Raw genomic sequence first — 112,582 nt, forward strand, 5'->3', positions numbered from 1 at the left:
GGTATGCGATTTCATCCAGCCCTTCGCCTTCACGCCACTCCTTGGCGCCGTAAGCGTCGCCGACAGCCATCCGAATGACGGAGATCGGAGCGAACGTGCCGGCCACAGGACGCACACCAGGGATCCGGCGACCGGTGCGGATGATCACTTTGCCGTCGATCTCTTTGCGCAAGATGGCATTGGGACTGCCCACATCCCCTTTCTCCTCGGGGGTGATCGTGGCCGCTTTTAAACCGAAGCCTGTCCGTTTCATGGCTTGGGCGGCTTCATATACGACTTTATTGTTTGTCTTCCGACGATGTTCCAGGCTGAGGTCAAAGGTTTGAAATTCAATTTCAAATCCGATCACATTGGGGTCCAGAACGCGTAATGCTTCATCCAGCAGTTCTTGCCCTGTTTGATCCCCTTTCATGATCACAACAGATTTTGTGCTCACGTCTCTTCACCTCGATTGAGAGATCAAAAATTTATATAAACACGTTGGAGATAAGTCCGTTATCCCTGTCGATATTTTATTATATTATTGTATATTTGTCCATTTTGTTGAATTCAGTCCCTTTTTGAGGACTTTTCTTTTTATTGGCTTTACATAAATATTTAGATAAATTGAAAGAGAAGTGACATTTGTTTCCGGTTATTCGTTTATCGAGTACAATGAGGGAGATGCAGGCAATGAAACCGTACTTCGAAAATGGCTCTCGCTATCGTTGCGCTCTCTTCCCAAGCGGTTTTTCCCGTCCTGAACGACTTTTGCAGGCGAGTCCCGGCCTGGTGACGAAAGCGAGGTCTTCGTTGATCCAAAATAAGGAGAGGAGTGACCTGGCGTGTACCGTAACCGATGGAGAGGATGGGCGCTTGCCTTGACGAGCCTGCTGATTGTGACGCAAGCAGGATGTTCAACTCCATGGCAAAGCAAGCCCAAACCCGGTGCAAAGTGGGTGGATGAGAAGATAAAACAAATGAGTCTGGATGAAAAGATCGGGCAAATGTTTATCATGGGTTTCCGTGGCGAGACATCGGAACAAGCCTTCACGGTCAATGCCCATGCCGAAAAACTGGTTAAACAGCATCATGTTGGGGGTGTCATCTTATTTGATCGCAATGTGGAAAATCCCCGACAAGTGGCCAGGCTCAATCAGGATTTGCAAGCGTTGGCCTTAAACAATGGAGCGGAAATCCCACTCTTTGTGACGATTGACCAAGAAGGGGGACGGGTGAGCCGTTTTCAACAAGGGGCTACGCTGTTTCCCGGAAATATGGCCTTGGGTGCGACCCGCGAACCATCCCTTGCCTATCAAACGGGAAAAGAGATGGGGATGGAGCTCAGGGCCATGGGGATCAATTTGGATATGGCGCCTGTGCTTGATGTAAACAACAATCCGCAAAACCCCGTGATCGGAGTGCGCTCATTTGGCGAAAATCCCCACTTGGTTTCCCAGATGGGCACGGAAATGATACGCGGGTTTCACGATGCGGGTGTCCTGACTGTGCTGAAGCATTTTCCCGGTCATGGGGATACCTCGGTCGACTCGCACGTGGGACTGCCCAAGGTGTCCCATCGCCGGGAACGCCTTGACAAGTTGGAGCTGGTTCCTTTTAAACGGGCAATTGCGGGCGGGACGGACATGGTGATGAGCGCCCATGTGGTTTTCCCGGCCATTGAGCCGACGCCGAGCTTGCCCGCCACCTTGTCCCATCGCGTATTGACCGACTTGTTGCGCAAGGAATTAAAGTTTGACGGGGTCATCACCACCGATGACATGGAGATGGGGGCCATTGCCGAGCATTTCGGGACAAGCCGAGCGGCTGTCAAAGCGATTCAAGCAGGAGCGGACATCGTGTTGGTCTGCCATCGTCTCGATGTGCAAGAACAGACGATCGCCGCGGTCAAAAAAGCGGTCACTAGCGGACAGATCAGTGAGGAACGAATCGACCAATCCGTTCGCCGCATTTTGAAGTTGAAAGCGAAAAAAGTGGGCAACGTCTCAGTGGCCACCCATTACCAGTCAGAGTTGGCGGGTAGCCAACCGTTTGGCACTCGGGCCCAAGCCGAGGCCGTGGCGCGGGAAACGGCAAAGCGCGCGGTTACCTTAATCCGGGACAAGCGGAAGCGCCTTCCCCTGACACCGACCAAAACGGGTCGCCTGCTGGTGATCACAGCCAATAAGCCACAAACGTTTAAAGAGGTATGTGCCCAAGCTGGGTACCAAGTCGAAGTGGCGCGGGTAGAGGACTGGTCCCAAGCGCCATCGCCTGAACTCCTGGCAAAGGCGACCCAAGCGGATGCGATTCTGATTGGGATGTCGCGCCTCCAAGACAAACAACTCGCGCTCATCCAACAGTTGGAGAAGAAACAAAAGCTTGTGATTGTGATGGGGATGGATGTCCCCTATGATGTGGTGAAGTTGCCGCCTGATACTGCTTTTCTGGCGTTATACGGCTCCACCCGCCCTTCGATTGAGGCAGGAGTGGGCGTGATGGCCGGCAAATTTTCAAGTGGGGGCCGTCTGCCTGTTACGGTGTCAAACACTTTCCCTTATGGCTTTTCAGCTGGAGATGATGGAGGAGGAACCTAACGTGATCTTAGAGATCAGTGCAGCGGTGATCGCTGCCGCTTTTCTGGTGTTGGTCATCTTTGCGATCCGCACGTTAACCGCGGTGAGACGGGTGATGCTCAGTGTGGATCAAACGGTCAATGGATTGAAAAGCAAAGTGGAGGCAACAGTGGAAGAAACGGAGCTTACCTTACGTGAAACCAGGTTGCTCGTGGAAGATGTCCGCGAAAAGTCCCGCAAAACCGAAGCGGTGTTCAATTCCCTGACTGAAGTGGGAAAGAGCTTGGAGGAAGTTTCATCAAGCATTTCCCGTTCCGCTCTATCAAATGGCGAACGGTTGGGCAATGTGGTCGCGTTGGTGAGCGCGGGGATGGATCTGATAAAAAAGTGGCGTTCTGATCGGAAAACATAGAGGGAGAAGGGAGACACACCGATGGGAAAAGGAAAATACTTTGTGGCTGGTGCGATTTTTGGAGGTTTGATTGGAGCGGCGGCAGCTCTTTTGGCGACGACCAAAACGGGCCATGAGGTTAGAAAAGAACTGGAAAAAGGGCTGGAGCTGGCCAAAGAACGGGGAAAGGACCTATATTTCACGATGAAATCGCAAGTGTCGACGGAAGATAAATGGAAGAAAGTGAATGAAGAGGGGACGGTGCTCGTCAACAGATGGCTGGAGGCGCCAAAGCCGGAAGAGGCGAAGGGGGAATCTCACCGTTCCGCGGCTTCCGATTATATCTCGATTCAAGATAAAGAATAGTTGCCGGCGAAAGACGGGTATTCCATGCATGGATGCCGGTCTTTTTGCATAATCTTGTAACGGATTCATGATGCTGGTGGCGATGAGGTGGAAAGGGCTACGATGGAGATCAGGGAAGCCCAAGTGCGGTTCCTCCATGACGGGCAGCCCGTTACCTTAATGACAATAAGTGAAGCAAAGGATGTGGAATGGATGGAAAATCAAGTGCAACTCACCTCCGTGGAACAATTGGATGAATGTTTGGCTGCGGCAACCTCGCAACCCTTGTTGTTGTTCAAGCATAGCACCTCTTGCCCCATTAGCGCCGCAGCCTTCAGCGAAATGCAAGACTTTCAAACATCGGGGGAAGCCGACAAGGTGAAAGTGGCTACCGTGCATGTGATTGAAGACCGCCCCGTCTCCAATGAAATTGCGGAACGGCTCAATATCAAGCACGAATCGCCACAAGCGATTTTGCTGGTTGGGGACGAAGTGAAGTGGCACGCTTCCCACTGGAAGATCACCAAACAATCGTTGACGGAAGCGGTGCAAACACTTTAAGGCCAAGGAACAGAGGGAGTGGTTAACGTTTCATAAACTTTTGCCCGCTCCCTCGACAAAGCGGTTATTTTTCGATATAATAACCGAAATTCTTTAATCTAGTTGAGAAGAGAGGAGAAAGAAGAGTGAGAGAGCATCAATTGGATGAATTGCGACAAGAGTTGGATGAGATCAATCTGAAACTGTTGAAATTGTTAAACGATCGCGCGGCTTTAGCCAAGCGGATTGGTGAGGTTAAGCAAAAACAGGGTATCAACAAGTTTGATCCTGAGCGTGAACGAGCCATGTTGGAAACGATCGTAAAACACAACGATGGACCATTCACTGACGATACAGTGCGTTACCTGTTCAAGCAGATCTTTAAGGCATCTTTGGATTTGCAGCAAACCAGCCAGAAGAAAACACTCCTCGTTAGCCGGGAGAAGCAAGCGGCCGACACGGTGGTGGATATCAAAGGCACCTTAGTGGGTGCGGTGAAACCACAAGTGGTGGCGGGCCCTTGTTCGGTGGAATCGGAAGAGCAAGTCTTCGAAGTGGCCCGTGCCTTAAAGGAACAAGGCATTGAACTGATGCGTGGGGGCGCGTTCAAGCCGCGCACGTCTCCATACGACTTCCAGGGGTTGGGGGAAGAAGGCCTCAAGATCATGCGCAAGGCAGCGGACGAATTCGGCTTGAAAGTCATCAGCGAAATCGTCAATCCGGCCGATATCGAGATGGCAGAGCAATACGTGGATGTGATCCAGATCGGCGCACGGAACATGCAGAACTTCGAATTGCTGAAAGCGGCTGGCGCGGCGCGAACCCCTGTTCTCTTAAAACGCGGATTGTCCGCAACCATTGAAGAATTCCTCTTTGCGGCTGAATACATCTTGTCAGGCGGCAACAGCCAGGTGATCTTGTGCGAGCGCGGCATTCGCACCTATGAGAGAGCCACGCGCAACACCCTGGACATTTCGGCTGTGCCGATTTTGAAAAACGAAAGCCATTTGCCAGTGCTGGTGGATATCACCCATTCCACGGGCAGACGGGACATTCTGTTGCCATGCGCCCGGGCGGCTTTGGCGGCTGGCGCGGATGGCATCATGTTGGAAGTGCATCCAAATCCGGCGGTGGCCCTGTCTGATGCCAAACAACAAATCGACATTCCCACTTTTGACACCTTTATCAAAAACCTGCGTGCCTCACGCCTGCTTGACGAGAAACCGGCAATTGTCCGTTAAAGAACATAAAAGCATACCAAAAAGATAACTTTTTGATGAAAAAGCGAACAGACCTATCGTCGGTTCGCTTTTTTTGTTTAAAATTTGTTATGATGTACAAAGAATCACTTCACGCTCTGCATAGGTAGATAAAATAAGAAACCATTGTAATAAATAAATCGGATTTTGTTTTTGTAGGGGGAGGAAGCTTCGTTGAATGTACGGGAATGTTTAGAGTTGGCCAGCGCAAATAGGATAACACCTGAACAGTTGTACCAATTCTTCGCCACACGTGTGCAGCGACTGATGATTTTATATCACGTGAGCGAATCGGGAGAAACCCCATTTCTCGCTCGGGGGAATGAACCGAACAGCCGCTTTATCGTCGCATTTACTGATATGGAGGCGGCTCGCAGCGTCAAGGTGCGGGAGCCGGGACAAGTACGGATGTTGGAGGAGCCCGCTCTGTCGTTTTTGATTAAGGCGTATCGGTCTGATGCGCAAGGGATTCTCTTTAACCCAGGTCTCCCCTCACGGTTGTTCCTGTTGAAGCAACATGTCCTACCGCTGATCAAGGAGTATGCCGTTCAACAGTTTTCACAGATGGTGGGTCCGTGGGTGCCAACGATGGATCAGAACCTTCTGCTGGTGGAGTATCAACAAGATGCCTACACGGTTGCCGTCTACACCAATGAACAGGACGCGGCGTATGTGACGCGTAAATCAGGCGGCGTGCCCGTGCAACATCCGTGGCATGTGATTTGGGAACGATGCCAGCAGCTGGGCGCGTCCGCCCCATTCTTTCACTTCAGCTTACCTGAGCAGGCCATGTTGACGGGCAAGCATGTGGAGACGATTCAATTTGGCAGCCAGCATGGCATCATTGATGAAAGCATCGTGGAACATCCATTCGTGGTTTATGGCGGAGCAACCCCAACCGAACCGACGGCATCACTCCAAGAACAGCCAGTGGGAGCTAATCAACCGGAACAGCGCCAAGCCAAACAGGCGGAAGAAGTGCCCCTGGTGGATAGTTCACCGGCACAGAAGCCGATCAAGCCGCCGGTACCAGAACCGCAACCCCAGGTTGAACCTGTACCGCCGGGTATCCCTGCCATGAGCGCGGGCTCCGGCCTGGAGCGGCCCATGGATCCGGATGTGGCCCAAGGGTTGAAAAAATTGGAGAAGGCAACCATCGAGGGACAGGGCATGGGCAATGGTTGGGAAGTCTGCAGAGCGATGGCGGAACTGCGTCGGATCTGGGTGGTGGTTGATCCGGATGGGAATATGGTCATCTTGGCTGGACAAGATCACAGCCCGATTGTTGACTTTTTCACTTCCGCTCACCATGCCGAACGGTTAATCGCCGAAGCGCGTCAGAAAAATCCCAATCTGCCACCGATGACGCCAAGGCTGATCTCAACCAAAAAGCTGTATAAAGCCTTGGCCCCACGGACGCCGATTGTCTGGATTAACCGGGGGTCGCCGGAAGCGTGGACGAGCATTATGGGGGATACCCTGCCATATGTGTTGCAACTGATGGCGCAGTTGCGCAACGAAACGGTCTAAATAATGGTTGCTTTTTTCTTGTCTGGAAAAAATAAAAGTGTTGTCATCATGATTCATGCCCCACCAGCGGGAATGACGGTTAATAAAATTTACAAGAAAATGGATGTGAAAGATAAATATGGTGAAGAAAAAAGAGACGATTACCATTTATGATGTGGCAAGGGAAGCGGGCGTGTCGATGGCGACTGTCTCCCGTGTCGTTAACGGTAACCCCAATGTCAAGCCGGTTACCCGCAAAAAAGTGTTGGATGTCATTCGGCAGCTGGGATATCGCCCCAATGCGGTGGCACGCGGCTTGGCCAGCAAAAAGACGACCACTGTTGGCGTGGTGATTCCGGACATTTCCAATACGTTTTATGCGGAGTTGACCCGCGGGATCGAAGATATCGCAACCATGTACCATTACAACATTATCCTGAGCAACTCCGATTTGAAGAAAGAAAAGGAAATTCAATTGATTGAAGCGCTTTTGGAAAAACAAGTGGATGGCCTCTTGTTCCTGGGTGGAGAATTGACGGATACCCATCGCGAAATCTTCGCGGCCAGCACCGTTCCCGTCGTGCTCGCGGCTACGCGCGATGAGAAAAAGGAATTGCCCTATGTGACGATTGACCAGATTCAAGCGGCCAAGGAGGCCACCACCATCTTAATTCATGAGGGTCACGACCAAATCGCTCTCATCGGGGGACCGCTCACCGATTCGGTCAATGGTTACCCCCGCTACATCGGGTACAAGGAAGCGCTGGAGGAGAATGATTTATCCCTTGATGAATCTCTTGTCCGGTTGGGCGATTATCGTTACCGATCGGGCTATGAGGCGATGAAGAACTTATTGGAGAATAAACCGGAACTGAGCGCGGCCTTTGTGGCCAGTGACGAGATGGCCGTGGGGGCGATCCATGCGGTGCAGGATCAGGGCAGACGGGTGCCGGAAGATGTATCCATCATCGGTTTTGAGAACATTCCGCTCGCGTCGCAGGTGCGGCCGCTCTTGAGCACAGTCAGTGTGCCGATGTATGACATTGGCGCGGTGGCGATGCGCCTCTTGACCAAGTACATGAATGACGAACATGTGGAAAGCGGACAAGTTTATTTGCAATACAGTATGGAACTGAGAAATTCCACCAAACTAAAAGAATGGGAAGATGAGCGCTAAGCGGATTGATCCGATGGGAAGAGGGGTTAACGAATGAGCAACAACGGGGTAATTGGCATTATAGGCGCCATGGACGAAGAGATTGCGCAACTGTTGGGCGAGATGGAGCAAGTCCAACAACAGACCTTTTACAACATCACCTATTATGCGGGAACGCTGTGCGCAACGCCTGTCGTTCTCTGTAAATCCGGCGTGGGCAAAGTGAATGCGGCGGTATGCACCCAAACGCTGATCGACCGCTTTCAAGTGGAAGCAGTCTTGTTCACGGGGGTGGCGGGAGCGCTTCATCCTGATTTGGATATCGGGGATCTGGTCATTTCGACAGAGTGCCAGCAACATGATATTGATGCGAGTGCGGTCGGGTTTCCAAAAGGAACCGTACCTTTCCAAGACGTATCGATCTTCCCGGCCGACCCGGCGTTGGTCGCTTGGGCGGCAGAGGCGGGCCGCCGCATCGCGGGAGTCAATGTGATGACTGGCAAGGTCTTGTCCGGAGATCAATTTATCTCCGATGCGAACAAAGTGCGAGAGTTGCGCGAACAGTTCGCCGGGGCCTGTGTGGAAATGGAAGGGGCCGCCGTGGCGCATGTTTGCCACTTGGCGGGCGTGCCATATGTCGTGATCCGTTCCATGTCTGATCGCGCCGACCATACGGCCGATGTGAATTTCGCCGAGTTTACGGAGCTGGCGTCTGAGCGATCCGCCCACATTGTGCGCGAAATTTTGCGCCTGCGCTTGCAGAAATAATTGGGATGAGTACTCCCCCTTTTCTTCGGACACATTATCCTTTAAGAAAGGGGGAGTTTTAATGCCAAAGGATGTCTTGTGCGAAGTAAGCAGTTGCACATATTGGGGACAAGGAAATCTGTGCAAAGCGGACGAGATTTATGTTGTCACCCATAAGGAAGAAGCAGAAGAGAGCAAGGAAACCGATTGCAAGACGTTTAAACCAAAGCATTAAACTTCCGCAAACCGGTGGTATAGTCCACCGGTTAATATAACAAATTTTGAATTGCTAATATTTATCCATGTGATATAATAATGAAAACTGAAATCGTTTACAAAAGGGAGGCGTGACTGTTTTATGTTGCATGAAGAACGAGTGCCAGTCCAAACCACCGCCAATAACTTAAGCAATTATGAAGATGCGAGGTCCAGTTTTGATTGGAAACAAGTTGAACAGTCATTTTCATGGCACCGCACCGGCAAGGTGAACGCCGCCTATGAAGCGATTGATCGTCATGTGGATGAGGGGAAAGGACAAAAAGTCGCTTTGATTTACAGTGATCCGCAGCGGGATGAGCAATATACATTTTTGCAAATGAAAGAAAAATCCGACCGATTCGGCAATGTCCTCCGCAAATTGGGGGTACTTAAAGGGGATCGCGTGTTTATCTTTATGCCGCGAACGCCGGAATTATATTTTAGTTTCTTGGGCGCGATTAAGATCGGGGCCATTGTGGGTCCCCTGTTTGAAGCGTTTATGGAAGCCGCGGTGAAAGACCGACTGGAAAACAGTGAGGCGGTCGCGCTTGTGACGACCCCCGCCTTGTTGGAACGCGTTCCGGTGGATGCGCTGCCCCGGTTGAAACATATCATTTTGGTGGGAGCCGTCGGTGACTTGGTTGAAGGGTATTACAGCTTTGAAGAGGAAATGAGCCAAGCTTCCCCCGCGCTGGAGATCGAGTGGGTTGACCGGGAAGACCCGATGCTCATCCATTACACGTCCGGCTCCACCGGCAAACCGAAAGGCGTTCTTCATGTTCATAATGCCATGATCCAGCATTACCAAACAGGGAAATGGGTGCTGGACCTGCAGGAGACGGATACGTATTGGTGCACGGCCGATCCAGGCTGGGTGACCGGAACCTCCTATGGCATCTTTGCGCCATGGCTGAACGGGGTGACCAATGTCGTTCGCGGGGGCCGGTTCAGCCCGGACGATTGGTATCAGACGCTCCAACAAAATAAAGTCACCGTGTGGTACAGCGCGCCGACCGCATTCCGCTTGCTGATGGCGGCGGGAGACGAAGTGGTGCGGAAATATGATCTCTCCACGGTCAGACATATTCTCAGCGTGGGTGAACCGCTTAACCCTGAGGTGGTGCGTTGGGGCCTGAAAGTGTATGGAAAGCGAATCCACGACAACTGGTGGATGACAGAAACCGGCGGGATCCTCATCTCCAACTATCCGCAGATGGAGATCAAACCGGGCTCGATGGGCAAACCATTCCCGGGCATTCATGCGGCCATCATCGACAATGAGGGGAATGAATTGCCGCCGTATACGATGGGAAACCTGGCGATCAAAACCCCATGGCCGTCGATGATGCGGCAAATCTGGAAGAATCCGGAGAAGTATCAAGAGTACTTCCGCATCCCCGGTTGGTATGTGTCGGGTGACTCCGCTTACATGGATGAAGATGGGTACTTCTGGTTCCAAGGCCGTTTGGATGACGTGATCAATACCTCCGGTGAACGGGTGGGACCCTTTGAAGTGGAGAGCAAGCTGGTGGAGCACCCCGCTGTGGCGGAGGCGGGCGTAATCGGCAAGCCGGACGCGCTCAGGGGCGAGATCATTAAAGCCTTCATCGCGCTCCGCGCAGGATATAAGCCTTCAGAAGAGCTGAAGGAAGAGATCCGCCAATTCGTGAAGACCCGCTTGGCCGCCCATGCCGCCCCGCGTGAGATTGAGTTTAAAGACAAGTTGCCAAAAACGCGCAGCGGCAAGATCATGCGCCGGGTGTTAAAAGCGTGGGAACTGGGATTGCCCACAGGTGATTTGTCCACGATGGAGGATTAAAAAAAGAACCTTCCCTGTTGTTATGGGGAAGGTTCTTCGCTTTATTGTGATTGCCCGCCATCACCCGTTGTCGGGGGTTGTTGCGGGTTGCCTGTGGGTTGTTCCGTTTGCGGCTGTTCCCCCGTCGGTTGCCCCGGTTGAGCGGGTTGTTGTCCCGGTAGAGCAGGCTGTTGCCCTGGTTGGGCCGGTTGTTGCCCCGGCTGAGCGGGTTGTTGTCCCGGTTGGGCTGGTTGGCCTGGCTGTGGCTCTGGCGCCGGCAGGGCGCGACCGCATTCGAAACATTTGCCGCTCGTCAATCCACCCGGATTGTTGAAGTTGCTGCCCGCTTTAATCAGATCCGGCTTGGTTTTGGCGGCTGCTTTAAACAGGCGGGACCACACTTGTTGTGAAAAGTCATGATCGGCGTTTTTGTAGTTGTCATCATAGCCGGACCACACGCCAAGCGAGATTTCAGGGGTATATCCGACAAACCATAAGTCCTTATAGCTGGTTGTCGAACCGGTTTTGCCGGCGATATTGTAGCCGGGGATGCCGTTTCCGATGATCTTTTGCGCCGTGCCGGCCCGCACCACTTCCCGCATCATTTGCATCAGCTGGTAGGCCGCTTGCGGGCTTAAAATTTGTTTCGGTTGGTTATGCTGTTTGAAGTCGTATATCACATTGCCAGACGAATCTTCAATCCGCTCGATCAGATGCGGCTTGTTGTAAACACCTTGGTTGGCGATCATGGCGTACGCGGCGGTCATTTGGGCCACCGTGTAGCCTTGGCTCATCCCGCCGAGCGCCGAGGCTTCGCCATCCCATTTGTGCGGCGGCATGCCCATCTTTCTTAGATAGTCAAACGCGTGTTGCACATTTAGTTTTCTAATCAGCTTGATGGCCGGTGTGTTCAAGGACCACTGCAAGGCATAGGTTGCGGTGACGGGTCCGTTCTTGTACTTGTTGTTCGCGTTTTTGTACATGGTGCCATCCGGTTTTGCAACCGGCTCATCCCAAATCATCGTATCGGGGGAGATCAGCCCCTCATTCAAGGCAGGACCGTAAACTAGCAATGGCTTGATCGAAGAGCCCGGCTGCCGTTCCACATTGAACGCGTGGTCGATTTGTGTTTCGTCAAAGCTGGTGCCTGATACGAAGGCGAGTACGGCACCGGTCTTATTGTCAACGATGGTGGCCCCGATCTGTTCTTTCACGCGTTTGCCGTTAACATACTTGCCGGGGACACGCATGTTTTTGAGCGAATCATTCAGCTTGACGTACAGTTGTTCATCGATCGTCGTGTAGATTTTGTAACCGCCTTGGCGCACTTTACGGGTGTAGTCGACTTTTTCATCCTTCACTTCGGGGTTGTTTTTGTCCAATTCTTTCAAGATATTGGCCGCTTCTTTTTCCACCGCGGTGATGATGAATGGATATTTGCTAAACCCGGATTCAAAGTCGCTTGCTTTGGCAACGTGTTTGGTGATGTCCCAATTGATCGCTTCATCGTATTGCGCTTGGGTGATTTTGCCGTTTTCCAGCATCTTGGTGAGCACATACTTCATCCGTTTGGTCCCGGCTTTCACTTCTTTCTCTCCCAAAAAGGGATTGTAGGAGTAAGGGAGCTGAACCATTCCCGCCAAGTATGCGGCCTCTGGCAAGGTGAGGTCCTTAACCGATTTGTTGAAAAAGCCGTGCGCTGCGGCGGCAAAGCCAACCGTTCTGATCTTGTGCGCCCCCGGACCAAGTTCCACGCTGTTTAAATACTTCACAAGGATTTCGTCTTTGTTATAAAACATTTCCAAGCGAATTGCGTTGATGATCTCCAACACTTTGCGCGCGTACGTTTTTTTATTATCACCGATGATTTCCCGCTTCACCAGCTGTTGCGTGAGGGTGCTGCCCCCGGTGGTCACTTCACTGCCGGAAGCTTGTTGCCATACGGCGCGTGCAATCGATTTGGGCACGACTCCATTATGTTGGTAGAACTCGCGATCCTCTGTCGAGATTAGCGCATCAATCAGAAAGTGGCTGACTTCATCGGGGCTTTTGATCAGTTTGCGGTCCGCTTCTGTCAGCATGGGACCGATCAATTTTTTGTCGTTAAAGTAAGTGTAACTAGTTTGCGACCATCCCGACAGCTGCTTGTCGTAATCCTCCTTGGAGCGAATTTTTTCATCTTTCGCAAAGGCGGACACGGCCCCAGCCCCAACACCGGCGGCGAGAACGGCCATGATGGTAAAGACTGCAAAACAGATATATAAGACGCGTAACACAATTCGTAATGTTTTGTTCTTCCCCTTTTGTTTTTGTTTAACGTCAGGGTTCCACTCCATTACAAAACTACCCCCTTTTCCATGCGTAGATAATTATATCAAAGGCCGTGATTGCCTGATCATAGAGAAATTATGACAATATGAACACGATATTGAAATGGAAAATGAAAGAAAAATGCGTTAAGAGATTTCGTATGGCCGTAACCTGATATTGAGCCATTGTGAAACTCTCCTCGATTGTGATTATTTTCGGACTACATTCTAACCGTGTATTTTCAGCATGGTTCGCTTATGTTTTAATAATTATATTGACTTAATTCAGAAATAAATGATAAAATCTAAAAAAATATTTATGTATGGAAGGTGTTGATTTATGTTTAAGAAATGGATGGCAGTTATGAGTTAACGATCAGAACCACAAGTACAGATAATGATGTTTATATATTTCTTAACCAAGCTGTATATCGTGTAAATACAAGTACTGGTGCCACTTATTCTGCCAGTGGTGAAGATTTGTCTGTCCGTCTTTGCAATGCCTCAACAGGGAACTGTACGGCATATAAAACATTCAGCTATGCCGAGCCGGGTTACGATCAATATTTCACAGATATGATTGCGGGTACGTATTATGTTGATATTAGAGACAGTTGGTCCGGCTATTATTTCAAAGGCACAGTGTCAGCGACTGTTGAAGCTTTCTAAATGCATAAAGGTCAAAGAAAGAAGAAGCGCTTCCTCATTGCCTAGGAGGCGCTTCTTCTTTAACATTTCATCTCTTTTTTATCATAACCATCTCAATGGGTGGAAAAGAGACCATCATCCTCGTCATCACGTGGTTTTTCCTGATTGGGTGGCGGAGGCGGGAAGGTGGGTTTGGGACGGCCGCCCGGTTGGTGCCCGGGTTGTATGGGCGGAAGATCAATGGGCTGGTCTCCCGGTTGCCCCGGTTGGGGTGGTTGCTGCTTTTTCTTTTGTTCCTCTTCCTCTTTTTTCTTCTGTTCCGCGAGATAATCATCAATCGCGTCACAATCCAAGCACGCAATATTGTCGCGCAGGCCACCGGGCGACTGGAACCGCGCTTTTTTGTCAAAGTATTGCGGCGCGGCCTCGGCGGCGGCTTTAAAGATATTGACCCAGGCCCGCTTGGTGAATTTGTCATTATGCTTCATGCTGAAGTTGTGGTCATAACCGCCCCAAGCGCCAATGGTAATGTTCGGCGTCGAGCCGATAAACCACGAGTCTTTGTCATCGCTGGTCGTTCCCGTTTTGCCAGCGATGTCGTACCCGTAAATGCGGGAGCCGATAAAGACCCCTGTTCCTTGGGTGACGACGGTGCGCAGGATTTTGATCATCTGGTAAGAGGTTTGCGGCGAGAACACTTGCTTTTGTTCCGCTTTGTGTTCATAGACCACTTTGCCGCTCGCATCGGTGATTTTGTCCACCAGATGGGGGGAGTTGTATTTCCCTTCATTGGCGAAAGTGGCAAAAGCGGCGGTGATCTTATCCACGGTGTAGCCGCGGTATTGCCCGCCGATGGCGGCCGCTTCCCCGTCATTCTTATGGGGAGGGATGTTCAGTTTGCGCAGGTAGTCAAAGCCGACTTCGTGGCCCATTTTGTTAAACACTTTAATGGCCGGGATGTTGAACGAATAGGTGAGCGCTTTCGTCACCGAGACGGGACCGTAATATTTGTCCGCCGCGTTTTCGTAGTAACCCGAGCCATCTGCTTTCGGATATTTCTCATCGAGCACGAGCGTGGATGGGCTGACAACGCCTTCTTCCATCGCCGGGCCGTACACGATGAGCGGTTTGATTGACGAACCGGGCTGGCGATAGGCGTTGAGCGCATGGTTAAGCTTCCCTTTGTTGTTGGAGGTGGGGACAAAGGCCAGGACGGAACCGGTGCGGTTATCCATGACCACGGCGCCCAATTGCTCCTGCTCTTTAACTCCCCTATAGGTGCGCGAGTGGAAGACCAGCCCTTTGCTGGCGGCGGCATTGACGGCGTCGTAGATGGGTTTGTTGATGGTGCTGTATACATGATAGCCGCGGGTCAGCACTTTTTCGATGTAGTTGTTCAACGTGGCCCGGTATTTCCCTTGTTTGCTCAGTTCGTCAATGTCCAAGCCGTCTTGCTTCATCAAGATTTCGGCCGCTTCCTCTTCCAGTGCGTACATGATATATGAGTAATTGGCGTAACTGTTGTTTTCTTTATCGGGCTTTGCCAATGATTTCTTGATGTCAAAGGTTAACGCTTCATCATATTCTTTTTTGGTGATTTTTTTGTTTTCCAACATTTTGTCCAGTACGAGTTTCATCCGCTTTTTGCCGCGCTCCAGGTTTTTGTCGCCGCCAAAGGGATTGTAATCGTTGGGGCGTTGCACCATGCCGGCGATGTAGGCGGACTGGGCCAGGTTCAAATCTTTGGCGTCCACGTCAAACAAGCCTTTGGCCGCGGCTTGCACACCATGAAGCCGTTGTTTGTTCGCGCCGTTCCCGAAGAAGACGGAGTTCATATAATAAGTAAGAATTTCATCCTTTTCATACATGGCGTCGAGCCGGATGGCCAAAACGATCTCTTTTGCTTTCCGTTCCAGGTCCTTGTCAAAGTCTTTCAGGATGACATTTTTGACCAGCTGTTGCGTGATCGTGCTTCCGCCGGTGGTCACCTCGGAGTTGGTCAACTGTTGGAAAGACGCGCGCAAGAGTGACCGGGGAACAATGCCATTGTGCTCGTAGAAATCGCGGTCCTCGACGGAAATGAAGGCATCCACCAAGTACTTGCTCACATCATCTTTGGATTGAATCAGTTTGCGCATGTCGCCGCCACTGCGAAACGCGCCGATTCGAAGCGGTTGTCCCTGCTCATCCTTGGTTTGGAAGTAAGCGTAGCTGTTTTGAAACAGGCTGTCCAAATCCTTTTGGAAATCTTCTTTGTTACGGATCTGTTCATCCTTCACCATGGCGGAAACGATGCCCGCTCCCACGCCGATTCCCGCCGTGACGCAGATGAGCAGAACAGCGAAGAAGATATAAAGGGCGGTGAAGACTTTTTTGAATACGCGAGTGTTAGCACTCTTTCGAGAACGCCGCAAAAGGTGTTTATCCATTCACTTGATACCCTCCTCGTTCTAGGGTAATATTATAGCATAATCGCATGACGGAAACGCCTGACCCGTCAGGCAACATATTGAAAAGCTGTGAACAAGCGCAGTAGTCGATGGATGGGACCTTTGTCAGAGAGCTGGTGGTTGGTGCGAACCGGTGGGCCGCTGTCGATGAATTACACTTGGGAGCTGATACCGGCACACCGCGTTGTCGGTATACGGAGCGGATCCGTTATCCAATGAGGGGAAAGCCGATATGCGCTTTCAATTAGGGTGGTACCGCGGAAATCAACTCCGTCCCTTTTATGGGGCGGGGTTTTTTATATTTTCTAAGGATGGTGAAAAAGTTGAGTGCACAAGAGCAAGCGATGACGCCTGAAGTGCAGGCCGAACTTGAGAGACAACTTAAAGTAATTCAACGCGGAGCGGCAGATATCCTTCCAACAGAAGGATTGATTGCCAAATTGCGCCGTTCCATCGAGACCAAAACGCCGTTGAAGGTGAAATTGGGCCTGGATCCAACCGCGCCTGACTTGCACATTGGCCACACCGTGGTTTTCAACAAGTTGCGCGATTTTCAAAAGCTGGGCCACATTGTCCAGTTGGTCATCGGCGACTTTACGGCGCGGATTGGCGATCCGACAGGCAAATCGGAAACGCGCAAACAGTTGACCGAAGAAGAAGTGAAGGCGAATGCCAAGACATACACGGAACAGTTATTTAAAGTATTGGATCAGGACATGACTGAAATACATTTCAACAGTTCTTGGTTAAGTCCGCTTACCTTCGCCGATGTGACGTTCCTGGCATCCAAGTGCACGGTTGCGCGCATGTTGGAACGGGATGATTTCTCTAAACGCTACCAAAGCGGGCAAGCGATCAGCATCCATGAATTTTTCTACCCGCTCATGCAAGGATACGATTCCGTGGCGCTCCAAAGCGATGTGGAGCTGGGTGGAACGGACCAGACATTCAACTTGCTCATGGGACGCCAATTGCAAAAAGAGTATGGGCAAGAAGAGCAAGTGATTCTAACCATGCCGCTCTTGGAAGGCCTGGATGGCGTAAAGAAGATGAGCAAGAGCCTGGGCAATTACATCGGGGTGGATGAGGAGCCGAACAACATGTACGGCAAAGCGATGTCCATCCCGGATGAGCTGATGGTGAAATACTTTGAGCTGGCCACGGACCTGACGGTGGAGGAGTTGGATGAGCTGAAGGCCGGTCTGGCGGCAGGCACGGTTCATCCCCGTGACGCCAAAATGCGTCTCGGTTACACGTTGGTGCGGATGTACCATGGTGAGCAAGCCGCGCAGGAAGCGGAGCAGCACTTCAAAACGGTGTTCCAACAGCGTGATTTGCCGGACGACATACCGGAGGTGAAGATCGCCCAAGCGGACTTGGAAGAAGGGAAGATGTGGATCGTCGCCCTGCTTAGCCAATTGGGGCTGGTCGCCACCAATGGGGAAGGCCGCCGCATGGTGCAACAAGGTGGCGTGCGGATCAATCAAGAAAAGGTAACCGATCCGCAGGCGAAAGTGGAAGTACGGGATGGAATGGTCGTCCAAGTGGGCCGGCGCAAGTTTGCCAAAGTGAAAATGGCTTAGCATCCCACAATGAAGATATGATTATAACCACATGATCATGCCGATAGGGAACGGTTCCTGTCGGCTTTTTTGTGCGGGTGTATTTTGCCGGGAAAGATGTAGCCGTGTTGGTGGTTCTCATCAAGGGGGGGATGCGCGGAATGGCGATCATGATTATATTGACATTGAAAACAAGGGAACCTGCTGTGATGACATTTGCAAGATGGGTATAAACCGCAATCCTAAAAATTAATGGAAAACCAAAATATAAAATTTATTGAATATTATATGAATTCATCTTGTTTTTTAATATAATAGATCATGGATACAAATCCATTTAATAAGATGGGGATGGGGGATTTTTGTGAAGCGGAGCGATAAAGGATTGCAGTCACATGATCATGGATTGCGCGCATGGGAGAAATTGCACCATGAGTATTGGAACGAAGACATGATGCGAGAGATCAAAGACGAGTTGAAAGAAGCGGTTGTCAAGATGGAAGCGCATATGGGGGAAGAGTGCATTTGCGGGGACAGCCGGTTTGATGTGGAGTTTTACCGAGGGCTTATGTTGTTGGTGCAGAAGGGATTGGGTGAGTGCAGCGTGCGCACCTTGCCGTTGGTGGAAGAATCTTTGCGGGAATACATGATGGAAAAGCTTTCGCATCACAAGTGTATCAAACACTTGCTGAAAACGCGCCACGATTGGGGATTGGATCTCATCAACACAGAGCGGAACATTGCGCGTGGCGGTTAGTTCAGTCTGAAAGAGAACAATAGACAGGCAACTGGAGTGGGGAATCGGGTGGATTACCGTTTTGGATTATTGGTAGTACCACATACCTAATGTATTAAGAGCAAGTGTGAAACCCAGGCGGATCGTCTGGGTTTTCCGGTTGCCGCACAAGGAATGGACTGTCTCGGCAGTGTATCGGTTTGGGCTTCTGTTTGGCACGAACCATCGGGTCACGCACCATCTGTTATGCATCGGCCTCATCTTGCTCGTGGCCTATCTCTATCTCCATTTATGCAAAAGATGGGGGAAGCTTTGGTTGGCTTTCCTGCATTTCCATTGGCTGGGGGCCTGTTGTTCCTGTAGGTGGACAAAATGGTCGGCTATCCACTTCACATGGTTGTCCTTCCGTTGTTGTATGTCGTGGTGAGCCTCTTGATTGGTTGGATGATGAAAAGGCACGTTTGGAAAACGGAAGCCCCGCCTTCCATTGGCGGGGCTTCCGCTTAAAACTCGATGAAAAACGGATGCTTGCGTTCATCCAAGCAGTAGAGAATGCGTTGCTTCATATGGCGCCACGTGACGAGACGCATGGCCGTTTCAATCGGAAAGTAACCGGCATCTTCGCTTTCATCGCTGTCGGTGGAAAGGCGACCACCGATCGGTTTGCCGATAAAGAGCAGATTGCAAATATTTGAGCGAACATTTTGAAATATTCCGCAATATTTAACCAGTTTTATGTCGATCCCGGTTTCTTCTTTTACCTCACGAATAGCGGCAAGGCGAATCGATTCATTCTCTTCTACTTGGCCACCGGGAAGTTCCCAGCCGCGTTGGGGATGCTTGACCAGCAGGATTTCGGCATCATAGTTGAGGATCAGCACATAAGCGGCGAGAATGTGTTTAGGTGGTGTCACTGGGATCACCTAACCTTTGGAAGATTTTAAGCCATGGGGATAGGACCAGGGTGGGAAGAATATCAATCCCCTTTATTTATATTTTAACAAAAATTGCTAGTGAGTTATATATAAAAAGGAATAAATATATGTGAAATTAAGATTAAGGGGCCGCTTGTGTTTATCGATGGCCATTTTATCAACATTGTGGGGCGAAACCATAGAAAAAACGGCTGACCCAATGGATCAGCCGTTTTTTTATCGAATCCCCCAAATTAACGGGAGTAGAACTCAACGATCATGGTTTCGTTGATTTCAGATGGCATTTCGGTGCGCTCTGGCAGGCGGGTGTAGGTCGCTTCCAGTTTGTTCTCATCGAAAGACAGGAACTCTGGCAGGTATTGGCGCTCTTCCAGAGCTTCTTTGATGATGTTCAGGTTGCGGCTCTTTTCGCGCAAACCGATCACTTCGCCAGGTTGCACTTGGTAAGATGGACGGTCCAGTTTTTTGCCGTTAACGGTGATGTGGCCGTGTACCACCAATTGGCGAGCTTGTGCGCGAGTGCGAGCGAAACCGGCGCGATAAACGAGGTTATCGAGGCGGGATTCCAAGAGTTTCATGAAGTTTTCACCATGAACCCCTTTCATTTTGCCCGCGCGAACAAACAGGTTGCGGAATTGTTTTTCGCCTACGCCGTACATCAGACGCAGCTTTTGCTTCTCTTGAAGCTGAAGTCCGTACTCACTTAATTTTTTGCGTTGGCCTGGTCCGTGTTGACCTGGGGCATATGGGCGTTTAGCCAGCTCTTTGCCGGTTCCGGAAAGAGAAATGCCTAGGCGACGGCTCAGTTTCCAAGTTGGTCCAGTATAACGTGCCATTGTGATTGCTCCTTTCATCATTTGCACTTGTTTCCAGCAAATGACAGGGCGCTGGTTCGCGAACGTTATCCAAGTCTTCCGGATAGCGGCGAAAGATTGGACACCTATGATCTCGATCATGGGGCGAACCAGTGAGGGTGATCCTCTCACCTATCGTTTGCATGCTATCCTCAAATTCCCTCGGAGGCAGTTTGAGCCATACAAAGAATAATTATAGGGGAAATCTAGGAAAAGTCAATGCGGAAACGGCGTGAATCGGCTGTCAATTTTCGGTGCCGGCCGGTTGCGTTTGATGTGGGGCGACCCGCACATAATGGATGGGCATGCCCCGCGAAGAGAACTTGTCCTCATACTCCGTCGTGATGTTGTTGCCCGCATAAGGGCTGTGATGCAGATCGCGACTCAGCTCGATCACTTCCCAGCCTTGCTCCCGGAACTCTTCCAATGAGAAATCGAAGAGGGAGACGCTGTCTGTCTTTAAGATCAAGTCGCCGGTTGGAGCCAACACCTGTTTATAGAGATCCAGGAAACGGCGATGGGTTAAGCGGCGCTTCGTGTGCCGTTTCTTGGGCCAGGGGTCGCTGAAGTGCAAGTAGATCCGATCCACTTCCCCTGGGGCGAAGAGTTCCGTCAATCCTTCCACATCAGCCCAGATGTAGCGCAAGTTGGCGTTTTGCGTCGCTTCCCCCTTGCGCACCGCTTGCAGGAGCGGCTCTTCAATCCGTTCCACGCCGATCCAGTTGATGTCCGGACGCAAACCGGATGCCTTGGCCAGGAATTGCCCCTTCCCTGTTCCCAGCTCCACATAAAGCGGATGCTCGGGATGCGGAAAGAGCGAACGCCATTTCCCACGCATCTCCCCTTTGGTTTCGTCTGTCGGCGTGAAGACGAGCGGATGCTCCATCAACATTTGTTTTGCTTCGGGTTTTCTTCTTAGTCTCATCGTTAACCTCAACCATTCTACCAGATATGTTCGAGACTTATTATAAACGGGGTGACGGGGGAAAACAAAGTTTTCTTGATAAGATGTTTGCATGAAAAAAGCGCCCAGGACATTAAAATGACGCCTCGTTTCATTACAATCATTGGAGCGACAATACAGGGACCATAACCAGCCCCATCACGCCGGACCGCGGCTATTGAAGCTGGCCAGTTCAATGATGCGCGGGTTTTCGCAAGATCGCCCACGAAGGATTCCCCGATCCCTTCCATTGATCCGGATGAGTGTTCTTTTCCCATTTTGTGATGATGCCACCTTCTTGCAATGGGTCAAAGCTTCTTTTCAGAGAGGGAAGGCGCTTGCTTTTTCCCGGCGCCCATGTGATGATAGAAATCAAGATCGTTCGAGCGGAGGCTTGGGTCATGTCGTTTCAAGATGCAATGCAACCCCATTTGGTCGAGTTCTTTCAGCGTGCGATCCGGCAAAATAAGTTGGCGCATGCTTTCATCTTCTATGGTAAAAAAGGGACGGGCAAGCGGATGTTGGCCCTTGAGGTGGCGAAGGCGATCAACTGTGAAGAGAGCAGGGGGGACCCGTGCGACCGTTGTCCCACATGCTTGCAAATCGCGCATGGCAACCATCCCGATGTGGTGATGATCAAGCCCGACGGCAATGTGATCAAGATCGCCCAGGTAAGGGAGTTGCAAACCAAATTCAAATACAGCGCGCGTCAGGGCTTCACTCGTGTCGCCATCTTGGAACAGGCGGACAAGATGCGCGACGAAACGGCAAACAGCCTGCTGAAATTCATTGAGGAACCCGCTTCGCCGATGATGGTGATCCTGATCACCGAAAATTTGTCCGATCTTCTGCCCACGATCCAATCCCGTTGCCAGCGCATCCGTTTTCCCGAACTTGCGCCGGAGCAGAAGTTGCGGCGGCTCTCCCGGCGCGGTCTCCCGCTGAAAGTGGGCAAGGTCTTGGCTCATTTGCCGGGGGGCGTGGAAGAAGAAGAGATCGATGCGGAGGCGTGGGAAGAGACTTGCCGGCGGATCATCGCATGGGGAAATGACATTTTGGCCGGCCAAATGACCGCTTTGTTGACCATAACGGAGAAATGGTTTCAAACGGAGATGGAGCAAGGCCGAACCGAGCGGCTCCTCGACGTGTTGTTGCTGTGGTATCGCGACGTGTTGCTGATGATGACGATGAATGAGGCGCGGGTCTTCCAAGACTGGGGCGTGCGGTTTCCCAATCGGTACAGTCAGGCCAAGCTGTTGCTGGCGATGGATAATGTCATGATTGCCCGCCGACTGTTAATTCGGCCGCAGTACAGCAATCAGGGCATCATGGAACAGATGATCATGTCCATCCAGGAAAACCGGTTGACCATGGAGAACGGTTGGCAATTGATCCCGTTGTCCAAAGCCTAGGAACCAGGTTCCAAGTGCGGAGCCTGGTTCCTTTTTCTGTCCTGGGCGGAGAAAAACCAGCGTATCCCCCGCTTGCGACCCGTTTTGTTCTTCGTGTGTCGAATTGTTTTATTTATTAAAATGCGCATTAAATTGTCCTTGCGAGAATTTTATTTGTACATTATTCTAGTGATAGAAAACGTTTTCGCAATTTAGAAACATTTGCTGCATATCTTTAGTCTGATGTTCAGATGGACGATACAGCCTGCGAAGGGGGATACCCGATGAAATTAGGTGTGTTTACGGTATTGTTCCAAGATAAGCCATTTGAAGAAATGCTGGATTACGTGAAAGACGCAGGTATTGAAGCGGTTGAGTTGGGGACGGGCGGATATCCGGGCAACGCGCACTGCAATCCCGATGTCTTGCTGGAAGACGAAAGCAAGCTGAAAGCGTTTAAGAAAGCGGTTGCAGATCGCGGGCTGATTATCAGTGCGCTCAGCTGTCACCATAACCCACTGACTCCAGATAAAGAGTTTGCCAAGAAATCGCACGAAGATTTCACCAAAACCATTCTCCTGGCGGAAAAGCTGGAAGTGCCCGTCGTCAATGGCTTCTCCGGAACGCCCGGCGATCAGGAAGGCGCCAAATATCCAAACTGGCCCACCGCGCCATGGCCAACGGAGTATGCGGACTTGTTGAAATGGCAATGGGAAGAGAAGATCATTCCTTACTGGAGTGAAGTGGGCAAGTTGGCAGAAAATCATCATGTGAAGATTGGGTTGGAGCTCCACGGCGGTTTCTCCGTTCACTCCGCGGCGACGCTCTTGCGCCTGCGCGAAGCGGTGGGAGAAGTGATCGGGGCCAACTTGGATCCAAGCCATCTGTGGTGGCAAGGAATGGATCCGGTTGCCGTCATTCGCATCTTGGGCAAAGAAAATGCGATTCACCATTTCCATGCCAAAGATACGCAAATATATCAAGATAACGTTAACATGTATGGCCTGTTGGATATGCAGTCATATGGCAACTTGCAGACCCGTTCGTGGAACTTCCGCACCGTCGGCTTCGGCCACAGCTTGGAAGAATGGTCGAACATCCTGAGTGCGCTCCGTTTGGCGGGCTATGATTACGTGGTGAGCATTGAGCATGAAGATCCATTGCTCTCCATTGATGAAGGGTTCAGAAAAGCGGTCGCCAACTTAAAACAAGTCTTGCCAAGCGAAAAGTTGGAAAAAATGTGGTGGATTTAAGTTTCTGCAATTAATTAAGTATAGATGAAGATCGGTGATTGACAGCGGAAGACCTTTTCCGAAAGTGGGCGCATCAAGACAAGCGAACACGGCCGGGAAAATGTTTTCCAGTTTCATGAGCCGCCCTGCCTGGGGTTGCGAAATCATGGATGAGGTGATGCAATGTCTGATAAGGTACGGATCGGCATGATAGGCGCAGGGGGCATCTCACAAGCCCATTTGCAGGCGATCCAAAAAGAAGAGCGTGCAGAAGCAGTGGCCATCGCCGACGTATTTGTGGACGGGGCCAAACAAACAGCCGAAAAATTCAATATTCCCCGAGTTTACGAAAATTACCAAGAAATGATTGAAAAAGAAGAGCTCGATGCGGTCATTGCCTGCGTGCCCAACTTCTTGCATGCTCCGGTGACCACTTACTCCTTGAGCAAAGGGAAACATGTGTTATCGGAGAAACCCATGGCGCTTAACGTTGAAGAGGCCCTTCACATGAAAGAAAGCGCTGACCGTGCCGGCAAGGTGTTGATGGTTGCGCAAAACAACCGTTTCCGCAGTGAAACCCAATTGGCCAAGAAGTGGGTGATGGAGCAGGAACTGGGCCGTGTTTACCATGCCAAAACGGGTTGGGTTCGCCGCAATGGGATTCCCGGTTGGGGCAGTTGGTTCACGCAGAAAGATAAAGCGGGTGGCGGTCCGCTAATCGATGTGGGGGTGCATGTGCTTGATTTGACCCTGTATATCATGGGTTATCCCAAACCCGTATCGGTATGGGGCAAAACCTATGATGTGTTTGGGCCACAGAAACAGAAAACTATGGGCTATGGCCGGGTGGATGACCAAGGAAAGTTTGATGTGGAGGATCTGGCGATCGCGGTGATCCACTTTGAAAATGGAGCCACGCTGACGCTGGATGCGAGCTGGGCCAGCTTTATCAAAGAAGAACGCGTCTATTGCGAATTGCTTGGCGATCAGGGCGGTGCTTCGCTCGACTTGGGCAAACGGACGGCCACGCTATTCAAAGACGATGGCCGGGTATATCAAGATGAGACCCATGACCTGAACGAACAAGATGATCGCCTGGCGCTCTTGACCAACTTCCTTGACAGCGTCCAAGGCAAAGCTGAACCGATCTGCAAACCGGAAGAGAGCATCACTGTGCAACGGATACTCGATGCGATTTACCGTTCTGCGGAAACGGGCGAGCTGATTAAGCTGTAGGCACTCACCTTTCGGGTCACCCCGACGATCCAGGGACGGACAGGGGAGCCGGCCTCCCCTGCCTTCGCTCCGTCTCACCGTTTAGCCATGGAAGAAGCGCAATCAAAGCGAACAGAGGAGGAAATGGAATGAAGTCATTAAAACGAATCATGGCGGTTGGGTTAGCTGGGATGATGGCGTTTTCTCTCGGGGCTTGTTCGCCGGAAGCCGGGTCAAACCAATCCGGCCAATCAGATGAAGTGGTCACCATTACATATGCGCGTGGCCGGGATACGACAGAGGGAACCAAGAAATTGCTGGCGGAATTTGAGAAAAAGCATCCCAACATCAAGGTGAAGTTTAAAGAAATGCCAGCCGATACGGGGCAGAATCATGACCAATTGGTTACGATGCTCAGCGCCGGATCGAGCGAAATCGATGTGATCGAGCTAGATGTGATCTGGCCGGCGGAATTTGCGAAAGCCGGCTACTTGCAACCGTTGGATCGCTATATAGAAAAAGAAGGCATCAAGATGAGCGATTATATTGAAGGCGCGGTTTCCGCCGGCAAAGTGGACGGACAGCAATACGCGATGCCCAAATTTGTCGATGCCGGCCTGTTATATTACCGCAAAGATATGATCTCCACTCCGCCCAAGACGTGGGACGAGCTGATCCAAATGGCCAAAGAGAACAAAGGCAAAGAGGGGACGAAATTCGGTTTCCTCATGCAGGCCAAGCAATACGAAGGACTTGTATGTAACTTTATTGAGTTCGCCGGAGCGTATGGGGGACGGATCCTGGACGAGCAAGGCAATGTGGCGATCAACAGTCCGGAAACAATCAAAGGGTTAAAGAAAATGATGGAAATCGCGCAGTCAGACTTTGTGCCGAGCAACGTTTCCACCTTTAGCGAAACGGAAACGGAATCCGCCTTCATCGAGGGACAATCCCTGTTTGCCCGCAACTGGCCTTATTTGTATGCGCTTTCAAATGATGAAACCAAGTCCAAAATCGGCGGCAAGGTTGGCATTGCCCCGTTGCCGGCGGGGGATAAAGGTTCCGCGGCGGCGTTGGGCGGCTGGATGGCGGGAATCAACAAGAACTCCAAGCATAAGCAAGAGGCCTGGGAATTCCTTAAGTTCATGACGGGAGCGGAAGGACAGAAACTGTCCGCCATCGCGAGCAGCCATGCCCCAACGTACCTGCCGGCATACGATGATCCGGAAGTGCAAAAGGCGAGCCCGCTGTTTGCGGACAAAAACTTTGTCGAAGGGGTTAGCGCGACCTTGCCACGTCCCGTTTCCCCTGTTTATCCGGAGATTTCCGACGTGATTCAGATTGAAGTGTCGAAAGCGGTGACCGGCAAGCAGACAGCGGAGCAAGCCGTGCAAAACATGGAAAGCAAGCTGAAGGAGATCATCAACAAGTAAATGAGACGAAGCACAATCGAAGAGTCATAGGCATTTGCTTATGGCTCTTCGGTTTATCAGAAGAGAGGTGGAGAACCGATGAAGAGAAAAGGCCTCACGGCGGAAAAAAGAATCGCCGCCCTCTTGCTCCTGCCCGCGCTGATCACGATCGCGGTCATTGCGATTTGGCCGGTTGTGCGCTCATTCTGGATCAGTCTGTACGACGTGCGCCTCAACAACCCAACGAAGTCGCAAATCCATCAGCAACCCGGCCTCAATGTGGAAAAGTTTGCGGAAGTGGTTCCCGTCTTGAAACGGAATATAGCGGATGCGAGCCAAAAAGCGGATGCGGACACCGCTGTGCGATTGAAGGAATTGCAAGCGAAAGTGGCGGGACTTCAAGCCATGTTGGAGGAGAATGAATCGTTTGCTTCCACATACGAAAAGGTGGATGCGTTGCTGTTTGAAGGCCAGCCGGTGCCTGAAGAGATTCGGGTCGTCACCTTAACCGCGGATGAGGCCGATGCTGTGCGCAAGCAGGTGGACGCCATCAACCGGCTGGCCAAACCGATCGCCGATGAGAATATTGCCGGGCTTGTCAACGGTGTGAATGAAACGCTGATTTCTCCCAACTTTGTGGGTTTCGCCTACTACCTGTCTTTTCTCAAGGATCAGCGGTTGATGGCTTCATTGGAAAACACCTTCCTCTTTACTGTGATCTCCGTGTCGCTTGAATTGGTGCTGGGCCTCTTCATTGCGGTGCTTATCAATCGCGCGTTTAAGGGGCGGGGGTTGGTGCGGGCTGCGGTCTTGATTCCTTGGGCCATCCCCACGGTGGTGTCGGCGCTCATGTGGAAGTATCTCTTTGACGGGCAAAATGGTGTGGTCGCCCTGCTGTTTGAGCAAGTGGGCATCGTTGAAGACATGGGACTGCTGTTAACGACCAAGGCAGGCTCCTTATCGGCCGTCATTTTCGCCGATGTATGGAAAACGACGCCCTTTATGGCCCTGCTGTTGCTGGCCGGTTTGCAAACCATTCCGCATTCCTTGTACGAGGCGGCGGATGTGGATGGAGCGGGCAAAGTGCAACAGTTTTTCCGGATCACGTTGCCCCTGTTGAAATCGACCATCTTGGTTGCCTTGCTGTTCCGGACCTTGGATGCGTTTCGGATCTTCGACCTTGTCTATGTCCTCACCGGCGGCGGGCCGGCCAACGCGACCGAAACGATTTCAATCTATGCCTATAAAACGATGTTTGCCCAGATGAATTTCGGTGAGGGATCGGCCCTGTCAGTGATCGTGTTTATCTGTGTCGCCATCATGAGCATGATTTATGTGCGACTCTTGGGCACGGATTTGGTCGCTGATGGACGGAATAAGTGAAGGGGAGGGTGCGACGATGAAAAAATGGGTGAACGGATTCGCGTTTTATCTGCTGATTGGGTTGTTGCTGCTGTTTGTGCTGTTCCCGTTTTTCTGGCAATTTCTCACATCGATCAAACCACAGACCGAGTTGTTTGGCGAGAAAGCGTTCAGCTTGATCCCTTCCCACATCTCATTTGACAATTATCAGCTCGTCTTCACCAATCGCCCGTTTGCGGCTTATCTGCTTAACAGTACCATTGTGGCGGTCGCGACGACGGGTTATTGCATCTTGATCGCTTCCTTTGCGGCATTTGCGATTGCCCGCTTGCAATTTAAGGGGAAGAGCATCATCCTGGGTTTGATCCTGGCCGTATCCATGTTTCCTCAGATCGCCACCATCGCCCCGATTTTTCTGTTCATGCAAACGGTTGATCTGACCAATAGTTATCTGGGCTTGATCATTCCCTACACGACGTTTGCGTTGCCGTTGGCCATTTGGAATCTCGTATCCTTTTACCGCAAGATCCCGTTGGATTTGGAAGAGGCGGCGAAAATCGATGGCGCGAGCATCATGCAAACGTTTTGGAAAGTGGTGTTGCCACTGGCTGTGCCCGGGACGTTCACTACGGCGATTCTCGTGTTTATTGCGGCTTGGAATGAGTTTTTGTTCGCCCTCACCATCAATACGGAGGAGAGCATGAAAACGGTGCCGGTGGGGATCGCTTTGTTTCAAGGGCAATATACGGTTCCCTGGGGGGAGATTGCCGCCGCATCCGTCGTTGTGACGATCCCGCTGGTGATCATGGTGTTGTTGTTTCAGCGCCGGATTGTCTCCGGTATCACTGCCGGTGCGGTCAAAGAATGAAATCGGGAGAGGTGGACCCGGCCGGGCTGGGCGCCTCTCCTTTTCATGTATCAAATAAGCGGGCAGGAACATGGGTGGGTGAGATGAAAAGAGAAGGGATTAAAATGATTTGTTTGTGCCAATGGTTGGGTTTGAAAATATAAAATAAGATTAGAAACAGAAAACAAACAGGGAGAGAAGAGCAGATGCAAACCCATGTTTATCTTGTGCGCCATGGCGTCACCGAGTGGAATGAAGAGAAGCGTTATCAAGGGCACCAAAATGTGCCTTTAAGCGAGCTGGGCAGACAACAAGCCGAGCTTGTTGCCGCCCATTTGGCCAATGAATCGTTTGCCGCCATATACTCCAGTGACCTGGAACGAGCCCATGAGACAGCCCGGCTCATTGCGGCCAAACATCAGCTGTCCGTTACTTGCCATCCGGAGTTTCGCGAGCGCCATGGGGGCGATTGGGAAGGATTCACCGTGGATGAGGTGAAGCGAATGTATCCCGATTGGGAAATGGTGCGGCTGACCGGCGGAGTTTATGGGGTGGAACCGACAGAGGCGGTACGGGAGCGGTTTGTGCGCAAGTGCGAGGAGCTTGTGCGCAAGCATCGTGGCGAACGCATCCTGATTGTGGCGCATGGCATGTGCATCACCGCCGCCTTGGGTGTCCTCACACAGGGGGAAATCGATTTTGGCAAAACACGGCTGTCCAATACGGCCATCACGCATCTGACCCATCATGAACAAGGGGGTTGGAAGTTGCATTCCTTTAACCAAACCCCTCACTTGGAGGGGGAGTGAAAGTCGGGGCCAACCAGCATGGGCTGATATCCGGGCAAGACTTCCAAGCGGGTGGGGATGAAGGAGTTTTTCTCCCCGTCACAGTCCGCTTTTAAGCGCGGTTCGGTCCTGACTTCGACGACGCGTGTTTGGAAGGAGAGCAAATCCTCGGCTTCGGGCTTTTTTTCGGTGAAAAGGGAGTAGGTGAGCGAAGTGACCGTGGGCAGGGAGAGCTTCTTAAAGATCAAGACATCCAATAAGCCATCATTCACTTGGCTTTGCGGAAAATATGCTTCGACTCCGCCGACATGGGAGCCGTTTCCCACAAGGACCATGACCGCTTCCCCTTTATAATGAACCCGATCGACTTTCACTTCCACATAGAAAGGTTGTTGTTCCTGGAAGGTTTTTAATGCGCTCAGGTAATAAGCGATGCGGCCAAACTGTTTTTTTATCTCGCTTTGGATCTGATCCGATACTTGTGTGATGAGCCCAATTCCCCAGAAATTAAGAAAATAATGATTGTCATGTTTCCCCACATCGATGGCTTCCACCCGTCCTTCAAGCAAGGTTTCTGCCGCTTGGTCGTGTGCTTGGGGGATGCGCAAGGTGCGGGAAAAGTCATTGCAGGTTCCTCCGGGCAATATGCCAAATACCGGTCGTTGTTCCAATTGGCTTAAGGCATTGATGCATTCATAAACGGTGCCGTCCCCTCCCGCCGCGATGACGAGATCAACTGAGCTTGCCTGTTCGGCGATGGCGCGGGCTCCATCGCCGGGCCGATTGGTTTGGACGACGTGGATCGATCCCATCCCTTTACGGAGGCGCGGGAGAATCCGGTCAAGTTCTTGGTTCAATTGGTTATTGCCAGCATGGGGATTTACGAGGAGTAGCGTTTTGTCAAACCTCATGATGGTTCACCCACTATCTTGAAATCTTTCTTTATCTTCCCCGAGAAGAAGGTTGAGCAAACAGTTGAATGGGGAATTTGCGAGGAGAGGGAGGAGACGCATGGAGGAACTTAAACAGCTGGTTAAGCGGTGCCAATGGGAGAAGCAAATGATGGAGGCGGCCTTTGACAATGCCTATGAAGGGATCATTATTACAGACAAACAAGGGATCATATTGATGCTGAATGAACCTTATGCGAAGTTTTTGCAAGTGAAGCGGGAGGAAGTGATTGGCCGCCATGTGACGGAAGTGGTGGAAAACACCCGGATGCACATTGTGGGACAATCGGGCCAAGCCGAATTGGCGCAAGTGCAGCGCATCCGCAACGGGGATATGCTGGTTCACCGAATTCCCATCAAGCTGGAGGGGGAAGTGGTGGCCGTGGTTGGCAAGGTGCTGTTTCAGGATGTCAATCAACTGCATACCCTGTCGCAACGGGTGCGCCAACTGCATGAGGAATTGGCCTATTATAAGAAAGAGTATTATAAGCAGTTGGGAGTTCGTTATCGCCTGCAGGACATCATCGGTTCCAGCCCCAAGTTGGCTGAAGTCAAAAAAATCGCACAAAAGGTGGCGACCAGTGATACCACTGTCTTCATTTACGGTGAGAGCGGTACGGGCAAAGAGATGTTTGCTCATGCATTGCACCATTTGAGTTATCGGGTGTCTCGGCCCTTCGTCAAAGTGAATTGCGCAGCGATTCCCGAGAATTTGCTCGAAGCGATTTTGTTTGGCTATGAAGAAGGCGCTTTCACTGGCGCGTTGCCCGGCGGGAAAAAGGGAAAGTTCGCGATGGCACACGGGGGAACGATCTTTCTCGATGAGATCGCGGAGCTGCCCGTCACCATGCAGGCGAAATTGTTGCGCGTGTTGCAAGAGAAAGAGATTGAACCCGTGGGCAGCGTGACGCCTGTGCAAGTGGATGTGCGGGTGATAGCGGCCAGCAATCGGCATTTGTGGGACTTAGTGAAAAAAGGACGTTTTCGCGAGGATTTGTATTACCGTCTGAATGTGTTGACCCTGACCATTCCGCCCTTGCGCGAACGTAAAGAAGATATCCCGGAATTGGTGGAGTTTTTTTTGCAAGAGTTGTCACAGGAATTGGGCGTGTATATCAAAGGGATCACGCCGCAAGCGATGCAATGTTTGTTAAGGTACCATTGGCCTGGCAATGTGAGAGAGTTGCGCAATGCGTTGGAACGTTCTTTGCATTTGACAGAGCGGATGGAGATCGATATGGAACACTTGCCATTTCATATGAGGCAGGAGAAGGGAAAGGAGATGGAGGATTTTTCGTTGTTTCATGCGATGGAACAGGCGGAGCGGGAAGCGCTGTCGCGGGCGCTCAAAGCGGCCAACCATAAGCGGGATTTGGCAATTGAGCTGTTGGGCATCAGTCGGTCCAGTTTTTATCAGAAGTGCAGAAAATACGGGCTGCTGGAGCAGGAATAGTATACGATGTTGGACGAGTAGTCCGGGAAAATGGACACATTTTGGGGAGATGCGCCACTGGTGACGGGAGTTTGCCTGCATCTTGTCTTTATCAATGGACACCTCCGACAGAAGGTGTCCTGTTTTTCTTATGGTATGAAAATTGCAACATGAGTAAGGTGAGACCGGTTTAAAAGGAGGGATCCGCATAGGTGTAGTGGCTATTTTCCTCGCACTCGGCTTACTGATGTTCATGGCTTACCGCGGTTACCCGGTGATCTTGTTTGCCCCCGTCTTCGCCTTGCTGGCGGCGGGATTGTCTGGATTGCCGCTGTTGCCGACCTATACGGAAGTGTTTATGGTAAAAGCGGCCAATTATGTGAAATTGTATTTTCCTATTTTCCTTTTGGGTGCCGTTTTCGGCAAGATGATGGAAGTGAGCGGTGCGGCGCGCTCCATTGCCTTTGGTCTTACGCGGACCTTTGGCAAGAATCAGGCCATTTTGGCTGTGGTGCTGGCTTGTGCGGTACTCACCTACGGCGGCGTCAGTTTGTTTGTGGTCGCTTTTGCCGTGTATCCGTTCGCGGCGGCGCTTTTCCGTGAGGCCAATATCCCTAAGCGACTGATTCCGGCGACGATTGCCTTGGGTTCCTTTACGTTTACGATGGATTCTCTGCCAGGCACGCCCCAAATCCAGAACTTGATCCCCACGGCCTACTACAAGACAACCGCGTTTGCCGCTCCGGTGATCGGGATTTGCGGCGGTTTGTTTATTGCGGTGCTCGGACTCATTTGGCTTCATATGCGTAGACAGAAACTGGTGTCTCGGGGTGAAGGGTATGGGGAACACCACGAGCAAGAAGAGAGCAAACGGGTGGAAGGAGTGCCTCCGTTTTGGATGGCGATCTTGCCGCTGATTTGCGTATTGGGCGGAAATGCGCTGTTTACTTACGTTGTTTTGCCCGGTTGGTATAGTGAGGCTGAGCTCGCGTCTTACCAGGGATTAGATGTGAAACAAGTCTTGGGAACATGGTCACTCGTGTTGGCCCTGGTCGGGGGGGGTTTGCTGACTGGTTTGATTACCCTTTACCAAAAACGCAGAACGGATGCGTCCCAACACGCGTCTCTTCGCTTAAGTCCCGCGTTGACAGCGGGGGTGATGGGTGCGCTGCTCGCCATCTTGAACACGGCATCGGAAGTGGGCTTCGGCGGGGTAATTTCCAGCATGCCCGGCTTTAAGACCGTCGCCGATTTTTTGTTGACGATGAAGACCAGTCCTTTGGTGTCGGAAGCCTTGTCGATCAACATCTTGGCGGGCATCACCGGCTCCGCTTCAGGTGGGCTCAGCATCGCACTCGATGCGATGGGACAGCAGTATCTCGCTTGGGCGGCGCAAAACGGGATTAACCCGGAGTTGTTGCACCGCATTGCGTCGATGTCGGCGGGCGGTTTGGATACGCTGCCGCATAACGGAGCTGTCATCACATTGCTTGCGATCTGCGGCTTGACGCATCGCCAGTCGTATCCTGATATCTTTGCGATTACGGTGATTAAAACGTTGGCCGTTCCTGTAGTGATCCTGCTCGCTTTGCTGACGGGCTGGGTGTGAAGACAGAAAAAGAGGGGAGAGAAGATGGATTTGAAACGGACAGTGATTGTGACTGGCGCGGCGGGCACGATTGGTTACGCGATCGGACGCTCCTTCGCCGCCAATGGTGACCGTGTGGTGGTATGGGATTTAAAGCGGGAACAAGCGGAAGCCGCCGCAACCCGCATGAGGGAAGAGACGGGGGCGGAGGTGACGGGGGTCGCCGTGGATGTGACGGATGAAGCGATGGTGAAGGGAGCGGTCGCTGAATTGGCGCAAACGGTCGGGCGGATCGACGTGATTGTGAATAATGCAGGTCTGCAACATATTGACCGGGTTGAGGATTTTCCGCTCGACCGCTGGAACCTATTGCTCAATGTGATGTTGACGGGGCCCTTTCTGCTGATCAAACATACCGTTCCCTTGATGAAACAGCAGCGCTATGGACGGATCATCACCATCTCGTCGGTCCACGGCAAAACCGCTTCCCCCTTTAAATCAGCCTATATCGCGGCCAAGCACGGAGTGATTGGGCTGACGCGTACAGTGGCATTGGAGACGGCGGAGTACGGCATCACAGCCAATGCCATCCTGCCTGGTGTCGTCGATACGCCCCTGATTCAGAACCAGTTGCAGAAGTTGGCGGCAACCGAAGGGATCACGAAAGAAGAAGCGCTTCATAAACACCTCCTGCACAAACAATCGATCAAACGGTTTATCAAACCTGAAGAAGTGGCGGCTTGCGCGCTATATCTGGCGTCAGATGGAGCGGCATCGATCACGGGAGAGACCGTGAGCGTATCGGGGGGGTGGTGAGCATAACGGCCAAGGTTAGCAAGGGCTTGCTTGCTAACCTTTTTTTGATTAGTTAATATATAGTGAGAGTGAATACTGTTGCAAGGTAGGAACAGCACGATGACATTAGAAACGTTATATCAAGAGTTGCAGGACTTAACATCAACCGAAGTGAAGACGATCCACAAATTGGTTCAAGCGTTGAAACGCACCCGTGTCAGCCCGCTTGCATATATCGAAGAGATGATGAATTTTCAGGCTCTTGGCTATGATGCGGACAAACAGGTTTACTTGCATCGCATGTACATCACCGATGAATTGCGCAATCGCTTTAACATGTTGCATGGAGGTGTGACGGCGACGTTCATCGACACCGCCATGGGCTCAACGGTGATCCAAGCTGAAGGAAATGACGCGAAGGCTGTGACGATGGATTTGAACGTTCATTTCTTGGCGCCAGGGGAAGCGGGATGGTTGACGGCGGAAACGGCCGTGATCAAAAAGGGAAAAACCATTATTGTGATGGAGACTAAAGTAACGGACGAGCGGGAAAAGTTAATTGCAACTGCTTCCTCAACCTTTTTTCGCTTGAAGTAGGTGGAGGATCACATGAACAAACCATATAAAATTGCCGCGAAAGCGATTATCTTCGATCAAGACCGCGTACTGATTTTGCGCAAGTCTGAAGAAGAGCGCACGAGAAAAGAGACCCACGGCTGGGATTTTCCGGGTGGCGGGTTGGAACCGTGTGAGCCTTTGATGGAGGCGCTGTCCAGGGAAGTGATGGAAGAGACGGGGTTGCAGGTGAAGGTCGTGGCTCCTGCTTACGTGTATGACGAGATTCAAGACGAGAAACATTTGATCATCGTCAAATTCGCTTGTGACCAACCACAGGGTCAACTGAAGCTCAGCACCGAACACGAGAGTTACCATTGGGTACCGCTGACGCGGTTGGATGAAGGGGGATTTCCAGATTGGATGAAAGAGGAAATTCGCCGCGCTTATCGGGTTTATACCGATTTTCGAGGAATTGAACGCGAATGAATCCTTCCAGTGTCTGGAAGGTTTTTTCTTGTTCACTGATATGACAAGCTCTTTTGTAAAAAACATGCTATTATTTTTTTTGATGAAGTTTTAGGAGGGGTCTTTTTTGAATAAAGGTTGGAAAGTGTTTGCTGCGTTATGTTTATCCAGCGCCCTCCTTCTGGGCTGTCAAGAAAAAGAAGAGCTCGGAACGGGTACCGTTGTGGGAAATGAGAATAAGATCGCCTTTGCTGAAGAGAGTAACCTGTTGCAGTTAAGTCCGGACGAATTAAAAGTATACACGGCTTTCAAAAAGAAATGGGATGATCGCGTGCTCAAAGATGCCGATCCCATCATGGTGGCGAAATTATATTTTCATGCGATTGATACGAAAGACTATGCCACGCAATATGAATTGTTTATCGATGATTTGGAACAAGTGGAATGGAGTAAGCAAGAACACCTAAAAATGATGAAAGAGGATGGGCTCAAGACGGCGGAGCAGATGCGAAAGCTTTTTGCCAGGGTTCAAGAAGTGAAGTTTATTGAAGTCGACAAGAAATCGGGCTATCTGGAGTTTCCGGAAGAAGGGGAGAACCTGGGGCAGTTCCAAATGGTGAAAAATAAGAAGGGAATCTGGAAAGTGAAATTTCGCCCGATGCAATGGGGATATAACATGAAGTGAAAAAAAGCCACGACAACCGTGGCTTTTTTGCTTATGACAACAAGCCCGACCAATTGCAACCTTGGCACAAAAGCTCCGCGCATTGCTCAAGCGCCGTTCGATCACTTTCATCAAAGCGGGCTTCAACCGGGCTGTCAATGTCGAGCACGCCGATGATTTGGCCGTCCACTTTCAACGGAATGACGATTTCGGAACGGGTGGCCGCATCACAGGCGATATGGCCGGGGAAGGCGTGAACATCTTTCACCAGCATGGTCTTTTCTTCTTTTACCGCCGCACCGCATACGCCTTTGCCCACCGGGATGCGGATGCAGGCCGGTTTGCCGTTGAATGGTCCGAGGACGAGTTCGCCTTGTTTCATGAGATAAAATCCCGCCCAGTTGACCTCATCGAGAGAATGGTACAGGAGGGCAGCCGCATTGGCCAGGTTGGCCAGCCAATCCTTTTCTCCTTCTATCAGATACTTGAGCTGTTTCACCATGCTTTCCAGTTGGGTTTGTTTATCTCCAGCCGTCTTTTCGAACGTGAACAATTCAATTCCTCCCAGTTATGCCATTTGTCTTCATGGAAATTCGTGATAAAATAGATAATTGAAGGTTCAATTGTTTATTGACAAATTGAACTTGGTCCGGACTACTCTCGTGTCATTGTACAATGTTCATTCATGAATGAAAAGGGGATGAATTCATGCGGGATGCTCGTATTGTCAAATTGGCCAAAATCTTGGTCGAACATTCTTGTAAGGTGCAAAAAGGGGAGCGAGTCTTGATCGACGTCTTCGGAAAAGAGCGTGAACTGGCGCGCGCGTTGATCACCGCTGTATATGATGCGGGTGGTTACCCTTATGTTCAGCTGCATGATGAAACGATAACAAGGGCCCTGTTGTTGGGCACCTCTGAAGAACACCAAGAAACTTGGGCCCGCCACGCATTGAACCAAATGAAGGATATGGATTGCTACATCGGAATTCGCGGAAGCGATAACATCACGGAAACCAGTGATGTGCCGGACGACAAGATGAGTTTGTACGCCCGCATGTTCAGACAGCCTGTACATACAAATCAACGGGTGAAACATACCAAGTGGGTTGTTCTCCGCTATCCCAACGCTTCCATGGCGCAATTGGCCAATATGAGTACGGAGGCGTTTGAAGATTTTTATTTCCAAGTTTGCAATGTGGACTACGAACGGATGGCTAAAGCGATGGAGCCATTGGTGAAGCGGATGGAACAAGCCGACCAAGTGCGGATCGTCGGCCCCGGCACCGATCTCACGTTCTCGATCAAGGATATCCCTGTAATCAAGTGCGCCGGAGAGAACAACATTCCTGACGGAGAAGTCTTCACCGCGCCTGTGCGGGATTCGGTCAATGGGAAAATCACCTTCAATGCGCCTTCTGTTTACCAAGGTGTCACATTTGAAAACATTTGTTTCGAATTCCAAAATGGTAAAATCATTAAAGCGACGGCAAACCAAACGGATCGGATCAACCAGATCTTGGATACGGATGAAGGCGCACGCTTCATTGGCGAGTTCAGCATTGGCGTGAACCCGTACATTAATCATCCGATGAAGGATACATTGTTTGACGAGAAGATCAACGGAAGCTTCCACTTTACCCCGGGCAACGCGTATGATGAAGCGGATAATGGAAACCGTTCTTCCGTGCACTGGGATTTGGTCTCCATACAACGTCCGGAATATGGTGGAGGAGAGATTTACTTTGACGGGGAATTGATTAGGAAAGACGGGCTGTTTGTCGTTGATGATTTGGTTCCGCTCAACCCGGAAAACCTAAAAAGCGGCAATTCATTTTAGGGGACATAAGGAGTAAGGGCTCATGTTTTTTTGGAAACGAAAAAAGCGAGTTGAAATTTTGTCGCCGCTCAGCGGAAAGAAAATTTCGCTGGAGCAAGTCCCGGATCAGGTGTTTTCCCAAAAAATGATGGGGGATGGCTTCGCTATTGAACCGGAGGATGGGTTTGTGTGCGCGCCGGTTGACGGTGAAGTGATCAACTTATTCCCAACCAAGCACGCCATCGGGTTAAAAACAACGGATGGTGTAGAAATATTGATCCATGTTGGGATTGACACCGTAGAATTAAATGGCGAAGGTTTTGTCACTCATGTGGCAGAAGGTGAGAAAATCAAAGCGGGCCAGAAATTGCTTGAGTTTGATATGGATTTCATCAAGGAAAAAGGGAAGCCGCTGACCACGCCTGTCATTTTCCCACAACTTGAAAATTGGGTCCTCCAAGACCAAGCGGCGGAAAAAGCGGAAGCGGGTAAAACGGTTGCCGTTGTCCTTGAGCCAAAGAAATAAAATAATCATGAACGGGGCTTCCTTCGTAAATAAACTAGGTGAAGGAAGCCTTTCTTCTGATTAAAAGGAGGGTACACGATGGTCGTATTTCCTGAGAAGGCAACGCGCGAGACATTGGTTCAACTGCTTAACATCCACAGCCCCACTGGCTGTGCGCAAGAGGCGATCCAGTATATTGAGGAACGGATGCGTTTATTGGGGTTGGCATCCCGAAAGAATAACAAGGGAAGTTTAATGGTGACCATAGAAGGAGAAGATGATCAAATCCATCGACTGGTTACCGTTCACGTTGACACCTTGGGGGCCATGGTGAAAGAGATCAAGCCCAATGGGCGGTTGCGGCTGAGCAAAATTGGCGGATTTGGCTGGTTTTCCGTGGATGGTGCCTATTGCTATGTAAGGACGCGAGCCGGAGATGTGATACCGGGAACCATTTTGGCAACCCACACCTCCGTGCATGTGTATGCGGACGCGGAAGAGCAGAAGCGATCGGATGAGCATATGGAAGTGAGGCTCGATGCGAAGGTGAAGGGAGCGGATGATGTCACGGCATTGGGGATTCGCGTGGGGGATTATGTTGCCTTTGACCCCCATGTGGTGGAAACGGATACCGGTTTTATCAAAGCCCGTCATTTGGACGATAAGGCTAGTGCGGCGGTTTTAATAGAATTGTTGGCTTATATTAAAGAGAATAATGTCAAATTGCCACATACGACGCATTTTTTCTTCAGCAATTTTGAAGAGGTTGGCTTTGGGGCCAATTCCAACATCCCCTCCCAAGTGCGTGAATACTTGGCGGTTGATATGGGCGCCATCGGGGAAGGGCAGACCACGGATGAATTTTGCGTGTCCATTTGCGCCAAAGACGGCAGCGGCCCATACCATTATGAATTGACCAATAAATTGATTCGACTGGCGGAAAAGCATGGGATTTATTATCAAGTTGACCTTTATCCGTTTTATGCTTCTGATGGAAGCGCTGCCGTGAAAGCGGGGGTTGATGTGATGCACGCGTTGATCGGTCCGGGTGTGGATGCTTCCCACGCTTATGAGCGGACCCATCGTGATGCGTTGGAACATACCTACAACCTTTTGTACCATTATCTGCAATCGGCTTCGCTGTGAACCGTGTGCGATGGAGCTTTCATCCGCAAATTAGACAAAAACACCTCCTGAATGGAAGCATCGTCATTTCGGAGGTGTTTTCGATGTTCTCAGTGAACGAACCATCATTGGTTGGCGCGGGCCCATTTATATCCCCCCATCACAAACATGCGCCCATACAAAAAATTGAAAGTTCATACGAATGATATTAACGGGATGATTTTTCCTTTTCATCCGACTGTAATCAAGGCGCTGAATGTGAAAGGGCCTTTGTAACCAAAGAGGAGTGAGTGTAAAATGGGACAACCCAGTTTTAAAAGATGGATGAGATGGATCTCCATCCCCTTGGTGATGATCATGCTGGCCATCCTGTTCTTGCCAATCAATCCATCCATTTATGCGCAAAGCGGGGCGAAAGCGAAGAAAGAGAATGGGTTGAAAGAAGTGATCGGGTTAAGGACGGAAAAATCAAAAACATTTGTCAAAAGCGATGGCAAAACGTTTGTCACCGAGCAGTATTTGGAACCGATCCATTATAAGGAAAGCGGAAAATGGATCAATATCAAGGAAAGAAACAAAAGCGGTTTGCAAGCGAAAAGGTTAAGCGGCGGGATGACTTACGTCAATCTGGGCCATCAAACCCGATTCGCATTTGCCGACAAATCCACTTCCCCGAACTTGGTCCGTTTTGAGCAGGGGAAAGCGAAAATTGATTTTCGCCTTACCGGCAGCCATCCGGTGACAGTCAAACGACAAGTCAATGGCATCGTTTATCCGAATGTATATGAAGGGATCGACCTGGTCTACCAGGTGGAGGCTACGGGGGTCAAAGAAGAGTGGGTGTTACATAAGCGCACCGGACCGTCCACTTTTTCGATGGCTCTTAACACAGAAAATACCAAACCCGTTCTGCAAAAAGATGGCTCGATCCAATTTGTCGCCCCGAACGGAAAAGTGATCTTTGTTGTGCCTGTCCCTTTTATGTATGACCAGAATGACGCCGCCTCCCACAAAGTCAAATTTCAACTGCGCCAAAAAGGTGGGGTCACCTATCTCGATCTCAAAGCGGATGAACAATGGTTGAAAGATCCCAAGCGCGCTTACCCTGTCGTGATTGATCCGACGGTGGGGTTGCAAGGGGTAAAATCAACCTATGACAACTTCGTTTCCAGCAAAAACCCCACCCAGAATTACAGACTTTTCCCCTTTGTGATCAGTGGGACGCATCCGGATTACGGGATTGCCCGTTCGTTCATCAAGTTTGACTTGCCCGCTCTTCCCGAAGGGGCCCAGATTACCAATGCCCAAGTTTATTTGCAGCAATACTCTACCGAACAGGAGCAACAGATCGATTTGTTTCAAGTCACTTCCGATTGGACGAGCAGCGGGGTGAATTGGGAGAATCAGCCAAGCGTGGGGAATGTTTTCAGCCATGCGAAAGTTGCCGGAGCGGGTGAATATGCCTGGGATCTGACGGGACTGGCCAAAGGTTGGTATCAGGGCACGGAGAAAAATTACGGTTTTTCTCTGCGTCACCACGATGAGGCAAATGATCGCAAATCCTTCCGTTCCAGTGATTATCTGGAGGATATCAGCAAAAGGCCGAAGCTGTTGATCACGTACCGGGTCGAGCCAAGCGTGCCGATAGCCCAACCAACAATCGCAGCCAAATCCCATATTTTGCTGGATTACCAAACGGGCCTGCCGCTGTACGGCAACCAGACCGATCAACCCTTGCCTCCAGCCAGCATGACCAAAATGATGACCGAATATATCGTGTTGGAAGAGATTCATAACAACAAGCTGTCTTGGGATGATATGGTGCAGGTCAGCGCGCGGGCGGCCGGGATAGAGGAAGCCCAGATCGATCTTCAGCCCGGTGAGCAGATGACGGTGAAGGATCTGTTTATGGGCATGGCTGTTTATTCGGCCAATGATGCGACCGTTGCGTTGGCGGAACGTGTGGCGGGAAGTGAAACCGATTTTGTTCATCGGATGAACGCGACGGCCCAAGCGATGGATTTAAAAAACTCCCATTTCCGCAATGCGACCGGTTTGGAGATGACAGACTACCCGGATCCGCCGCAAGTTGGCGGGGAGCATTTGATGTCAGCCAGAGATGCGGCTGTCTTGGCGAGAAAATTGTTGCAAACCTATCCCGAATTCTCCCAACTGATCTCTGCCCCGCAATATACGTTTCGCCCGGGAACGACAAGGGAAAAGAAAGTGGTCAACTGGAACCGCATGCTGCCGGGATTTGACCATTTTTACCCTGGGGTTGACGGGTTGAAAACAGGCTCCACCCTGGCGGCCGGATATTGTTTCACCGGGACGGCGAAGCAAGAGGGGCACAGATTGATCACCGTTGTCATGGGGACCAGTTCGGAAGACAGCCGGTTTGTGGAAACCAAGAAACTTCTCGATTACGGCTTTAATCGCTATGAAATGGCTACCTTGGTCAAACGAGGCGAGACCATTGGCGGTGCGGTGCTGAGGGTGCCAAATGGAGATGGGCAATCGACTCCCGTGTATGGCAAGCGGGAGATCCGCATCCCCATTTACAGGGGGGAGCGTGATCAGTATACAATCAAAGTTCGCTTCTATACAGGCTTAAAAGCCCCCTTGAAGGCAGGCACGACTGTGGGCGTGGCCCAAGTCTTCTACCGTGGACTACCGGTGCGAGGTTTGCCCATGTATCCAGTGGCGATAACGAAAAGCGTGAATGAAGCAAGCCAAGTCCAACAGTTTTTCCGTCAGGTCAATGAGGGTTTTCAACAGTGGATTGAATAAGGGTGTGCATTATCGTGATATAAGAATGGAAAATGAACGCAAACACCCCCGGATAGCTGATTCCGGGGGTGTTTGGCATTGGCTTCTCCCACTCGACGATCATAAAAGTGGAACATGTTTCAAAGACTAACCTTATTCATGCGAGTGGGGGTTGGATATGAAGAAAGTGCTATTATTAACAGAAAAATTCGCTGGCAACGGTCATTACAGCGCAGCTCTGGCCCTGAAAAAAACATTCCAGCTTCGGTACCCGCACGTCCAAACAGACATCGTCTGCGTTCTCCCCATGATCAACAAAACATTGGAAAGCATGTTAGGGTCGCTGTATTTCAACACTTTGCGATTGGCCCCTGGGCTCTGGCGGGTTTGTTATCAACATGATCAGGAATTTTATAAAGTACTTAACCAACCGCTTATGCGACTCATTTCCCACAGGTTGAAAGAAATGATTAATGAATATCAACCCAACGTAATCATATGCACCCACGTTTTTTGTTTGCGAGCTTGCGCGATCTTGAAAAATGAGTTGAGGAATTCGTTCAAACTGGGCGCCGTGGTCACTGATTTCAAGGCGAACCGGTTTTGGATCGATCGGGATGTGGATTTTTATCTTGTTGCCCATGAAGAAACAGGCCAAGCCATCAAGCGAACGACTCCGCGCTCTCCTGTTTATGCCACGGGAATCCCGATTGATCCGATGTTCTCTTTGAATCAAGGCGAAAAAAAGGAAATTCGCGCCAAACTCAGACTGAATCCAGACCGTTTCACGCTGTTGTTGATGGGTGGGGGGAAAGGGATCGGGCCGCTTACCGCCATGATTAAGTCATTGCAAACTTTTCTCGATCTTAATGACTTCCCCCTACAATTGTTGATCGTAACAGGGAACAATCCATCGCTGTTTGAGAAGTTGAAACGATTCACCCAGCAACATCCCCATTTTCATCTTTATCCTTTTGTGCGAAACATGGTCGACTTGATGAGGGCGTCGGACATCCTCATCTCCAAACCGGGAGGATTGACCAGCTCCGAAGCACTTGCTTGTGGACTGCCGATCTTGATTTGCCGGCCCATTCCGGGGCAAGAGGAAAACAATAGCCGCTTTCTCATAACAAAGGGGGCGGCGATTCGCGAAGATAGGCCTGCCATCGTGCCCAGCGTCCTTCTTCCTTATATGGCGGATACCCTCAAGAGGCAACAATGGCAAAACATAGCGCAACAATTGGGAAAACCGGCCGCCGCTTTGGAAGCCGCCAATATCATTATGGGATTTATGTGAGTGGGGTTGATGATTGCCGGCGCCCCCCGCTGCAACAAGGGGGGCGCCGTTCTGATTCAGGCGGTGGGCATATTGGGGGATGCTTTATTGTATGAAAAAGATCGTGAAGATGTGACTGTGATGAAGCAAGAGGGAAACGGAGATAGAAAGAAATGTGTGGACAAAATAGGACGTCGGCCTGTGATGGCCGACGTCCTTTATGTGTTTTTTCTATTAAAATCCTTTGTATTGAGGCTCCTCATTTTCAAGTTGCTGCACGCGAGGCTCGATTTGTTTAATGATTTGTTGCGTTTGTTGTGCCGCATTTGTATACATTTGTTTGGCTTGTTTGTTTTGGGTGCTGAGAGCAAATTGCTCCAAGCTTGCTTGGGCACTTTTCAGAGAGGCAACGCAGGTTTTGACATCCGATGCAATCGTCATCATCACACCTCCTTTTCGTTTGGTACACAGTTAATTTGCACAAATCGCTTCTGTTTATGTTAGCTAACAGAAAGAATATTAGTAGTGAAACCAAACCATAATATCTATGGACATTTACCTTAAAACGGGGGTGGATACCATGCCGAGTTGGATTGCCGTGTCGCTCAAAACACTGTTGGCGATTGCGATCCTTTTTCTATTAACAAGATTATTGGGTAAAAGGCAAGTGACCCAACTTTCCCCATTTGAGTATATAACGGGAATCACGATTGGCAGTGTGGCGGCTACCATTCCGCTCGAAACGGATGGAACCTGGCATTTGGGGATTGTGTCGTTGGTGGTTTGGAGTGCTGTGGCGATTGGGATTGGATTTATGCAGCTTAAGAGCAAAAAAGCGCGAGAGTGGGTGGACGGGAAACCGACCGTCTTAATAAAGAATGGGAAAGTGTTGGATGATAATCTCAAAAAAGAGCGGCTGACAATTGACGAGTTGATGTCGCAACTGCGCAATAAAAACATTTTTAATGTCGCTGATGTTGAGTTTGCTGTGATAGAACACAATGGGATGATTAATGCGCTGGTCAAAAACGAGTATCAGCCGCTTACCCCCAAAAAAGTGGGATTAAAGGTGGAGAATGGGGAAGAGCCCCATCTGGTGGTAGAAGACGGTTCCATTTTGGATGAGGAATTGGCGCGACGGGGACTCAATCGCGGTTGGTTGCAGACGGAATTGGAAAAACAGGGTGTCGCGCTGGAAAATGTTTTTTTGGCCCAAGTCGATTCAGATGGGCAGCTTTATTTGGACCTTTATGACGACCAGATTCAAATTCAACCGCCGCAGGAAAAAGCGAAGCTGTTGGCCACCTTGAAAAAGTGTGAAGCGGATCTTGAAATGTTCGGGTTGTCCACTAAAGATAAGCGGGCGAAGAAGGTATATGAACAATGTTCAAATCAATTGCAACGAGTGATCGATGAGATCAAACCACAGTTAATCAGTTAGGGAGAAAGAATATGGCTGACAAACAAAAGAAGAACTTAACACCTGTACAGCAAGAATACAAAGAGTTGGCGAATCGGCATGAACCGAAAAGACCGGTTGTCAAAAACAGCATTCGCGCATTTATAGCGGGAGGCGGGATTTGCATTGTGGGTCAGGCCTTGCAAGATATGTACATGAAAGGGTTTGGAATGAAAGAGGATCAATCCGCCACAGCGACGGTAGCCTCTCTGATCTTGATCTCCGTCATTTTGACGAGTATCGGGGTTTATGACAAATTAGGTCAATGGGCCGGTGCGGGATCGGCTGTCCCGGTGACGGGTTTTGCCAATTCAATGGCTTCGGCCGCCATTGAACACCGCGCGGAAGGCGTGGTGTTGGGCGTGGGAGGAAAAATGTTCAAGCTGGCGGGTGCGGTGATCGTTTTTGGTGCGGTTGCGGCGTTTGTTGTCGGATTGTTGCACCTGTTGTTTAATCCCAATATCACAGGCGGGGGATCATGACATGCTAAAAGGACATCAATCTTGGGTGTTTGAGAACAAGCCGGTGATTCAGTCGGCGGCTGCGGTTGTGGGGCCTTTTGAAGGAAGAGGGCCCCTGGGGAATGATTTTGACTTGGTTCACGGCGATTCCACTCTTAACCAAGACAGTTGGGAGAAAGCCGAAAAAGAGTTGCTGGAAGAAGCGGGAAAAACGGCGATAAAAAAGGCGGGCCTCACCAAAGACCAAGTGCAGTTTTTCATCGGCGGTGACCTGATGAACCAAATAATGAGTGCCAGCTTTGCGGCAAGAACTTTTGGAATGTCCTTTTTGGGGGTTTTTGGGGCTTGTTCGACCTCAATGGAAAGTTTGGCTCTCGCTTCATTGTTGGTCAATTCGGGAGCGGCCAAGTTTGTGCTGGCGGGCACCAGCAGCCACAATTCGACTGCGGAAAAACAGTTTCGCTATCCAACGGAATACGGTTCGCAAAAGCCGCCGACGGCTCAGTATACGGTGACTGGGGCGGGTGCGGCATTGGTTGCCGATGAAGGGGAAGGGCCTGTGGTTACTTCGGCAACAATTGGCCGTATCGTGGACATGGGCATCACCGATCCCTTTAATATGGGAGCGGCCATGGCGCCTGCGGCAGTGGATACGATCCAAGCCCATTTGCGCGACTTGCGGATCACACCTGATCATTATGACCTGATCGTAACGGGCGATTTGGCCAAGGTGGGCCATTCCATCGCTTGTGAGTTGCTGGAAAAACACCGCGTGCCGATCGATCATGCCCGGTTTCAAGATTGCGGCATGATGATTTACGATTATGAAAACCAAGAGGTGGAAGCAGGGGGGAGCGGATGCGCGTGTTGTGCTGTGGTCACCTATGGCCATTTGCTCAAGCGCATGAAAAAAGGGGAATTCAAACGCATCCTCGTGGTGGCGACCGGAGCGCTGATGTCCCCGATTTCCTATCAGCAGGGGGAAACGATTCCTTGTATCGCTCATGCGGTATCAATAGAAATGGGGCGTTCATCATGATGCAATATGTTTGGGCTTTTGTTGTTGGTGGGGCCATTTGCGTGTTGGGACAGATTTTGTTTGACGTATTTAAGCTCACACCGGCCCATACCATGGCCATTTTGGTTGTGCTGGGAGCGGCGGTGGATGGGCTTGGGTTATACGAGCCTTTGATCAAATTCGCCGGGGCCGGGGCGACGGTGCCCATTACCAGCTTTGGCAACTCGTTGGTGCATGGCACCATCCAAGAATTAAAATTGAATGGGTGGACGGGATTGATTACGGGAATCTTTGAAGTTACCAGCGCTGGGATTACGTCCGCCATCGTTTTTTCCTTTTTTGCCTCTCTGCTGGTTAAACCAAAAGGATAATGCCATGGGTTAAAAGAGCATGGTTATGACAGGCGAGCGCACTGCTTGCCTTTTTTGCTTATGGATAAGAACGACAGTGCCTTTGCCGCCTCCGTGTAACGACAGCCCCGACGATGGGAAAAAGCGGGAAGATGTCTGAGTGATAGCGAGTTTTCCCGCTCCCGACGGAGGGGACTGGAGCGAGCGGACTTATTATGGCGGGAAGAGCACGGAGAACGACATGGGTGACCGACTAGTTAACAACATAAGTACTTCCACAGAAAAAGAGCCCTCTTTTGCGAGTGGCTCTCAATATTTGTCCATCATTGCCGTCCTCCTTTTGTGCGGTTTCTATATGATGCTGAGCGATCGTGGATTGACTTTGATCGAAAGTGGCGGTTGCAAAACCACTTCTCCATCCACATGAATGGGTAACGGTGAGCGTGAGTGAATTGTAATTTCTTTTCCGCGATGGAACTTGATGGAGGGATGATTCGTATGCTTCCCTTTGTATACTGACGGTATGACCCGTAAGAGCTCGCCTTGAGTCAAATTCTGCACACAGCAAACATCTAATTGCCCATCGTCCACTATGGCGGAGGGGCAGATTTTCATTCCCCCTCCAAGGTTGGGGATATTTGTCACCGCAACCAGCCATGCTCCATCATATTCATAAGATTTTCCGTCAATTGTCAGTGTGAATTGGTCAGGTTGAAACGACCGTAAAAGCTTTAATCCCTCTAATACGTAGGTCAATCTTCCCAACCATTTTTTTTTGGAGGAACGATTGACCATTTCGGCGACTTTGCCATCAAAACCAATCCCCATGAAACCGATCATTTTTCTGTCACCCAAATCAGCCGTATCGATGCGTTGTACGTTATGTTCCAACACGCGATCCAACGCTAAATAGGGATCAAAGGGAATCCTGTTTGCCAAAGCGAAATCATTTCCCGTACCCGCGGGAATATATCCCATGGGGATGTTCGTGCCAATCAAACCGCTGCCCACCTCATTGACCGTCCCATCCCCGCCGATCGCCACAATCGCTTTGATATCGGGTTGTCGCACTGCTGATTTTACGATCCTTGTTGCGTGTCCGGCTCTCTGGGTGAATTCCGCTTGGTAGGGTACGTTCATCTTGTTTAATTTCTTTTCCACGTAAGACCATACTTCTTTTCCACGGCCATTTCCAGAGACGGAGTTTACTACAAAAAAGTACACAAGTTATTCCACCTATCATTGTGATATTGGTTGACTCACTTCACGGTCTTTTGGCATCATCCGGCCATACATCAATTGGGTTGCCCAAAAATATAAGCCGGGAAAAAGATGGCGAAGTTTTAATGCCCATTTTAACTTGTGTGGGATCACCATCATCCGCGGACGCTCGATCAGCTCAATGGCATGACGGGCAACCGTGCGGGTGTCCAGCATCTGCCGGGCAATGGGAGAAGGAAAATAGCGAGATGGATCATCTTTGCCAAAAAACGGCGACATGACGGGTCCGGGGCAGAGTACCCCGATTTGAATCATAGGTGAATATTCCAAACGTAAAGACTCAGAAAAGCCGATCAAAGCGAATTTGGTCGCGCAGTAACCCGCCAGATTGGGAATGCCGGTCAAACCGGCCAGTGATGCGATATTGATGATTCGCCCGCCCCTTTTTTGCAACATATGGGGCAAGACGGCGTATGTCGTTCGCACCGCACCCAAATAATTGGTTTCCATCATTCCCTGGTAATCTTCAAGCGAGATGTCCAATGTACCGCCAAACCGTCCATAACCGGCGTTGTTTATCAGAATGTCGATGCGACCAAACTGCCGAATCACCCGATCCACCAGATGTTTCACATCCGTGTCACGTGTCACGTCACATTGAATAACCTCACATTCCGTTAATTCCTGTTTTATCTTGTTAAGAGCTTGCATGTTTCGCGCGGCCAGGATGGGGAAGTATCCGTTTAACACGAGTTGTTTCGCGATCTCTTCCCCAATACCACTGGATGCGCCTGTAATGAGAACAATCGGTTTGTTCATGGGAATCGTCCTTTTTAACTCATGGGTACCTGTGGAATAATCTTTCCTTCAATTCTTTCAAAAATATCATCCAAATCTCTGCCGGTAATGGTCAGGCCGTGATTTTTCAAGCCGATCACAGTTTGTGAGGGATTGTCGGACTGGCGGATCAACTCCGCAACGGTTTCCGCCAATTGGATGCTTCCACACGGATAATTGACTTCTGTTGAAGGAACTCCGTCCATCCAAGCATGAATATGTACGATTGCTCCCACGTCTGGATGTTCCGCATAGATCATCCAATGTTCAATGGCATCCACAGATACCCGCTTTGGTTGCACTTGAGGGGGAACGCTTAGTTCCATGGCCGAAAGTTTATCGTCATATCCTTTGACCAATAAGATGTCCCGGCCAATTTCTTTCAGATTTGATTTATTTACGCCGCTGGCGCTCATCCAAAACTGGTTGTCCTTTTGCCGAGCGCTTAAATTGCCGTAACTGAGTCCGCCAACTCCATACAGGCGCTTGATGTGGCGAAACTCTTTGGGTGACAACAGTTCTTCAATCGGAAAAGGGGTTGGCAACAAATTCATCTCATCCAGCTTTTTACCGGCATGATAAAGGCTTTCGCTTGTTTCATCCCCGTTCCACAATGTTTCCGGCAAATCGGGATGAAAGACATTGTCAATCACCAATTTCGATGTGGCCAGGGGACGCAGGCGCTGAAACACTTCCGCAAAATACCCATCCTCATTTTCCCTTTTTACGGTGGAATAACAGCCCTGTTCCAACGTGATGAAGTGAGTTTTCGGCTCAGCTTGGGAACGGTCGAGATAGATCATAAAGTTGCCCAAAGACCGAATGAGAATGGGATATCCGGCGTAAAGGATATTGTCGGTAGCCCGGTCTGTCTCCGCAATGGTTGCCACAAATGTCCCTTTCCCATGGCGCCGAAAGTGTTGCGGCTTGTCAGGGTCAACAAAGTTGAGTACCAATTGGATATCGGGGCTAACCTCGGGATCCAATTGGAATCCGTTTTTTTCCATTTCTGCTTTTATTCCTTCCGCAAATCGTTCTAATGTAGGGGTTCTTCTCCAATTTCCAATCATAGCAAAGCTACTCATTTACCATCACCTCTTAACAGTTTCAAGAGATATTATTTGCATATCATATGGAAAAGTATTCTTGTATAAAAAAACGGGAGATATTTCCGATGCCGTAAGATTCTTGAGCCGCCTGAATTTAATCTTTTGCCGAAAAAAGTTTCTACCTGTAGATGAAGGGTTGTTTTTTGAATTTGATCTATCACATGACATGATGTGTCTTCTAGATCAGTCCCGCTTTGATGGGGCTTTTCCTTTATAATCGAAATAGCACATGGATTTCCATCGCATTATTTTAAATGAGAAGAAAAGGAACGGTGAGAGATGAATTTGAATGAAGAATTGCACCATATTTTGCATGAGGGAACAGAAGAAGAAAAGGAAATTTTGGCTTTGGCTGTACAGGCAATCAAACAGAAACGAGAACGCCACAGCGCATACATTTCCGGATTTATGGGGTTAAAAGGTAGATTTGTGGATGAGAATGAATATGAGTTTTGCGTGCCTGTTACGCCTTTTATGCTAAACAAGGCGGGAATGGTTCATGGCGGAATAACTGCTACTTTGGCGGATTCAACGATTGGATCACTCATCAATCAGCGATTGCCGCAAGGATATAAAGGAGCGGTAACCGTTGAGTTAAAGGTGAACTATCTTAAACCTGGATTCGGTAAAGAGCTAATTTCGCGAGCCAAATTAGTTCATATGGGTTCAACGCTGGCGACGGCCACTTGCGAGATCACCAACGAGAAGGGGAAACTCATTGCTTTTACCACAGGTACCTTCTATATGATCAGAAAGTAGATGCGTCTCAACATAGTTGAAAAAGCCGAAAAACCTATTCGTCTCACAATCAGGCCGTCTTAATAATCAAAACAAGAAGTCTGCATTCTCCGGTTGTTCATGGAAATGCAGGCTTTTTTGTCCGATCAAATCTCGGAGTAAGGTTGTTTAAGGTGTTTTTTACATGGTTCATTTAGTGAGTACTCACTTTATTTTTGCGTGGCTTTATTTTAGAATGAAATTGGGGACGGGGTTTTCCCGGCATAAAGGGGATCTATGCAGTGTTAGCGAACGCCTTCTGCGCGAGTCGCTGTGTCCGAGGCGTCGTCGGGTTCTCCGTTCCTGACACATGAACCATCTCGACGAACCGGAAAGTGAGGTATGACCAGGCGCAGACCAACAGCCGGAGTCGGCGGCGCGGTGTCAAGAACCGACCACAAGGCTAAAACAAGACGAATTAGACAAGAATATCGGGTATATCAAGAAAATTGCCCCAAATGGGTACGGTGATTATCTCCATGGAGCCTAAAGCTGATTTGCTTTCTTAATCAAAAGGGGGATCGAAATGGTACAGTATGTGCTGAACTTTAATGAGATCGATAAAACAAGCCTACCTTACGTTGGGGGTAAGGGAGCCAATCTGGGTGAAATGAGTAAGGCTGGTTTTCCGATTCCGAAAGGATTTTGTGTGACGACTGCCGCTTACCGTTCTTTTATTGAAACAAGCAGTGAAATGGATGAACTGTTTAATCTCCTTGATCAATTAGACCCCAACCAGCTGGATCACCTTCAGCAATTAGGCAAACGGATTCGCGATCATCTTGAGTCATTGAGTATGCCGGACGATATTCGATCTGCGATTTTGCAAGCATGGAAAGAGACAGGGGCCGAAGCCGCTTATGCCATTCGATCCAGTGCTACCGCTGAAGACTTGCCGACAGCCTCCTTCGCGGGGCAACAAGATACCTATTTAAACGTAAAAGGTGAAGATCAACTTCTCCAAGCCATCCAAAAGTGTTGGGCTTCCTTATTTACAGACAGGGCCATTTCTTATCGTATGAAAAATGAATTTGCTCATCGCTCGGTTTATCTGTCGGTTGTGGTACAGCAAATGGTTTTTCCCGAGGTTTCGGGGATTATGTTTACGGCAGATCCCGTGACGGGGCATCGAAACACCATCTCGATCGATGCCAGCTTCGGGCTTGGAGAAGCGCTTGTCTCTGGTCTTGTCTCGGCTGATCTGTACCAGGTTTGCTCCGGGAAAATTGTAAAGAAGCAGGTCGCCGAAAAGAAGATAGCCATTTATGCATTGCCGGAAGGCGGTACGATCACCCAAGATGTACCACCAGATAAACAAAAGGAACAGGCACTTTCCGATGAAAAAATAGTGGAGCTGGCAAAGTTAGGAGAACAGATCGAACATCATTATGGATCAGAGCAGGACATTGAGTGGGGATTGGCGGGTGGAAAATTATTTATTCTGCAAAGTCGCCCGATAACCTCTTTGTACCCACTTCCACCCATTCAAGATGACTCCAAAATCCATTTCTTCATTTCCTTTGGGCATCAACAAATGATGACCGAAGCGATGAAGCCGTTAGCCATTTCAATTTGGCGCACATTATTCCCATTTGGAAAAAGAAAGTTCAGCGCTCAAAGTGATGCCATGCTGGCGGCTGGTGGGCGATTGTTTATTGATCTGACGGAGCTGTTATATTGGAAACCCGCTCGAAAAATAATTCCCATCGCGTTAAGCAATATTGATGAATTAATCAGCAATGCCAGTATCCAATTCATGCAGCGTGAACAATTTCAAAAGGAAGCCGTTCCAAATAAGCAGGTAAGCAAAAAAGCCCGGCAATTCGTGAAACTGGTTTTGACCAATATAATCAAAAACATTCTGTTTCGAGACCCTTCCCAATCTATTCATCTGTGTGATGAGTATATGGAAAGGTTGGTTCAGAAAAGCAAAGAGGAAATGGCACAGGTGTCAGGTGCTGACAGAATCAAATGGATTCAAGAAAGTGCAGGGAAGTTGCTACCGACCCTTTTTCAGGAGCTCTTTCACTACCCCGTCTCTGGAATACTGGCATTCAAACTGATCCAACATTGTGCCAACCGTTGGTTGGGAGATGATCGGGAAGTTCATCTGCTCAATAAATCTTTAGCTGGAAATGTCACCAGTGAAATGGGTCTTGCTCTGGGGGATTTGGCAGATATCGCCAGAAAATATCCCGAAGTGGTCGAATATCTGAAGAGCGCTGAAAACCATTCCTTCTGCCAAGGACTTGGCCAACTGCCGGGGGGAGACATTTTTCGGAAAGAATTTGCGCGTTTTATCAACCAATATGGGATGCGTTGCCCAGGGGAAATCGACATCACGAAGCCACGTTGGCGGGAAGCCCCAACGATGCTGGTACCATCGATTGTAAGTCATATTCAAAACCTAAAACCAGGGGAACACCGGGAGAGGTTTAAGCAAGGAAAAATCGAAGCGGAACAAGCTGTTCAGTCCTTGCTCAAACGAGTGCGAATGACGAGCGGAGGGTTGTTGAAACAGAGATGGATGTCTCGGTTGATTACCGTCTTCCGAGGAAACATGGGTGCTCGTGAACATCCTAAATATATCATGGTGTGGCATCTGGATCTTTATAAACAGGCTATTCTGGAAGAAGCGAATCAGCTTGTGGACAAAGGGGTTTTAAACCATCCAACTGATGTGTTTTATCTCACTTTAGATGAGATCCGGATGATATTGGAAGATCGTTTTGCAGAAGATGTGCATGAGTTGATAGATCAGCGGAAAAAGGATTATGAACGATATCAAAAGCTTGCTCCTCCCCGTGTCATGACCAGTGAAGGAGAAGTGATTACGGGCAGAAGAGGTGATTCTCAAGCGCCGGCTGGAGCTTTGGTCGGTACGCCTGTATCACCGGGAGTAGTCGAAGGTTATGCCAGAGTGGTGTTAAATCCGGATAAAGCTAATTTACATCCAGGAGAGATATTAATTGCGCCTTTTACAGACCCAGGATGGACGACTCTGTTTCACTCATCCAAAGCCCTAGTCATGGAAGTCGGAGGCTTGATGACGCATGGAGCGGTAGTGGCGCGTGAGTATGGAATTCCCGCTGTTGTGGGTGTAGATGAAGCAACGAAAAAAATCAAAGATGGACAATATATCAGAGTGGATGGAACTCTGGGCTATGTTCAAATATTGGACGCAGAGAAAAATGCTTGATTGAACGTTCTAAAGTGATCAAAGAGTGTGGGGGTATGTATGAGGTATTCAAACGGACGAATATTCGTTTTCTTGCGATTAGAGAATCAACACAGATTTCCTTTATTTTAAAACCATACAAAAACCCTACTCTCAGAACCAGCCAGCCCATTAAAGTGGACTGGCTTTTTCATTGGTAGGTCATGCCGGCGCGGTCAAAACAGAAGTAACCCAAATGAACATGCTTGGATGGAAAAATAGCGTTTGAAATCAAACGAACCGCTTCTTAACATAAAAGTGATAGGGTTTTATAAGTAATGGGCATCAAGTGGAGGGGATTATGCTCAAAAAGAAATGGTCTTTAGAAGCGAGAATGGTTTGGTGGATGAGTGTTTTACTGATTTTGGTAATCGGTTTGCTCGGAGGCACTTATTATGTTTTAATGGTTGATCATATCGAGGAACAAGTGGGAAAACGGGCGCTTGTCATTGCGCAAACTGTAGCGGAAATGCCCGAGATCAAACGTGCGTTTGACGATAAGGAACCATCGCAAACCATTCAACCATTGGTGGAAAAGATTCGTAAACAGACGAAAGCGGAGTTTATTGTTGTGGGAAACAAAAAAGGAATCCGTTATTCTCATCCAATTCCGGAGAGGATTGGCAAGAACATGGTGGGGGGAGATAACGGGAGAGCGTTGTTGCGGGGGGAGTCTTACGTATCCAAAGCCATTGGAAGTTTGGGCCCTTCTTTGAGAGGAAAAGTCCCGATCCGTGATGACCAAGGCAGAGTGATTGGCATCGTATCTGTGGGGATTTTGTTGAGTGATATTGATGAGATGTCCCGCACTTATTTTGCGAGAATGGCCACAGTGATCATTCTTGTGTTTTCGGTTGCTGTGATGGGCGCTACTTACTTGGCAAAGGGGTTAAAAAAATCGATTTTCGGTTTGGAACCCGAAGAGATTTCCGTGTTGTTTCAACAGAGGGATACCGTGATTGAATCAGTGAGAGAAGGGATTATCATGATAGATGGAGACGGAAATTTAACGCTATTCAATCAGGCGGCTGTGGGGATTTTAGGACTTGTTGATTCCAAGCAGGCCATCGGTTCACCGATCCGGACGGTCCTTCCCAATACCCGCCTTTTAGAAGTGCTGCAATCGGGAGAAGCCGAGTTGGATCGTGAGATGAACATCAATGGCAAAGAGATTGTGGTGAACCGTTTGCCGATTCGCAGCTCTGATCAGGTGGTGGGGGCTGTTGCCAGCTTTCGCTTAAAATCGGAGATGGACCAATTAAACGAGAAGCTCTCTCAAGTGAAGCGGTATGTGGAAGCATTGAGAGCGCAAACCCATGAATATCAAAATACCCTCTATACGATCTCCGGACTGATTCAACTAAAATCTTATCAGGAAGCGATTGAACTGATTCACCGTGAGAGTGAAATTCATCAAGATCATGTGTCATGGGTAATGGAGAAGATAGCGGATCCTTGGTTGGGAGCCATTTTAATCGGTTTTTATAACCGGGCTCGAGAGCTTAAGATCGACTTTATCATTGAACGTGAAAGCGGTCTGGGGAAAATTCCGCAATCCATCAGTCATCCGTCGCTCGTTTCCATCCTTGGCAATTTGATCACCAATGCGTTTGAAGCAGTACAGAATTTGGAAGAGGGAGAGCGAAAAGTGAAGCTTTTTATCACTGATATTGGAGAAACCATCTGGATTGAAGTCGAAGATTCTGGAGCTGGCATCCAGGAAGAGCATCTCTCCCACATTTTTGACCAGGGATTTTCGACTAAGTCGTCCACGGATGGGGTCCAGAGAGGATTTGGGCTGGCCAAAGTGAAACAACTGTCGGCTGAGCTGGGGGGAGCCGTCACGATCGAACAAGGAGAATGGGGTGGAGCCGTCTTTGCGGTTGCTCTTCCCAAACAGGAAAGGAAAATGATATGAGCAATCTGAGGCCTATTGAAGTGTTAATTGTGGAAGATGATGCACGGGTCGCCAAAGTGAACCAACGCTTTACGGAAAAAATGGAAGGCTTTCGAGTGGTTGCGATCGCGGCGACGGGTCAAGAAGCCAAAGTGTGGCTGGAGGAGATGCAGCCCCAGCTTGTTTTGTTGGATGTTTATCTCCCTGATATGAAAGGAATTGAGCTTGTCTGGCATATTCGGCAACATTACAAGCAAATGGATATCATTATGATCACTGCGGCGGAGGAAATCGAGGTCATTCAAGATGCACTGCGGGGTGGTGTATTTGATTATCTGGTAAAACCTGTGCTCTTTGACCGTTTTAAGCAGAGCATGGAGAAATACCGGTTGCATCTGCAAACCCTTTCCTCCCATCAAAGGTTGGACCAAAAACAAGTGGATCAACTATTGGGTCATGTGCAGGAACCCATGTCGGAAACAAGTTTAGCCAAGGTCCTTCCCAAGGGGATCGATCCTGTAACCTTGGAGAAAGTGGTGCAGGCGGTTCAAGAACATGCTGAGCAAGGATTGACGGCGGAACAGGTTGGCAATTATTTGGGAGCCAGTCGCACCACAGCGCGTAGGTATCTGGAGTATTTAGTGTCGATCAAACGAATTCGCGCCGATCATACCTATGGAACGATCGGCAGGCCAGAGCGGAAATATTATGCCGAACAAAATTGAACAATCCGTGAACAAAATGAACAAAATGCGCTTTATCTTTTTTAGTCTTTTTATTTGCCTTAACTATGTTTTCAACCCCTCTCCATGTACAGTAGAAATAGCACTCAATCCTTTTTACACGATAATGAAAGCGCTCACATCGGGAGGGGTTCAGATGAAAAAATTCTCCACAGTCTTATTGGCGGGAATGTTGGCCCTTGGTCTCACAGCCTGTTCACAAAAGCCCAATTTCGCCGGAAGCGGGGCGGGTTCCAGTGGCTATCCAAGCAAAGCCGTTACGATAGTTGCCCCATCTGGTGCGGGTGGAGGCTGGGATCAGACGGCACGTTCCATCAGCAAAGTGTTGCAAGAAAGCAAATTAGTGAATCAATCCATCATTGTTGAAAACAGGCCGGGTGGTGGAGGCGCTGTTTTCTTGGCGGAATACGCCACCCAAGAGAAAAAGAATGACTACAAACTGTTTGTCAACTCGCCGCCCATTTTAATCAATCATCTGAAAAAAGAGGGGAATAGCCCGTTTGGTTATACTGATACGACTCCGCTCGCCCAATTGACCAAAGACTATGGAGCCTATGTGGTCAAAGCTGATTCGCCCATAAAAGATTTGACCTCGGTGCTGGGCGAGCTGAAAGCCAACCCGACGAAGGTTACCTTGGCAGGGGGCTCCGCTCCCGGTTCGATGGATCATCTGGTTGCGATTTTGCCCGCATTCAAGTCCGGCATTGATGCAAAAAAACTCAAATATGTCTCCTATGACGGCGGTGGGGAAGCCATTGCGGCTCTATTGGGTGGAAACGTGGACATGATCGCGACTGACGCCTCCGCAGTAGGCGAGTATAAAAAGGCCGGCAAAGTGCGGGTTCTCGCTGTCACCGCTCCAGAGCGCTTGGGTGGCGAGCTGAAAGACGTTCCAACTTTAAAAGAATTGGGGATCAATGATGCGGAGTTTACGATTTGGCGCGGTGTTTTCGGTCCGAAAGAGATGACGCCGGAAGCGAAGAAGTTTTGGGATGAGAAGCTGAAAGCGTTGTCCGAAAATGAAGCATGGAAAAAAGAGTTGGAAGCGAAAGGCTGGCAGAGTGAGTATAAAAATTCAGATGAATTTGCCGCTTTCTTGAAAGAGCAAGATCAGCAGGTTCTTGAACTTTTAAAGGCATTGGGAATGAGCAAATAGAGGATGAAAAAGACAGCCGGGAAGGAGACATGATCTCCTTCTTGCAAAAAAATGACAAACCCTGAAAGAGGAAGATTTTTGAAAGCGGAGTGACTGGGAGCTGTTAATCAAGCGGAGTGCCGAATGAAGGAGGAAAGCGGGCAACTCTAAGAACGACAGTGACTTTGTCCGCGCCTGAGTTCGGCGACGGAGCTACTTCCCGATAAGGCGACCAAGGAACGAAGACTCAAAAATCGACTCCAGGGACACTGTGTAGCAAGCTCGGGAAGGAGACATGATCTCCTTCTTTTTAGAAGGGGGAGGCAAGGTGAGTCGTTCGTTTGATCGATATGCAAGCGTCGTGTTTTTGCTCATCGGCATCATTTTTATTGTGGAAAGCAGGAGGTTTTCATCCACCTCTTACGGGAGTGGAGTGGGTCCTGACTTATTTCCGACGGGCCTTGGCATCATCTTGATCTTATTGAGTATTCGGCTTTTTTATGAAACATTTCATTATCCGTCTGACAGTAACGGAAAGCTGAAACTGGATTGGAAGAGATTTGGCATCGTGCTCATTGCGGCGATTGGTTACGCGCTCTCTTTGGAGTGGATCGGTTATGTGTTGGCTACATTTCTCTTTTTGCTTATCGGATTTCAAACCATGGAGAGGGGCAAATGGCTGAGCTCTGTCTTGATCTCCGCCCTGTTTTCATACGGTGTTTATTATTTGTATGTAAATGTCCTACAGGGAACGCTTCCTGCCTTCCCGTTGTTTTAGAGAGGCGGTGACACTATGAATACATGGGAATTTTTATATAACGGATTTTTAGTCGCTTTGCAGCCGGAAAACCTGATTTATGCATTTATCGGTGTGTTGATCGGAACAGCGGTGGGCGTTCTGCCCGGAATAGGACCGATGAGCGGGGTGGCGTTGTTAATCCCCATCACGTCCACTCTTACCTCGGGAGCCACCCCTGAAGAGGCGGCAGCGAGTGCGATCATTTTGTTGGCGGGAGTTTATTACGGGGCGATGTACGGTGGATCAACCACTTCCATTCTGTTGAATACGCCTGGGGAGTCTTCATCCGTCGTCACTGCCCTTGATGGGTACCAACTGGCAAAACAAGGACGCGCCGGCTCCGCTTTGTCCATTGCGGCGATCGGCTCTTTTGTCGCTGGGACAGTCTCCCTGATCGCACTTGTTTTTCTGGCTCAACCACTTTCTGAAGTCGCCATCCGATTCGGCCCGGCCGAGTATTTCTCCTTGATGATTTTGGGTTTATGCGCGGTGAGCGGCCTCGCCGGCAAATCGATGACGAAAGGACTTATCATGACCGTGGCGGGACTCTTGCTCGCCACAATCGGCATCGACAATGTATCTGGAGTGGCCCGATTCACTTATGACCTGCCGATCCTGTATCAGGGATTGGAGTTTTTGACGGTTGCCGTGGGGCTGTTTGCTTTAGGTGAAGTGTTTAAAACGATTTTGGAGAAAGAAAGCAATGATGGCCATATCGCGAAGATCGGACGGGTCACTCCCACAGCAAAAGATTTAAAAGATAGTGCTGGTCCCATTGCAAGAGGATCGTTGTTGGGATTTTTCATCGGGGTCCTTCCCGGAGCCGGTGCCACTTTGGCCTCCTTTTTCTCCTATATCTTAGAGAAGAAGCTGAGCAAAAACCCCCACAAATTTGGAAAAGGAGCGATTGAAGGCGTGGCGGCGCCGGAGTCGGCCAACAACGCCGCTTCAGGTGGGGCGATGGTTCCTTTGTTAACCCTTGGCATTCCGGGTTCTGGCACAACGGCGATTCTGATGGGAGCCTTGATCATGTATAATGTGCAACCCGGACCGCTGTTATTTGATGAACACCCGCAGGTGGCTTGGGGACTCATCGCCAGCATGTTCATCGGGAACCTGATGTTATTGGTTCTCAACATGCCCTTGGTGAAGGGTTTTGCCAAGATTATTGAGACTCCGCCGAAATACTTGATTCCGATTATTATCGCGATTTCGTTCTTTGGTGTGTATGCGGTGCAAGTGAATACGTTTGATCTCTTTTTATTGATAGGCTTTGGGATGATTGGATACTTTTTGGCGAAAAATGATTACCCTCTTGCTCCGTTGGTGCTGGGTCTTGTGCTGGGACCGATGATTGAAAACAATTTGCGCCGTGCGTTAACGGCTTCAAATGGAGATTGGAGCATTTTTGTCACCCATCCGATCTCAGTGACCTTTCTGATCATTGCCGCACTCTGGTTAATCATTCCATTCATCTTGAGGTTGCGCGGCAAAAGCGTGGTGGTCAATGAAGAGGGGGAATGACCAAAAAATGGATGAAGGAGACATTCCAGTGGGGATGTCTCCTTTTCCTTTTACACCAGTTCCAGTTCTCGAATATGACTGATGGGTTGTTCTTTGTTGCTGCCATCGGCGAGATAGAGCAGGGCCGGTCCCCCTTCGCGGATTGGCCGTCCGTCTTTCGCGAAGCAGAGGAAGGCAGATCTTGCCTGTTCCAGCGTCAGGGTGACCGCGTCTCCCTGTTCACGATGGCAGACGACCTGGGTGACTTTCGCATCCGGTTCCGCTTTATCGAGGTAAGGACCTAGTTCCATCGCCAATCCTTCCGTACCCGCTATGCGTTCGCCTAGCTGAAACCGGCGGTCATCCAAGATCCAGATGGTGGGATCCAAGTTGATGCGAAAAGCGACTTTTCCAGTGATAAGAATGATTGGACTCATAAGCAAAGATAACCCCTTTTGCTATGTAAAGGATTCCAGTCAATGTCCATTATAACAGATGTTCAAATATCTATGCGCTGAATCGGAGAAGATAAAAAAGACATAAAGTGGAAATAGGGAGGAAAGCGCATGCAGCAGACGTTGGAACAGTTGATTGAAGCGTGTTATTCGCTAACGGGTGAAGGAAACTGTGCCGAATACATTCCGCTTCTCGCTGAAGTGAACCCCAAGCAGCTGGCGATTGCCATCATCACCCATGACCATCAGGTTTATCAAGCGGGTGATTACCAGGCTCTCTTCACGTTGCAAAGCATATCCAAAATATTCGCTTTGGCTTTGGCCGTGATGGACCAGGGGGAAGCGAAGGTGTTTGACAGGGTGGGCATGGAACCGACGGGGGACCCGTTCAATTCGATTTACAAGATGGAGATCTTTTCGTATGAAAAGCCGTTAAACCCGATGATCAATGCGGGAGCGATGGTGGTGACATCCATGATCAAAGGACGGACGGCGCAGGAAAAAGTGGAGCGCCTGTTGGCTTTGTTACGGGAAATGACCGGAAACCCCAAGATCGATATGGTCGAGGAAGTGTATCAGTCTGAAATGGAGCATGCCAATCGCAACCGGGCGTTGGCTTATTATTTGAAAGAACTGGGGTTGATCGAAGATGTGGAAGCCACATTGGAAGCGTATATCCGGCAGTGCGCGATACAAGTGACATGTGAAGATATGGCCCGGATGGGTTTATGCTTGGCCCGATATGGAGTCACTGATCGGGGAACGCCGTTAATTCCAACAGCCATTTCCAAAATGCTGAAAACATTTATGGTGACGTGTGGGATGTATAATTCTTCCGGTGAATTTGCCATCAAGGTGGGTATTCCAGCCAAAAGTGGCGTGTCCGGTGGGATATTGGCCGCCGTTCCAAACCGGATGGGGATCGGCGTCTTCGGTCCCGCCCTGGATCGGAAAGGAAACAGCGTGGCGGGTGTGAAATTATTGGAAGAGCTATCGAAGCGTTTTGATTTAAGCATTTTCTAAGCAGTGTTTTTTTTGCAAAGAAATGTTGATCGTGATAAACTATTTTTAGTGTACAGTATGGGCCGTTACTTATAGACCGATCGGAACGGTCGCTGGGGGGGGGTTACTTTGACCACGCCAACACAGACCGATTTAAATCTAAAAGCCTTACAACTCTTACAAGAGGATGCAGAAAAGATTGCTCAGCTGATTTCAGTGCAATTGCAGAACTTGACTTTGCCTAAATGTCCTCTATACGAAGAAGTGTTAGACACCCAGATGTTCGGTTTGTCTCGCGAAATCGACTTTGCTGTTCGAGCTGGACTCATCACTCGCGACCAAGGTCAACAGATTATTCATGATCTTGAACGGAAATTAGCTGATCTTTATACGAAAATACTCCCAACGTAAATGGGAGTGTGAAAGTTTGACTCCAACCAATGGAGTCTTTTTTTACATCTGTGCTAGCGAGAAACCCCTTGGCTCCAGCTGTGGGGGTGATACGTCGGACGAGGGGGGCAACCCTCCCTCGTCCGACATTTTTTCTAACCTTGAAGAATAACTCTATAAGTTATATTTCTGCTACTTAGAACAAAAAGCGGAGCTTCCCGACCGGGAAGCTCCGCTTCAATGATTAAACCACGAAGAATACCGTACCCAAGATCACATACACGATCAACAGCAGGCTCCCTTCATACCAGTTGGTTGAACCGTCGCGGGAGATGGAAGCGGCGATAAAGGCGGATACGGCGATGGCGGCGATTTCATAGGTACTGAAGATAATATTCATGGGGTTGCCGAAGAGCCAGCTGACAAACACCAACACCGGTGCCACGAATAAGGCGATCTGCAAGCTGCTGCCAATCGCGATTTCCACGGCTGCCCCAATGCGGTTTTTCATCGCCAAGAAGACGGCCGCGCTATGTTCCGCCGCATTCCCGATAATGGCGATCAAGAAAGCGCCGACAAACAATTCAGACCAGCCGAGCGCGTGGGCAACGGCTTCCACACTATGTACGAGCCATTCACTCTGCAGCGCCACAAAGACAGTGGACACGACAAGCAAAAGGATGGAAACCCCTTTGGACCATTCGGGTTCTTCCCCTTCCTGGTGATCAGGCATGCCATCGATTTTTTCGCCCAATTCTTCCTTATGGGTGACAAGGGAGAAATAAAGCCATAAGAAATAAGCAAGAATGAGAACGCCAGAGATGATCAAGCTGACCATGTTGATCTCGCCTGTGGGCAACTTTTGCAGGAACACCGCAGGCACAAATAAGGCAATGACCGCAAGCATCATCAAGGAAGCGTTGTGGCCCGCCAACATGGGATTGAATTCTTGGGTTTTGAATTTCAGGCCGCCCGCGAATAAACTAAGCCCCAATACGAGGAGCAAGTTCCCGATGATGGAACCGGTCACGCTCGCTTTCACCATGTCAAAAAAGCCTTCTTTGACAAGGAAGATTGCGATGATCAATTCAGCTGCGTTGCCAAAAGTCGCGTTGAGCAACCCCCCCAACCGCTCGCCCGCGTAGTGGGCCACGTTCTCGGTCGCTTTGCCCAACATGGCTGCCCAGAAAAGCAAGGAAAAACAGGCCGTCGCAAATTGCAAAGGTTGGTTGTGCACGGCATAATGGACAACCGCGCTGATGATGGTGGATAAAATAAGTAACGGATAAAACCATTTTTTGGTCAAGGCATTCACCCCTTATTTAGTATTGCCGAACGACCTCGCAATTCATCCATCGACACAATCAGATAAAAAGGTGGTACATACTACCCCATCTAGCATACGAAACCGTAGAAAAATGTCAAATTCGATCAAAGAACGTTTGAGACGATTTTGGGCCATTATGGCAGGAAAACACTTGAAAAGATCGAAATAATTCAACATGCTTGAAAGATGGGAAAGGAGGGGAATGATGGGCAGCAAAGTTAAGGATACAGCGATATTTATTGATTTGGAGAATGTGTACTACGGATTGAAAAAATATCATATGGATCCCGATCATCCTGATGAGACACATAACCTTTTTCTTAGGTTGCAAGATTTTTATGGCCGCGATTCCATTCGAATGGTTGAAGCATATGCCGACTTTGAGCAACTGGAGCTATCCATGATGAGCTTGCAGAAGAAGCGCGTTCACGTGCATCAGGTATATGGAAACGGGCGGGACGGCAAAGAGAGGAAAAATGCCGCGGACATCCAACTTTGTTTGGATGCGATGGAAGTGTTGTACCAAATTCCAGAAATCAACACTTTTGTGATAGTCAGCGCGGATCAAGATATGATTCCGTTATTGGACCGACTCTGGTCCAAAGGCAAAAGGGTTGAACTTTTTTGTTTATATGATGAAAGTTTGTCCAGGTCGGCCCAACTTCATGAGTTTTGCGACAATACCCACAATTTGTTTGAATTTTTGAATATTCGCGAATTCCAAACGCTGTCTCGGGTGGATCGCCTTATCCATAACGCTGTGGTCCAAATTTATGAGTGGTACCATGATCCCAACAACATCGGCAAAAGCTATGGCAGCACTTGGATCAAAAACGATTTCATGAGAAAGTTCCATGTGACGGAATTGGAATCCAATGAATTGTTCACCAAGTTGCTTAAAGGGAAATATATTGTTCCTGTTGAAATTGAGATGGATGATAAAACCTATTATGGCTATAAGGTTAATTTATCTCATCCGCAGGTGCAGATGATGGTAAAAATCGCGGGTTACAAAGTGAGCTGATTTCACAAAAACCGCATGGAAAAACCTTGACCTCACAGGCAATTGGCGCAGGCGGGAAAGATCTGATTTGTGTTACACTACTATTGGGGTAAATTGCGTGCTTCACGAAAAAAGGAGGCATTTGCATGGTTGATTCCAATAGTGGAACCGTTCGCATCGCCGATGATGTCGTCGCTCTCATCGCGGGGCTCGCCGCAACTCAAACGCAAGGGATCAGTAGCATGTCAGGCGGTGTGGCGGATGGGATCAAAAAACGCGTCAGTGGAAGAGGGAACATGCGCGGGGTGCAAGTGGTGGTTGAGGGCAGCCAAGCAAGCATCTACCTGCGGGTGATCGTGCAATATGGATTTAAAATCAATGAGGTTTGCCAACAATTGCAACATGGCGTGAAAGAAGCTGTTGAGATTATGACAGGATTGGAGGTAACGGAAGTCAACGTGCGGGTTGATGGGGTGGAGTGGAAAGAGGAAAAGCAGGGTTCTCCAAGGGAGAAGTGAGAAGAGGGGGAAGCAGTTCCGCCCTCTTTTTGTTCGTATGGGAATCGGCTATTATGAATTCAGCGCTTTTTCCAATTCGGCCAATTTCGCTTCCACTTGTTCTTTCAATCCGGCAGGAACTTCAGCGTTTTGATCCAAACCGTGTGGGAAGAAGTGGCGAACGAAGGTGGGATGATCCAATTCCAACAGCGCTTTGGGATGTTCCAACATTTTGTTGTTGATGACGGTTCCACGTAGACGCAAGTAATAATCCACGCCGTCCAAGGAGTATTTTATCTCATAGGTGACTTTTTCATAATCCCAAGTCCAGCGAACGAATTGCAGTTGCTTCATCAATTTTTCCATTTCGCCAAATTCTTTTTTTATGCCTTTGATTTTTACGTCTTCAATTATCATAAAAAGTGTGCGCCTCCTTTATCTGGCACCGTAGTGAGTCCCTATTAATGATAGTACGAACTTTCCGATCACGCAACCGCAACGCCCGTGACAGAAGTCCGACAACTTGGGAAGATACTTGTCGTTTGTAGGGAATTTCAACTCTTTGGAACCAACCATTTCCATGGGAGAAAGAAAGGAGAAGGAAGATGGATGGATTAAAAAAGCGCATTGAGGAACTCTTTCCGCAAATGGTGGAATGGCGTCGCGATTTTCACCGCAATCCGGAACTCTCTTATCATGAACAAAAAACGCAGCAAAAAATCGTTCGGTTTTTAGAGGAGTGCGGGTTGGAAGTGAAAACTGAGTGGGGTGGTTATGGGGTAACCGGCTATTTGCGGGGAGTGAAGCCGGGTCCCACCATTGCGCTTAGGGCGGATATGGATGCGTTGCCCATTCAGGATGAGAAAATGTGTGAGTACCGTTCGCAAGTGGATGGGGTGATGCACGCTTGCGGCCATGATGGACATATGACGATGTTGATGGCGACGGCCCAAATTTTGTGCGAGCGTCGGGAAAGTTTGGCGGGGAATGTTCTGTTCCTGTTCCAACATGCCGAGGAATTGTTGCCCGGAGGGGCGCAGCAGATGGTGAAAGCGGGAGTGCTGGAAGGCGTTGACGCCATTTTCGGCATTCATCTGTGGACACCTTATCCGGTGGGGACGATTAGCCTTTGCAGCGGCGAAATCATGGCGGCGGCCGATTCATTTGAAATCGAAGTGGTCGGAAGGGGAGGTCACGGCGGCGTGCCGCATCAAGCGACGGATGCAGTGATGATTGCCGCACACGTGATCACCAACTTGCAAACGATCATTTCTCGCCAACTCGATCCGTTGGAGTCCGGTGTGATTACCGTCGGGGCGATTGAAGGCGGAAACGCATTTAATGTGATCGCGGAACGTTGTCGGTTGAAAGGGACGGTACGCAGCTTTAAGCGCGAGATCCGTGAAATGCTTGTGAAGAGGATGGAAGAAGTGATTCAACACACTTGCCAGATGTATGGTGCGGATTACCGATTTCATTACGGTTGGGGTTATCCCCCTGTAGTAAACCATGAAGAGCAAGCGGGGCAGATGATGGAAATCGCCCGAAAAGTGGGAACGTTCCTGCCGATGAAACCGATTATGGGCGGGGAAGACTTTGCCTATTATCTGGAACAAGTCCCCGGAGCTTTTTGTTTCGTCGGGGCGGGCAATCGAGACAAAGGAATCGCCGCCCCACATCACCATCCCCAGTTTGATATTGATGAAGATGCCTTGAAAGTGGGAGTCGAGTTATTCGTGCGGTTGGTTGAAGAGCAACTTGTCCGATAAAGCCCCCGCTTGCGGGGACAGACCACTTCGCCCACGGGGTCAGCCTGTCACAAGCGGGCAACGCTTGGGTGCCGCGGTTAAAAGATGCCAGGAATGACCTGGTGAAATCGGGTAAAGATAGAAGCAAGGGGGGATCTTGTGATGCATAAACTGCGCGATATCATGTCTAAAAATGTGACATCGGTCAGACCGCAAGAAAATGTGTTTAGCGTGGCCAGAAAAATGCGGGAACAGAATATCGGCATGGTTCCAGTTATGGAAAATGGCCAGTTGAAAGGGATCGTGACCGACCGGGATCTTGTGACACGCGGGATTGCCCAAAAAAAACCCAACTCCGGCAACGTTGGTGATATCATGTCAACCAACATCGTTTGCGGAACGCCGGACATGTCAGTGGCCGAAGCAGCCCAATTGATGGCCGAAGCGCAAGTGAGACGTCTCCCGGTGGTGGAGAATAATCAGGTGGTTGGAGTTGTTTCTCTCGGGGACATGGCGGTAGAGCAGCCTTATCAAAATGAAGCGGGCCAAGCGCTGAATGAGATTTCGGAGACGCACAACCCGCATGCATCCAATGATCTCCAATAATGATTTGTGGGCTACCAGTTTATGCTGGTAGCTTTTTGCTACCATCGGCCATTTTCCCATTCGCATCGCCATCCACTGGATTAAGGTTTTGTCGCTCATAAAATAATATGGATCCTTTGGGGGAGTGCGACAAGCGTAAAGGTGTCCGGGGCGAAATGCGATCGGTTGTAGTGTCAGTGAAACCATATATGAAGGCCGATGTGCTGTGGCGGCTGGTGCAATGAGGAAAAATGGCGCATGAACCCGTTTGCGACCCTGTTCGCCCATTCAAAAAAGATGAATGGACATGCTTGAAAGTACTTGATGTTTGGGTGGATTCAGGCTAAAATGAGCAAAAAATTCGAAGTGGGGGTTAACCAGGTGAACAAGACCTATGCGATCCGGAGTAATGAACGGGATTATATTCAGGTTGGCTGTGGCGTGTCATTATCCTATTTGCGCAAGGAAGTGGATGACTACAGCCTATTGTTGAAAATGGAACCGGGGAGCCGTTTTCCCATGCATGGGCATCGCGGGGGCGAGCAAATTTTTGTGGTGAGTGGCCATGTGCAAATCGGAGAGATGGAATTGCACCAAGGCGACTACTTTTTTACCCCGCTTGAATATACTAAATCGTTGGAGACAAAGGATGGATGCACACTGTTGGTTAGTTCGACGAAGGAAGTGGATGCTTCTCGCTTATCCTCGCATGCGGATACAACCGTTTGAAAACTATGGCCGGACACTCTGTCAAGACAGGGTGTCTTTTTTGTGCATAAAGAGCCCTGAAAAACTGCACGATAAAAGAAGATAAGCGATAAGGAGAGAGTAGCGAAAGTGAGCGCAACGACTTCAAACAATCAACAAGCGAAGCAACAAGCCTATCACAAACTTGCCCAAAAGCATCAACCTAAACCGAAAGTGCTGGCCAATTGCGCGAAAGCGTTTGTGGTTGGCGGAGTGATTTGCACATTGGGGCAAGCCCTGATGCAGATGTATATCCACTGGTTTGGCTTTAAACCTGACAAAGCGGGTGATCCAACGGTGGCGACGTTGATTTTGCTCTCGTGCCTGCTCACGGGCTTGGGAGTATATGACCGGATTGGACAATGGGCGGGAGCTGGAACGGCTGTGCCCGTCACGGGATTTGCCAACTCGATTGCCTCGGCGGCACTGGAACATCGCGCAGAAGGGTATGTGCTTGGTGTGGGAGGCAATATGTTCAAGTTGGCGGGTTCCGTCATCGTGTTCGGGACGGTTACCGCTTTCTTTGTCGGGATTGTCCACACCATTCTCGGTTTGATTACCACATAAGGGGAAGAGGTTCATGGCTAGTAAAAAACTTGGGCAGAGCACTTGGAAGTTCGCAAATCATGTTCACGTTTTGGCCAGCGCCGCCACAGTGGGACCCATGGAAGGCGAAGGAAAACTGAAAGACAGCTATGATCGGATCTACCCCGATTTGTATGCGGGACAGGATTCCTGGGAAAAGGCGGAGCGCACCATGATGGAAGATGCGGTGGAAATTGCCATACAAAAAGCGAGGTTGCAGGGGCAGGAAATCGATGTGTATTTGGCCGGCGACCTGCTGAACCAAAACATTTCCGCCTCATTTTCGGCCAATACGAATCAAATCCCCTTCATGGGGGTATATGGCGCATGTTCCACTTCCATGCTATCCCTTTCTTTGGCGGCGGCGCTCGTGGATGGGGGCTATGCCCGGTATGCGGTCGCAGCGGTCAGCAGCCACAACTGCACCGCGGAAAGGCAGTATCGCTATCCGACCGAGTATGGGGGTCAGAAGCCGGATACGGCTCAGTGGACGGTGACTGGTGCGGGTGCCTGTGTGGTGGGTTCGGCCCGTCGCGGTCCGCGGATCACCCATGCGACGATTGGAACTGTAAAAGATTTGGGGATTAAAAACCCGTTTGATATGGGGTCAGCAATGGCTCCCGCGGCGGCAGACACGATCAAAAAGCATTTTCAGGACACCGGTCGGTCTCCCAAAGATTATGATTTGATTGTGACGGGGGACTTGGCCTCTGTCGGTCTGCCCATCGCTCGTGAATTATTGGAGAAAGAGGGCTATATCATGGGGGAGTCTTTTCAAGACTGCGGCTTGATGATCTACACATCTGAGCAGGATACATTTGCCGGGGGAAGCGGCTGCGCCAGCAGTGCGGTGGTCACCTATGGCCATTTGTTGCATGAAATGATCAAGGGTGCATATCAGCGAGTGTTGGTGGTGGCAACAGGAGCGCTGTTAAGCCCGGTTTCTTATCAACAGGGCGAATCGATTCCTTCCATTGCCCATGCCGTTGCCTTTGAAATGAATGAGGGAGAGGGGGATGCGGATGCCGGAGCGTACTAAACCCGTTTCCTATCTCGCCTTGGGCGATTCATTGACTGAAGGCATTGGGGCGGAAAGTCCGACCAAAAACTTTGTGGCCCAGTACTTTCAACATCTTCGACATTCCGACAAGTGTCATATGCGCAATTGGGGTGTATCGGGCATGACCTCGAAAGAGCTGTTGAATTTGGTGAAAAATCCCGGACTTCAACGGTTGTTCCCTGAGTTGACTCATGTTTCCGTCACCACGGGCGGATGTGACTTTATTGATCTCTACAGGAATGGCACCTTAAGTTTGCCGAACTTGTATATGACCTCTCGGAGGGTCGTCGATCACGTCAAGCACATTCTATCCATTTTCCGCGTGAACAATCCTGAATCCAACATTGTTCTGTTGGGTTTCTACATCCCGCCACCGGCTTATGAGTTAGGCTTTCAAACGGCATCCACGCTCGTGCAGTGGATGAACAGCACGTATGAGAAGATTTGCCAAAAGTTTGGCTGCCAATTTCTCAATCCCTATGAAACTTTTTTGCATCGACAAGATTATTTTTGTGATGAGGTTCATCCCAATCAACAAGGGTATGATGAGTTGGCCAAGCTGATTATTCAATCGTAACCTGTACTATTATCGTTTTCTTCCGACTGGAAGAGAAGAGCGCCATCCTTTCTGTTAACCAAAACGGATAGGGTGGTTTTTTTGTTATCAAGATGATATCATATGTATATAATATTGATAAATTTTCCGAAAAAGGGGGCATATTTGTGAACCGAATTGAAGAGAAACGAGCCTGGAAAGTAAATGGATTTCTCATGCTTCTGCTGGAACCGATTCTGTTGTTTAGTTCCATTTATCTCTTTTCGGCTGAACAGCTTATCGGCTTGATTCCCTTTCTGCTCTTTATCTTATGCGTGCCTGGGTTTGTGCTGATCCAGCCAAACGAGGCAAGGGTGTTGACCTTTTTTGGCCGATATGTGGGCACGATCCGGGAGGATGGGTTTTTTTGGACGAACCCCTTTGTGGCCCGCAAGAAGATCTCACTGCGTGTGCGCAACTTTCACAGTGACAAAATCAAAGTGAACGATGCCGATGGGAACCCGATTATCATCGGTGCCGTGATTGTGTGGCGTGTCGTTGATTCGGCGAAAGCCATTTTTGATGTGGAGAACTTCAGCGCGTTTGTCGATGTGCAAAGTGAAACGGCGATTAGGGCCTTGGCCAGCCGGTTTCCTTATGATAGCCATGAGGATGGGAATCCTTCGTTGCGCGGGGCTCCGGAAGAAGTGGCGGAAACACTGCGCAACGAATTGCAGGAGCGGTTGGAGATCGCCGGGGTGGAAGTGTTGGAAGCGAGAATCAGCCACCTCGCCTACGCGCCAGAAATCGCGCAGTCCATGTTGAGACGTCAACAAGCCCAAGCGGTGATTGCCGCCCGCCAACAAATTGTTGAAGGGGCGATGGGTATGGTTCAGATGGCATTGGTCCATTTGGAGGAGCAAGGAGTTGTTGAATTGGACGAAGAGAGAAAAGCGGCAATGGTGAACAACCTCTTGGTCGCCCTGGTGTCTGAAGGAGAAACGACGCCAGTGATCAATACCGGCTCGCTGTACACATGAGTGGAGGAAAAAAACGCTTTCTCCTCCGGATCGATCAGCAACTCTATGATTCTTTGGAAAAATGGGCGGCGGATGAATTCCGCAGTGTAAACAGCCAAATCGAGTACCTGTTAAAAGAAGCGGTGCGGCAATCAGGAAGATTGCCAAAAAAACGAGTGGAAAATGGGGAAAGCGATACCTGAAATTCAACGGATTCTCTAGAGTAGCAATCCAAGCAAAATCACCCCTTTATTCATAACTAGAATAAAGGGGTGATATAATGTTAGCGATAAACTGGCAAAAACCAATTCAAGGTGTTATTCGTCCACACTTGTTAACTGGGCCAGCAGGGGATCAGGTCGGACAGTGTAACTGCGCTGATTGGATGCCGCTGGGTTCAGCTAACAACAACGGGAAACCAACAAGTACCATTAAACAGCCGCGAAACGCCAAGCCGTTGGCACACACGGGCCTCCGTTTGCCTTATTTCAAAGTGGAATGTGTCCTGACGAAAGCGCGAATTTTCGATCAGCGCCGGGCGACAACCCGCCAAATCACTCCCTGGAATATAACCCGTGTGATTGGAAAAGGTCGGGTCAATCATGGGAAAGGTGTGCGAGTGGCGGTATTGGATACGGGGATTGACTTAAAGCACCCTGATTTGGTGGCCAATATCAAAGGGGGAATCAATATCATTGATCCCACTCGCTATCCGCAAGATGACAATGGACACGGGACGCACATTGCCGGGGTGATCGGCGCCCTGAACAATCACTTTGGCGTGGTGGGCATCGCTCCCAGAGTTTCCTTGTATGCGGTAAAGGTATTGGACGCCAGCGGAAGTGGCACGATCTCCAATCTGGTCAAGGGGATAGAATGGGCGATTGCCAATCGGATGCATATTTTAAATATTAGCATCAGTGGAGGGAAAATTATCCCACCCGCTTTAACGCTAGCGATCCAAGCCGCAACCAATCGTAATATGTTGGTGGTGGCGGCAGCGGGAAATGCCGGCAATGCGGCTGGTATGGGGGATACAGTCGAAATACCCGCCCGCATTCAGCCGGTGATCTCTGTTGCGGCGTTGACGAGAGCCAATCGGCGCGCCAGTTATTCGGCCACGGGAAAAGTGGATATTGCTGCGCCCGGTTCGCAAATTTTAAGTACTTATTCAAATGGCCGCTATGCTGTGCTGAGCGGCACTTCGATGGCAGCGGCCCATGTGACTGGCGTGTTGGCCATTTATCGGGCGGTTTATCCGCGTGCGTCAGCATCAACATTGAAAAATTTGTTATATGGTCGTGCGATCGATTTGCCGCCGCAGGGAATTGACTCTTATACAGGTAGGGGATTAGTCCAGATCTAATCTTCCGTTTGGGGTGTCTGCGCCACTTCGGAAGGGAGTGATTTGACCAATAGGCGCGTCACGCGTCTTCCTTCCATTTCCTGTACGGTAAAACGATGATCATAAGCTTCCACCATCGAGCCGATCTGGGGAATCTCCTGCAATTGTGAGAAAAACCAGCCACCGATGGTATCATTATCTTCGTCTTCAATCTCAATCTGAAAATGTTCATTTACTTCTTCGATGAGCAGATGGGCTGAAATGGATGTTTCATCCCCTTTTTTTTGAAAAAAAGGACGTTCGTTATCAAATTCGTCTTGAATTTCCCCCACAATTTCCTCGACGATATCTTCAATCGTGATTAATCCCGCTGTCCCACCGAATTCATCGATGATGAGGGCGAGTTCGGTGTGATGTTTTTGGAGGGTTCTTAAGACATCTTTGATTTCCATCCCTTCAGGAACATAAACAGGGGGACGTACCACATCACTCAAATCCGGAACCTGCTGATTCACAATGGCCCGATAGACATCGCGAATATGGATGATGCCCAAGATATCATCCTTGTCCTTGCCGCATAACGGATAACGGGTAAAAGGGCTTTTCTGAATGATCTCCAGGTTTTCCTCCAATGGGCGGTCTTGGTATAAGCAGACCATGTTGACGCGGGGAACCATCACCTCCCGGGCAATGCGGTTAGTAAAATCAAAAATGTTATCGAACAGCGAGAGTTCGGTTTGATCGATGATGCCACTTTTATGGCTTTGTTCCACCAGCATCCGAATTTCTTCTTCGGTATGGGCTTGTTGATGGTCGGGCACCAATTCGACGCCGAGCCATTTCAAGACAAGGTTCGCCGCGCTGTTTAAGAGCCAGATGGTCGGTTTGAAAATGACGAAGAACCAATGCAAAGGTTTGGCTGTCCACAAGGAGGTGACTTCCGCTTGCCGAATCGCCAATGACTTTGGCGCCATTTCGCCAATCACAATATGCAGAAACGTGATGACCGAGAAGGCGAGCACAAAGGAGATGATATGGGTGAGCGTGCTCGAGACTCCCAGCCAAGCGAGCGCTGGGGTGATCAAACGGGCCAAAAAGGGTTCGCCAAGCCATCCCAAACCAAGTGAAGCCAAGGTGATTCCCAGTTGTGTCGCCGATAGATACGCATCCAAATTGGACAGGATTTTTTCGGTGGCTTTGGCGCGGACGTTTCCTTCTTCGCTCAATTGGGCAATCCGGGTGTGCCTCACTTTGACAATAGCAAATTCGGAAGCGACAAAAAAACCGTTCAACAAGACAAGAAAAAGGATCGCACTGAGCTGCAATACAAATATCAGGATATCGGTTGCCAACATGATTCACCTCCTTATGATTGCGTGAGCTGTTTAAGAAATACGGTGGCCAAGCCGAAATAGATCAATAAAGACAAGATATCGTTCAATGTTGTGATCAACGGCCCCGAAGCCGCTGTAGGGTCGATGTTCAAGCGGTAGAGGACGAGGGGGATCAGGGTTCCGATCATGGTTCCCAACAGCAGAGTGAAAAAAAGGGACCCACCGATAACCAGGCCCAACCGGGGTTGGTGCAGGGTCAAACTCACCATCAGGATAAACAGGAAACTGCAAACAAGACTCACAATCAATCCGGCCAACCCTTCCTGCCGGAGCATGCTCTTAAGAAAGGAAGGTTCCGTTTGCTCATGGGGGAGCCGCCGGATCATCAGGGCCAAAGACTGTGTGGCGGCATTCCCGGTCATGCCTGCGACCATCGGCATAAAAGAGGTGAGCGCAGGTACCGCCGCGATTGTGGACTGGAACAGGTTGATCAAGTTGGCAGTGGCCAAGCCGATCGCCAGCAGCAGAACGAGCCACGGAATCCGTTTTTGCGCGGATCGCCAAAAGGAGATCGCTTGATCGTCTGCGCCAGGTGTGAGACCGGAAAGCTGTTGGATATCTTCCTCCGCTTCTTGGATCAATACATCGATGATGTCATCAACGGTGACAATCCCTAGAAGACGGTGGGCATGCCCCACGACAGGCAAGGCCAAAAAATGGTAGCGGCTCATAATGCGGGCCACTTCTTCTTGATCCATATCCACCGGGACGGAGACGACCCGCTCCACCATGATTTCTTCAATGGATTGTTCAGGTTCGGCCAAGATCAATTCCCTTAGCGACAAGACACCCACAAGTGTCCCGTCCGGTTTTGTGACATAGAGATAATAAATGGTTTCAGACTCCACCGCTTTGTGGCGCAATAGATGGATGACATCCTGCACACTCGCTTCAGGATGGACGTTGACAAATTCATCTGTCATCAATCCCCCTGCGCTCTCTTCCGGATAGTCAAGCAGAGCGCGCACCTTGGCGGCTTCCAGCTGTTCCATCTGGGTGAGCAGGTTGGTTTGCTCCGCCTTTTTCATTCCGCCCAACAAATCGACCACATCGTCCCGCGACATTCGCTGCAAAATCTTGGCGGCATGTTGATTGCCAAGACTGTTGATGATTTTTCGTTGCGTGTTGCGGTCGCATTCTTCCAATAAGGTGGCAATCTCTTCAGCTTCAAGAAAATATAAGAAGCGACGCCGCTCAAACTCGTTTAATTGGAGAAACATCTGTTCAAGGTCATAAGGGTGCATTTCTTCCACCAACAAGCGGAAAGCGGCTTGATTCTTACGGTGCAGATGAGTGACCAATTGTTCTTTTTCGTGATTTACCTTGTTCATTGAACAGGTCTCCTTCGCCTTCTGACATAAGACAAGCCCGGTTCAGCATAGGGTGAAGTGAAACATGAATTGATGAAGGAGGTGCTTTATGGACAATCGCATGATTCCCCCTTATTGGATGCCGGCTCCTGAGAGAGTCCCGCAAGTTTATGGCATGTTCCCCCATCACCATTATCATTATCCGCCCATGCCGATGGCACAAGGGTGCTGTGGCGGCGCTTTCACCCATTCCATACCCAATCCGCCCGCACCGTTGGCTCCCTTTGGGGGGTGGGGAATGCCATATGGCCGCATTCCGGTTCATCAGCCGACTATTCCTATGATGCCACCAGAACCTTCAAGTTATCAGACTAAGCCATCAAATCGACCCGCTCCGGTGTGGGAGTCACCGGAGTCACCTGAATCCCCTTGGATCAGGGCTTATCGAAAGCATGAACAGGACTTGCCGGGAAAAGGATAAATGGGCTTCATCAGGCATATAGTAGGGAATGCGCTTAAACGCTTCCCCCTTCTTGCACATCCCCTCTGGCCGGTCGGCGGTTGAGAGGGATTTTCTATTGGTAAAAGATGCCGCGGTAAACCGATGGGCGTCGGGGAAACTAGAAGCAAAACAGAAAGCGAGGAGGCGAACTGATGCGAATCCCCGATATGACACCTTTGCAAGAGCCGGAGATTTACCAACCCCCGTTGCCGGAGATTTTAACGCCCCATGATCCTGAACCAACCCATCGGGAAGAACCCCATACCCCACAACGGGTGGAGCGGTAAGAGGATAGAATAAACATAAAGGAGCTAACCCTTGCTCGGGTTGGCTCCTTTGCTTAACCGTTAGGAATTGCTTATTTTCACTTCTACCTGATTGACGGGGGCTTTCTCCTTCAACTGAATGACCGCGTAGGGATAGCTGATCACTTGCGTAACCATCATGCCTTCTTTTGGGGGGATTACTTTCGCATGGACAATTAGCCGTGGTCCCTGTTTGGTTACACTGGTCACACGCACTTCATAACCGCCGGTCGGACGCTCACCAATGCCGACGATGATATAGGTGTCGGACACGAATTTGGCCGTTGCTTGCGGGCTTGTCCATTGGTCCGTTTCCCGCCTGACTGTTTGGGGGATTTGGTTTGGCTCCACTTGTTTGAATGACAATGACTCTTCTTTATTCATAGGCGTTCCTCCTGAAGATGGGTCTGGGGAAGCGCAACCGAAGACGAACAACATCAAGAGAGCGGGGAGAAACAGGTACCGAAAGAGGGTTGTCATGAGTTTTATCCTCCTCATATACCGAGAAATTTATATATTATAAGACGGTTTTCCTGCATGAGATGTTGCACGAGCCCAGATGAAGATAGAAGTGTGCCCGCGTGTTTCATTCTGCACATGGGATTTGGTGGAAACGGGTAGGCTAAATGCTAAGTGGAGGGAAACAGATGAACCCAGGTCAACGTCCATTCATTATCCATAGCAACGGAACGATTTTTGTGGAACGACGGCATCCGGACGTAACCCGCCTTTGCGCGGAATTGCGGGCCTTGGCCTATCCAGTCAAAGAGACGGAACAATTGATCACCTACCGATTTGCCTTTGATTCATTGCGGGTCCGCCATATTGAACCGACACGGACCGCGGAAGAATGGATTGATTGGCTTAAAGAGCACAGCAAAGTGCCTGTGCCCACGAGAATCAGCCAGCAACTCAGAGAAGCCTTGGCATCCCCTTTCAAGCAAACAACGGAGATGCCGGAAGTGGGAGATTTTCTCGCGATCCAGCTGGTGGATCAGGAGCGCTTCGCCGGTTTGCGGGATTACCAGCGGCAGGCGGTGGAGGCGTTTGCCAATCAGACGCGGCATTCAAGGGGCGGCGTGATCCTGTTGCCTTGCGGGGCGGGCAAAACGGTGGTGGGTTTGGGTGCCATGGCCCATTTGCAAAAGGAGACGATCATTCTGGCTCCCAATAACACCTCGGTCAAACAGTGGAGACGGGAATTGTTGAGCAAAACGTCGCTGAGCGAAGCGGAAGTGGGAGAGTATACCGCGGAAGGGAAGCTCATCCGACCGGTTACGATCACAACTTATCAAATGTTGACATACCGCGATGCCAAAGAAGACGCATACCCTCATTTGCAAGCTCTGTGCAGCCGAAAGTGGGGGTTGGTGATCTATGATGAAGTCCACATGTTGCCCGCCCCGGTGTTTCGCTTAACTGCTGAACTTTGCGCGGCTCGCCGATTGGGGCTAACGGCGACGCTGGTTCGCGAAGACGGCAAAGAGAATGAGGTTTTTTCTTTGATTGGCCCCCTGGTCTACCAATGCGCATGGAAAGAACTGGAACATCTCGGTTGGATTCGCGAAGCAGTGTGCCGCGAGATGCGGGTGCCCATGGCAGAGAAAGCGGTTCGGGCATACCAACAAGCCAGCAAAAAGCAAAGGGTTCGTATCGCGGCCGAAAATCCGGCCAAATTGAAGGCGATCGCCCAGTTGCTGGAGCTTCACCAAGGCGAGCAAATGTTGATTATCGGCCATTATTTGCGGCAGTTGGAGGAGATCGCCGATCGGTTTGGGTTTCCCCTGATCACGGGACAAATGTCACAAGAACGGCGGGAAGCCTGGTATCAGAAGTTCCGATTGAAAGAGATCCCCGTTTTGGTGGTGTCAAAAGTGGCCAATCTCGCAGTGGACTTGCCTTCCGCTTCTGTGGGGATTCAGGTGTCAGGCACCTACGGTTCCAGGCAGGAGGAAGCGCAACGGCTGGGACGCGTTCTCCGGAGCTCGGTTCCCGGTCACAAAGCATATTTTTATCAACTCGTGAGCGAGAATACGGTGGAAGAAGAGTATGCATGGCGAAGGCAATGCTTTTTGGCTGAACAAGGTTATCAATATGAGTTGCTGAAATGGGGGGATGGATGAAATGGCGTCAGAACTTATCCGCTGCTTAAACAGCTTGCCAGATGAAGTGATTGAGCGGATCGGCTCGTTTTATCAGTGCCGGGCGCGACATGAGCTGTGCCGGGCGTTGCTGCAACCCTCACAATTCAAACAGAGTTGGAATCAATTGAGTTCATTGGAACGTCAAGTGTTTCTCTCTTTTCTCTTTTCCAGTCGGGCAGGCGTGATCAAAGAAAGGGAAGGGGAAGTTTGGGCGCATGAGAGACGCCTTTCTCGATTGGAGTGGCTGAGAGCGATGATCGTGTTAAGGCAACGGGGCTGGATCTACGCATTTCGCAACGCACGCCATGAACGCGTCTATTTTTGCCCTTTGGAAATCAGGCAATTGTTCAGCCGCTTTTTGTTTGCGAATGAGTCGATTTCCTGGCGCGACGAAAGGGAAGTCTTGCCCAAGAGTGAACCCGGTTATGGATTGGGACAAGCGTTGTTTCATTTTCTCGCGCGGCTTGAGCATGAGCCTTGGCACCTGACCAAAACGGGAGACATTCATAAAAAAGATGCGCAAAAATGGGATGTGGAACTGGGATTGGAGTCAGCAGCCTTGCGTCATTCGCCTTGGTCGGATCAAGAGCTGCCGCCATGGGTCGCATTTTTGCTTGAATTGAGCCGATGGTACGGCTTGATCGAGGAAAACGGCCACTCCCTCACGGTGCACGCTCATCGGTGGCACACATGGTTGGAGCAGGACTGGGAAGAGATGATGACCGACTTGTATTGGGCGGTCAGGGGGTTAGTCGCCCAGCGAATGCGCGGCGTGGAAGGGGATTTTCTCCTGCTGGAGGAAGTGGAACCGCGCCAATGGATGCCTTTATCCCAGTGGAAGGCCATGAAACGATGCTGGTATAAGGAAAAGGGAAAGGATGCGCGCGCAGGCGAGGAACGATTGGACGCCTTTATCGCCATGATGGTGGGCGCCGGCTGGTTGGAAGAAGGCATCACGAAGTCCGGGGAGCGTTGTGTCCGGCTTACCGAGTTGCCGCCTTGGCAGAGCGAGGCGGCGGCGGACATGCCGGTCTATATTCAGCCTGATATGGAACTGATCGTACCCAGCCATTTTCCATTGGCCCAACGCAAGATTTTAGCGCAAATGGCGGACTTTATGGGCGGAGAGCAAATGCTGTTCTATCTGATCACGGATGAGTCTTTGAGAAGGGCGTGGCGGGTTGGCATGACGGCAGAGGAGATGATTCGGCATCTTGCCTCTTGGAGTGGGCAGCCTGTGCCGGAGGTGGTGGCCAGAAAAATACGGGCGGAAGAAAAACGGTCTCCTACCGTTTACTGTGACCGGGTTCTCCAATATGTTTTGCCCCATCCATCGGTGCGGGAACAAATTCGGCCCTATCTGTCCAAATGGCAGGCGACCCTGTTGGATGATGGCCGACTCCTTGTTCCGCAAGCGATGGAACACGCGGTGACTGACTGGCTATGCGAAGCCGGCCTGGAAGTGACGGAGCGCAAACAAACGGCAATTGTCCCCACGAAGTCCACCGACGCACAATCGTTTAAGCGGGACAGCCCCCTTGATTGGCGGATTGAAGACGATGTTCCGGAGCTGGAGGCGGGAATGAGTGGAATGGAGAGGCTGCCCAGGTTATGGTGGAGCGGACTGCATCCCTATCGGTTGCCGATGAAGCGGGAACTTATCCAACAAGGGATTTGTCATGGACTACGTCTCAAGGTGGAGAGAAACGGTGAACAACAGATCATATTTCCGTTGGAAATCCAGGAGCGGACAGGGGGATGGTGGCTTAAGGCGGAGTGCCATGGTCATCAAATCCAACTGTCATTGGAGCAAATAGATAAAGTGCAAATCATCGCCGAATAAACTCGCTCCCTATTTGTACAGGGGGCTTTTTTTGGTAGAAGAATAGGAATTGGCAATGGGTTTCAGTATGCGAACGGGGATCAATAAGATAAAATGAAGAGAGGGAGGAAAGACAAATGGAAACATTGGATATGACAGAGCTTCTCCTTGGTGCTTACAAGCTAGCTGATAAAATAAATGAGTCAGAAGAAGTAAAGCGGTATTTGGAGTGTCAACGCCGGTTACAGGAAGATGAAGAAGCGCAACGGATCATAAAAGAATTTCAACAGATAAAGGATCGGTATGAAGAAGCGAAACGATTCGGCATCTTTCATCCCAACTATCATGAAGCGAAAGAAGCGGCGTTTCGCTATCAAAAAGAGATGAGAAACCATGCCACCATCCGCGCTTTTTTGAAAGCGGAGGAAGAGTTGGATTCGCTTTTGCATGAAGTCTCTTTAATGATTGCCCAGGCCGTGTCGGACTCGATCAAAGTGCCTGCGAATGACCCTGAACCCGGCGTGAAAAAAGCGCGCCCGCAATGTGGCGGCGGATGTGGCTCTTAACGGTTTCGATACAATATGCAATGGGGGCATTGGTTTCCGCAACAGAAACTTTTCTCATCCGGCACACGCAACTGAAACCGATAGATCAGGCCCGATTTGGAGCGGCGCACATATGAAAAAGCCACTTGCCAAGCAGTTCCGTCAATAAAGCGGGCGGCCTCTTTTTGTATAAAGGTTTCGACTTGTTGTTGGTCAGATGTTTCGCTTATTTGAATACAGAAAAAAGAGACGCCGGCAAATTGCTTGTGTTCAAACTGTTTAAACGGCTTGGGTTCGGCCCGCAACAGGTGATCAACAAAAAGGTCGACAGGATTGATCATGTGTTCGTTCACTCCGCAGTAGGTTATTTACCTATTTTAACAAAACGGAGATGGAATGGGGCAGTTGGAATAGGGACTCATTTTCGCAACAAATCATCGGTTGTCACTTGTTGGGACGTTGAATCTGGGTGTTTACAGTGGTACCATGAGATTAGGCAAATTTGTTACAACTGTCTTCGTTTTATTAGAGATGGAAGCGCCCTCCGGACATTTGGTTTTGGAAAAGGAGATTGTCACATATGGATATTGTGGAAAGGTTGGGCTTAGCTGTGTGGGTGAAGGATATAAAAGCAGCTCGTTCGTTGGGACGCATGGGAAATATCCATTATATTTCTAAAAGGCTAAAGTACGTCTATCTATATGTAGATGGCAAAACGGCCGATCAAGTCATTCATCGGATTGAACGTTTGCCCTATGTGCAACGGGTTGAAAGATCACAGCGTACAAATATATCATTTGATTTCGGCAAAAAAACAAAATCACAAGAAGCATGAGGAACCTTTCTGTCACGCGCGCGTGGCAGTTTTTTTGTTTCGGCATTGCGCATGGAAATGAATCGGGAGGACAGATGAACCGCCCCCACCTCTACAGATGGAGGCGGGTTCATCAGACTGGGTTATATTAATCTCGGTTTTGGACGGGAACTTCCGAGGATGACTTAACTTTTCCTAACCACGAACCACCCACGATAACCAACAAACCGGCTCCCATTCCATACATGATGGCGTTAGTCGAAGTGGGCCCTTCAATGATCAAACCGCCGATCACCACGATGGTTCCCGCAATGACTGCATAAAACCCGGCTTTGGCGGTCACTCCTTTCCACAGTATCCCTAAGACGATGGGGATGAAAATGGCCCCTGACAGGATGGCATACGCAATGTCTAACGCCACCAATACATCTTGGATACGAATGGCGAACACCATGGCGATCAAGCCGATCAATAAGGTTACTCCTTTTGACAGCAAAAGGAGTTTACGTTCTTCCCAATCTTTCATCCACGTTGGTTTCAAGATGTCCTGAATCAACAACGTGGAGGAGGCCAACAAGGAACCGGAAGCATTGGACATCAAAGCCGCGCATACCGCCGCCAACACCAAGCCCAGCAATCCGGGAGGCAAGATCATGTCCGCCAAGGAAGCGAACGCGTTTTGCGGATTGTCCAATCGTGGCAACAGGAGCGCTGCGCACATGCCGATTAAACTTAAGGCGATGGCCCATGCGATGCTGTACACGCCGGCAAAGATGGCTCCCTGTTTGGAGACGCGGGCGTTTTTGGCGGTAAAGACCCGTTGCAAAATATCCTGTGATACGACCATGCCCAAACAGTATAGCAAAAAGTATTGGAAAATTTGTTTGAACCCGATCGCGGAAAGTTGCCAATGAGTAGCCGGCACATGGTTCATCAGTGCCTGCATGCCACCGACATGGCTTAACGAAAGGGGCAGCATCACAGCAAAAATACCGACCGTCATGACAATAAATTGGACCACATCCGTCATGGTTACGCTCCACATGCCGCCTAACATCGTATAGAATAAAGCGACCCCTCCGCCAACCAGCATCGATAAAGTCATGTCCCACCCCAAAATCGCGTGGATGATCGCCCCCATGCCAATGATCTGAGTCACTGTTACCATCAATGTATAGATGATCGATACGATGGCGCTAAAAAAACGCGTCTGTTCATTGTAACGTTGGCCCAAGAACTCACTGATCGTCGTAATTCGCAATTTAGAGAAATAATTGCCGAAAATAAGTCCCAACAACATGATTCCTATCCCTAGCATCACAACCAACCAAACCCCGGAAATTCCAAACTGGTAACCCAATTTGGCTGTCCCGATGGTGGCGGCCCCCCCGATGATGACCGCTACCAAGCAACTGCAATAAATGACCAATCCCAAATTTCTGCCGGCGAGGGCATATTCTTCTTTTGAGCCCACTTTACGCGATCCGATGATCCCAATCACCACCATGATCAGAAAGTAAAGCATTAAAATTGCCATATCCAACCAGTGCATGAGCACGTCCCCCTCTAATCTGTTTCTGTTTTGGTGTTTCATCGTGCGGTCCTTGCGAAACCAGCGCAGGTTGCCTAGCTTAATTGCAGCAGTTCATGTTCCACTTCCAGTAAAGCTTCCTCCAACACATGGACGCCCTCATCGATTTGTTCCCTATTGATCGTCAGCGGAGGGATCATGCGGATCACTTCACCGCGATTGCCGCACAGATAAAAGAGCACGCCTTTCTCCAAGCACTTGTTTAACAACCGCATCAATAAATCATGGCTCGGTTCTCCCGTGCGCGGATCGATGATTTCGATGCCGATCATCAATCCCAGTGAACGCACGTCCCCGATCAACGCATGTTTCTCTTTTAGAAAATCCAGCTTTTCTCTGGCATAGGCCCCCATATCCCGGCAATTGTCCAACAACTTTTCTTCCTTCATCACCTTAAGCGTGGCCAATGCGGCGCAACAGGCGAGCGGATTGCCACCAAATGTCGTTCCGTGCGCCCCGAGCGGCCACTTGCTCATCAGTTCTTTGGAAGCGACGGTGGCGCTAAGGGGCAGACCTGAGGCGATTCCTTTGGCGATGGCCATGATATCGGGAGTGACGCCAAATGTTTGGGAAGCAAACCATTCCCCTGTTCGGCCAAATCCCGTTTGCACCTCATCAAAGATGAGCAACATACCGTAGCGGTCACACACTTCACGCAACTTCCGAATCCACCCTTTTGGCGGGATGACATATCCCCCTTCGCCCAAAACCGGCTCTAAAATGATGGCGGCCACTTCCTCAGGCGTCACTTGATGCTGAAACAGTCGATCCATCTCTTGCTCCAATTGCTTTACACAATACGCTTCCACGTCTTCTCCCGGAGGGCACGCCTTGGGATCGGCGTACGGAATTTGGTATGAGAGCCATTGCGGTTGCAAGAATTTGCGGTATTTGCTCTTGGATGTTGTAACGCTTAATGCCCCCATTGAACGCCCGTGAAAGCAACCTGTAAACGAAATGAGAAAAGGGCGCCGTGTTGCATACTTGGCCAGCTTTATTGCTCCTTCCACCGCTTCGGTCCCGCTGTTGGCGAAAAAGAAGCAATCGAGTCCCTTGGGCAAAATCCCCACCAATTCATCGGTCAAACGAAGTAACGATTCATACATGATCACACCCGACGGGCCATGCAGCAGTTGGTCCGCCCCCTCTTTAATCGCCTGCACCACTTTGGGATGGCGATGACCCACATTGGTCACGGCAATCCCTGACGTGAAATCGAGATATTTTTTGCCGTCGACACCGTAGTAATAACAACCTTCCTCTTTCACTACCGGAAGATTGGGGTGATCCTTGGCCATGCTGGGGGCGAGTCGGTCATTCAATCTTGCTTGTAGATGATGCCAATCAAATGCCATCTGCGATCCTCCTCTTTTGCTTTTACTTATTTCTTAAGCAAGAATGATGCCAACGTTTTATGACAAACCGTACTTTTTTAATTTTCTTGTCACCGATGGTTGGCTGATCCCCAGCGCTTTCGCCATTTGCACGGTTGTTTTAAAACGTTCTTGCGCTTGTTGCAAAATGTTTTTTTCCGCATTCGCCAGCATTTCTGGCAAACTGGTGGAAAAATCCAAGGAGGATTCCGCGTTCAACCTTTGCTGCAAAGAAGGTGGCAACGAATCCACCGTGATGAGGAGAGAGGGGGACATCACCACCATCTGCTCCAGCAGATTGATCAATTCACGCACATTGCCCGGCCAATCATGATGAATCAAGCTCTGCAACACGGCCCCATCCAATTTGCTCTCTCGACGGTACTTCTTGTTGAAGCGTTCCAGCAGATGCTCGATCAACGGCAATAGATCTTCCCTGCGTTCACGCAACGGAGGCAAGTGGATCGTTACGACATTTAAGCGGAAATACAGATCTTCGCGAAACTGTTTCTGTTCCACCAATTGTTTGAGCTCCTGATTGGTTGCCGCGATAATGCGACAATCGACTTGGCGGAGTTTGGTTCCGCCAATGCGGTAAAATTGTTTCTCTTGAATGAATTTTAATAGCTTTACTTGATTTAATGGCGACAACTCCGCCACCTCGTCCAAAAATAACGTGCCTCCCTGCGCCAATTCAACCAATCCCAGCTTTCCTTGCCGGTTGGCCCCTGTGAACGCCCCCGCTTCATATCCGAAGAATTCAGCCTCAAACAAGCTTTCTGGAATCGCCCCGCAATTCACTTCAATAAAAGGCCCATCTTTACGTGGGCTTTTATGATGCATGAATTTAGCCAGATGTGACTTTCCCACTCCTGATTCACCGAGCAACACCACATGGACATCCACTTCCGCAACTTTCAAAGCAGTGGACAACACCTTTTTCATCACCGCGCTTTTGGCGATAATTCCTTCTTCAAACATATGTTGATGCCGCAATAAATCGAGTTCTTGTTTGACGCGGGCCATATCTTCTTTCATCGCCTGCATATAATCATGCAAATTCATCAGATCAGTCACATCATGTGAATAACTGACCACCCGAACCAATTCCTGTTTCTCGTTGAAAACCGGGATACCGGTTACAAGCAGCCGCTTTCCTTGCCTGGTCATTTGCACAAACGTGGTCTTCTTCTTTTCTTTTACGACAATCGGCGTGACCAATGGGGTGAAAATCCCTTGCTTCTCCAAATCATAAACCGACTTCCCCAATAGCTCATCCGAATTGACGCCATATATTTCGCCCGTTGCCTTGCTCACGCGCAAAATGATCCCTTCTGGGTTTGTAACCATGATGTCATCCTGAAGAGAATGGAGAATCGCTTCCGCTTCATTCCACGATTTTGTGTCAGCCATGGATCGGGCCCCTTTCCGATTATTCATTTTTGTATAATTCGGGACATAAAGCCTATAAATTGGCGCTTTCACTTTTATTCAAAAATGAAAGTCAATATTCACATTTGTATTATTATACATGAGAAAGCATAAAGTTTGATCGTCGAATCTGCTGATTAAAAAAATAAGCCGTCATTCATGAGGCTGATTCCTCTTGAATCAGCTTTTTAATATTTCTGGCGAAAAATATTTTGGTTTGATATTTCTATACACGAAATTTACAATGGATGTAAGGAGAGGATGGAGCATGGAGCAATGGAAGAGAAATTTGTACATTTTGATGTTTTCCCAGTTTTTGGTCTTGGGCGCGATGTCCATGATCATTCCGTTTCTGCCGTTATACTTGAAGGAGATGGGAACGGACCCCGAAGATATCCATTTTTTGGCGGGCATTATCTTTGGTGCCAATTTCTTGTCCGCTTTTATTGTGGCACCCATCTGGGGCAGATTGGCTGACAGATATGGAAGAAAAATCATGATCTTGCGATCGGGTTTTGGCATGTGCATCGTCATTTTTCTGACGGGTCTTGCCACATCGCCTTGGCAGTTATTGTTTCTTCGATTCTTGAACGGCACCATTTCGGGGTTTATACCCGCATCGACATCGCTTGTCGCAACTAATACCCCTAAGGAACGTGTCGGCTACGCTTTAGGGCTATTGTCGTCGGGAGCGGTTGCGGGATCGATCATGGGACCGTTTATTGGAGGCATGTTGGCTGAGGTCATCGGATTTAGGGAGATCTTCTTTTTGACGGCGGCCGGCCTGATGACCGCTTCCTTCATCGTCTTATTTGCCGTAAAAGAGGAGTTTGTGCCGGCAAAAGAGGAGAAGAAAGTGAGTTTCTGGTCAGAAGGCTCGATGATCCTGCATCAGCGCCCGTTAGTCATTTTATTTTCAGTCGCCATCCTGTTGCAGTTTGCCACGCTGGGCCCTGGGCCGCAAATGTCTTTGTTTGTGACTGAATTGGGCGTTCCCGGGGGGTATATCGCTTTTTTTTCAGGATTGGTCATTTCCATCACGAGTTTTTCCAACATGATCTTTGCGCCCATATTGGGGAAGCTCGGGGATAAATACGGTTCGGAGAAAGTGTTGTTTGGCTGTTTGTTGGTTGCGGCGCTGTTTTTCATCCCCCATTTCTTTGTCCAATCCGTTTGGCAATTGCTGGCCTGCAGATTTATGTTGGGGCTTTGTCTGGGAGGATTGATGCCTTCTGTCAGCGCCTTGATTCGCAAAAACGCGCCCGTTGGCAAAGAGAGCACCGTATTCGGCTATCTCACCAGCGCCAATTGCATAGGAAATATGCTTGGTCCCGCCACCTATGGGCTGTTGTACGGCATCATAGGCATACGTGGGATTTTCTTGATTACTGCTTTTATCTTAATGTTGGCCGCCTTCTGGCTGAAGATCGGTTTAAAGGGGCCATCAAAAGAGCAAATGCGGGAGATGAAAAGCTCTGCTTAAAGTCATCATGGCAAGTGGATGACTTTAAGGGAGCTTTCGTTATGACAAAACAATGAATGAAAAAAGAGGCGAACGAAAATCGCTCAACATGATAAAAACCTGCGTGTAAGGGGAAAAGGAAGGGCGGAACTTTTTTCACTGGCTCGTTCCCAGGGGAAAGGGATTCGTTCTTGTTTTTTCTATATTGATTTTCAATAAGTCTCTACCATTTGATTCTTGTGCAAGCGGGAATAACTGGTTAATATTAATACCAGCAAGGTTTACTTAAGGAGCGATGGGATGAGTTTTTTACAAGATTTGAAGCAAAAGCTGGAAAAAGGAGTAGAAACGGCCGGACAAAAGTCCCAGCGAATGCTGGAAATCAGTCGCTTAACGTTACGGATAAAAGGGAAAAAAGATGACATCGAACGACTCATCACGAAACTGGGGAGGGAAGTCTACCAAACCTGGGAGAAAGAGCAGAAGCTGGCTGAGACGGAAGAGGTCGGCCAATTGTTAAAAGCGGTTCAAGACCAGTATGGGCAACTGAATGCATTGCAGCAGGAATTGGAAGTATTGAAGCAATCGGATCAAGTCCCGTTGCAAGTGGAAGAGATTACCCCGACGCTGGTGGAGCAAGCGAATGCCGAACAAGGCGGTGTCGAAGCGCTTCCGCAGCCGGAGGAAGCGCGGGAAATGCCGGATTCGATCAACACCGGCGGGACCCAGGTCGCTGTTCTTTACTTATGTCCGTTTTGCGCTCATCAGGTGGAAAGTGAAGCCTCCAGTTGTTCGCATTGTCACAAGCGGTTTTATTAAGGTGCATCATCTTCAAGGAGGGTCTTCGTTGGCCAATCATCCAGATCGACGACGCATATGGAGGAAGCTGATGGAGTTAAAACGGCGTGCCCTGACCAAGGAAGGCACGCAAACGATTATTGGTGAGTTCAATCATAAAGTGGAACGGGTCGGTGGCATTGACACCATTATTCATAAACTGAAAGTGATGTACCAATATTTTCGGGATCCGGAAGTAAAAGTTTATAAAAAAGGACTGATTGGGGCAGCGCTTCTGTATTTCATCGTTCCGGCCGATGTGATGGTGGATGTGCTGCCCGTTGTGGGTTATGTTGACGATATGACGGCCGTTCTTATCGTTTGGCGCCTTTTGTCGAGTGAATTGGAAGCGTATATGCGTTCCCACTGAGAACCAAGTTATTTTCAACGTTGTTACTGGTAAGGAATCGGCGAGTTGGGCATAAATGGTATGGCGCCGATTTCTTACTTTTTTTATTGTTGCGGTTTTGCTACAATAATGGTGAATCTTGTAGAAAAAATACGGGAAATAGCCGATGTGAAAAATCGAGTGGCTTTAGATACATAAGAGGGTTAAGAAAGGGGTATAAGCGGAATGAACCACAGGTCAATGGCAATCACTGTGACAAGCGGAAAAGGCGGAGTAGGGAAATCGACCACCGTCGCTTCACTTGGTTTGGGACTGGCCCAGCTTGGCTACAAAGTGTGCCTTGTGGATACCGATATTGGACTCCGTAAATTGGATTTGATGTTGGGGCTGGAGAATCGGATTGTTTATGACCTGGTTGATGTCATCGAGGGTGTGAGCCAGTTGCGTCAATCGTTGGTCCGTCATAAAGAATTTTCGGAGCTGGCCCTATTGCCGGCCGCCCAGACACGCTATAAAGAGGAAGTCTCACCTAATCAGATTACGGCGGTCGTAGATGAACTGAGAAAGGAATTCGATTACATCCTCATCGACTCTCCAGCCGGTATTGAAGGTGGTTTTCGCAATGCCATAGCCCCTGCTGATCGAGCCATCCTCGTTGTGAACCCCGAGATCCCGTCTGTACGTGATTCAGACCGAGTTATCGGATTATTGGAAGCGGCAAATGTCAAACATATTGATTTGGTGGTCAACCGGGTTCAGCCTGGCATGGTACGCGATGGAGATATGCTGAGCGTAGAACGTGTGCAAAGCCATTTAGCCATCAACCTGCTGGGAGTGGTACCGGAAGATAAACGGATCATCCGTTCATCCAACACAGGAGAACCCGTGATCTTAGACGCCAAATCAATGGCGGGCAAAGCGTTTTCCAACATTGCACGCAGAATTGCCGGTGAAGATGTGCCATTTTTGGAATTAGAGGAAACCAATCTGATCGCAAAAATCAAACGTCTATTCAGTATCGCTTGAGTAGGCTACAGGGGTGAACATTGTGGCTTTTTTAAACATGTTCGGTCGCGACAAAGAAGAACCGACAGCCGTGACAGCCGATGACCGTTTGTCATTGGTATTAAGCTTTCAACGTTCAGATATCGATGAGAAAAAAATCAAGATGTTTCGTACGCGTCTAATTGAATTGTGTGATGAGTTTGGTTATGACGTGGTGGGTCATGTGGAAGTGATTCCACAAGCGAAAGAAAGAACGACGATTATCAATGCGAGTATTCCTGTCAGGTTGAAGGAACCGATTTAAAAGAGCACGGACCGCCCCCGGTTCGTGCTTTTTTTCGTTTTAGATCGTTAAGCATTTCACAAAAACTTATGATTATGTAATCTTCGTTCCAAGAATTCAAGAATATAAGATGGAAAGGTCTTGTCATCGGCGAGAGTGAAAATGGCAATGGAGACGCGGGTACTGCCATATGTACGCATGAGCTGAATTAATTTGTCACGCGATTCGGGATTGAGGCGGCCATAACGCTCCATAAAGGCTTTGACCACCATTTCCTCCTCATTGGACATGGGACCTGACGATTCACTGTTATTAAACGAGATGGGTGTAAACATGGACTTATTGTATGTATGTAGGTGGTCAATGGCGCTGGCCAATTGTTGTTCCGCCGTTGCCGTGAAATGGTTAAAGCCGATTTGGTTCCGTGCGCTGTATTCATCGAGAGATGGAATCGGGGAGTGTTGCGCTTCCCAATCCTGCATTTTCCGGCGGCGACGCGGTCGTCTTTCCGGGAGGTGAGTGAACTTGTCGGGATGTTTCCGTCTTAGCGTATAGATCCGTTGATAGATGGCGCCTTGGGTGCGGGAGAGTTTGCCTTCCAGTTCAGAAATCGCTTGAGACAAGGGTTTTCCTTCTTCAAGAAATTGGTTGACGGTGGCGATAACGATGTCCTCTTCTTCTTCACTCCAACTGTTTAAGCGGCTCCCTTCGACGGAATCTTCATAAGAATTGAAACGGTCGGGATATTCTGATCTCAACTTCCGAACATGAGACATGATGCCAGCATAGCCGCGCTTCAATTGTTGCGATAATTCTTTTAAGATTTCCCGTTCCCTTTTTCCTTCTTTTAATCCTTGATTCATTGCCTCAATGATGATTTGGTTCTCCTCATCGGTATATTTGCCTTTTTTTGTATCAAAGATCACTGGGTCCGACCCCCTTCATCGATAATTCTCGTCAAAATCTTTACTTATAAATATAACAGAAAAGACATAATCTTTTCCACTACCCCAGTCAAAAACTTTTTCTGCTCGGGGCTTTTACAGAGAAATAAGAGGGCAACTATATCATTTTATAGGAAAATTTAAGTGATTATACATGAAATTATATTACAGAATCATTTTCTGATGATAAGGTATGAAATCGTGGACTTTTGACCATAACCCATATTAGGTACAAAAATTGGGTTTATTTGGCTATGTTCATTGTTGAAAGGGGAGGTTCGCTTTGAAACCGTTGTCAGTGAATGAAATGAGTGCTTATTTGACCTCACGAACCGTACCAAACGAACAGGCGCGGATGTACCCTCATCGCTCATGGGAACCGACGAAACGAGCTGCCCTCGTTATTTTATGGGGGTTGTTGATTTATCCGCAATTGGATCCGGATTTGCGTCAGCGTAAGAGAACTTATTCCATCCATGTCAATCAACTGGTCAACTTGTTTGGCGATGCACTTGGCGAAAATGAAACTTGGATCACCACGTTGCATTTGTTGCAACGATATGATTATATCCGCATGAATGGGAAAGAAATTGTTCCTGGTACCGGTCTCTTTGTCGCGGTGGATGCCTCCAAAATGTATAAGGTGTTCCGTTCGTCCGTCTTGTCGCGCGATATTTTCCGCAGAAGATTTGGCACGTAATAAACACCCCTACCTTTTTATTCTGTTGAAGGTAGGGGTGTTTAATCGTGTTTGAGGGATTCGATAAAAAGTCTCAATGTCTTCCGTTGTTCCGGTGATAATTCAAGGGCGACGCGAATAAGATGTTGAATGTCTTCAGGAAGGTGATGGACGAATTGTTGTTGTTGTCCCAGTTGATTGATTAATTGTTCCAGTAGATTGCGCGACTCATTGATATGCTTGTATGTTTGGATTAACAGTTTTTCTGTCGATTGAGTCATATGATTCATCCTACTCTTTTTCAGAATGAAGGAGTTCATCGATTTCCTTTTTGATACGAATCAGTTCTTCATGGCTCAATTTGTGCAGATCGCGAATCATCATCTCCAGTTTCATCGTGCGAAACTCTTCCAGAAAAGAGGGCATGTATTGCGGGTTTACGGACACAGGAACAAACTCCTTTCACATAAAAAAGTAGAAATTAGGGTACCAGAATACTATTGTAGCAAAGATTCGACGTGGGTCAACGTGAATATAGTGGGATTTGTTTTGATTTTTGTCACTTTTTTGCTCTATATTCTGTTTTTTCTCTCATTTAGGCAAAATTGTTTGAGTCGATGTCAAAAAATGTGGTTTGAGTTGTTTGTTGTCGGGGTATGTAACCATTAGCCCCTGAAACTCTATCAATTAAAAAAGATGAAACGAGGTGCTTACCATGGTTGAACAATTAAAAGCACTGGAGGAGCGTCTCTTTTCCGTCAAGCAAGAATACTTACTCGCAAAAGAACGCCATGAATTTTTGGCGCAATATGACTTGTACGAAGAGTTGAAACAATTAAAACGAAAACGGCGTGAATTAAAATCGAAATTGGGATTAATGTAATCATATAGACGGAGGAAAAGGTTGGTTGTCCGCTCAGGGGAGCCAACCTTTTGCGTTTAAGCGGGTTTATGGGGCATGATTGTACCTGTGTGCCTGCGGGTAGTGTGACATGAGATGACAGCCGGCCTTTCATGGGACCGATTGTTTTTCATTACTATATATTAATGCGGGAGTCGATTTATTCATCATATATTGACGTATCTATAAATAATTAATACAATAAACTACCTCACTTTTCAAATATCGGAAACAATTCCAACTGGGCAGGGCATACGCTTGCAAGCAACTTGTATGGATATGGTCGCTATGCCATTTTGCCGATTGGGAAAATAGAACCATTTATTAGGGCGTGTCTGGCAAAGCAAATTGACCATTGGAGAGGCGGAAAACCCTTTTCCCGATGAGCGCCGAAGGACAAGTGAAGCGAATGGGAAAACGGTTTTGAAGCCACCGACATATTTATCAAACACGCCCTAGTTCGTGATTATTGCGCAATCAACTTAACGGGGGAATCAAACGATGAGAATGGTATTTCGGTGGTTTGGTCACGGGAACGATACGGTCACACTTGATCAGATCAAACAAATTCCCGGTGTGGAGGGTATTGTATGGGCACTTCATGATATCCCGGCGGGAGAGGAATGGCCCATGGAACAAATTTTGGAAACCCGAAAAATGGCTGATCACTATGGACTGAACATAGAAGTTGTTGAGAGCGTCAATGTACATGAAGACATTAAGCTGGGGCTGTCAACCAGAGAGATATATATTGAAAATTATAAAAGAACCATCGAGAAGTTGGCCCAGGTCGGCGTCAAAGTCATTTGCTACAACTTCATGCCTGTTTTTGATTGGATCAGAACCGATTTATGCAAGGAATTGGAGGATGGATCAACCGCGCTTTTTTATGAAAAAGAGAAGATAGACAAGATAGAACCTCTGGAGTTGGTGCGCAACTTAACAAAAAATCCGGAGCTTACCATGCCGGGATGGGAGCCTGACAGATTAAAGCACCTTTCCAATCTTTTTGAAGCTTATAAAGATGTGTCGGAAGAAGATTTATGGAATAACTTGAAATACTTCTTGGAGCAAATTATTCCCGTAGCGGAAGAAAACGATATAAAAATGGCCATCCATCCGGATGATCCGCCTTGGCCTGTGTTTGGCCTCCCAAGAATTATAACAAACAGGGAGAATATCAGCAGATTTCTGAAACTTGTTGATAATCCGTACAATGGGGTAACCCTTTGCAGCGGTTCCCTGGGTGCGAATCCTGACAACAATGTAGCGGAAATGGTAAGGGAATTCGCGGACAGAATTCCTTTTGCCCATATTCGAAATGTGAGAATCTATGAAAATGGCGATTTTATTGAAACATCCCATCGAACTTCCGACGGTTCCGTCGATATCGTTGATATTGTCAAAGCTTACCATGAGAATGGATTTTCCGGATACGCAAGACCGGACCATGGTAGGCATATTTGGGGTGAGAAGTGCAGGCCCGGCTATGGACTTTACGACAGGGCTCTTGGAATCATGTATTTATGGGGGATCTGGGATGCCTTGGAAAGGGCGAAGCGGGAGGCAAACCATGCTGGTAATGAATGAAAACGTAAAAGGGAAAGTGGCGGTCATTACCGGTGGAAGCGGAGTTTTGTGCAGTGCCATGGCGAATGAGCTCGGCAGACAAGGAGTGAAGGTGGCGATTCTGAACAGAAATGCGGAAAAAGGAGAAATCGTGGTGGAAGAAATAAGGCAATCAGGCGGTGAGGCCATTGCCGTCGCCTGCAACGTGCTGGATGCCGAAAGTGTGAGGAGGGCGGAAGAAATCGTCTATGGCAAGTTCGGTGCCTGTGATATTTTGATCAACGGTGCGGGCGGGAACCATCCTGAAGGAACAACAACGAATGAAACGTTAAAGATCGAGGATCTTGAGAATAAAGAAGTGAAAACGTTTTTTGATTTAAGTACAGAAGGATTTGGCTTTGTGTTCAACTTAAACATACTGGGAACACTGATCCCCACCCAAATTTTCACCAAGAAAATGATCAATAGAAAAGGCGCGGTTGTCATCAATATGTCATCCATGAGCGCGCCTACCCCCATGACAAAGGTTCCAGCGTATAGTGCAGCCAAAGCAGGAATAGATAATTTCACGCAATGGTTGGCCGTACATCTGGCAGATGTGGGAATTAGAGTCAATGCGATTGCACCGGGATTTTTCCTAACAGAACAAAACAGGAGACTTTTGAGGAACGAAGATGGTTCTTTAACGGAAAGGGCGATTAAAATCCTGTCCCAAACCCCGATGCGACGATTCGGTACTCCTGATGACCTTCTGGGAACGTTGTTGTGGTTGGTTGATGAAAACATGTCAGGCTTTGTAACAGGAATAACGATTCCAGTTGATGGCGGCTTTATGGCCTATGCGGGGGTATAGACCTGCATTTGGTTTCGTTCGATGCATTCGCCAGCATTTTCAAGCAGCTTGACATGGCGGCGATTTCGGGAATCGTATGCCCTTGCGTTTGTATGCTTGGATGCCTGCTTCCGAGACAGCCCGGATACTCATGAACCGGGTTCTCGAAGATGTTGAAACGAAAACCCTGAAACCGATGACGATTCACAATCGGTTGAGATGAATTGATATAATTGCAATCCAAATTTGCGACTACGGGTAGCTATAGAAATCGATCTATTTCTTCCAAAATCAACAATGGGGAGAGCGAAGAGCTGAAGATGACCAATATTTTTCGCCATTAATTCAGGAATAATTGTGATTCCCATTCCTGCAGCCACCGCTCCTAGGATGAAATCGCCAAAAGCGACCTCGTTGATGATGTTGGGTTTGTGGCCCAGTGATTCCATTTGTTCGATAATATGCTTTCTTGTATCACAAGGGGCTTGATGACGATAAGTGGCTCTTCACAAAGTTTTCGGCAAGCTTAACTTTTTTTCGGGAACGATAACGATGGTGCAAAGGAAATACCGCATAATAAGACTCTGTGAATAATTTACAACTCCACAATGCCTCTCCCACATATAAGGAATCAACAAATACCGCATCAAGTCTTCCTTCCTGCAATGATTGGATTAAGTCTTCCGAAGTGTTTTGAATCATTAGTGTCATGGGTCGGTTTAAAAATCGAAGCCCCTTCATTTTTGAAGGCAAATAATAAGTTGCCAAACTAGGAAGACTTCCTATAGCAATCGGAGCCGTTCGGCAAAATTGTCTCAACTCTTGTCGAATTGTATTCAGTTCCGTGAGAATTGCATGTATCGCATCAATCTTGCATAACCCGGCAGACATTAATAATATTACGCCATATCTGTGGGCATGGGGAATCGGCGGCTTAATAGGAAGCTTTTCTATTGGCACGCTCATTGATCGAATGGGCCGCCCCGGCTTACAGATTTTTGCTGGCTGAAAGCCCACGGTTTCAATCGTGGGATGAAAGACGGCGTTGCTCGGTAATCCCTTTATGGGATTGTTAAGAGCAACAATCTTCAGTATAATCTAACGCATGAGCGGTGCTCATCCCACTGGTAGTGGGTTTTGTTCCTCTGTACGTCATGATATGGGGTTCCAGTGGCGAACCAATCTCTCCCACTGGGTAAAATCATGAGAGTGAGTAAAACGGAACGAGAACGCTGGTAATAGGCGTTCCGCCCATGTGGGTACATGCAACATGAGTTGTAGAACTGCATGGGACGGGCTGATGAGACAGCCCTAAACTTGGGAGTTGCATGAAGCAGAAATGGATTGAGTGCGCTAACTACCCAAGAATCCCACGGCTTCAGCCGTGTGGAGTCTCAAGCCTTCCCAACTTCCGTTTGCCGCAGGTTGTCTAGCCCTAATAACCTTAATAGGCCAAATATCAATTATCTCAAAAAAAAGCAACAAACAGAATGAAGCGGTAAAAAATGGTGAAATTCAATCATGAGCAAAAAAGACCATCTCAATAACAAAGGTGGTCTCTTTTATTGAACCCCACAAAGGTTTACACTTCAATCTGTACGGATTTCCCACGATTGAGTTCCTAATTTACAGTATCGGACGACCATCTTCAGCCAAATATTCTATAAAATATAATACATTCTTCCCTCCAAAAATCAATTACGCCTTTACCCCTCCAAATTACCCTAGTTGGGATTCCGTCAGGTGAAAGGCATATCCATCATCGGATCTCAACGCATTCACCCCAGATTCATTCACGCCCCTTTTTGGGCGTCAAATGAGCCTCCTTAACATGAACAAAAACAATCCCCATCTTTCCATTCCTTGAAAGATGGGGATAACTAATCCATGCGCTCCTTTATCATTCCATTTCCAACACTAAAAATACTTCTTTTGCTCGTTGTACTCCTTAATCAACTCCACCGCTTCCCTGAACCGCTGTGCATGAACCACTTCCCGTTCGCGCAAAAAGGCCAAGGCGTCATTGATATCCGGATCATCGGAGATGTCGATCAGCCATTGGTATGTCGCCCTTGCTTTTTCCTCGGCGGCGATGTCCTCATACAGGTCGGCGATGGGGTCGCCCTTGGCTTGGATGTAGGTGGCGGTGAAGGGCACTCCCGCCGCATTGTTGTAAAAGAGAGCGGCATCATGATTGGCAAAATGCTCGCCCAATCCCGCTTCCCTGAGTTGGTCAGGGGTGGCGTCTTTCGTGAGCTTGTAAACCATCGTCGCGATCATCTCCAGATGGGCGAACTCTTCAGTGCCGATGTCGGTGAGAAGGCCCTTCACCTTGTCGGGCAAGGTATAGCGTTGGTTGAGGTAGCGCAAGGCCGCGGCCAGTTCTCCATCCGCGCCCCCGTATTGTTCGATCAGGTATTTGGCCAAGGTGGGGTTGCACTGGCTCACCTTGACGGGATACTGCAATTTCTTTTCATAAATCCACATCGCTTCACACCTCTATATTTCCCAAGGCCAAGGACCTTCGTCCCAGCCGCAAGGGTATTGGTTGAGACTGTGACCGAAGTTGGTCAAGGGGCCGTACTGCTGTTCATATGAAGCGGCGATCCTGGCACGTTCTTGGGCATACCAATTGAATTGCTGCAATGCATTCATGTCACCAGGATGAGTATCCAAAAAAAGATTGAGCTCAATCAAGACGAAATCGACTTCTTGCAACTGTTTAAGCAATTCGAATCGATGTTTGTGCTCCATCATGCATCACCTTTGCGAATCCGGCATTTCTTGCGGTAAGGACTGAAGAGAATGGGCCATAAGGTGCCGCGCATCAACGCTTTGCTGGGGGGGTACTGTGGCAAGTTGGGAGGTTGGAATCCCAAATATTGATTGGGTGGCACGACATACGTTTTCACACGGCGCGGTGGACAAGGGTCAAACGGGCTGACATACGGAAACCACACCCGTTCTTGATTGACAAAAGGATTGGGTTGTTGATCATGCGAGGTTTTCAAGTGGATCATCCTTTCGCTGTAACTGAATGCGATGGGGGTCATAGTTTCACTTTATGAAGGGGAATATTTTTTTATAACCTGTTTGTTTTCATATTAGCCGTGATCACGCCGGTGGCAAGGATGGAAATGGGTCGTTGTCGGAAGGAAGAGAAATGACTGGAGCAAGGGTTATGAAAGGATCAATCCAGGAGTCGAAATGGGCATGCGCGTGACAGCGGATGGGAAGGTATATTCGATCCTGTTCCTGCAACGCCCTTAAATCTAATCCACAAGGCAAAATACGTTGGTCCTTTCAACTGTTACTTGTCGGTATACCCCCGTTATTCGAGGTAAAAATAAATGTTAAAAGGAGATGATGGCATTGAGACACCTAACACCTTTGCTCATGAAGTTTTTGATGTTGACCGTGTTGCTTTATTTGGTATTGGGTTTGTATTTTGATTTGCGGTGGGGGGATATTTTATTTTTAAGCGTCACTTTGACATTGGTTGGTTATGTGACGGATCTTTTCATTTTGCCGAAAGTGGGAAACTATCTTGCCATCCTCAGCGATCTGGGCATATCCTACGCGATCATCGCCACATACCTTACATACCTGCGTTTTGAAAATACAACCATTGCTTTTTATGCAGCGTTGGCGATTGGAATCGGCGAATGGTTTTTTCACAAATATATTAGGAAACGGCTGTTTAATGGGGAGGAAGAAGCGATGGATCAAAGCACCCTTTAACGCAGAGACGCAAAAAATTCCAAGCTTGATTTAACCGATTCAGGCAATTCACCGTTTGGCATGATCCTTGAATACAAGCCCACCCTTTTCCAACCAAAAGTTGGATGTGTGGTGGGCTTGTATTATTTTTTTGGAAAACCTAAGTGATTGCGCATGGCCAACAGAGCTGAAAAATGGCCATGAATTATTTAAGTCTCATCGTTGCGTTCCTTTTCCTCCCGATCATTTGGAACTCCCACTTGGCCATAGGATTCCAAGATCATGTCCGTAATCGGTGTGCTTTGATGAATCTCATACATTTCAAACGTTTCATCTGTCACAAATAGCTTGTTTGGAACGTCATTTTCGTTCTGTTTGCCTTGTTCGCCCATGGATCGTTCCCTCCTTTCGATGGTTGTCCGCTTATGTTCTACGCTCTTGTTCTCTTTTAAAATGGATCCATTCAAGGGGATTTATGCGGTTAATGAAATAACCCGTCTGCCATTCGCATTCATCCGGTCTTGTGAATTGGAAATTATCATCTATTTTATCCATAATTTCCTAGAATGCTTTTGCCCAAAACGACACACTATAAGACCAACAAAGGCAAGGAGGTGAAATGACATGCCACAACAACAAAACACTCGTTCTCGTAACAGAAACCAACTGCTGGTTGAGGGTTCGGCTCAAGCAATCAATCAAATGAAATATGAGATTGCACAAGAGTTTGGTGTAAACCTGGGTGCAGACACTACTTCCCGCGCTAACGGTTCTGTTGGGGGAGAAATCACCAAACGTCTGGTATCTCTGGCTCAACAACAAATCAGCGGTACGACTGGCTTCTAATAATTGAATACCTGGTTCCCTGTAGCGACCCAAATGGGTCGCTACTTATTTTGTCTGCAACAGGATTTGTCACTCATTTGAAAGAATACTTCTATATCTCGCCAAGGGAGGGGAAATGGATGACCAAACGGTATAATATCGCACAAGATATCGATCGACATGCTGGGACTGGGAAGGTGGCCATTCACTGGCGGAACGAAACAGGGGAAGAGAAACGGATTACATATGCCGACTTGAAAGAAGAGTCTGATTATTTGGCGTTGGGGCTGGTTTCCTTGGGGCTCAACAAAGGAGATCGGGTGATGATTTTATTGCCCCGGGTACCTGAAGCTTATGTTGCTTATATGGCATGTTTAAAAGCGGGGTTGGTTCTCTTGCCGGGGTCAGAGATGCTACGTGCGGGAGATATTGCTTACCGCCTGCGGCATGCGGATGTCAAAGCCGTTATCGCGGACGAATCGCTGACGGACCGAGTGGATGAAGCCTTGCTGGAAATCGGGAGCGCGGCGCTCCGAATCGTGCGCGGAAAGACGCATGGGGCTTGGTTATCGATGGCCGAATGCAGGGCAGGTTCATCCGCCGCCTTGCCGGAAACGACAGAGGACGATCTGGCGTTCATCTCCTATACTTCCGGTACCACGGGGGGACCCAAAGGGGTGGTTCACCATCACAGTTGGGCGATCGCGCATCAACAAACGGCAACGGAAGCCTGGCTCGACATTCAAAACGGGGACAAGGTGTGGGCCACAGCCGGACCGGGTTGGGCCAAATGGGTATGGAGTCCGTTTGTTTCCACGTTGGGAGCCGGTGCGACTGCGTTTGTCTACCATGGTTCTTTTCATCCCGAGACTTATCTCCGCTTGTTGCAAGAACAGGAGATCAATGTCCTGTGCTGCACACCGACGGAATATCGTTTGATGGCGAAATGCGAGACATTGTCCCAGTTTCAACTCCCTTCTTTGCGCAGTGCGGTCAGTGCGGGTGAACCGCTGAATCGGGAAGTGATTGACACGTTTCTGGACGCCTTTCAGGTGCAGGTGCGAGATGGTTATGGGCAGACCGAGAACACCCTCTTGATTGCCACATTAAAAGGGATGCCGGTGAAACTGGGTTCCATGGGCAAACCGACTCCGGGAAACCGCATCGCCATTGTGGACGATGAGGGGAAGGAAGTTCCACAAGGGGAAGTGGGGCATATTGGCGTCCACCGTTCTTCCCCCGCTTTGTTCAAAGGATACTACCAAGATCCCGAGCGCACGCAAGCGGCGTTTTGCGGGGAGTGGTATCTGACGGGAGATCGCGCAAGAGTGGATGAAGATGGCTACTTTTGGTTTGAAGGCCGGGCCGATGATATCATCATCAGTTCAGGATACACCATTGGCCCATTCGAAGTGGAGGATGCCTTGGTCAAACACCCCGCTGTGCAAGAGTGTGCGGTGGTGGCCAGCCCAGACCCGATCCGCGGAGCGATTGTGAAAGCCTTTGTCGTCTTGAAAGAGAGCCCGCCGAAACCGGAACTCATCCCTGAGTTGCAGGCACATGTGAAGGCGTTGACCGCTCCGTATAAGTATCCGCGGGAAATTGAATTTGTCACCGCTTTGCCGAAGACGACAAGCGGGAAGATCAGACGGGTGGAATTGCGGGAATTGGAAAGAAAACGAAAAGGAACCGCTTCTTGAAAACCGATTTTTCTCTTAGATATAATAGATGGCGACGCGCACGGTTGATTAAAGGAGCTAATTATGATGAAATCATTTACTCATGGGATGTTGTTTAATTTTCAAGAAGCGGCCAGAGAGATGTTTGCCCGCGACATAACCCGCAAAGTGGGTGATTATCTGGCGGAACATCCTCAAAGTTTGTTTGGGACGATTGACTTGGGCAGTGGGTCGATTTATGTGTATGGTCACCTTCGCCAAGCTTCTTTTGATGAAGAAGCGGATCGTTGCGAGTTCGCCTATCATTCGATCGAAGGGGACCGGGGAACGGAAACCTTGTCTTATGAAGAATTGCTCATCAGTCACGAAGCGGGCTTTGATATTGTCGAAGACGAAGGTGCACCATGCTATTATGATGTCTTATATGTCACCTTTATGGATGAGGCGACAGGGAAGGAAACGACTTACTTCATCGCGGATGAACAACGGGTGGCCCAACCGCTCGCGTATGTTGGGGAATATTGGCAACGGGTGTCCGAGGTGGGGCGCGATGTCGATTTCCAAATGTCCGGGTGCAGCAAGATTGACCCGACCAAGGGCGCATCCTGTTGCGAAAATTAAATGACGCAAGGCAGAAGCGTACGGGCTTCTGCCTTTTTTTGTTGCCCATGGGTGAATATCGTGCAAAGACGCAGGCGATTTTCATACTACTAAGATAAACGCGAGCGGTTGGTTGGGGGGGAGCATATGAAACAAGATCCGCAAGCGCTGAAAGGTTTTGCCGATTGGATGAATCAACTTGCAGGTAAGCCAATCATGGATGAAAAGAAGTTGAAGCAAATCATGTTCAAAGCAATGGAGCGATATCAACAGCAAGGAGTCCCCGGCTTTATTGAATATATAAGCCAAATCGTTCGCCCACCCATATCTCAAGAAGCCATGATGGGTTTGATGAAGCAGATCATGTCGCCTGAAGGCATGCAGGAGATATTAAGCCAGTTGCATTTGTCGGTTCCCACTCAAGTGAACGAGATCCTGACAAAGCAGAAGCGAAGATAAAAAGAGACGAGAGAAATTGAAATCACCAATGCCGTTTTTTCTTTTTCATGACCGTTTGTACAATGTCGCGCATGGCGGGTGAGTTGAACACATCATAAAAAACGTCACCCGTCAGACTGGGTTCCTTTTTGGCCTGAGATTCAGTTGCATTTGACTTTTTCTGTGTTGGAGCCTTATTCATTTTTGCCAGGGAAGAGATGATCTCTTTCAACGCATCCTTGTCTTTGGCGGCCAGGTTAAGCGATTGCATGGCATGAATGAGGTCATCGAGATGATTCGTCGTTTTGGAAAGTTGATTGGTCCATTTTTGAATTTTCGACCAATAATCCGTCGATGAGTCGGAGCTGAGTGAAAGTTGCAGTGACGAGTCCGGTTTAGGTGAATTTCGCTTGCCCATTCTTAACACCCGCTTTGCTTTTAGTAAGAATATATTCAAGGTTTGGGCAATTAGTGCAGATGGGAGTGTGAGATCATGACTGATTCTGATTGGAGGCTCCCTTCCCCTAACAACCAAGATTCAAAAAAGAAGCGGATACGTAAGATCTATTATTTGCGTGAAGGTATCCAGTTGGAACGGTGCATGAATAATTTGCGTCGTTCAGGTATTCAACCGATCCGCTATTTATCTGAATTAGGCATGGTTATCGGGGAATATCAGGCTCCCGCGAACCCAAATGAATGGGTGCCGGATGTGGCCTATATGGAGTCTGATATTCGGCTGACCATTACGGAACCATATGTGGGCACCATGGTGTCGGTCAAAGAGCAAACCTTGCCATGGGGCGTGCAGATGATAGAAGCGCCCAAAGTTTGGTCCGTCAGCCAAGGGCGCGGGGTGAAAGTGGCGGTCATTGACACGGGAATTTCCGCAGATCATCCTGCCGTTAAGGAAAATTATCGGGGTGGAGTCAATATATTGTCCCCTTACTTTGCTCCTCAGGATTACAACGGCCATGGTACCCATGTATCCGGGATCATCGCCGGGAATGGTGCGGGTTTGGGCATTATGGGAGTGGCTCCGCAAACGGAAGTTTATGCGGTGAAAGCATTCAACCGCAAAGGCAGCGCCAATTTGTCCGATTTGTTGAGCGCAATCAATTGGTGTATTGAAAACGGCATGCAAGTGATCAATATGAGCTTTGGCATGGAAAAGTTAAGTGAATCGTTGCGTCAAGCCATTATGATCGCGCATCGTCGGGGCATTGTGATGGTGGCGGCCACAGGAAACCGCGGACTGGCGTCAAACATCGACTTTCCGGCGCGCTATCCAGAAACGATCGCGGTTGCATCCGTCTCGCGCGATGGAAGCTTATCTCACTTCAGCAATATAGGAAAAGGCGTTGATATCGCAGCCCCCGGGGAGCGGATTCCCTCGGCGTGGCTAAACGAGGCCAAAAGAGAGATGAGCGGCACCTCCATGGCTGTGCCCCATGTATCCGGAACCATTGCCCTCTTGCTCCAACTCAACCCGAAACTGAATCCGGAACAAATCCGCTATATCTTGTTGCAGTCAGCCGCAAGCACATCCAGCACGGAACAAATTGGCGTCTTGAATTCTTACCAAGCGGTAAAGTTTTATCGCAAATTTTGGAGGTAATCCATGGATCATATGGGAGTAGGGGGCTTTCTCTTGATGATTGGGGAACCCCGCTGTTCCCCTTGTTTATGGAAACGATCACTGTGGGACAAGCCCGGTCATCGCAAATCACACAAAATTGTCGCAATGGCTCAATAGGAATCCTCTCCCTCTTTTTCCTTGCGATATGATACACTTATAAACGATGTGGAAACGCACTATGGTTGTAAAGGATTGAGTGGTGCTATGTTTCAGGGCAGACATAAAACAGGTTCAGCAGGGCTGTCTGGACGATTGCACGGATTGTGGCTCATCGTCATCCTGTTGTTCGTTTTGTTGATCTTGCGCCTCAGCTCCATTCAACTGGGGGCTGGAGCCGAGTACAACCAGTTAGCCGTGGAAAACAACTTCAAACAAGTGCCGATTGTCGCGTCACGCGGGAAGATTTTCGATCGGAACGGTCACGCGTTGGTAGAGAACCGTTCCTTATTCACGGCGATTTACCTTGAGCCGGATAGTGACAAAAAGAAAAAATTGGCGACGGCCAAAGCGTTGGCTGGCGTATTGAAAATGCCGCTGAATGAAGTGTTGGAAGCGATGGATGTCGGTCTGGACGCAAAAGGGAAAACCGTCGTGAGAAAGCAACCCCCTTACTTTCCGAAAAAGCTGAAAGACCGCTTATCGGATGAAGAGGTGGTCAAGATCTCGGAAAACCCGGATCGCTTTCCGGGGGTCAACATTTTTTCCGAACCATTGCGACAGTATCGGACGGACCGCATCGCTGTGCAAACGATCGGCTACGTTCGTCCTTTTGCCGGCGCGAAAACATCAATGGGGAAATATAAAGCCTTGGCGAAGCAGCCAGGTGAAGGCGGCTATCTAGATTGGGAACAAGTGGGCATGGATGGCATCGAGTACAGCTACCAAGATGACTTGCGGGGCAAAAACGGCTATCGTTTGGTGCGGGTGAATTCACAAGGGAAACTGGTTGAAGTCTTAAAAGAAGTGGCGCCAAAACCGGGCAATGACCTGATCATGACCCTTGATCAGGATATGCAACTGGCCGCGGAAGAATTTATTGAACAGCATCTGGCCCATTTGCGCACGCAACCGGGCAAAAACCGGGCGCCCTATGCACGCAATGCCTATGCGGTGGCCATGGAAGTGAAAACGGGGAAAATCCGGTCCATGATCAGTTATCCCGACTATGACCCGAATATTTGGAATGGAAAGGTGCAAAGTGAGGATTATCGGGACCTTAGCTTTGTGATCAATAATGGAACCATTCGTGAGGCGCCGTATGATGCCCGCCAATCGGAGTCTCCTCAGACGGAAGTCAAGCGGCATCCTTTTTCCGTGTTGCCGTCGGGTTCCACCTTTAAGCCGCTGACGGTGCTGATGGGGATGATGAAAGGGGTCATTTCCCCATCCACCCATTGGAGTGATCCCGGGGCTTTCTACTACGCGAAAGCGACGCCGCCAGTCCGCAATTCAGGGAAACATAACTATGGCCTCTTGAACCCTGTCAAAGCGATTCAAAAATCGTCCAACACGTTCATGGCTTGGTTGGGCACCAAATGGTACCGGAGAGACAAAATGGGCGCCGTGAAAGAATTTGAACGGATTTCCCACGCTTTTGGGTTGGGGATCAAGACAGGTGTCCCGTTGCCGCGTGAACAGGATGGACTGGAAGATTACAAGATCATCGCGAAGCGCAATTCCGGAATGGGAGCCATGGCTCTCGCCTCGTTTGGGCAAGCGCAGCGGTATACGGCCATGCAATTGGCGCAATATATGCAAACGTTGGGGAACAAGGGAACGCGACTGCGCCCCCAATTGGTCGAAAAAGTGGTGAATCCCACCACAGGCCAAACGAAAGAAATCAAACCGGAAGTATTAAGTCGCATGCCGATCAAGCCCGAACATTACCAAACGGTGGTGCGCGGGATGGTCAATGTGACGAAGCCGGGAGGGACAGCGGCCGCCTTGTTCAACCATTTGCCGTTTGATGTGGCGGCCAAAACGGGGACATCGGAGCAAGATATTCCCGGCCGGGGCCGGGTGGAAAACTCGGTGTTTGTCGCCTTTGCCCCCGCGGATGATCCACAAATCGCTGTGGCGGTGATTGTGCCTGAAGGGGGTTACGGCGCCGTGGCGGCAGGGCCGATTGCTGATCATTTGATCACTTCTTACTACGAGCGGTTTATGAAGAAGAAATGAGGTGGCGTGATTGCGGCGGAGCGGCTTGATGAAGCGAATGAGCATCTATTTTCTCAATGGTATTTTGGTGTTCTTGCCGATTGCCCTCACTGTTTACTTGGTGCATTATATATATCAGCTACTCAATAACATCGGCATGGCCTGGGCGGAGAAATTGTTGCCTTGGTCATTTCCCGGGATGGGGCTCCTTTTTGTTGTCATTTTGATTTTGCTGGTCGGTTTTTTGGCGAAATTGTGGCTAACCAAAAAGCTGTTTGATATGATTGAGGCGGTATTAGATAAAATTCCGCTGGTCAAAGACCTTTACGGAACACTAAAAGATACGATCCATTCGTTTATCGGCGAAAAGAAATCGTTTGACACCGTGGTGTTCGTCCATCTGGGCGGTTCGCGCAAGCTGGGTTTTCTGACAGTCAAGACGCCGGCATTTCGCACGGGAGACGGAAAAGAGTATGTGGGGGTCTATTTCCCGCAAAGTTACCAATTTGCTGGGGATTTGCATTGGTATGAGAGGGAGCAGGTGGAGGAATTGGATATGTCGGTGGATGAAGCCTTGCGCCTCATCATATCCGGTGGTGTCACACACAATCATAAATCCCATCTACCGTAACGGTAGATGGGATTTATGGATAAGTCGCAAGTCAGAAGGAAGACTCGCTTATTGTTGGTTTTGGCTTTTTCTCGCCTGGGACTGTTGGTTTTGCTGGCGAACTTGTTGAGCGTTGGTTTCGCTAGCAAACTCAGTAGCAAATCCACCAGCCGTGGCACCGGCTGCTGGTTGGGCTTGAGCGGATTGTTGGTTTTTCTGACGAATTTGCTGAGAGTTGGTTTTGGACTGTTGTGGTACAAAGTTTTTGGTATCCATTGTATCACCTCCTGACTATCCATTATGGTGTCCGGAAGCGATGAAGATATGTCTACCGATTTTTTCCTGTGTGGAGGTACATATGAAACGAAGGTTATCCAAAGCGATCTGGCACGGGATCCCCAAAAAACGGATCTCACGCCTGATGGGAAGAGTGGCCCGCCATCCATTCAGCCGTCACTTGATCCCTTTTTATATCCGTCATTTTGATATCGATCTGGCTCCAGTAAGGAAACCGCTGGATCAATTTGAGCATCTTCTGGATTTTTTTGTGCGCGAACTTCAGCCGGAGGCGCGCCCCATTGCCCCGGGGAAGGCAAAAGTGGTGAGCCCCGTGGATGGTACAGTGTCAGAGGGAGGGAAGATCGAGGCTGGGAAATTGATTCAAGCCAAGGGAATCTCCTACTCATTAGCTCAATTGTTGGGTGAAAACGAAGAGGGAGTCAAGCGATTTGACGGAGGAGAATTTGTCACGATTTATCTGAGCCCGCGCGATTATCATCGCATTCATATGCCGATTGAGGGGAAGGTTGTGGCTTCCACTTACATTCCGGGTGAATTGTATCCGGTCAATGAAGTGGGCGTCCAATTGGTTCCAGGTTTATTTGCGGTGAATGAACGGATTGTGACTTATATTGAAGGGGAGGCTGGAATGACCGCGCTTGTTAAAGTGGGGGCGACCAATGTGGGCAGTATTAAAGTAACCTACGATGAAGCGATCGCAACCAACCCCAAACCAAACCAACCCTTTGCACATAAGACTTATCCTTCACCCAAGCTGTTGCCCAAGGGAGCGGAGCTGGGGCGGTTTGAATTCGGCTCCACTGTCATTCTCCTCTTTGAACCCGGTCAGATCACGTGGAGCATTCCGCTGGCTAAGGAGACTAAAGTGCAGATGGGACAAGAGATTGCTTGCTTGGTTAGGCTAGAGGAGGAGACTTCTTGTTCAGACACACGTTAATTCCGTTTCGGCGTTTTCCGCAGATCTTTCCTGTGGTGACGAGTATTTTTGTGGTTGAAATCGTTGTTTTTCTTATGTATGTGTTAAGCGGTAAAGGAAATGATCCCGCTGCTTGGATTCAGTTCGGGGCGTTCGTCGACTGGCGGATTCAAGAAGGCGAGTACTGGCGCTTGTTGTCCCCCCTTTTTTTGCATGTGCATCTAGCCCAATTTCTCATGATGGGTTTCTCGTTGTATTTGTTTGCTCCGCAGTTGGAGTGGCTGTTTGGCAAGCTCTCATTTTTAATCATCTATTTATGCACGGGGATGGCAGGTTATTGGGGGCTTTATTTGGCGGGAGTGAACGGTGTTTTTACAGGTGCCAATGAGGCGATTTACGGGCTCCTGGGAGTATATTTCTATTTAACGATGCGGGGAATGATTCATCCGGTCATGGGACGGATGATCCTCGTCTTTGTGGTGATCAACCTGATCCTGAGTTGGACCTTGTTATTTGGTCATATTGTCGCGTTGACGACGGGATTTATCTTGGCCATGATCATCATTCAGTTCAAGAGCATGCAGCCTGAACCGGTTGACCGCGATCCAGAATGATCAGGCGAAGGTGCGGAGACCCTTCCGCACCTTTTTTCATATTCACTGGTCAGTTGGTTAAGCTAAGACTGGTGAGCAAACATATGGAACGAATGAATCAATTAAGCAAACTGGATCGATCATCATGGTTATTGTTGTTGGAAAACGGCTTGTTTGCCGTTGCCTCTTCGTTGTCGGGCATGTTTGTCAACGTGTTTCTGTGGAAGATCAAAAAAGATTGGACGATGATTAGTTGGTTTAATCTCATCCATTTTGTTGCGGCGGCATTGACATTCATCTTGGCCGGATGGATGGTCAAACGCGTCGATCGCGTCGTGTCCATCCGGTTGGGGGTGGCCATTTTGTCCCTGTTTTATTTGGCGGTGTGGCTTCTTGGCAAAAATGCGGTCACCTATGTCTACTTGCTTGGTGTTGTATTGGGGCTGGGAGCAGGGTTTTTTTGGTTGGCCTATAACGTATTGTATTTTGAAATCACCGAACGAAACACCCGCGACATATTTAATGGAGCGAATGGATTGTTCACCTCGGTGGCCGGGATCGCCGCCCCCTTCATTTCCGGACTCTTGATCCGATATATGGGGCAGACGAAGGGATATCATTTTATCTTTGGCTTGTCGTTGGTCATTTTTTTGGCTGCGGTGGTGGTCAGTTTCCTGTTTAAATCGCGGTCGGCCCGAGGGAATTTCCAACTCGTTCGCGTATTGTCTTTGATCCGAAAGCGGGAAGCGCATTGGCGTTGGGTCAGTTATGCCATGATCGCACAAGGATTGCGTGAAGGGGTGTTCGCTTTTCTTATCGGTCTGTTGGTTTATGTCACGACCAAAGATGAATTTACATTGGGCAGTTTTTTTACGGTCGGTTCCATCGTGTCGATGATTTCTTATTTTGTGGTGGGAAAAATAATGAAACCGCGTTCGCGCAACACCTTTATTTTGATAGGTGCGTTGATGATGGGAATGGCCGTTTTGCCGTTTGTGTTTCAAATCAGCAGTTGGACCATGTGGGTCTTGGGGGTGGGGGCCGCGTTGTTTTACCCGTTTTATATGACCCCCCTCACCTCCACGGTGTTTGATGTCATCGGTGAGACAAAACAGTCAGCGGCATTGCGGGTGGAATATGTGGTGATGCGCGAGTTGATGTTGAACATTGGACGCGTCACGGGCATTTTGCTTTTTATTATATGGGTTAGCCAGATGACGGATGTCAGCCAATTGAGGTGGTTTATGCTTATGATCGGTTTTGCCCCGGTCCTGACTTGGGTGGCGATACGAAAAGTGCCACTTTTAAGCGGGACAAAACCGGCCGCCATCCCATCCGACCATCCACGCTAAAACAGGGCGTCATCGTCCTGTTTTTTCTTTTGTGGCGTAGTTTGCCGGGCAAAAGGGTAAGGAACATGAAAAGCTCCTCATAAAATGACAATGACGAGGAAGAGGAGGGATGGATATGCTCCATTATTTCGCGTATGGGTCATGCATGGATGAGCACAGTTTTAAAGGGACGGTGGGCGCGGGAAATTATTCGGTGCTGGGCGTGGCGAGCCTTCCCGATTACCGGCTGGCGTTCACTTTGTATAGTGAACATCGCCAAGGTGGTGTAGCCGACATTGTGGCAGCAAAGGGGGAGCGGGTGGAAGGGGTGCTCTATCTGTTGCATCCCGATGCCTTACCTGACCTTGACAAGCGGGAAGGGGTGGATATCGGCCATTATCGCCGCATTCGGGTGAAAGTTTGGCATCAGGGAAGCTTGGTCGAAGCGGAGACGTATACGGTGGTCAACAAGGCTTCGGAAGAGATTAAACCAAGTGAGGCGTATTTGAAGTTGATTTATAATGGGGCGGTGGGGCAGTTGAGTCCCGCATACCGTCGACGATTGGCTGAACAGTGGAACAAACGGTTTGGGGTGCGGTCTTTTTTGTAATGAATTGGTTCATTGAGAAAGTTTCATTCATTTTTTATACTGGAGCTGACATCACTTGAGTGGAGGCAAGGAGAGCGAATGGAAGTTCAAGCGATTTTTGAGAAGCAGAGGAGTTTTTATCTAACGGGGAAAACCAAAGAGGTATCCTTTCGCTTGGAAAGCTTACTCAAATTGCAACATGCCATTAAACGATATGAACCTGACATTTCCACAGCGTTGAAAAAAGATTTGCATCGGTCGGAGTTTGAAGCGTATTTGACGGAAATTGGCCCGCTTTTGGATGAAATCAAATATGTCAGCAAACATTTGAAGGCTTGGGCCAAACCCAAAAAAGTGGCTACCCCCCAAGTGTTGTTGGGGTCGAAAAGTTATGTGTATCCTGAACCTTATGGCGTCACCCTGATCATATCTCCTTGGAATTATCCTTGCAATCTCGCGCTGATGCCTTTGGTCGGAGCGATTGCGGCCGGGAATTGCGCCGTGCTTAAGCCGTCGGAATGGGCGCCGCACACTTCCCGGGTGATTGTACAAATGATCAAGGGGATTTTTGAGGACGAATATGTGGCGGTAATCGAAGGGGATGTGAAGACAAGCCAAGCGTTATTGGAGCTGCCCTTTGACCACATTTTCTTTACGGGAAGTGTGCAAGTGGGGAAGATCATCATGGAGAAGGCGGCCAAGACGTTGACTCCGGTGACGCTCGAGCTGGGAGGCAAAAGCCCGGCCATTATCGAGAAGGATGCCAACATGGAACTGGCCGCGCGCAGAATCAGTTGGGGCAAATGGATGAACGCGGGTCAAACCTGCGTGGCGCCGGATTATGTCTTGGTCCATGAAGAACGCAAAGAAGCGTTGCTTGCGCAGTTGAAGCATGAGATTGAACGGTTCTACGGAGATAATCCGCTGATTAGTGAGAACTATGGCCATATTGTGAATGAGCGCCATTTTGCCCGGTTGGAAAAGTTTTTGCAAGATGGGGAAATCGCCATCGGCGGGAAAGCGGACCCTGAACACTGTGTGATTGAACCGACGGTGTTGACGGGGGTGAGCTGGGAAGCGCCGGTGATGCAAGAAGAGATCTTTGGACCCATCCTTCCTGTGTTTACTTTTGCAGAGCTGGATGATGCGCTCGCGACGATCCGCAAACAGGATAAGCCTTTGGCGTTATATTTCTTCTCCGAGGATGAGAAGAAACAGGAAAAAGTCATCCAGGCGTTGCCGTTTGGCGGCGGATGCATCAATGATACGATCATTCATCTCGGCAACCCCCACTTGCCTTTTGGTGGAGTGGGAACGAGTGGATTGGGTCATTACCACGGAAAATACAGCTTTGATTGCTTTAGCCACAAGAAAGCGATTGTGAAGCAAACAACCCAGTTTGACATACCTTTTCGATATCCGTTTAAGAAAAATGCGCTCAACTGGCTGAAGAAATTTTATGGGTAAACTTAAGACAAGGGATTCGCCTTCGGCGAATCCCTTACTTCATCACCATGCCTCTCCAGTGGCAATGGGATTGTCCGGATAGGATATCCAGTCGCTCCAACTGCCGGCGTATAATTTGACCCGATGGTAACCGGCTTCGCGCAATGCGAGGATATTGGGGGTTGCCGTCACGCCGGAACCGCAGTAGACGATCACTTCCTTATCCTTGGGTATGTTGGCGAAGTGCTCTTCCAAGGCTTTGCTTTGCTTTAGTTGCCCCTCTTCCGCAAAGGCTTCTTTAAAGAAGTAATGTTTTGCGCCTGGGATATGTCCCGCCACCGGATCAATGGGTTCCTTTTCCCCGCGATATCGCACACCTTCGCGCGAGTCGATGATGACCGTCTCGGGGTCTTGCAACTTGGCTTTCACCTCTTCCATGGTGGCTACCAGCTGCGGTTGCACACGGGGTTGGAACAGGCGCGGTTGGGCCGAGGGGAGCTCGGCGGAGATGGGATATCCTTGCTTTTTCCATAATGAATAGGAGCCGTTCAAGACCCGCGCTTGAGGATGGCCCAAATAGGTGAGCAACCACCACAGGCGTCCGGCCATGGCTCCTCCTTGATTATCGTAAGCCACCACCGTGACGCTATCATCGATTCCGATGGCGCCGACCGTTTTGGCGAACAATTCGGGTACGGGCAGGGGATGGCGCCCTCCGTGGGTGGAGAGGGGGCCGGATAAGTCTTGCTCGAGATCAAGATAAAACGCGCCCGGAATATGATCTTGCCGGTAAGCGTTTCGTCCGGCATCAGGCTGTCCGAGTTGAAAGCGGCAATCCACGATGATCACTCGGGGATCATGGAGGTGTTGATGCAACCAATCAAGAGAAACGAGATGGGTCATGAACGGATTCTTCCTTTCGTGAAATGATGGTATCTAGCAGATAAAAAATGAGAATGCCGGATAAATTGGACAATGCGTCGTCCCACCTTGTTGATCATTTCTCGATGTATTCACTGACAAAAGATTCCCCATTTCGATAAAAACGCGGGTCAAAGATGCCCAGCCGCCCTTCATCATTGACGATGACCACAAACGGTGACCATTCGTACAATACCTTTGCTTTGGGGTTTTGCGCGAATAACGGGCGCAAATCCGTTTCTTCACGGGAAGCCAGCGTCACGGTCGGCTTGCCGCTTGACCAGGCCGTTGCCTCTGACAATTCAACTTGGCTCCCTTTTTTGCCGATCACCTGAAAATGCCAAGGAACGAAGCTGGCGGCCAATTCGACACGGTCATAGCGGGCTTCCGCCCGGTGTTCCACATAAAGGCCCTGTGCCGTTTGCAAGCTCAAATGAAGAAGCATTCCCAGCGCGACCAAGCGGTAAATCCGCTCTTTGGGCCAATTCTTCTTAACGAAGGCCAAGATGAAGCCGACCAGAAAGAGCACCCAGAAGACGAGATCGACAATGGGAATGGTGCCCAAGGTAATGCGGGCGGAGGAGAAGGGTTCAAACAAGCCAGTGCCCCAAGCATTAAAGCAATCAATAAAGTCGTGCAGGGCAACACCGAATAAAGCCAGATATAAGAGACGTTTTTCTTTCACATTGAAAAACAGCCGACAACAGGCATAAAT

The 112,582-nt window shown here is 49.2% G+C and carries 119 protein-coding genes and 1 other annotated feature (2 of these 120 running past the window's edge); of the genes, 84 read left to right on the forward strand and 35 right to left on the reverse strand.

What is annotated here, in order from left to right; all coding sequences use genetic code 11:
* Positions 1-412, reverse strand: the 5' end (the start) of a protein-coding gene (locus ACFQNG_RS08730) for an isocitrate/isopropylmalate family dehydrogenase (RefSeq protein ID WP_379864726.1). 647 nt of this gene lie to the left of the window's left edge; the window shows 412 of its 1,059 coding nt (coding positions 1-412); its start codon is at positions 410-412; its stop codon lies beyond the left edge, outside the window.
* Between the two features lie 260 nt (positions 413-672).
* Between ACFQNG_RS08730 and ACFQNG_RS08735 the strand changes: the two genes are divergently transcribed.
* The 11 genes from ACFQNG_RS08735 to acsA all read left to right on the forward strand — a co-directional run bounded on the left by ACFQNG_RS08735 (position 673) and on the right by acsA (position 10,579).
* The gene (locus tag ACFQNG_RS08735) at positions 673-864 is read left to right on the forward strand and encodes a hypothetical protein (protein WP_379864536.1); all 192 of its coding nucleotides are present in this window, start codon (positions 673-675) and stop codon (positions 862-864) included.
* The gene (gene nagZ, locus ACFQNG_RS08740) at positions 825-2,576 is read left to right on the forward strand and encodes a beta-N-acetylhexosaminidase (RefSeq protein WP_379864537.1); all 1,752 of its coding nucleotides are present in this window, start codon (positions 825-827) and stop codon (positions 2,574-2,576) included. Before ACFQNG_RS08735 ends, nagZ begins: the two co-directional genes overlap by 40 nt.
* A 1-nt stretch (position 2,577) precedes the next feature.
* Positions 2,578-2,967 carry a DUF948 domain-containing protein gene (locus ACFQNG_RS08745; RefSeq protein ID WP_379864538.1) on the forward strand — a complete coding sequence of 130 codons (390 nt, stop codon included), beginning with the start codon at positions 2,578-2,580 and terminating at the stop codon, positions 2,965-2,967.
* A 21-nt stretch (positions 2,968-2,988) separates the two neighbouring features.
* Positions 2,989-3,312, forward strand: a complete 324-nt coding sequence (locus tag ACFQNG_RS08750; RefSeq protein WP_379864539.1) for a YtxH domain-containing protein — start codon at positions 2,989-2,991, stop codon at positions 3,310-3,312.
* A gap of 87 nt (positions 3,313-3,399) precedes the next feature.
* Positions 3,400-3,852 (forward strand): bacillithiol system redox-active protein YtxJ, encoded by a 453-nt coding sequence (gene ytxJ / locus ACFQNG_RS08755; protein ID WP_379864540.1) that lies wholly within the window; start codon positions 3,400-3,402, stop codon positions 3,850-3,852.
* 125 nt (positions 3,853-3,977) lie between these two features.
* Complete coding sequence (locus ACFQNG_RS08760; RefSeq protein ID WP_379864541.1) at positions 3,978-5,072, forward strand: bifunctional 3-deoxy-7-phosphoheptulonate synthase/chorismate mutase; 1,095 nt, start codon at positions 3,978-3,980, stop codon at positions 5,070-5,072.
* A 192-nt stretch (positions 5,073-5,264) separates the two neighbouring features.
* Positions 5,265-6,620: a hypothetical protein gene (locus tag ACFQNG_RS08765; RefSeq protein WP_379864542.1), complete on the forward strand. Its 1,356-nt coding sequence runs from the start codon at positions 5,265-5,267 to the stop codon at positions 6,618-6,620.
* A 118-nt stretch (positions 6,621-6,738) separates the two neighbouring features.
* A complete protein-coding gene (gene ccpA, locus ACFQNG_RS08770; protein ID WP_379864543.1) occupies positions 6,739-7,776 on the forward strand; it encodes a catabolite control protein A in 1,038 nt (345 codons plus the stop codon).
* Between the two features lie 33 nt (positions 7,777-7,809).
* Positions 7,810-8,523, forward strand: a complete 714-nt coding sequence (locus ACFQNG_RS08775; protein ID WP_379864544.1) for a 5'-methylthioadenosine/adenosylhomocysteine nucleosidase — start codon at positions 7,810-7,812, stop codon at positions 8,521-8,523.
* Between the two features lie 61 nt (positions 8,524-8,584).
* Positions 8,585-8,737: a DUF1540 domain-containing protein gene (locus ACFQNG_RS08780; protein WP_379864545.1), complete on the forward strand. Its 153-nt coding sequence runs from the start codon at positions 8,585-8,587 to the stop codon at positions 8,735-8,737.
* A 123-nt stretch (positions 8,738-8,860) separates the two neighbouring features.
* The gene (gene acsA, locus ACFQNG_RS08785; protein ID WP_379864546.1) at positions 8,861-10,579 is read left to right on the forward strand and encodes an acetate--CoA ligase; all 1,719 of its coding nucleotides are present in this window, start codon (positions 8,861-8,863) and stop codon (positions 10,577-10,579) included.
* 41 nt (positions 10,580-10,620) lie between these two features.
* Here acsA and ACFQNG_RS08790 read toward each other — a convergent pair whose 3' ends face one another.
* Positions 10,621-12,894, reverse strand: a complete 2,274-nt coding sequence (locus tag ACFQNG_RS08790) for a transglycosylase domain-containing protein (protein ID WP_379864547.1) — start codon at positions 12,892-12,894, stop codon at positions 10,621-10,623.
* Positions 12,895-13,628: 734 nt separating this feature from the next.
* On the reverse strand, positions 13,629-15,944 hold the full coding sequence (locus tag ACFQNG_RS08795; protein WP_379864548.1) for a transglycosylase domain-containing protein: 2,316 nt from the start codon (positions 15,942-15,944) through the stop codon (positions 13,629-13,631).
* Between the two features lie 81 nt (positions 15,945-16,025).
* Positions 16,026-16,246: a binding site (T-box leader), on the forward strand.
* 30 nt (positions 16,247-16,276) lie between these two features.
* On the opposite strand from ACFQNG_RS08795, the gene tyrS reads away from it, so the two are divergent.
* The 3 genes from tyrS to ACFQNG_RS08810 all read left to right on the forward strand — a co-directional run bounded on the left by tyrS (position 16,277) and on the right by ACFQNG_RS08810 (position 18,770).
* Complete coding sequence (gene tyrS, locus ACFQNG_RS08800; RefSeq protein ID WP_379864549.1) at positions 16,277-17,548, forward strand: tyrosine--tRNA ligase; 1,272 nt, start codon at positions 16,277-16,279, stop codon at positions 17,546-17,548.
* 343 nt (positions 17,549-17,891) lie between these two features.
* Positions 17,892-18,284, forward strand: a complete 393-nt coding sequence (locus ACFQNG_RS08805) for a hypothetical protein (protein ID WP_379864550.1) — start codon at positions 17,892-17,894, stop codon at positions 18,282-18,284.
* Positions 18,285-18,635: 351 nt separating this feature from the next.
* The gene (locus ACFQNG_RS08810; protein WP_379864551.1) at positions 18,636-18,770 is read left to right on the forward strand and encodes a hypothetical protein; all 135 of its coding nucleotides are present in this window, start codon (positions 18,636-18,638) and stop codon (positions 18,768-18,770) included.
* Here the strand turns inward: ACFQNG_RS08810 and ACFQNG_RS08815 are convergent.
* From ACFQNG_RS08815 to trmB, 3 genes are all read right to left on the reverse strand, one after another.
* Positions 18,767-19,177, reverse strand: a complete 411-nt coding sequence (locus ACFQNG_RS08815; protein ID WP_379864552.1) for an NUDIX hydrolase — start codon at positions 19,175-19,177, stop codon at positions 18,767-18,769. The genes ACFQNG_RS08810 and ACFQNG_RS08815 overlap by 4 nt on opposite strands.
* 254 nt (positions 19,178-19,431) lie before the next feature.
* The gene (gene rpsD / locus ACFQNG_RS08820; protein ID WP_379864553.1) at positions 19,432-20,034 is read right to left on the reverse strand and encodes a 30S ribosomal protein S4; all 603 of its coding nucleotides are present in this window, start codon (positions 20,032-20,034) and stop codon (positions 19,432-19,434) included.
* Between the two features lie 262 nt (positions 20,035-20,296).
* The gene (gene trmB / locus ACFQNG_RS08825; protein WP_379864554.1) at positions 20,297-20,977 is read right to left on the reverse strand and encodes a tRNA (guanosine(46)-N7)-methyltransferase TrmB; all 681 of its coding nucleotides are present in this window, start codon (positions 20,975-20,977) and stop codon (positions 20,297-20,299) included.
* A gap of 356 nt (positions 20,978-21,333) precedes the next feature.
* Between trmB and holB the strand changes: the two genes are divergently transcribed.
* The 7 genes from holB (at position 21,334) to ACFQNG_RS08860 (ending at position 29,263) form a co-directional block, all read left to right on the forward strand.
* Positions 21,334-22,407, forward strand: a complete 1,074-nt coding sequence (gene holB, locus ACFQNG_RS08830) for a DNA polymerase III subunit delta' (RefSeq protein ID WP_379864555.1) — start codon at positions 21,334-21,336, stop codon at positions 22,405-22,407.
* A gap of 263 nt (positions 22,408-22,670) precedes the next feature.
* The gene (locus ACFQNG_RS08835; protein ID WP_379864556.1) at positions 22,671-23,639 is read left to right on the forward strand and encodes a sugar phosphate isomerase/epimerase family protein; all 969 of its coding nucleotides are present in this window, start codon (positions 22,671-22,673) and stop codon (positions 23,637-23,639) included.
* A 162-nt stretch (positions 23,640-23,801) separates the two neighbouring features.
* Positions 23,802-24,854 carry a Gfo/Idh/MocA family protein gene (locus ACFQNG_RS08840; protein ID WP_379864557.1) on the forward strand — a complete coding sequence of 351 codons (1,053 nt, stop codon included), beginning with the start codon at positions 23,802-23,804 and terminating at the stop codon, positions 24,852-24,854.
* A 128-nt stretch (positions 24,855-24,982) separates the two neighbouring features.
* Positions 24,983-26,266 (forward strand): ABC transporter substrate-binding protein, encoded by a 1,284-nt coding sequence (locus tag ACFQNG_RS08845; RefSeq protein WP_379864558.1) that lies wholly within the window; start codon positions 24,983-24,985, stop codon positions 26,264-26,266.
* 78 nt (positions 26,267-26,344) lie between these two features.
* Entirely contained in the window at positions 26,345-27,628 is a 1,284-nt protein-coding gene (locus ACFQNG_RS08850) for a carbohydrate ABC transporter permease (RefSeq protein ID WP_379864559.1), read from the forward strand.
* A gap of 16 nt (positions 27,629-27,644) precedes the next feature.
* On the forward strand, positions 27,645-28,475 hold the full coding sequence (locus tag ACFQNG_RS08855; protein ID WP_379864560.1) for a carbohydrate ABC transporter permease: 831 nt from the start codon (positions 27,645-27,647) through the stop codon (positions 28,473-28,475).
* A gap of 185 nt (positions 28,476-28,660) precedes the next feature.
* Complete coding sequence (locus ACFQNG_RS08860) at positions 28,661-29,263, forward strand: histidine phosphatase family protein (protein ID WP_379864561.1); 603 nt, start codon at positions 28,661-28,663, stop codon at positions 29,261-29,263.
* On the opposite strand, the gene ACFQNG_RS08865 is transcribed toward ACFQNG_RS08860, so the two are convergent.
* On the reverse strand, positions 29,245-30,153 hold the full coding sequence (locus tag ACFQNG_RS08865) for a diacylglycerol/lipid kinase family protein (RefSeq protein WP_379864562.1): 909 nt from the start codon (positions 30,151-30,153) through the stop codon (positions 29,245-29,247). The genes ACFQNG_RS08860 and ACFQNG_RS08865 overlap by 19 nt on opposite strands.
* Before the next feature lie 100 nt (positions 30,154-30,253).
* Here ACFQNG_RS08865 and ACFQNG_RS08870 point away from each other — a divergent pair, with 100 nt between their 5' ends.
* From ACFQNG_RS08870 to ACFQNG_RS08895, 6 genes are all read left to right on the forward strand, one after another.
* A complete protein-coding gene (locus ACFQNG_RS08870; protein WP_379864563.1) occupies positions 30,254-31,645 on the forward strand; it encodes a sigma-54 interaction domain-containing protein in 1,392 nt (463 codons plus the stop codon).
* A 226-nt stretch (positions 31,646-31,871) separates the two neighbouring features.
* Positions 31,872-33,233: a GntP family permease gene (locus ACFQNG_RS08875; protein ID WP_379864727.1), complete on the forward strand. Its 1,362-nt coding sequence runs from the start codon at positions 31,872-31,874 to the stop codon at positions 33,231-33,233.
* Positions 33,234-33,257: 24 nt separating this feature from the next.
* Complete coding sequence (locus tag ACFQNG_RS08880) at positions 33,258-34,028, forward strand: 3-hydroxybutyrate dehydrogenase (RefSeq protein ID WP_379864564.1); 771 nt, start codon at positions 33,258-33,260, stop codon at positions 34,026-34,028.
* A 99-nt stretch (positions 34,029-34,127) separates the two neighbouring features.
* Positions 34,128-34,604: a PaaI family thioesterase gene (locus ACFQNG_RS08885; RefSeq protein ID WP_379864565.1), complete on the forward strand. Its 477-nt coding sequence runs from the start codon at positions 34,128-34,130 to the stop codon at positions 34,602-34,604.
* 12 nt (positions 34,605-34,616) lie between these two features.
* Positions 34,617-35,051, forward strand: a complete 435-nt coding sequence (locus ACFQNG_RS08890) for an NUDIX hydrolase (protein WP_379864566.1) — start codon at positions 34,617-34,619, stop codon at positions 35,049-35,051.
* Between the two features lie 106 nt (positions 35,052-35,157).
* Positions 35,158-35,715 (forward strand): hypothetical protein, encoded by a 558-nt coding sequence (locus ACFQNG_RS08895; RefSeq protein ID WP_379864567.1) that lies wholly within the window; start codon positions 35,158-35,160, stop codon positions 35,713-35,715.
* Positions 35,716-35,746: 31 nt separating this feature from the next.
* On the opposite strand, the gene ACFQNG_RS08900 is transcribed toward ACFQNG_RS08895, so the two are convergent.
* Positions 35,747-36,247, reverse strand: coding sequence for a GAF domain-containing protein (locus tag ACFQNG_RS08900; RefSeq protein ID WP_379864568.1), 501 nt, complete (start codon positions 36,245-36,247; stop codon positions 35,747-35,749).
* A 155-nt stretch (positions 36,248-36,402) separates the two neighbouring features.
* Between ACFQNG_RS08900 and ACFQNG_RS08905 the strand changes: the two genes are divergently transcribed.
* From ACFQNG_RS08905 to ACFQNG_RS08925, 5 genes are all read left to right on the forward strand, one after another.
* Positions 36,403-37,533 carry an aminopeptidase gene (locus tag ACFQNG_RS08905; RefSeq protein WP_379864569.1) on the forward strand — a complete coding sequence of 377 codons (1,131 nt, stop codon included), beginning with the start codon at positions 36,403-36,405 and terminating at the stop codon, positions 37,531-37,533.
* 22 nt (positions 37,534-37,555) lie between these two features.
* Positions 37,556-38,038 (forward strand): PTS sugar transporter subunit IIA, encoded by a 483-nt coding sequence (locus ACFQNG_RS08910; RefSeq protein ID WP_379864570.1) that lies wholly within the window; start codon positions 37,556-37,558, stop codon positions 38,036-38,038.
* A gap of 78 nt (positions 38,039-38,116) precedes the next feature.
* The gene (locus tag ACFQNG_RS08915) at positions 38,117-39,163 is read left to right on the forward strand and encodes a M42 family metallopeptidase (RefSeq protein WP_379864571.1); all 1,047 of its coding nucleotides are present in this window, start codon (positions 38,117-38,119) and stop codon (positions 39,161-39,163) included.
* A 276-nt stretch (positions 39,164-39,439) separates the two neighbouring features.
* Entirely contained in the window at positions 39,440-41,932 is a 2,493-nt protein-coding gene (locus ACFQNG_RS08920; protein ID WP_379864572.1) for a DNRLRE domain-containing protein, read from the forward strand.
* 157 nt (positions 41,933-42,089) lie between these two features.
* Positions 42,090-43,208, forward strand: a complete 1,119-nt coding sequence (locus ACFQNG_RS08925) for an MGDG synthase family glycosyltransferase (protein ID WP_379864573.1) — start codon at positions 42,090-42,092, stop codon at positions 43,206-43,208.
* A gap of 213 nt (positions 43,209-43,421) precedes the next feature.
* Here ACFQNG_RS08925 and ACFQNG_RS08930 read toward each other — a convergent pair whose 3' ends face one another.
* Positions 43,422-43,628 (reverse strand): DUF1657 domain-containing protein, encoded by a 207-nt coding sequence (locus ACFQNG_RS08930; RefSeq protein WP_379864574.1) that lies wholly within the window; start codon positions 43,626-43,628, stop codon positions 43,422-43,424.
* A gap of 139 nt (positions 43,629-43,767) precedes the next feature.
* Here ACFQNG_RS08930 and ACFQNG_RS08935 point away from each other — a divergent pair, with 139 nt between their 5' ends.
* The 4 genes from ACFQNG_RS08935 to spoVAE are packed head-to-tail and all read left to right on the forward strand — an operon-like array spanning position 43,768 to position 46,496.
* Positions 43,768-44,628, forward strand: coding sequence for a DUF421 domain-containing protein (locus ACFQNG_RS08935; RefSeq protein WP_379864575.1), 861 nt, complete (start codon positions 43,768-43,770; stop codon positions 44,626-44,628).
* A gap of 11 nt (positions 44,629-44,639) precedes the next feature.
* Positions 44,640-45,128 (forward strand): stage V sporulation protein AC, encoded by a 489-nt coding sequence (gene spoVAC / locus ACFQNG_RS08940; protein ID WP_379864576.1) that lies wholly within the window; start codon positions 44,640-44,642, stop codon positions 45,126-45,128.
* Between the two features lies 1 nt (position 45,129).
* Positions 45,130-46,146, forward strand: a complete 1,017-nt coding sequence (gene spoVAD, locus ACFQNG_RS08945; RefSeq protein ID WP_379864577.1) for a stage V sporulation protein AD — start codon at positions 45,130-45,132, stop codon at positions 46,144-46,146.
* Positions 46,146-46,496: a stage V sporulation protein AE gene (gene spoVAE, locus ACFQNG_RS08950; protein ID WP_379864728.1), complete on the forward strand. Its 351-nt coding sequence runs from the start codon at positions 46,146-46,148 to the stop codon at positions 46,494-46,496. The genes spoVAD (ACFQNG_RS08945) and spoVAE overlap by 1 nt, the downstream gene beginning before the upstream one ends.
* A gap of 330 nt (positions 46,497-46,826) precedes the next feature.
* Here the strand turns inward: spoVAE and ACFQNG_RS08955 are convergent, their stop codons facing one another.
* Genes ACFQNG_RS08955 through ACFQNG_RS08965 form a run of 3 tightly spaced genes read right to left on the reverse strand, consistent with a single transcriptional unit; the run spans position 46,827 to position 49,618 of the window.
* A complete protein-coding gene (locus tag ACFQNG_RS08955) occupies positions 46,827-47,699 on the reverse strand; it encodes a diacylglycerol/lipid kinase family protein (protein ID WP_379864578.1) in 873 nt (290 codons plus the stop codon).
* 15 nt (positions 47,700-47,714) lie between these two features.
* The gene (locus ACFQNG_RS08960) at positions 47,715-48,515 is read right to left on the reverse strand and encodes an SDR family NAD(P)-dependent oxidoreductase (protein WP_379864579.1); all 801 of its coding nucleotides are present in this window, start codon (positions 48,513-48,515) and stop codon (positions 47,715-47,717) included.
* A gap of 14 nt (positions 48,516-48,529) precedes the next feature.
* On the reverse strand, positions 48,530-49,618 hold the full coding sequence (locus tag ACFQNG_RS08965) for a class II aldolase/adducin family protein (protein WP_379864580.1): 1,089 nt from the start codon (positions 49,616-49,618) through the stop codon (positions 48,530-48,532).
* Between the two features lie 303 nt (positions 49,619-49,921).
* Between ACFQNG_RS08965 and ACFQNG_RS08970 the strand changes: the two genes are divergently transcribed.
* From ACFQNG_RS08970 to ACFQNG_RS09000, 7 genes are all read left to right on the forward strand, one after another.
* Positions 49,922-50,401 carry a PaaI family thioesterase gene (locus ACFQNG_RS08970; protein ID WP_379864581.1) on the forward strand — a complete coding sequence of 160 codons (480 nt, stop codon included), beginning with the start codon at positions 49,922-49,924 and terminating at the stop codon, positions 50,399-50,401.
* Between the two features lie 544 nt (positions 50,402-50,945).
* Positions 50,946-53,618 carry a phosphoenolpyruvate synthase gene (gene ppsA / locus ACFQNG_RS08975; protein ID WP_379864582.1) on the forward strand — a complete coding sequence of 891 codons (2,673 nt, stop codon included), beginning with the start codon at positions 50,946-50,948 and terminating at the stop codon, positions 53,616-53,618.
* 319 nt (positions 53,619-53,937) lie between these two features.
* Positions 53,938-55,554 carry an ATP-binding protein gene (locus tag ACFQNG_RS08980; RefSeq protein ID WP_379864583.1) on the forward strand — a complete coding sequence of 539 codons (1,617 nt, stop codon included), beginning with the start codon at positions 53,938-53,940 and terminating at the stop codon, positions 55,552-55,554.
* Positions 55,551-56,258, forward strand: a complete 708-nt coding sequence (locus tag ACFQNG_RS08985) for a response regulator (protein WP_379864584.1) — start codon at positions 55,551-55,553, stop codon at positions 56,256-56,258. The genes ACFQNG_RS08980 and ACFQNG_RS08985 overlap by 4 nt, the downstream gene beginning before the upstream one ends.
* 154 nt (positions 56,259-56,412) lie before the next feature.
* The gene (locus ACFQNG_RS08990; RefSeq protein WP_379864585.1) at positions 56,413-57,432 is read left to right on the forward strand and encodes a tripartite tricarboxylate transporter substrate binding protein; all 1,020 of its coding nucleotides are present in this window, start codon (positions 56,413-56,415) and stop codon (positions 57,430-57,432) included.
* A gap of 307 nt (positions 57,433-57,739) precedes the next feature.
* Entirely contained in the window at positions 57,740-58,189 is a 450-nt protein-coding gene (locus tag ACFQNG_RS08995; RefSeq protein WP_379864586.1) for a tripartite tricarboxylate transporter TctB family protein, read from the forward strand.
* A gap of 15 nt (positions 58,190-58,204) precedes the next feature.
* A complete protein-coding gene (locus ACFQNG_RS09000; protein ID WP_379864587.1) occupies positions 58,205-59,734 on the forward strand; it encodes a tripartite tricarboxylate transporter permease in 1,530 nt (509 codons plus the stop codon).
* Between the two features lie 50 nt (positions 59,735-59,784).
* Here the strand turns inward: ACFQNG_RS09000 and ACFQNG_RS09005 are convergent, their stop codons facing one another.
* Positions 59,785-60,150, reverse strand: coding sequence for a hypothetical protein (locus ACFQNG_RS09005; protein ID WP_379864588.1), 366 nt, complete (start codon positions 60,148-60,150; stop codon positions 59,785-59,787).
* 129 nt (positions 60,151-60,279) lie between these two features.
* On the opposite strand from ACFQNG_RS09005, the gene glsA reads away from it, so the two are divergent.
* On the forward strand, positions 60,280-61,191 hold the full coding sequence (gene glsA / locus ACFQNG_RS09010; RefSeq protein WP_379864589.1) for a glutaminase A: 912 nt from the start codon (positions 60,280-60,282) through the stop codon (positions 61,189-61,191).
* Between the two features lie 108 nt (positions 61,192-61,299).
* On the forward strand, positions 61,300-61,581 hold the full coding sequence (locus ACFQNG_RS09015; RefSeq protein ID WP_379864590.1) for an Fpa/YlaN family protein: 282 nt from the start codon (positions 61,300-61,302) through the stop codon (positions 61,579-61,581).
* Between the two features lie 223 nt (positions 61,582-61,804).
* Here the strand turns inward: ACFQNG_RS09015 and cax are convergent, their stop codons facing one another.
* On the reverse strand, positions 61,805-62,866 hold the full coding sequence (cax, locus tag ACFQNG_RS09020; protein ID WP_379864591.1) for a calcium/proton exchanger: 1,062 nt from the start codon (positions 62,864-62,866) through the stop codon (positions 61,805-61,807).
* A gap of 226 nt (positions 62,867-63,092) precedes the next feature.
* Between cax and ACFQNG_RS09025 the strand changes: the two genes are divergently transcribed.
* Both ACFQNG_RS09025 and ACFQNG_RS09030 read left to right on the forward strand, forming a co-directional pair.
* Positions 63,093-63,911 (forward strand): NYN domain-containing protein, encoded by an 819-nt coding sequence (locus tag ACFQNG_RS09025; protein WP_379864592.1) that lies wholly within the window; start codon positions 63,093-63,095, stop codon positions 63,909-63,911.
* A 125-nt stretch (positions 63,912-64,036) separates the two neighbouring features.
* Complete coding sequence (locus tag ACFQNG_RS09030) at positions 64,037-64,408, forward strand: Asp23/Gls24 family envelope stress response protein (RefSeq protein ID WP_379864593.1); 372 nt, start codon at positions 64,037-64,039, stop codon at positions 64,406-64,408.
* 51 nt (positions 64,409-64,459) lie between these two features.
* On the opposite strand, the gene ACFQNG_RS09035 is transcribed toward ACFQNG_RS09030, so the two are convergent.
* A complete protein-coding gene (locus tag ACFQNG_RS09035) occupies positions 64,460-64,804 on the reverse strand; it encodes a YugN family protein (RefSeq protein WP_379864594.1) in 345 nt (114 codons plus the stop codon).
* A 188-nt stretch (positions 64,805-64,992) separates the two neighbouring features.
* Between ACFQNG_RS09035 and ACFQNG_RS09040 the strand changes: the two genes are divergently transcribed.
* The 9 genes from ACFQNG_RS09040 to ACFQNG_RS09080 all read left to right on the forward strand — a co-directional run bounded on the left by ACFQNG_RS09040 (position 64,993) and on the right by ACFQNG_RS09080 (position 72,032).
* The gene (locus tag ACFQNG_RS09040) at positions 64,993-66,156 is read left to right on the forward strand and encodes a M20 metallopeptidase family protein (RefSeq protein ID WP_379864596.1); all 1,164 of its coding nucleotides are present in this window, start codon (positions 64,993-64,995) and stop codon (positions 66,154-66,156) included.
* A 141-nt stretch (positions 66,157-66,297) separates the two neighbouring features.
* The gene (locus ACFQNG_RS09045; RefSeq protein WP_379864597.1) at positions 66,298-66,741 is read left to right on the forward strand and encodes a CBS domain-containing protein; all 444 of its coding nucleotides are present in this window, start codon (positions 66,298-66,300) and stop codon (positions 66,739-66,741) included.
* 327 nt (positions 66,742-67,068) lie between these two features.
* Positions 67,069-67,449 carry a cupin domain-containing protein gene (locus ACFQNG_RS09050; RefSeq protein ID WP_379864598.1) on the forward strand — a complete coding sequence of 127 codons (381 nt, stop codon included), beginning with the start codon at positions 67,069-67,071 and terminating at the stop codon, positions 67,447-67,449.
* 108 nt (positions 67,450-67,557) lie between these two features.
* The gene (gene spoVAC, locus ACFQNG_RS09055) at positions 67,558-68,034 is read left to right on the forward strand and encodes a stage V sporulation protein AC (RefSeq protein WP_379864599.1); all 477 of its coding nucleotides are present in this window, start codon (positions 67,558-67,560) and stop codon (positions 68,032-68,034) included.
* A 13-nt stretch (positions 68,035-68,047) separates the two neighbouring features.
* Positions 68,048-69,091 (forward strand): stage V sporulation protein AD, encoded by a 1,044-nt coding sequence (gene spoVAD, locus ACFQNG_RS09060; RefSeq protein WP_379864600.1) that lies wholly within the window; start codon positions 68,048-68,050, stop codon positions 69,089-69,091.
* Complete coding sequence (locus ACFQNG_RS09065; protein ID WP_379864601.1) at positions 69,075-69,689, forward strand: SGNH/GDSL hydrolase family protein; 615 nt, start codon at positions 69,075-69,077, stop codon at positions 69,687-69,689. Before spoVAD (ACFQNG_RS09060) ends, ACFQNG_RS09065 begins: the two co-directional genes overlap by 17 nt.
* 155 nt (positions 69,690-69,844) lie before the next feature.
* Complete coding sequence (locus ACFQNG_RS09070) at positions 69,845-70,687, forward strand: SPFH domain-containing protein (protein ID WP_379864729.1); 843 nt, start codon at positions 69,845-69,847, stop codon at positions 70,685-70,687.
* The gene (locus ACFQNG_RS09075; protein WP_379864602.1) at positions 70,684-70,869 is read left to right on the forward strand and encodes a type II toxin-antitoxin system antitoxin; all 186 of its coding nucleotides are present in this window, start codon (positions 70,684-70,686) and stop codon (positions 70,867-70,869) included. The genes ACFQNG_RS09070 and ACFQNG_RS09075 overlap by 4 nt, the downstream gene beginning before the upstream one ends.
* Before the next feature lie 77 nt (positions 70,870-70,946).
* Positions 70,947-72,032: a S8 family peptidase gene (locus ACFQNG_RS09080; RefSeq protein ID WP_379864603.1), complete on the forward strand. Its 1,086-nt coding sequence runs from the start codon at positions 70,947-70,949 to the stop codon at positions 72,030-72,032.
* Here the strand turns inward: ACFQNG_RS09080 and ACFQNG_RS09085 are convergent.
* Positions 72,029-73,366: a hemolysin family protein gene (locus tag ACFQNG_RS09085; protein ID WP_379864604.1), complete on the reverse strand. Its 1,338-nt coding sequence runs from the start codon at positions 73,364-73,366 to the stop codon at positions 72,029-72,031. The two genes, ACFQNG_RS09080 and ACFQNG_RS09085, sit on opposite strands and share 4 nt — an antisense overlap.
* Before the next feature lie 11 nt (positions 73,367-73,377).
* Complete coding sequence (gene mgtE / locus ACFQNG_RS09090; protein WP_379864605.1) at positions 73,378-74,736, reverse strand: magnesium transporter; 1,359 nt, start codon at positions 74,734-74,736, stop codon at positions 73,378-73,380.
* A gap of 88 nt (positions 74,737-74,824) precedes the next feature.
* Here mgtE and ACFQNG_RS09095 point away from each other — a divergent pair, with 88 nt between their 5' ends.
* Together ACFQNG_RS09095 and ACFQNG_RS09100 are read left to right on the forward strand one after the other, a co-directional pair.
* Positions 74,825-75,196, forward strand: coding sequence for a hypothetical protein (locus ACFQNG_RS09095; protein ID WP_379864606.1), 372 nt, complete (start codon positions 74,825-74,827; stop codon positions 75,194-75,196).
* A gap of 173 nt (positions 75,197-75,369) precedes the next feature.
* Positions 75,370-75,504, forward strand: a complete 135-nt coding sequence (locus tag ACFQNG_RS09100) for a hypothetical protein (protein WP_379864607.1) — start codon at positions 75,370-75,372, stop codon at positions 75,502-75,504.
* Positions 75,505-75,564: 60 nt separating this feature from the next.
* On the opposite strand, the gene ACFQNG_RS09105 is transcribed toward ACFQNG_RS09100, so the two are convergent.
* Complete coding sequence (locus ACFQNG_RS09105; protein WP_379864608.1) at positions 75,565-75,906, reverse strand: protease complex subunit PrcB family protein; 342 nt, start codon at positions 75,904-75,906, stop codon at positions 75,565-75,567.
* A gap of 263 nt (positions 75,907-76,169) precedes the next feature.
* On the opposite strand from ACFQNG_RS09105, the gene ACFQNG_RS09110 reads away from it, so the two are divergent.
* The 3 genes from ACFQNG_RS09110 to ACFQNG_RS09120 all read left to right on the forward strand — a co-directional run bounded on the left by ACFQNG_RS09110 (position 76,170) and on the right by ACFQNG_RS09120 (position 80,054).
* On the forward strand, positions 76,170-77,645 hold the full coding sequence (locus tag ACFQNG_RS09110; protein WP_379864609.1) for a DEAD/DEAH box helicase family protein: 1,476 nt from the start codon (positions 76,170-76,172) through the stop codon (positions 77,643-77,645).
* Between the two features lies 1 nt (position 77,646).
* Positions 77,647-79,509, forward strand: a complete 1,863-nt coding sequence (locus ACFQNG_RS09115; protein ID WP_379864610.1) for a helicase-associated domain-containing protein — start codon at positions 77,647-77,649, stop codon at positions 79,507-79,509.
* A gap of 116 nt (positions 79,510-79,625) precedes the next feature.
* Positions 79,626-80,054 carry a YlbF/YmcA family competence regulator gene (locus tag ACFQNG_RS09120; RefSeq protein ID WP_379864611.1) on the forward strand — a complete coding sequence of 143 codons (429 nt, stop codon included), beginning with the start codon at positions 79,626-79,628 and terminating at the stop codon, positions 80,052-80,054.
* Here the strand turns inward: ACFQNG_RS09120 and ACFQNG_RS09125 are convergent.
* On the reverse strand, positions 80,051-80,374 hold the full coding sequence (locus tag ACFQNG_RS09125) for a hypothetical protein (RefSeq protein WP_379864612.1): 324 nt from the start codon (positions 80,372-80,374) through the stop codon (positions 80,051-80,053). The genes ACFQNG_RS09120 and ACFQNG_RS09125 overlap by 4 nt on opposite strands.
* A gap of 239 nt (positions 80,375-80,613) precedes the next feature.
* Here ACFQNG_RS09125 and ACFQNG_RS09130 point away from each other — a divergent pair, with 239 nt between their 5' ends.
* The gene (locus tag ACFQNG_RS09130) at positions 80,614-80,868 is read left to right on the forward strand and encodes a YlbG family protein (RefSeq protein ID WP_379864613.1); all 255 of its coding nucleotides are present in this window, start codon (positions 80,614-80,616) and stop codon (positions 80,866-80,868) included.
* 127 nt (positions 80,869-80,995) lie between these two features.
* On the opposite strand, the gene ACFQNG_RS09135 is transcribed toward ACFQNG_RS09130, so the two are convergent.
* The 3 genes from ACFQNG_RS09135 to ACFQNG_RS09145 all read right to left on the reverse strand — a co-directional run bounded on the left by ACFQNG_RS09135 (position 80,996) and on the right by ACFQNG_RS09145 (position 85,224).
* Complete coding sequence (locus tag ACFQNG_RS09135) at positions 80,996-82,399, reverse strand: sodium:solute symporter family protein (RefSeq protein WP_379864614.1); 1,404 nt, start codon at positions 82,397-82,399, stop codon at positions 80,996-80,998.
* Between the two features lie 74 nt (positions 82,400-82,473).
* The gene (locus ACFQNG_RS09140; RefSeq protein ID WP_379864615.1) at positions 82,474-83,793 is read right to left on the reverse strand and encodes an aspartate aminotransferase family protein; all 1,320 of its coding nucleotides are present in this window, start codon (positions 83,791-83,793) and stop codon (positions 82,474-82,476) included.
* A 57-nt stretch (positions 83,794-83,850) separates the two neighbouring features.
* The gene (locus tag ACFQNG_RS09145; protein ID WP_379864616.1) at positions 83,851-85,224 is read right to left on the reverse strand and encodes a sigma-54 interaction domain-containing protein; all 1,374 of its coding nucleotides are present in this window, start codon (positions 85,222-85,224) and stop codon (positions 83,851-83,853) included.
* 286 nt (positions 85,225-85,510) lie between these two features.
* Here ACFQNG_RS09145 and ACFQNG_RS09150 point away from each other — a divergent pair, with 286 nt between their 5' ends.
* The 5 genes from ACFQNG_RS09150 (at position 85,511) to ACFQNG_RS09170 (ending at position 89,199) form a co-directional block, all read left to right on the forward strand.
* Positions 85,511-86,725, forward strand: a complete 1,215-nt coding sequence (locus tag ACFQNG_RS09150) for an MFS transporter (RefSeq protein ID WP_379864617.1) — start codon at positions 85,511-85,513, stop codon at positions 86,723-86,725.
* Positions 86,726-87,004: 279 nt separating this feature from the next.
* Positions 87,005-87,523, forward strand: coding sequence for a hypothetical protein (locus ACFQNG_RS09155; RefSeq protein WP_379864618.1), 519 nt, complete (start codon positions 87,005-87,007; stop codon positions 87,521-87,523).
* Positions 87,524-87,551: 28 nt separating this feature from the next.
* Positions 87,552-87,911: a YkvA family protein gene (locus tag ACFQNG_RS09160; protein ID WP_379864619.1), complete on the forward strand. Its 360-nt coding sequence runs from the start codon at positions 87,552-87,554 to the stop codon at positions 87,909-87,911.
* Positions 87,912-88,115: 204 nt separating this feature from the next.
* The gene (gene minD, locus ACFQNG_RS09165; protein ID WP_379864620.1) at positions 88,116-88,916 is read left to right on the forward strand and encodes a septum site-determining protein MinD; all 801 of its coding nucleotides are present in this window, start codon (positions 88,116-88,118) and stop codon (positions 88,914-88,916) included.
* 22 nt (positions 88,917-88,938) lie between these two features.
* Positions 88,939-89,199 carry a hypothetical protein gene (locus ACFQNG_RS09170; RefSeq protein ID WP_379864621.1) on the forward strand — a complete coding sequence of 87 codons (261 nt, stop codon included), beginning with the start codon at positions 88,939-88,941 and terminating at the stop codon, positions 89,197-89,199.
* Positions 89,200-89,255: 56 nt separating this feature from the next.
* Here ACFQNG_RS09170 and ACFQNG_RS09175 read toward each other — a convergent pair whose 3' ends face one another.
* Positions 89,256-90,104: a hypothetical protein gene (locus ACFQNG_RS09175; protein WP_379864622.1), complete on the reverse strand. Its 849-nt coding sequence runs from the start codon at positions 90,102-90,104 to the stop codon at positions 89,256-89,258.
* A gap of 301 nt (positions 90,105-90,405) precedes the next feature.
* On the opposite strand from ACFQNG_RS09175, the gene ACFQNG_RS09180 reads away from it, so the two are divergent.
* On the forward strand, positions 90,406-90,822 hold the full coding sequence (locus ACFQNG_RS09180) for a hypothetical protein (RefSeq protein WP_379864623.1): 417 nt from the start codon (positions 90,406-90,408) through the stop codon (positions 90,820-90,822).
* Positions 90,823-90,863: 41 nt separating this feature from the next.
* On the opposite strand, the gene ACFQNG_RS09185 is transcribed toward ACFQNG_RS09180, so the two are convergent.
* Both ACFQNG_RS09185 and ACFQNG_RS09190 read right to left on the reverse strand, forming a co-directional pair.
* Positions 90,864-91,082, reverse strand: a complete 219-nt coding sequence (locus ACFQNG_RS09185) for a hypothetical protein (protein ID WP_379864624.1) — start codon at positions 91,080-91,082, stop codon at positions 90,864-90,866.
* A gap of 10 nt (positions 91,083-91,092) precedes the next feature.
* Complete coding sequence (locus ACFQNG_RS09190; protein ID WP_022736813.1) at positions 91,093-91,248, reverse strand: hypothetical protein; 156 nt, start codon at positions 91,246-91,248, stop codon at positions 91,093-91,095.
* Positions 91,249-91,516: 268 nt separating this feature from the next.
* Between ACFQNG_RS09190 and ACFQNG_RS20935 the strand changes: the two genes are divergently transcribed.
* From ACFQNG_RS20935 to ACFQNG_RS09200, 3 genes are all read left to right on the forward strand, one after another.
* Positions 91,517-91,684, forward strand: a complete 168-nt coding sequence (locus ACFQNG_RS20935) for a hypothetical protein (RefSeq protein ID WP_417498500.1) — start codon at positions 91,517-91,519, stop codon at positions 91,682-91,684.
* 519 nt (positions 91,685-92,203) lie between these two features.
* Positions 92,204-93,292, forward strand: coding sequence for a mannonate dehydratase (gene uxuA, locus ACFQNG_RS09195; protein ID WP_379864625.1), 1,089 nt, complete (start codon positions 92,204-92,206; stop codon positions 93,290-93,292).
* On the forward strand, positions 93,276-94,124 hold the full coding sequence (locus ACFQNG_RS09200; protein ID WP_379864626.1) for an SDR family oxidoreductase: 849 nt from the start codon (positions 93,276-93,278) through the stop codon (positions 94,122-94,124). The genes uxuA and ACFQNG_RS09200 overlap by 17 nt, the downstream gene beginning before the upstream one ends.
* 128 nt (positions 94,125-94,252) lie before the next feature.
* Here ACFQNG_RS09200 and ACFQNG_RS09205 read toward each other — a convergent pair whose 3' ends face one another.
* From ACFQNG_RS09205 to ACFQNG_RS09225, 5 genes are all read right to left on the reverse strand, one after another.
* Positions 94,253-94,552 carry a LysR family transcriptional regulator substrate-binding protein gene (locus ACFQNG_RS09205; RefSeq protein ID WP_379864627.1) on the reverse strand — a complete coding sequence of 100 codons (300 nt, stop codon included), beginning with the start codon at positions 94,550-94,552 and terminating at the stop codon, positions 94,253-94,255.
* 25 nt (positions 94,553-94,577) lie between these two features.
* Complete coding sequence (locus tag ACFQNG_RS09210; RefSeq protein ID WP_379864628.1) at positions 94,578-94,994, reverse strand: LysR substrate-binding domain-containing protein; 417 nt, start codon at positions 94,992-94,994, stop codon at positions 94,578-94,580.
* Positions 94,995-96,020: 1,026 nt separating this feature from the next.
* The gene (locus ACFQNG_RS09215; RefSeq protein WP_379864629.1) at positions 96,021-96,590 is read right to left on the reverse strand and encodes a manganese catalase family protein; all 570 of its coding nucleotides are present in this window, start codon (positions 96,588-96,590) and stop codon (positions 96,021-96,023) included.
* A gap of 12 nt (positions 96,591-96,602) precedes the next feature.
* On the reverse strand, positions 96,603-96,857 hold the full coding sequence (locus ACFQNG_RS09220) for a spore coat protein CotJB (RefSeq protein ID WP_379864630.1): 255 nt from the start codon (positions 96,855-96,857) through the stop codon (positions 96,603-96,605).
* On the reverse strand, positions 96,857-97,114 hold the full coding sequence (locus tag ACFQNG_RS09225) for a spore coat associated protein CotJA (RefSeq protein ID WP_379864631.1): 258 nt from the start codon (positions 97,112-97,114) through the stop codon (positions 96,857-96,859). The genes ACFQNG_RS09220 and ACFQNG_RS09225 overlap by 1 nt, the downstream gene beginning before the upstream one ends.
* A gap of 361 nt (positions 97,115-97,475) precedes the next feature.
* Between ACFQNG_RS09225 and ACFQNG_RS09230 the strand changes: the two genes are divergently transcribed.
* A complete protein-coding gene (locus tag ACFQNG_RS09230) occupies positions 97,476-97,844 on the forward strand; it encodes a DUF2512 family protein (RefSeq protein WP_379864632.1) in 369 nt (122 codons plus the stop codon).
* A gap of 188 nt (positions 97,845-98,032) precedes the next feature.
* On the opposite strand, the gene ACFQNG_RS09235 is transcribed toward ACFQNG_RS09230, so the two are convergent.
* Positions 98,033-98,215, reverse strand: coding sequence for a hypothetical protein (locus ACFQNG_RS09235; protein ID WP_379864633.1), 183 nt, complete (start codon positions 98,213-98,215; stop codon positions 98,033-98,035).
* A gap of 232 nt (positions 98,216-98,447) precedes the next feature.
* Between ACFQNG_RS09235 and ACFQNG_RS09240 the strand changes: the two genes are divergently transcribed.
* The 4 genes from ACFQNG_RS09240 to ACFQNG_RS09255 all read left to right on the forward strand — a co-directional run bounded on the left by ACFQNG_RS09240 (position 98,448) and on the right by ACFQNG_RS09255 (position 101,386).
* Positions 98,448-98,669 (forward strand): small, acid-soluble spore protein, alpha/beta type, encoded by a 222-nt coding sequence (locus tag ACFQNG_RS09240; protein WP_379864634.1) that lies wholly within the window; start codon positions 98,448-98,450, stop codon positions 98,667-98,669.
* A gap of 119 nt (positions 98,670-98,788) precedes the next feature.
* Positions 98,789-100,348: an acyl-CoA synthetase gene (locus ACFQNG_RS09245; protein ID WP_379864635.1), complete on the forward strand. Its 1,560-nt coding sequence runs from the start codon at positions 98,789-98,791 to the stop codon at positions 100,346-100,348.
* A gap of 66 nt (positions 100,349-100,414) precedes the next feature.
* Positions 100,415-100,948, forward strand: coding sequence for a hypothetical protein (locus ACFQNG_RS09250; RefSeq protein WP_379864636.1), 534 nt, complete (start codon positions 100,415-100,417; stop codon positions 100,946-100,948).
* 126 nt (positions 100,949-101,074) lie between these two features.
* Positions 101,075-101,386, forward strand: coding sequence for a hypothetical protein (locus ACFQNG_RS09255; protein ID WP_379864637.1), 312 nt, complete (start codon positions 101,075-101,077; stop codon positions 101,384-101,386).
* Between the two features lie 22 nt (positions 101,387-101,408).
* On the opposite strand, the gene ACFQNG_RS09260 is transcribed toward ACFQNG_RS09255, so the two are convergent.
* Positions 101,409-101,783, reverse strand: coding sequence for a hypothetical protein (locus ACFQNG_RS09260; protein WP_379864638.1), 375 nt, complete (start codon positions 101,781-101,783; stop codon positions 101,409-101,411).
* Positions 101,784-101,858: 75 nt separating this feature from the next.
* On the opposite strand from ACFQNG_RS09260, the gene ACFQNG_RS09265 reads away from it, so the two are divergent.
* From ACFQNG_RS09265 to ACFQNG_RS09275, 3 genes are all read left to right on the forward strand, one after another.
* Positions 101,859-102,983 (forward strand): S8 family peptidase, encoded by a 1,125-nt coding sequence (locus ACFQNG_RS09265; RefSeq protein WP_379864639.1) that lies wholly within the window; start codon positions 101,859-101,861, stop codon positions 102,981-102,983.
* Positions 102,984-103,208: 225 nt separating this feature from the next.
* On the forward strand, positions 103,209-105,182 hold the full coding sequence (locus ACFQNG_RS09270) for a peptidoglycan D,D-transpeptidase FtsI family protein (protein WP_379864640.1): 1,974 nt from the start codon (positions 103,209-103,211) through the stop codon (positions 105,180-105,182).
* 10 nt (positions 105,183-105,192) lie between these two features.
* Entirely contained in the window at positions 105,193-105,792 is a 600-nt protein-coding gene (locus ACFQNG_RS09275) for a DUF502 domain-containing protein (protein ID WP_379864641.1), read from the forward strand.
* 48 nt (positions 105,793-105,840) lie between these two features.
* Here ACFQNG_RS09275 and ACFQNG_RS09280 read toward each other — a convergent pair whose 3' ends face one another.
* The gene (locus tag ACFQNG_RS09280; RefSeq protein WP_379864642.1) at positions 105,841-106,047 is read right to left on the reverse strand and encodes a gamma-type small acid-soluble spore protein; all 207 of its coding nucleotides are present in this window, start codon (positions 106,045-106,047) and stop codon (positions 105,841-105,843) included.
* An 82-nt stretch (positions 106,048-106,129) separates the two neighbouring features.
* On the opposite strand from ACFQNG_RS09280, the gene asd reads away from it, so the two are divergent.
* The 5 genes from asd to ACFQNG_RS09305 all read left to right on the forward strand — a co-directional run bounded on the left by asd (position 106,130) and on the right by ACFQNG_RS09305 (position 110,967).
* A complete protein-coding gene (gene asd / locus ACFQNG_RS09285; RefSeq protein WP_379864643.1) occupies positions 106,130-107,008 on the forward strand; it encodes an archaetidylserine decarboxylase in 879 nt (292 codons plus the stop codon).
* Positions 106,990-107,601: a rhomboid family intramembrane serine protease gene (locus tag ACFQNG_RS09290; RefSeq protein ID WP_379864644.1), complete on the forward strand. Its 612-nt coding sequence runs from the start codon at positions 106,990-106,992 to the stop codon at positions 107,599-107,601. The genes asd and ACFQNG_RS09290 overlap by 19 nt, the downstream gene beginning before the upstream one ends.
* A gap of 83 nt (positions 107,602-107,684) precedes the next feature.
* On the forward strand, positions 107,685-108,932 hold the full coding sequence (locus ACFQNG_RS09295; protein ID WP_379864645.1) for an MFS transporter: 1,248 nt from the start codon (positions 107,685-107,687) through the stop codon (positions 108,930-108,932).
* Between the two features lie 115 nt (positions 108,933-109,047).
* Complete coding sequence (locus ACFQNG_RS09300; RefSeq protein ID WP_379864646.1) at positions 109,048-109,521, forward strand: gamma-glutamylcyclotransferase family protein; 474 nt, start codon at positions 109,048-109,050, stop codon at positions 109,519-109,521.
* 45 nt (positions 109,522-109,566) lie between these two features.
* On the forward strand, positions 109,567-110,967 hold the full coding sequence (locus ACFQNG_RS09305) for an aldehyde dehydrogenase (protein WP_379864730.1): 1,401 nt from the start codon (positions 109,567-109,569) through the stop codon (positions 110,965-110,967).
* A gap of 42 nt (positions 110,968-111,009) precedes the next feature.
* Here the strand turns inward: ACFQNG_RS09305 and ACFQNG_RS09310 are convergent, their stop codons facing one another.
* Positions 111,010-111,849 carry a sulfurtransferase gene (locus ACFQNG_RS09310; protein ID WP_379864647.1) on the reverse strand — a complete coding sequence of 280 codons (840 nt, stop codon included), beginning with the start codon at positions 111,847-111,849 and terminating at the stop codon, positions 111,010-111,012.
* Positions 111,850-111,943: 94 nt separating this feature from the next.
* Positions 111,944-112,582, reverse strand: the 3' portion of a protein-coding gene (locus tag ACFQNG_RS09315; RefSeq protein ID WP_379864648.1) for a metal-dependent hydrolase. It continues 231 nt past the right edge of the window; only the last 639 of its 870 coding nucleotides appear in the window; its start codon lies off the right edge, out of view — the gene reads right to left on this strand; it ends in the stop codon at positions 111,944-111,946.

Origin of the sequence: Laceyella putida (assembly GCF_042665195.1) — a bacterium.
Lineage (GTDB): Bacteria > Bacillota > Bacilli > Thermoactinomycetales > Thermoactinomycetaceae > Laceyella > Laceyella putida.

What these genes read in the sequence shown, in the direction of transcription:
- ACFQNG_RS08865 (WP_379864562.1), bottom strand. Translation starts at nt 30,153, where the DNA reads ATGAGGTTTGACAAAACGCTACTCCTCGTAAATCCCCATGCTGGCAAT.
- ACFQNG_RS09295 (WP_379864645.1), top strand. Translation starts at nt 107,685, where the DNA reads ATGGAACGAATGAATCAATTAAGCAAACTGGATCGATCATCATGGTTA.
- ACFQNG_RS09200 (WP_379864626.1), top strand. Translation starts at nt 93,276, where the DNA reads ATGCTGGTAATGAATGAAAACGTAAAAGGGAAAGTGGCGGTCATTACC.
- ACFQNG_RS08935 (WP_379864575.1), top strand. Translation starts at nt 43,768, where the DNA reads ATGCCGAGTTGGATTGCCGTGTCGCTCAAAACACTGTTGGCGATTGCG.
- ACFQNG_RS08850 (WP_379864559.1), top strand. Translation starts at nt 26,345, where the DNA reads ATGAAGAGAAAAGGCCTCACGGCGGAAAAAAGAATCGCCGCCCTCTTG.
- ACFQNG_RS09310 (WP_379864647.1), bottom strand. Translation starts at nt 111,849, where the DNA reads ATGACCCATCTCGTTTCTCTTGATTGGTTGCATCAACACCTCCATGAT.
- ACFQNG_RS08790 (WP_379864547.1), bottom strand. Translation starts at nt 12,894, where the DNA reads ATGGAGTGGAACCCTGACGTTAAACAAAAACAAAAGGGGAAGAACAAA.
- minD (WP_379864620.1), top strand. Translation starts at nt 88,116, where the DNA reads ATGAACCACAGGTCAATGGCAATCACTGTGACAAGCGGAAAAGGCGGA.
- ACFQNG_RS08905 (WP_379864569.1), top strand. Translation starts at nt 36,403, where the DNA reads ATGCGGGATGCTCGTATTGTCAAATTGGCCAAAATCTTGGTCGAACAT.
- ACFQNG_RS09100 (WP_379864607.1), top strand. Translation starts at nt 75,370, where the DNA reads ATGCGAATCCCCGATATGACACCTTTGCAAGAGCCGGAGATTTACCAA.
- ACFQNG_RS09120 (WP_379864611.1), top strand. Translation starts at nt 79,626, where the DNA reads ATGGAAACATTGGATATGACAGAGCTTCTCCTTGGTGCTTACAAGCTA.
- ACFQNG_RS09040 (WP_379864596.1), top strand. Translation starts at nt 64,993, where the DNA reads ATGGATGGATTAAAAAAGCGCATTGAGGAACTCTTTCCGCAAATGGTG.
- tyrS (WP_379864549.1), top strand. Translation starts at nt 16,277, where the DNA reads ATGGTGAAAAAGTTGAGTGCACAAGAGCAAGCGATGACGCCTGAAGTG.
- ACFQNG_RS20935 (WP_417498500.1), top strand. Translation starts at nt 91,517, where the DNA reads ATGGTTGAACAATTAAAAGCACTGGAGGAGCGTCTCTTTTCCGTCAAG.
- ppsA (WP_379864582.1), top strand. Translation starts at nt 50,946, where the DNA reads ATGGTACAGTATGTGCTGAACTTTAATGAGATCGATAAAACAAGCCTA.
- ACFQNG_RS08970 (WP_379864581.1), top strand. Translation starts at nt 49,922, where the DNA reads ATGAATTTGAATGAAGAATTGCACCATATTTTGCATGAGGGAACAGAA.
- ACFQNG_RS09260 (WP_379864638.1), bottom strand. Translation starts at nt 101,783, where the DNA reads ATGGGCAAGCGAAATTCACCTAAACCGGACTCGTCACTGCAACTTTCA.
- ACFQNG_RS08880 (WP_379864564.1), top strand. Translation starts at nt 33,258, where the DNA reads ATGGATTTGAAACGGACAGTGATTGTGACTGGCGCGGCGGGCACGATT.
- ACFQNG_RS08990 (WP_379864585.1), top strand. Translation starts at nt 56,413, where the DNA reads ATGAAAAAATTCTCCACAGTCTTATTGGCGGGAATGTTGGCCCTTGGT.
- ACFQNG_RS09005 (WP_379864588.1), bottom strand. Translation starts at nt 60,150, where the DNA reads ATGAGTCCAATCATTCTTATCACTGGAAAAGTCGCTTTTCGCATCAAC.
- ACFQNG_RS08885 (WP_379864565.1), top strand. Translation starts at nt 34,128, where the DNA reads ATGACATTAGAAACGTTATATCAAGAGTTGCAGGACTTAACATCAACC.
- spoVAD (WP_379864600.1), top strand. Translation starts at nt 68,048, where the DNA reads ATGGCTAGTAAAAAACTTGGGCAGAGCACTTGGAAGTTCGCAAATCAT.
- ACFQNG_RS09220 (WP_379864630.1), bottom strand. Translation starts at nt 96,857, where the DNA reads ATGGAGCACAAACATCGATTCGAATTGCTTAAACAGTTGCAAGAAGTC.
- ACFQNG_RS08775 (WP_379864544.1), top strand. Translation starts at nt 7,810, where the DNA reads ATGAGCAACAACGGGGTAATTGGCATTATAGGCGCCATGGACGAAGAG.
- ACFQNG_RS09045 (WP_379864597.1), top strand. Translation starts at nt 66,298, where the DNA reads ATGCATAAACTGCGCGATATCATGTCTAAAAATGTGACATCGGTCAGA.
- uxuA (WP_379864625.1), top strand. Translation starts at nt 92,204, where the DNA reads ATGAGAATGGTATTTCGGTGGTTTGGTCACGGGAACGATACGGTCACA.
- spoVAE (WP_379864728.1), top strand. Translation starts at nt 46,146, where the DNA reads ATGCAATATGTTTGGGCTTTTGTTGTTGGTGGGGCCATTTGCGTGTTG.
- ACFQNG_RS08960 (WP_379864579.1), bottom strand. Translation starts at nt 48,515, where the DNA reads ATGAACAAACCGATTGTTCTCATTACAGGCGCATCCAGTGGTATTGGG.
- ACFQNG_RS09075 (WP_379864602.1), top strand. Translation starts at nt 70,684, where the DNA reads ATGAGTGGAGGAAAAAAACGCTTTCTCCTCCGGATCGATCAGCAACTC.
- ACFQNG_RS09270 (WP_379864640.1), top strand. Translation starts at nt 103,209, where the DNA reads ATGTTTCAGGGCAGACATAAAACAGGTTCAGCAGGGCTGTCTGGACGA.
- ACFQNG_RS09215 (WP_379864629.1), bottom strand. Translation starts at nt 96,590, where the DNA reads ATGTGGATTTATGAAAAGAAATTGCAGTATCCCGTCAAGGTGAGCCAG.
- ACFQNG_RS08810 (WP_379864551.1), top strand. Translation starts at nt 18,636, where the DNA reads ATGGTCGGCTATCCACTTCACATGGTTGTCCTTCCGTTGTTGTATGTC.
- ACFQNG_RS09135 (WP_379864614.1), bottom strand. Translation starts at nt 82,399, where the DNA reads ATGCACTGGTTGGATATGGCAATTTTAATGCTTTACTTTCTGATCATG.
- ACFQNG_RS09255 (WP_379864637.1), top strand. Translation starts at nt 101,075, where the DNA reads ATGAAACAAGATCCGCAAGCGCTGAAAGGTTTTGCCGATTGGATGAAT.
- ACFQNG_RS09210 (WP_379864628.1), bottom strand. Translation starts at nt 94,994, where the DNA reads ATGTCTGCCGGGTTATGCAAGATTGATGCGATACATGCAATTCTCACG.
- ACFQNG_RS08920 (WP_379864572.1), top strand. Translation starts at nt 39,440, where the DNA reads ATGGGACAACCCAGTTTTAAAAGATGGATGAGATGGATCTCCATCCCC.
- ACFQNG_RS09140 (WP_379864615.1), bottom strand. Translation starts at nt 83,793, where the DNA reads ATGGCATTTGATTGGCATCATCTACAAGCAAGATTGAATGACCGACTC.
- ACFQNG_RS08985 (WP_379864584.1), top strand. Translation starts at nt 55,551, where the DNA reads ATGAGCAATCTGAGGCCTATTGAAGTGTTAATTGTGGAAGATGATGCA.
- ACFQNG_RS08910 (WP_379864570.1), top strand. Translation starts at nt 37,556, where the DNA reads ATGTTTTTTTGGAAACGAAAAAAGCGAGTTGAAATTTTGTCGCCGCTC.
- ACFQNG_RS09035 (WP_379864594.1), bottom strand. Translation starts at nt 64,804, where the DNA reads ATGATAATTGAAGACGTAAAAATCAAAGGCATAAAAAAAGAATTTGGC.
- ACFQNG_RS08965 (WP_379864580.1), bottom strand. Translation starts at nt 49,618, where the DNA reads ATGAGTAGCTTTGCTATGATTGGAAATTGGAGAAGAACCCCTACATTA.
- ccpA (WP_379864543.1), top strand. Translation starts at nt 6,739, where the DNA reads ATGGTGAAGAAAAAAGAGACGATTACCATTTATGATGTGGCAAGGGAA.
- ACFQNG_RS09030 (WP_379864593.1), top strand. Translation starts at nt 64,037, where the DNA reads ATGGTTGATTCCAATAGTGGAACCGTTCGCATCGCCGATGATGTCGTC.
- ACFQNG_RS08915 (WP_379864571.1), top strand. Translation starts at nt 38,117, where the DNA reads ATGGTCGTATTTCCTGAGAAGGCAACGCGCGAGACATTGGTTCAACTG.
- ACFQNG_RS09105 (WP_379864608.1), bottom strand. Translation starts at nt 75,906, where the DNA reads ATGAATAAAGAAGAGTCATTGTCATTCAAACAAGTGGAGCCAAACCAA.
- ACFQNG_RS09085 (WP_379864604.1), bottom strand. Translation starts at nt 73,366, where the DNA reads ATGTTGGCAACCGATATCCTGATATTTGTATTGCAGCTCAGTGCGATC.
- rpsD (WP_379864553.1), bottom strand. Translation starts at nt 20,034, where the DNA reads ATGGCACGTTATACTGGACCAACTTGGAAACTGAGCCGTCGCCTAGGC.
- ACFQNG_RS09205 (WP_379864627.1), bottom strand. Translation starts at nt 94,552, where the DNA reads ATGGAATCACTGGGCCACAAACCCAACATCATCAACGAGGTCGCTTTT.
- ACFQNG_RS08890 (WP_379864566.1), top strand. Translation starts at nt 34,617, where the DNA reads ATGAACAAACCATATAAAATTGCCGCGAAAGCGATTATCTTCGATCAA.
- ACFQNG_RS09145 (WP_379864616.1), bottom strand. Translation starts at nt 85,224, where the DNA reads ATGGCTGACACAAAATCGTGGAATGAAGCGGAAGCGATTCTCCATTCT.
- spoVAD (WP_379864577.1), top strand. Translation starts at nt 45,130, where the DNA reads ATGCTAAAAGGACATCAATCTTGGGTGTTTGAGAACAAGCCGGTGATT.
- mgtE (WP_379864605.1), bottom strand. Translation starts at nt 74,736, where the DNA reads ATGAACAAGGTAAATCACGAAAAAGAACAATTGGTCACTCATCTGCAC.
- ACFQNG_RS09115 (WP_379864610.1), top strand. Translation starts at nt 77,647, where the DNA reads ATGGCGTCAGAACTTATCCGCTGCTTAAACAGCTTGCCAGATGAAGTG.
- glsA (WP_379864589.1), top strand. Translation starts at nt 60,280, where the DNA reads ATGCAGCAGACGTTGGAACAGTTGATTGAAGCGTGTTATTCGCTAACG.
- ACFQNG_RS09235 (WP_379864633.1), bottom strand. Translation starts at nt 98,215, where the DNA reads ATGGGCGAACAAGGCAAACAGAACGAAAATGACGTTCCAAACAAGCTA.
- ACFQNG_RS09080 (WP_379864603.1), top strand. Translation starts at nt 70,947, where the DNA reads ATGTTAGCGATAAACTGGCAAAAACCAATTCAAGGTGTTATTCGTCCA.
- ACFQNG_RS09240 (WP_379864634.1), top strand. Translation starts at nt 98,448, where the DNA reads ATGCCACAACAACAAAACACTCGTTCTCGTAACAGAAACCAACTGCTG.
- ACFQNG_RS08750 (WP_379864539.1), top strand. Translation starts at nt 2,989, where the DNA reads ATGGGAAAAGGAAAATACTTTGTGGCTGGTGCGATTTTTGGAGGTTTG.
- ACFQNG_RS09155 (WP_379864618.1), top strand. Translation starts at nt 87,005, where the DNA reads ATGAGTTTTTTACAAGATTTGAAGCAAAAGCTGGAAAAAGGAGTAGAA.
- ACFQNG_RS09185 (WP_379864624.1), bottom strand. Translation starts at nt 91,082, where the DNA reads ATGACTCAATCGACAGAAAAACTGTTAATCCAAACATACAAGCATATC.
- ACFQNG_RS09025 (WP_379864592.1), top strand. Translation starts at nt 63,093, where the DNA reads ATGGGCAGCAAAGTTAAGGATACAGCGATATTTATTGATTTGGAGAAT.
- ACFQNG_RS09110 (WP_379864609.1), top strand. Translation starts at nt 76,170, where the DNA reads ATGAACCCAGGTCAACGTCCATTCATTATCCATAGCAACGGAACGATT.
- ACFQNG_RS08980 (WP_379864583.1), top strand. Translation starts at nt 53,938, where the DNA reads ATGCTCAAAAAGAAATGGTCTTTAGAAGCGAGAATGGTTTGGTGGATG.
- ACFQNG_RS09050 (WP_379864598.1), top strand. Translation starts at nt 67,069, where the DNA reads ATGAGCAAAAAATTCGAAGTGGGGGTTAACCAGGTGAACAAGACCTAT.
- ACFQNG_RS09000 (WP_379864587.1), top strand. Translation starts at nt 58,205, where the DNA reads ATGAATACATGGGAATTTTTATATAACGGATTTTTAGTCGCTTTGCAG.
- ACFQNG_RS09065 (WP_379864601.1), top strand. Translation starts at nt 69,075, where the DNA reads ATGCCGGAGCGTACTAAACCCGTTTCCTATCTCGCCTTGGGCGATTCA.
- ACFQNG_RS08735 (WP_379864536.1), top strand. Translation starts at nt 673, where the DNA reads ATGAAACCGTACTTCGAAAATGGCTCTCGCTATCGTTGCGCTCTCTTC.
- asd (WP_379864643.1), top strand. Translation starts at nt 106,130, where the DNA reads ATGAAACGAAGGTTATCCAAAGCGATCTGGCACGGGATCCCCAAAAAA.
- ACFQNG_RS08925 (WP_379864573.1), top strand. Translation starts at nt 42,090, where the DNA reads ATGAAGAAAGTGCTATTATTAACAGAAAAATTCGCTGGCAACGGTCAT.
- ACFQNG_RS08870 (WP_379864563.1), top strand. Translation starts at nt 30,254, where the DNA reads ATGGAGGAACTTAAACAGCTGGTTAAGCGGTGCCAATGGGAGAAGCAA.
- ACFQNG_RS09125 (WP_379864612.1), bottom strand. Translation starts at nt 80,374, where the DNA reads ATGATCAATCCTGTCGACCTTTTTGTTGATCACCTGTTGCGGGCCGAA.
- ACFQNG_RS09150 (WP_379864617.1), top strand. Translation starts at nt 85,511, where the DNA reads ATGGAGCAATGGAAGAGAAATTTGTACATTTTGATGTTTTCCCAGTTT.
- ACFQNG_RS09095 (WP_379864606.1), top strand. Translation starts at nt 74,825, where the DNA reads ATGGACAATCGCATGATTCCCCCTTATTGGATGCCGGCTCCTGAGAGA.
- ACFQNG_RS09130 (WP_379864613.1), top strand. Translation starts at nt 80,614, where the DNA reads ATGGATATTGTGGAAAGGTTGGGCTTAGCTGTGTGGGTGAAGGATATA.
- trmB (WP_379864554.1), bottom strand. Translation starts at nt 20,977, where the DNA reads ATGAGACTAAGAAGAAAACCCGAAGCAAAACAAATGTTGATGGAGCAT.
- ACFQNG_RS08840 (WP_379864557.1), top strand. Translation starts at nt 23,802, where the DNA reads ATGTCTGATAAGGTACGGATCGGCATGATAGGCGCAGGGGGCATCTCA.
- ACFQNG_RS08795 (WP_379864548.1), bottom strand. Translation starts at nt 15,944, where the DNA reads ATGGATAAACACCTTTTGCGGCGTTCTCGAAAGAGTGCTAACACTCGC.
- ACFQNG_RS09280 (WP_379864642.1), bottom strand. Translation starts at nt 106,047, where the DNA reads ATGGATACCAAAAACTTTGTACCACAACAGTCCAAAACCAACTCTCAG.
- ACFQNG_RS08780 (WP_379864545.1), top strand. Translation starts at nt 8,585, where the DNA reads ATGCCAAAGGATGTCTTGTGCGAAGTAAGCAGTTGCACATATTGGGGA.
- acsA (WP_379864546.1), top strand. Translation starts at nt 8,861, where the DNA reads ATGTTGCATGAAGAACGAGTGCCAGTCCAAACCACCGCCAATAACTTA.
- spoVAC (WP_379864576.1), top strand. Translation starts at nt 44,640, where the DNA reads ATGGCTGACAAACAAAAGAAGAACTTAACACCTGTACAGCAAGAATAC.
- ACFQNG_RS08845 (WP_379864558.1), top strand. Translation starts at nt 24,983, where the DNA reads ATGAAGTCATTAAAACGAATCATGGCGGTTGGGTTAGCTGGGATGATG.
- ACFQNG_RS08860 (WP_379864561.1), top strand. Translation starts at nt 28,661, where the DNA reads ATGCAAACCCATGTTTATCTTGTGCGCCATGGCGTCACCGAGTGGAAT.
- ACFQNG_RS09250 (WP_379864636.1), top strand. Translation starts at nt 100,415, where the DNA reads ATGAAATCATTTACTCATGGGATGTTGTTTAATTTTCAAGAAGCGGCC.
- ACFQNG_RS09265 (WP_379864639.1), top strand. Translation starts at nt 101,859, where the DNA reads ATGACTGATTCTGATTGGAGGCTCCCTTCCCCTAACAACCAAGATTCA.
- ACFQNG_RS08930 (WP_379864574.1), bottom strand. Translation starts at nt 43,628, where the DNA reads ATGACGATTGCATCGGATGTCAAAACCTGCGTTGCCTCTCTGAAAAGT.
- ACFQNG_RS09300 (WP_379864646.1), top strand. Translation starts at nt 109,048, where the DNA reads ATGCTCCATTATTTCGCGTATGGGTCATGCATGGATGAGCACAGTTTT.
- ACFQNG_RS08875 (WP_379864727.1), top strand. Translation starts at nt 31,872, where the DNA reads ATGTTCATGGCTTACCGCGGTTACCCGGTGATCTTGTTTGCCCCCGTC.
- ACFQNG_RS08835 (WP_379864556.1), top strand. Translation starts at nt 22,671, where the DNA reads ATGAAATTAGGTGTGTTTACGGTATTGTTCCAAGATAAGCCATTTGAA.
- ACFQNG_RS08855 (WP_379864560.1), top strand. Translation starts at nt 27,645, where the DNA reads ATGAAAAAATGGGTGAACGGATTCGCGTTTTATCTGCTGATTGGGTTG.
- ACFQNG_RS09245 (WP_379864635.1), top strand. Translation starts at nt 98,789, where the DNA reads ATGACCAAACGGTATAATATCGCACAAGATATCGATCGACATGCTGGG.